Genomic DNA, 91,593 nt, shown 5'->3' on the forward strand with positions numbered 1-91,593 from the left:
CGTCTTGCGCCGCTCATCACCCAACAGGCCATCAAGGAACAGATTGGCCGATGCCGCTACCCGAGCCTGTGTGAACAGGCTGCCCATCCGCGCCTTCACATCGCGCAAAGACGTTGCCCATAGCTCCAGTTCGTCTCGATTGATGCGCCCGTCATCCACGGCCTCCTCACCATGGAAACCTATTGATTCAGAGTTCCAATCAATATGCAACTGTAATGATAGTCAAATTTATGCGCCGCGGAGCGCTTTCATCATTGACGCGAAATGCGCCTTTACCTCTGGCGATGCATGGGTGCCCTCGACTTCCTCCGGCAGCTTCGCCAGACGCTCATCGAAAGCACGCACCAGTATCGGCAGCTGTTCGGGATGATAGTCGATCAGCTGCCCCAGCTGGGCTGCCAGCGACACATCGTCGGGCAACGGACTGGGCGAATCCCAATGATATTTTAGCCACTCGACCGCTGCCGCGGTCCGCTTCATACGATAGCGTAGCCCCGCCATGTCGACGGCATCATCCGCGAAACGCACGCTGACGCGGAGCGACTGGTCGACCGTCTGTGCCGGCACCGTGATCCGCGCAGTCAGCGTATCGCCGTCATAGCTCCAGCTGCCTGCTTGTTGCGCATCGGCGCGACTATAGGCACGCCCATTCACCATCACGCTCTGCGGGATGGCTGCGTCAGGCAGCTCGATGGTAACCTGCTTCGCCTGCGGCATGCCCGGATAGTGGCCTTGGCGTGGCGCGACGGTCAGCGTTGCCTCATGGGCATCGCGATGGCCTTCAATAGCAGTGAAGGCGTATTCGCCATGGCGATAGCCCTCGCTGTCGCCGGCGTCGGTATAGAGCCGCGTTGTCGCCGAACCGCCCGGGATCATGCGCAGCACGATGCTGCCGTTGTCCATGTCCTGCAGCTTCTTCACCGACGGCGGGTTCATCGGCAGCACAGCGCCAGCATGCACGAACACCGGTACCTCGTTTAGCGTATAGTCGCAGGAGATCGTGCGCCCGCCGTCGATCACCTCGCCGCGGTTGCGATCGTACCAGCGACCGGGCGGCAGCCAGATCGACACCGTCGCCGCGCCGTCCTTCATCGCCTGGGCAACGGGGGCAACCAGCATGTCGTCGCCGAACATATATTCGTCGGGCGTGTCATAGGCCTTCGCCTCGTCCGGCCAATCATAATACAGCGGCCGCAACAGCGAGACGCCGGTATCATAGGCCTCACGCGAGGCGGTATAGATGTAAGGCACCATCGCATAGCGCTCATCGATCACCTCGCGCAGGGCGGCGAAGACCTCAGGCGAGAAGCGCCACGGTTCCTTGCGCAGCCCGGCTTCCTTCGACGAATGCGTGCGAAGGATCGGGCTGAACGCGCCGAACTGCATCCAACGGACATAAAGTTCCGGATCGATGTGCCGCTCTTTCTCTGGCACGTCGTCGGCGAACATGTGCCCGCCGATGTCATGGCTCCAATAGCCGTAGAGCACGTTCGACGCCGTCGCGGTGAAATAGGGCTGATAGGCCAGCGACTGCCAGGAGATCACCGAATCGCCGGAGAAGCCGACCTGATAGCGATGGTTCCCCAAGCCGCCCCAGCGATGGTAGATGATCGCGCGATCCTGGCTTGCGCGATGCATGTGCGTGTAGAACACATAGTTCAGCCACCAGGTGTTGGAGAGGCCGGGCAGTTTTTTCGAATCGGGCCATTGCTGCCAGTCGAGCCACCAGAAATCGACGCCCTCGGCACGCAGCGGATCGAGCACGGTATCGAACAGGCTGGTCATGAAGCGCTTGTCGGCAGTTTCGATGCCGATCTGCTTGCCGTTGTGTACGCCCATCGCCTTGGCGAAGGCGGGATAGCTGGCCTCGTCGGGCGTCATGCCCGATGCAGGGTGGAGGTTGAGCGTCGTCTGCAGCTTCTGACTATGCAGCCAAGCGAGGAACCGCGGGGGATCGGGAAACAGGCTCTTGTTCCAGGTATAACCGCTCCAGCCGACGAGCTGATCGAATGCGTCTTTCTTGGCGTATTTCGGGTCCCAGCTGAGTCCGTCGGTGCGGTGCCAGTCCATATCTATGACCAACACGTCGAGCGGAATGCGGTACTTTCCGAAATTGCCGACCAGATCGCGGAATTCGCTGTCCGAATAATTCCAGTAGCGCGACCACCAATAGCCGAACGCGAAGCGCGGCGGCATCGGCTCGCGCCCCGCGATCTTGGCGTAATCGCCCAGGATGTCTTCGTATTGGTGGCCGTAGCCGAGAAAATAGAGGTCCTGGCAAGCGGCGCAGCTACGCTTCTTCACCCAAGGCCAATCGCTGTCATCGAACAGAAAACTCTTCGAATCGTCGATGACGTGCCAGCCGGCGCGCGAGATGAGGCCCTGATCAAGATCGAGCTTCTTGCCGGTATCGAGCTGAGTGTCGCCGCGATAGCGGTCGAGCGTGCGCGCGGTGCCCTTGAGATTGGCTGCATCCGCTTCGCCGGGATGCCAGGTGAAGGCGGTCTTGAAGCCTTTTGACTGGACGGTGAGATTGCTGGCGTCGAACCGGCCGCTGCCAAGCGTATAAGTGAGGCTGAGTGAAGCGGTGTCGATCTGCAGCTTGCCGTCATGCGTGCTAGTCGTGAATTGCGGCACCGGCTGGTTGCGCTCGACGAAAATTTGCGACGGTGCATCGACGAAGTGGCCATCGGGTGACCATTCCATGCGGATAACGCGTGGTGTAAGTACGGTGAAGCGGACATGGTCGCGCTGTACGACCGCAGCCGGTTTGGCGGCGCCGTGCATGGCGGGTTCGCTAGCCTGGACCGCCGGTACCGACAATGCCGTCGCGGCAAGCAGCGCAGCGGCGCAGCGTAGACATTCGAAATTCATTTCAATATTCCCACCATGTGCTCTGTCGGAAGTATTCGGCTGACCCCGGCATACGGTCAAGACTTAACCAGGTGCGACGAGAGTTTGTGAATTCCAAATATACCTGCCTTCCGTTAGGTTTTCCGATGATTGCAACAGCACCGTCAATCCGACGAAACTAGAGACTTGCGGCTAATTACCAGCTCGACCGCCGACGATTTGTCTGCACGTGTCGCGACATGGCCGGACACCGCCCGTTTCCAGCTCGAAAAATGGAGAAGTTCATGCGCAGTCACCTTCACCACTGTCTCGAAACTGCTGTTCCCGCGCCTGCGGACCTTCTCCCCCTCGACCTTCAGGTCATAGATCGTGATGCGCGTCAGCAGATCGCCGACCAGTTGCCGCTCCTCGGGCGTGCGCGCTAGCGACACGAAGCCGTCGACCAGCTCGGGCACCAGAACCTGTGCCACATAAGCTTCGAACCAGTCGCCGTTGATCGGCCCGTCGAGCACCATCGGCGCGACCATGCCGGTCATGCGCAGGCCCGCAACCAGCGTGGTGGTCTTGCGGTGGCCGTGCGGGAAGCCCATCCGCAACCGCTCGGCTTTTCCGGCAGCGCGTGTGGCTGCGGGTCATGTTGGTGGCGGTCCAGGTCTCATCGATGAAGACGAGGCGCTCGGGTTCGAGGTCGATCTGGCCGTCGAACCAATGCCGACGTTGCCTCAGGACGTCGGGGCGGTCCTGCTCGATCGCGTGCCCGGTCTTTTTTTGCGCGTTATCCCGTGACGCACGAAGAAGCGATGCACCGTGCCGATCCCAATCGGAGCGCCGCGCTCGATCAGCGGCGCCTGAACCTCGACCAGGGTCATGTCGCCCTGTTCGGCGATCAGTTCCCGAATGAAGCCGCCCTGCGCTTCGATCTTGCCCGAATGCCGGTCACCGCCGCGCGGCCTGGCCACGGCCTGACCATGCTCCAGCGCAAGTCCTCGCCCGCGGATCGCGCTCGACACACTGACACCGAAGCGGGCCGCCGCCGCACGGCAACTCAGACCACCATCAATCGTTGCAACAACCCTGTCCCGAAGATCCCGTGAAAGCGTTCGTGCCATCCATGCTGACCTCCTTCCACCAGCACGAAGCGTGAATCACATCGGAACAACAAATAAAATCTTTGACGAGTCAGATCGTATGGAAAACGCTCTTGGCAAGCAGGTCGCGCATGAAGGCCGGTCGAGGATCATGTAAAGTTAAAACCAGAACGGTCTGGTAGTCCCGGCTGCAACTTCGCCCAGCAGACAGGCGGATACCGTGGACAGGCAGAACGGAATACCTGCCCTTTCGGCGGCGCCCGCAACCTGCACCTCTCCGCAACGGACGTCATGCCCGGAAGTCCGACCGGGGCAAGCGCGATCGGCAACGCCAGTTTCTGTCCCAAAATCTCGGTCGACAGGTCGAGCTGCGACACGCCGGTCAGAATGCGCTGGCGCAGCGCAATGCGTTCGAGATCGGCGACGTTTCACCGCAGCGTCACTTCGGCATAGGAACCGCCGTCGATATAGTCGAACAGGAAACGCGGCAGGCGACGACGCGCAAGCTCGCGATAATCGAGCGCAAAAGCTGCCCAGCCCATTATTGCAGGTTCACGAAAGCGCCACCGTCGACCAGCAGCGCCGCCCCGGTGACATATCCCGACAACTCATCGCTGGCGAGGAATACGGTCGGACCGACCATGTCCTGCGGCTGGCCCAGACGCCCGAGCGGTACCCGCCCCTCCATATATCGCCGCTTGTCCGTGTCGGCGAGGTCGTCCTTGTTGATGTCGGTAAGGATGGTGCCGGGAAGCAGCGCGTTGCAGCGGATGCCGTGCTTGCCCAGCGCGATCGCTGTCGATTGCATCAACGATAGCACACCTGCCTTGGTGGGAGTGTAGTGCGTCTGATATTCGCCGCCGACCAGAGCGGAAATCGACGACATGGCGATGATCGAACCGCCATGTCCCTGCTTGACCATCTGGTTTGCCGCCGCCTGCACCATGAAATAGGCACCGTGCAGATTGACGCGCATCGTGCGTTCAAATGTCTCAGCAGGCATATCGAGAAACGCGTGAAACGGGCAGATCCCGGCATTGTTGACGAATATGTCGACGCCACCCAGCGCTTTTACCGTGTGGCTGATCAGGCGGGTTGCGCTTTCGGCTTCGGCCACGTCCCCTTGAACGGCGATGGCCCTTTGCCCGAGCGCCTCTATCTCGGCGACGGCGGAATCGGCTCCGTTGGAATCGTTGGCGAAGTTCACGGCGACATCCGCCCCATGCCGCGCACAGCCGATCGCCACCGCGCGGCCGATGCCTGCCGACGCTCCGGTCACGCACACGCGTTTTCCTTCCAGCAATTTGGACACCGCTATTTCCTTATCCCTTGAACCTGATGCGTAGCGTGTAGGGCATATCCGTGCCTGCGCCGTCGGGCAGCATGACCTTCAAACCGGTGTCGTCCTGCTGCCACTTGGCGGCGCCGTACCCCAGCACTTCGATACTGGCGATCGGCTTGGTCAGATACGGCGACCCGGCGTACATCGTCTTGATAAGCGCGGTGCCGTCGGCAGGCCGTTCCATGCCGATGGCGTAGAGCGTATCACCCTTCGTCGTGAATCGGATGTCGGACGGCGTCCAGGATTTGTTTGGGTTTTCGCTCTTCTGACCGGTTTCGCTGGTCGTCGGGCCTTCACCGAAATATTTCCACGGCCGCGAGCCATAGATCGCCTCGCCATTCACCTTCAGCCATTTGCCCATTCCCAGCAGGACGTCCTGCGCCTGTTGCGGAATGGTGCCGTCGGCTTTCGGGCCGATGTTGAGCAGCAGGTTGCCGTTCTTTGCCACCACATCGACCAGATCCTGGGTCAGCGACTTGGCGGTGCGATATTCATCGTCCTGCGCATAGCCCCAGCTGTGTACAGATACCGAGGTATCGGTTTGCCAAGGCTCCAGCCGGAGCGCGTCGAGCTTCCCGCGTTCGATATCGAACAAAGCGGTCCCGCTTTCGAACTGCTCGCCCTTGTACGCGATCGCCGGGGCGTACCCGTACTTGCGCCCGCTATTATAATAATAGGCGGCGAATTTCTGCATGTCCGGCTCGAACGCAGGCGCGCTGGTCCACCAGTCGAGGTAGATCATTTCCGGCTTGTATTTGTCGACGATCTCGGTCGTGCGCGCCAGCCAGTCGTCAAGGAACTGCTGGTTTGGGGGGAACCAGTTTTCCAGATGGCTGGGGTCTGGGACGCTGCCCTTAGGGTCGGCGGGAAGTGCGCGCGGAGCCGCGGGACCGTACAGCCCGGCATAGCGCGGATCATTGACATCGCTGTCATATCCACGGCCCACACCGTACCACCACCAATGTTCGGCGCGGTGTGAAGACAGGCCGAAATGCATCCCCGCCTTGCGCGCGGCGGTCATCAATTCACCCGCCGTGTCCCGCTTCGGCCCCATTTCGGTGACGTCCCAATGCGTCATGTCGCTGTCGTACATGGCGAAACCGTCGCAGTGTTCGGCAACGGGAATGACATATTTCGCGCCAGCATCCTGAAACAACCTGATCCAGCGGGCGGCATCGAACTTGTCTGCGGTGAATTCGGGAATGAAGTCCTTGTACCCGAACTTCGACTGCGGGCCGTAGACGTTGCGGTGATAGGTAAACGCCGCGTTGTGCGGCTCGTACATGTTGCGCGAATACCATTCGCTGGCAAAGCCAGGCACCGAATAGACACCCCAGTGAATAAAGATGCCGAACTTCGCATCGCGAAACCATTCGGGCACCTGAAACGCCTTCAGCGATCCCCATTCAGCCTTGTACGGGCCATCCTTGATGCCTTTGGCGACCTGATCAAGCTGATGCTCGACCGGCGCCTTCTGGAAATCCATCGGAAATTTTACTTCGCTATCCTGCGCCATGGCGGGCATGGCAACCGATCCCGCAAGCGCGGCGAGCAACACGGCCTTCAGCTTCATCCTCAATTCCCCTTTGCACGTTCGAGGACGGCTACACCCTCCGGCTTCAATCCAACCGCCTCAGTCGCGCCGCCATTCAACAAATCCCGCATCGTTTCCGGCAGGGTGACGTTGCGTTCGTCACGCCCATGGTTGATCAGGATCACGATGCGTCGTCCGTCTCCGCGCCGCGTCATCAGTTCGACATGGTCGGGCACAGCAAAATCGGGCTTCACCCCCGCGGCATCCATCGCGTGCTTCATCAAGGGCGCCATCAGGCTGTCATCGATCAGCGCACCGACATAGGTGATCGAACCTTTGCCCACCTGGCGTTCGATGGCGGCGGGATGACCGTCGATCCAGCCATTCGCCTTGCCATAGCGAAGCAGCACCTTCGTATCGGGTGACTTCACCGACAAATCCTCGGCCCATATCTTCGCGCTGCCGCCGTTGACCGCCACCGGTTCGTCCAGCGCGTAGAATTGTTCGACCCGGCCACCCAGCAGTTCGGCCAGCGGCCCGGGCTGGCGCTCTAGGTGCAGGCGGTTGAACGCATCCTTCAGCCCCGACCGCGGGCCCAGGATCAAATGCCCGCCGCCACGTACATAATCGGCCAGATGTTCGGCCATCGCATCGGTGATGATGTTCAGGTCCGGCGCAACCACCAGCTTGTACTGCGACAAGGGTCCGGCCGCCTCGACGATGTCTACCGCGCCCAGCGCGTCCTTCAGCGGGCGATAATAATCAAGCAACACCTCGATCTGGTCATAATCCTCGTGATGCTTCTGAAAATCGATCGCCCAGCGGCTGTCATAATCCTGCACGATCGCGACCGGGGATACCGGCTCGGTACTGGCGAGCGCGTCCGACGTCCGGGCAAAGTCCTTTCCGATACGGGCGATCTCGTCATAGATCGGCAACGGCTCGCCGCCGGGACCGATCACTGATCCGTGCATGGTTTCCTGACCATTCAGCGCGTTTCGCCATTGCCAGTACAGTACCGCATCGGCGCCATGACCGACCGCCTGCCAAGCCATGGCTCGTGTTTCGCCGGGATACAGGATGTTGCTGACCGGCGCCCAGTTTACGAAGCCGGGCTGCGTTTCCATCACCCAGAAATTCTTGCGCTTCCATCCGCGCACCAGATCGTGCGTCGCGCCGTTGCGATAGGGTTCGAGGTGCCCCTGCCCGACATAATCGTCCCACGACGCGAAATCGAGGTCGCGGTTGATCGCATAGCGGTCGAAGCGGTTGGCCCAGCCAAGCCCGCCAAGATTGGTGGTGATGAATTGTTGAGGATCGGCACCGGCACGGATAACATCGAACTGGTTCTTCTGGAAATCGACCCACTGCCCGGTAATGAACCGCTTGAGGTCTAGCATCAGGCCCGGATTGTTCTTGTCGCTGTTGAACGGAACCTGGTCCCAGGCGGTATAGGTTTGCGACCAATAGGCGGTCGTCCAGACCTCGTTCAGGCGGTCGAGCGTCTTGTACTTCGCTTTCAGCCATTCGTGCCATGCGTTGCGAGCGGCGGGATCGTAGCTTTCGTCAGTATATTCATTGCCGATCTGCCAGCCGATGACATTGGGTTCGTGGCCCAGCGCCGTCACCATCCGCGATACGATGTCGCGGCAAAATGCACGATAGCGCGGGCTGGAGATTGAAAATTGCCTGCGCCCGCCATGTCCCACCTGATCGCCATCGCTGGTGATGCGAAGGATGTCGGGATATTTCTGGCTCATCCATGCAGGTGGCGTGTCAGTGGGTGTGCCGATCACGACCTTGATATCGTATTTCCCGGCAAGACGCACCGCGCGCACGAGCCACGACATGTCATATTCGCCCTCGCGCGGCTCCATCCGGCTCCACGCGAATTCACCGATGCGAACCACATTGGCGCCGTGCGCCTTCATAAGCCGCAAGTCTTCGGCCCAGCTTTCCTCGGGCCATTGTTCGGGATACCAGGCCGATCCAAGCCACAGCCGCGAAAACTGCACATCGCGCGCGGCCTTTGCATTCTGGGCCGGGCGTGCGGGATGCGCCAAGGCAGGGGCCGGGATTGCCAGCGCGAGCATCGGCGCAAGGCAAAGGGCGCGTCTCATATCGTCCACCCCCCATCGATGTTGATCGCCTGTCCGGTGGTGTAGGTCGCGCCTGCCAGATAAACGACGAGGTCGGCAATTTCTTCGGCGGTGCCGATCCGACCGATCGGCTGGCGCGCGACGAATGCGGATCGGGTAGCTTCGTAATCGCCCTGTGCCGACAGCCGCTCTTTCAATGACGGCGTTTCGACAGTCCCCGGACAGATGCAGTTGCAGCGTATGCCCTGTGCGACATGATCGGCGGCCAACGCCTTGGTCATGCCCACAACGGCTGCCTTGGTTGTTCCATAGACGAACCGGTTGGGAACGCCCTTCGTACTCGACGCGACAGAAGCCATGTTGACGATCGCACCGTCGCCCTTGTTGATCATCGCGGGAAGCACGGCGCGGCACATCCTCACCATCGCCTTTACATTCAGCGCATAGGCGAAATCGAGATCATCGTCGCTCGCCTCCATGATCGTACCGCCATGCACGACGCCAGCGCAGTTGAAGAGGATGTCGACCGCGCCGACCTGTGCCATGCACTCACTGATCGCATCGGCGTCGAGAACGTCGAGGACGCGCGTTTCGATGCCATGCTCCGTCAGCGGTGACAGCGCATCGGCATTGATGTCGGTGGCGATCACCCGCGCGCCCGCCGCCGCCAGAGCCAGTGCGGAAGCGCGTCCGATGCCCTGCCCCGCAGCGGTAACAAGGGCGGTCTTTCCGGTCAGGTCAATCACGTCGATTCCTTTATCAGTCGCGAGGCACCGGAGTGCCGGCTTGTCGGTTTGCGTCGTAGCAGGCCTCGACCAGCGCCATGGTGCGCCAGGCATCGTCGACATGCGTGGAAAGTCGGCTCTCCTCACCGCTCGCCACTCGCTGAAGATTGGCCATCGGTCCGATAAAGGCGTCGGGAAACCAGCCGCCCGACAGCGACACCTGTTCCCAATCGCCACCGCGCCGCGCGAACCATAATTCGTCGGGTTCGCCCGTCGGATAATCGAGGAGCACACCCAGCTTCGCCATCATCGCGCCCTTCGTCCCTTCGACGCGAAAGCTCGCGTCCTGAAAGCGGCGGCCGAAATCATGATGGTGGTTGATCGACAGCGCGACGCGAAGCGACTTGTCATAGTCGAGCAGAATGGAGGTTCGCGTATCGGTAAGTTCGCTGTCAGGATATGAAAAGCTGCGCGCGAGCGCTGCGTGCGGATTGCCGGCTAGCGCGCGGATCGTGTCGAGATAATGGATCGAATGCGACACGACCTCCACCCGCGGATTGGTCTTCAGATGTGGAAAGAGATGCCAGGGCGTGACGAGGTTGATGTGCACCTCGATCTCAACCAGTTCGCCCAGCAGGCCTTGCCGCATGGCGTCGGCGATGCCCAGCATCATCGGGGAATAGCGAAGCTGGAAATTGACCGCCGCGTTCAGGCCGCGCTCGCGCACGACGTCACGAATCGATGTTGCGTCGGCAAGCGTCAGCCCCATCGGTTTTTGCAGCAGCACATGCGCACCGCGGGGCAGCGTACGAAGAATGTCGGCATGGGCGACAGGGGGAGCGGCGACATCGAACACCGCATCGTGCGCCGCAGCTTCCTCGATCGAAGAAAAAACGCGCGGGACGACCCATTTCTGCGCCAAGCCGCGGGCGCATTCGCTATCAGGGTCAAATAGTCCTGCAATTGGGAAGCCCGCCTTTCGATAGGCAGGAAGATGCGCATCCTTCACGATGCCGCCGGTGCCGATGATCACGATCGGGCGCGGCGCGGTGGGCATCGGCCAATGCTGTTGAAGCTGCAGGGTCATAGCGCCTGCGCACTCGCCTGCGCCTGTGCGAGCAGGTCAGCGGTCGGGGTGTCGTCGGTAGTCGCGCGGGTCATCAGCTCGTCCACAATCCGCGAAATGGCGGCAAGCCGCGGCGTCAGCGGCATTTGCCGGGCATGTTCGTGAAGCCAGTCAAGCCGGTGGTAATAGGGAATGTCGGCGTTCACATCGGGATCGGCCCAAGTGGACTTGCGCGTGCCGATCGCGCCCTCTTTCGCGGTTATCAGGTCCATCTCGGCCCGTGCACAATGGCGCATGAAATCCCAGGCGAGCGATTTGGCGGTGGAGCCGCGCCCCATCGCCAGCACCCAGAAGACGTTGAGCGACACGCTACGCCCGCCCGGCCCCGCAGGCAGCGGCGCAACATCAACCTTGCCCTTCACCTTGCTGTCGGGCGCGGTGTCGCCATAAGCCGCGAACCCAAACCAGTTGGCCATCATCGCTACCTTGCCTTCGGCGAACAACAATCCCGATTTTACGCTGTCCAGCGCATGGGGATCGGGGACCATCGCGCCGGTATCGGCGGCGAGTTCGCGCAGGAAATCCAGCGCGTCATGCGCCTGATGCGACGTGAAGTCAGGACGCCCGTCGCGGTCGAACACTTCACCCCCCCGCGACCACACATGGATGCAGAAATCGTAGAAGCCGTTGTGACCGTCGGGGTAGAGCGCCAGAACGGTGCCGTATCGCCCTTTGTCTGGAGCATGGAGCTTACGCGCGGCCTCATGAAAGCTTTCCCAGTTAGTCGGCACCGCAATTCCTGCTTCGGCAAGCAGGTCACAGCGATAGATCAGGCATTCGGGGCCGTCGTGATAGGGCAGTCCCCAATAACCGCCGTCAAAGCCCTGAAGCCCGGTAAGCGATGGGCTCCATCCGCGCGGAAAATCCGGCACTGCCGCGCGCGCCATGTAAGGCGTCAGGTCTTCCAGCAACCCTGCGCCCTGCGCCTCGGCGAGCCAGTCGGTCGCCATGAACGCTATGTCCCAGCTGCCGTCCCCCAGCCCGCCCGACCCGATGACTGCATCATGAAGCGTGTTCAGGTCCATCGCACGTGCTTCGAGTTCGGCGTCCTGACCAGTGGTACGGCAGAAATCGTCAAACTGGCGCGCAATGGCGCGTTCGAACGGCTCGAACTGACGCACCGCGATTTTCAGGCGCCGCCGGGTCATGCAGTCGCTCCTTCGACAACCGGGGGTGCCTCGGGTGCGGTATCGGCGACGGGTTTGCGGCTACGGCGGCGATTACCGCCGACCGTATAGATCGCGGCTGCAGCCACCACCACAACGCCTTCGATCAGCCCTTGGTAATTTGCGCCGAGGTTGAGGACATTGAACCCGTTCGTCAGGGTGAAGAGCAACAGCGCACCGACCACGGTCTTCACTACGCTGCCCGCCCCGCCGAAGAGCGAGGTGCCGCCCAGAATCGCGGCTGCGATGACGGTGAGTTCGCTCCCCTGGAGCGCGGTCGGGTTGATTGCGCCTAGCCGGCAGCCAAATAATATGCCGGCAAAGCCCGCCGCAACGCTTGAAAGCACGAAGGCAGCAAGTTTGTAGGCATGAACATTGACGCCCGACAGCCGTGCCGCCTCCGCATTGCCGCCCACGGCGTACAGCCGACGGCCAATGACAGTGAAGCGAAGCACCGCCCACATTACGAAGGTGAACAGCGCCAGATAGATGACGGGCGCAGCCACCGCGACGGTGGGACCGGCCAGCAGGGCCAGTGCGCCAATAATCAGCCCCGCCGCGATGGGGAGCGGAGCGCGGCGCATGATCCCCGCGCCCGCAATCACTATGGTAAGCACCAGCGCCGGCCAGAAGAGCGAAATGCGGGTGCTTTCAAAGGCAAGCATATGTCCCAGTATTGCGGGATTTTCGACCATCAGTGATCGCCCACCGGTCAGGATCAGCACCAGCCCGCGCACCGCGGTCAACGTACCTAGCGTCACGATGAAGGCGTTGATGCCGATGAACTGGACGATTGCGCCGTTGATCAGCCCGATTGCCGCCGCAGTGCATAGCGCAGCGAGCGCGGCCGGCACGAAGCCGATCGACCCGGCAAGTCCGACCAGCACCGCCGCTGCGAGCGCGGCCACCGACGCGACCGACAGGTCGAACGCGCCGGTGATCAGCATGACCGTCATCGCAACGCCCATGATACCGATCAGCGATGCTTGATATGCGATGTTGCCCAGATTTTCGGCGCTCAGATAAGGCGGCAGGCCACGCGAAGACGCAATCGCGGCGAGCACGAACAGCAGGATCAGCAGCGCGTAATATACCCCTGCCTCCCGCAGCCCGAAGGTTCGGCGCCAATCGATTTTCGCACTCATGCATTTGCTCCTGCCGCGGCAACATCCGTGGTGCCGCCGGTCATCAAGGTGAGATCGGTTTCGCTGGTCGCGTACGGATCGGCCTGCCCGATCATCCGTCCGTCGCGCATCACCAGGATGCGGTCGCAGATCGCGAGTAGTTCCTCAAACTCGGACGACACCAGCATGACCGGAAGGCCTCCATCGGCAAGGGCACGAACCAGTTTCAGGATGTCGGTTCGCGCGCCGATGTCGATGCCCGCTGTTGGTTCGTCGAGTAGCAGGACGCGCGTATCGTCGGTCAGCCATTTGGCAACCACGACCTTTTGCGCATTGCCGCCCGATAATTCGGTGACGAGCGCGTCCCCGCCCGGCGCCTTGATCGAAAGACGGTCGATCGCCGCCTTCGCATCCGCGCGTTCGCTCGCAGCGTCGATAAACGCGCCGCCGCGCTGGGACACCCGCGCAAGCGCGATGTTTTCGGCGAGCGAAAATTGCGGGACATAACCCTGTTCGGCGCGATCTTCCGGCACCAGCGCCAGTCCGGCGGCGACTGCTTCGTCCGGATACCGTCCCACCGTTTCGCCATCAAGCAGCACCTGTCCGCGCGCATCAGGATCGCTGCCGAACACCGCGTGCATCAATTCGCTGCGGCCCGATCCGAGCACGCCTGCGATGCCGAGCACCTCGCCGGTGTGCAACGTGAAGGAAACGGGTGACAGTTTGCCGGGCGAGCGCAGGTCCTGCACTTCCAGCCGGGGTTCGCCCAGCGAGCGCGCCTGATCCGGCCGGGCGATGGCCGCGACTGCGCGACCGGCGATCGCTTCGGCGATACGCGCCTCGTCCAGCGTATCGGTTTCGGCATGCAGCACCGCCCGCCCGTCACGCAGCACCGTGACCTCGTCGGTAAGCGCCATGATTTCGTCGAGGAAGTGCGACACGAACAAAATCGCCTTGCCTTCGTCATACGCCAGCCGCCGGATGGTGCGGTACACGGTCTGACGCTCATCGCCCGCAAGCGAGGCGGTAGGTTCGTCCATCACCACGAGTTCGGCGCCGCCGGCAAGCGCCTGCGCAATCGCGACCATCTGCCGCGCGCCGATGGGCAGCTGCGCCACTGGCGTGTTGAGGTCGAACGGATGGCCAAGCGTCGATACGATAGCGCCGATACGCTCGCGATCCGCCGTCCGGTTACGCCATGTACCGCGTTCATCAAGCAGGATGTTTTCCAGCGCCGATAGCGTCGGAACCAGCGGGATATGCTGATAGATGGTCGCAACGCCCGCTTCGCGCGGGTGGCGCGGCCGCGTCCAGCGCACCGCCTCGCCATGCCAGCGGATCGCACCTCCGCTTGCAGGCAGCGCGCCCGAAAGGATTTTGATCAGCGTCGATTTGCCCGCACCGTTCGCGCCCAGCAGCCCATGCACCCGCCCTGCCCGCAGATCGAGATCGACCCCGGCTAGCGCGACCGTGCCATTCGGAAAGGTCTTGGTCACGCCGTCCAGCGATAGCAAGGGCGGATGCGTCACCATTGGCCGACGCACTTCGCGACATTCGCGCGGGTGACTGCCGGTATCGGATAAGTAAGGAAACGCCCCTGCGCGGTCGTTGTTTTGTCATGCAGCGCTTCGAACGCGAGCGCACCCAGCGCTTCGGGCTTGAAGCATACGGTGCCGTCCACCGCCCCTGCCTTGATCGAGGCAACGGCAAGCTTCGATCCCCCGACACCGATCAGGCGCGCGTGAGACCCAGCAGCGCGAACCGCACGCGCGCAGCCGATCACCATGTCGTCTGCCTCGTTGAAGAACAGATCGACGCCGGGATGCGCGGCCAGAATGTTCTGACAAGCAGCCTCGCCCCCTTCGGACGTCCAGTTTCCCGGCTGCGCTGCGACCACGCGATACCAAACGCCGGCTTGGTCAAGCGCAGCGCGAAACCCGCGCGCGCGCTGTTCCACTTCAGGGAAGCCGGCGGCGCCTTCGATAATGGCGATCTTCGCAGACCGCCCGTCGGGCATGAGCCGCGCGGCGAGTTCCCCGGCCTTGTACCCCGCCTCCACCTCATCCTGGGAAGCAAGCGCGACAAGGCCCGGATAGACGTCTTTCACGTCGCGGCTGCGCGGGTCGCCGACGAGCGCAGCGACGGCGGCGATCGGCACGTCTGCGCTTTCGGCACGCTTCACCCAGCCCTGCGCAACCACCGAATCGAGGGGCATGACCGCGATACCGTCGACCCGCTGCGCCAGCATGTCGTCGATGTCGTTCGCCTGTTTCTGAACATCGCCCTGCGCGTCCAGGATGATCGCGGTCGCGTCGGCCTTTGCCGCGGCGTCACGAAACCCCTTGGCGATCGCAGCGGCGAACGGATAGCTTAGCCCCACGGTCGACAGGCCGTAGCGCCCGCCCGAACCACTCACCGCGACATCTGCGCTGACATAGGCCGCGCGCGCTAATTGGCGAAGCGCCACCAGCGAGGCGATGGCGACAATGGCAATCAGCACGGTCAAGGCCAAAGGGACGGGACGCAGCCGCATGGCTTACCCGTCAGCCTTTCGCCGTTCGACCAGATAAAGATGTTCGCACGCGAGAACCGTGTCGCCGCGCTGGTTCTGGACATCGACCTTTTCGACGACAACGCCATGCCCCGCCCGCTTGGGATGGTCGCGCTTCTCCGCGATCGTCGTGACGGTGCGGATCGTATCGCCGATATGAACCGGACGAATGAAGCGCATCCGGTCATAACCATAGGACATGGCGCGCGGGTTGATCGTGGTGGCGGTCAGCCCGATCCCGACCGAAAAGATCAGCGTGCCATGGGCAATACGCTGACCGATTTCCTGGGTGGCGCACCATTCGGCATCGACATGGTGCGGGAAATAATCGCCGGTATGTCCGGCATGAACCACGAAATCAGTCTCGGTGATCGTGCGACCGAAACTTTCGCGCTTCGCACCGATCTCATATTCCTCGAAAAACTGTTCGACGATCATGGAGTGACTCCCTCATCCAGTTCGCGTTCGATCTGCGCGCGCTCGGCGCCGAGGCGCGGTCCGGAGCTTTCGCTCGTCAGGATGCTGCCGTCGATACGGATGGGGCAGCGGGTAAGTGTCAGAGTATCGCCCGCAGGTGACCTTACCTGCTGCGTCGCGTGCAGCGCTTCGAACGCAGGCTCGGCGCGCAGGGCGGGCCAGTCGAGCACCGGCGCCGCCCAGATGCCGGCAGGTTCGAGCAGAGCGCGCCAATGCTCCGTTGTCTTCGTCGCCAATCTGTCGCGGATCACCGCCTTGATCGCGTCACGCTCGGCAAACCAGCGATCGGGCGCAAAATCGGTGAGCATATCGAGACCCAACAATTCGCCCAGCCGGTCGACCGGCGCCATGGCGAGTGCGAGATGGCCATCCTCGGTTGGATAGATGCCATAGGGCGCCGCGAGATAAACGTTCGCGTTCGCCACCCCACTGCGCGCCGGCATGGGTTCCTCGCGGTTCAGGTGCACCGAAAGATGCTCGAACTGCAGATCGATCGCCGTTTCCATCAGGCTGACATCGACGCGCCCCCCTTCCCCGGTCGTTCCGCGCCGCACAAGGAGTGCCAGAATGCCTTGGCACAGATGCGCGCCCGCCATCATGTCAGTGATCGAAAGCCCTGCCGGAACGGGCGGACCGTCGGCATCGCCGGACAGCCAGGCAATGCCCGACAGCGATTGAACGAGCAGGTCCTGGCCCGGCCGGTCGCGCCAGGGGCCGTCGGGGCCATAACCGCTTACCCCGGCATAGACGAGACGCGGATTGAGCGCCTGAACGGTATCCCATCCAAGGCCAAGCCGGTCCATAATGCCTGGACGGAAATTGTGGATCAGCACATCCGCCCGCTCGATCAGCCGCTTTACCGCGGCAAGGTCGTCAGCATCCTTCAAATCGGCGGTAAAGCTCTGCTTACCGCGATTGATCGCGTGGAAAAGCGCGCTGTCTTCATCGAAAGGAAGATCGGCGAGATACAGTCCACGGCTCGAATCGCCGCCCGCGGGACGTTCAACCTTCACCACCCGCGCGCCAAGATCTGCAAGTCGCAACGCGCAGGACGGTCCGGCAAGAAACTGGCTGAAATCCAGCACCATCAGCCCGTCCAGCGGACGCCGCGCAACGACGTGGCCCGTATCTGATTTCATGTCGGTCGGCACCCAGCCGCCCCTCCTTAATTAGTCATCTTATATGATGTTTCTTCACAAACGCTATGAGGCGGGCTAGACCAAGTCAACTGGTTTCGGGACGACACCGAACACGAAGGAGAGCGAGACGACGATGCGCGGGATGACGTGGGACCATGCACGCGGCTATGACCCGCTGGAGGCGGCTTCGCGACTCTGGGAAAGCCGTACCGGACAGCCGATTTCCTGGGAACGCCGCTCATTGCAGGACTTTGAAAGCTATCCTGTCGACGAGCTCGCTCGCGCCTATGATTTGATTGTTATCGATCATCCGCATGTCGGGCAGGTCGCGGAAGCGAACTGCCTGATCTCGTTCGATTCGGGATTGGAGCAGATTGCGGCGGGATCGGTCGGCGGGTCCTTTGAAAGCTATTGCTGGAAAGGCAAGCAATGGGCACTTCCGATCGACGCCGCCGCGCAAGTGCAGGCATGGGTTCCCAGCCGCCGGGAAGCGCGCGTGACTCACTGGCAAGCGCTTCCCGCGATCGCCGCGGACGGGCGGCTGGCGATACCGATGCGGCCACCACATTCGCTGATGAGCCTGTTCACCCTTTGCGGACTGCTGAACGTGTCGCTCACCGTCGCCGGCCCCGATCTGTTTCCAGCCGACGCCGTCCGTGCCGTCCAGATGCTGGCGGAACTGTCACGCAAGATCGATCCGGCGATATTCACGATGGACCCGATCGCTGTGCTTGAAGCGATGGCCGAGCCGGATTCGCGCCTCGACGTCGCACCGCTGATCTATGGTTATGTCAGCTATGCCCGTCACGGTTTTCGCAAAACTCGAATTGCCTTTGCCGATATTCCCGCGATGGGCGACGCAGGCCCCACCGGATCAGCGCTGGGCGGTACGGGAATCGCGGTATCATCGCATGCAGCCGATCCCAAAGCCGCCGGAGAGTTTGCGCGCTGGGTGGCGAGCGGCGAGGTTCAGCGGGACGTTTTCGCTACCAATGGTGGCCAGCCGGCCCATGCCCTTGCATGGGCGGCAGATAGCGTGAACGCGCCGGTCGCGGACTTCTATCGCGCGACGCGTGCCACGCTCGACCGGGCGTGGCTTCGCCCACGCCATGACGGCTATATGCAATTTCAACACGACGCCTCGTTGCGACTGAACGAAGGATTGCTTGCTGGAGAGGATGCGGAATCGATCCTGAACGCGCTCAACTTCCGGTTCCGGCAAAGCTTGTGAACGCGGAACAGGATCTTCCGTTGGCGGGTCTGCTGGTCCTCGACATGGCGCAATTCCTGTCCGGTCCTTCGGCCGCGCTTCGCCTTGCCGATATGGGCGCGCGGGTCATCAAGATCGAACGGCCGGGTAGCGGCGACATCTGTCGTTCGCTCTATCTCAGCGATACCGATATCGGTGGGGATTCGACGCTGTTCCACGCGATCAACCGCAACAAAGAAAGCCTGTCCGCCGACCTGAAAAACCCCACCGATCGCGACGCGATACTGCGTTTGGTCGGCCACGCCGATATTGTGGTTCAGAACTTTCGCCCCGGTGTCGCAGACCGGCTGGGACTGGGGCCAAAAGCATTGACCGACGCCTATCCCGAACTGATCGTCGGATCAATTTCGGGCTATGGCGATGCAGGACCATGGGCCGGGCTGCCGGGACAGGATTTGCTGACACAGGCACTGTCGGGCGCGATGTGGCTTAGCGGCGATGCCGATGACGGACCGGTGCCCATCGGCCTTTCGATCGCAGATATGCTGGCTGGTCATATTCTGGTCGAAGGGTTGCTGGCAGGACTGGTCCGGCGCGGGCGAACCGGGCGCGGCGCGATAGTCTCGACCAGTTTGCTGGAGGCGATGACCGATTTCCAGTTTGAGGTGCTGACCACGCATCTCAACGATGGCGGCCGCCTTCCGCAACGCGCGGCACGCAACAATGCCCATGCCTATCTAGGGGCGCCATATGGTGTGTATCGGACCAGCGATGGCTGGCTGGCGCTGGCGATGACACCGCTTACAACACTGGCACCGCTGCTCGGCCTAGACCTGCCCGATGCAGCAACAGAATCGAACGGCTTTGCGGAACGAGACGCGGTCAAAGAGATGATTGCGAAGCGCCTCGAACAGAATACGACCGATGGCTGGTTCACGGCGCTGCGCACGCACGACATCTGGTGCGCACCCGTGCTGGACTGGCCTGAAATGCTGGCCAGCGAGGCGTTTCGCAGGCTGGACATGCTGCAACAGGTGACGCGCGGCGAAAGTGCAATTGCCACCACCCGCGCGCCTTGGCGAATTGACGGCACGCGCCCTGCCGATCCGCGCGGCGCGCCGGACATCGGCGAACATAGCGACCGCATTCGGGCCGAGTTCGGTCTCGATCAATAAGACGAACAGGGAAGAGGAAATCATGCCGAGCAAGAGCAATACCATACGCCGCCTTGGAGCGAGCGCCGCAGTGGCCGCGCTGTCCGTCGCATCCCCTGCGCTTCATGCGCAGGAGACGGAAAGCAACACGCCGTCCTCCCCCGATCTGCGCGACTTCCGCCAGCCGCCGCATGCCAGCCGCCCCGACACGCTGTATTTCTTGATGAACGGCAACGTCACTCAAGAAGGGATCGATGCCGATCTGGAGGCGATGCGCGACGCCGGGCTGGGCGGACTTCTGGTATTCGACGGCAGCGACGACATTCCCAAGGGGCCGGTTGATTACCTTTCGCCGCACTGGCTGAACCTGATGACGCACATGATGCAAAAGGCCGATGATCTCGGCCTGCGCATGGGGATGCAGAACGCCCCTGGCTGGTCATCGAGCGGCGGGCCGTGGATCGATCCTGCCCGGTCGATGCAGCAGTTGGTCTGGACCGAAGCCACCATCGACGGCGGAAAGCGCGTTCGCATCACATTGCCGCGCCCCTATGCCAAACGAGATTATTACGAGGACGCGGCGGTCATCGCCTTCCCTGCATCCGACGGTGACGAAAGCTTTTATCGCGATCAAATCCAAGAGATGAGGGTCGGCGGTACAAAGATCGCGAGTGGCAAACTCATCGACCGTGACCTGCATAGCAGTGTAGAGGCAGGTCCCGATGCACCGCTGTTGATCACCATGCGGCAAGCCTTTCCCGCCCGGGCCGCGACGTTGTACGCCGAAAAGGAAGCGCCCGCCTTCTCCGCCACGATCGAGGCATCGGACAACGGCGAAAGCTGGCGGCGCGTCACCACGATTTCAGTTGGCGTCGAACGCGGCATCGAAAGCCCGGGCACCGCCAATTTCGATGAAAGCAGCGCTCGCTATTTCCGCATAACCCCGGACCGCAAGGTGAAACTGGCGGAGGCACTGCTATATGCGACGCCGCGTATTCCCGCCTGGGACGTAAAGACCGAACAGGATTTCGATGCAGGTACCGGGGACGAACATCACCCCCGCGACACAATGGCGCGCTACGCCATCGACCCCGACGCGGTCATCGACATCAGCGACAAGGTAGACGCGCAAGGTCGCATCGACTGGCGAGCGCCGGCGGGCCGTTGGACCATCCTACGCCTCGGCCACACCACGACGGGCAAGGTCAATGTCGCTGCTTCCGACTCAGGCCGCGGGCTAGAAGTCGACAAGTTCGATGCCGACGCCGTAAACTATCAGTTCGATCAGAGCGTAGCGAAAGTGGTGAAAGCAGCGGGGCCGCTCGCTGGCGGCGCTTTCGATACGCTGGAGATCGACAGCTATGAAGCCGGGCTTCAAAACTGGACGCGCGAGCTTCCGGCCGATTTCGCCAAGCGCAACGACTATGCGATGACGAAATGGCTGCCCGCGCTGACCGGGCGGATCGTAGGCGATGTCGCCCGGTCCGATCGCTTCCTGTTCGATTTTCGCCGCACACTCGCCGAACTGATGGCGGACAATTATTATGGCCAGATGGAAAGGCGTGCCAACGCCGCCGGGCTGCGCTTCATGACCGAAGCCTATGGCCCCGGCCCGTTCGATGAGTTGCAGGTGGCGGGCCGCGCCCAAATCCCGATGACCGAATTCTGGACGCGGACGCCGTGGACCGACAATCGCACGGTGAAGATGGTGGCGTCTGCCGCGCACGTCTATGGCAAGAACCTGATCACCGCCGAAGCCTTTACCGGCGAAGCGCAGACCAGCCGCTGGTCCGATTATCCCTATGCGCTCAAGACGCTGGGCGACCTGATGTTCGCAAAGGGGTTCAACCAGATCTATTTCCACCGCTTCGCGCACCAGCCCAATCCAAACGTCGTGCCGGGTATGACGATGGGGCCATGGGGCCTGAACATGGACCGGACGAACACCTGGTTCGCCAAATCGAAGCCGTGGCTCGATACCCTGGCGCGCAGCCAGTATATGTTACAGCAGGGCCGCTATGTCGCCGACGTGCTGTATTTCGTTGGCGAGAACAGCCCTAATCAGGCCGAATATGTCCGCCCCGACGTGTCGCCCGACACCAGTCCGCTGCTGGCAACCTATATCGAACCCAGAATGCCGCGCGGGTACCAATATGATCTGGTGAATGCGGAAGTGCTGCTAAAACGGGCGCGGATTGAGGATGGTCGTATCGTACTTCCCAACGGTGCTTCGTACCGGATGCTGGTCCTGCCCGAAAAGCTCGAATCGATGACGCCGGAGCTCGCCGAACATCTTGCCGAGATGGTCGAAAAAGGCATGGTCCTGCTAGGCCCCAAACCGACGCATCAGCCGACGCTTCGCGGCGGAGCGCAAGCCGATGCGGTCTTTACGCGAGCGACAAAAACGCTCTGGGGATCGGGCACGCAAGCCAAGCGGTCCGTGGGACGGGGAAGCGTATATACCGGCAGCGACATCAGCGCTGTCCTGTCCGATATCGGCGCGCAGCCCGACGCAATCTGCAACACCGCCTCGCCCGATGGAAAAGCGGTTTGGCTGCATCGCACGCTGAGTGATGGCGACAGCTATTTCGTCGCCAACCGCCAGCGGCGCGGCGAACGCATCACGTGCGATTTTCGCGTATCGGGCAAAGCCCCTGAACTTTGGAACCCCGAAACCGGTGAAACGAGCACGCCTGCTGTTTACGAAAGCGATGCTGGCCGAACGCGGGTTTCGTTCACCCTGTCGCCCGCGGGATCGACCTTCGTAACGTTCCGCAAGCCGGCTGGAAAACACGTCGAATGGGCAACGCTCGATGGCCAGCGGTTCATTGATGCCAAGGCGACAGCGCCTGCCCGGGTCAGTGCCCCGTCGGACAGCTTCACGCTTTCGCTTTGGGCCAAACCCGACATCGATCTGCGCGTCATGCCGCGGGAAAGCACTAGCGGGCATATCAACGAGACGGGTAAGAACTACCTCATCCCCGCCCGGTCGGGCCGCGACATGCATGGCGAGGGTACGGCAGTCGCGGGACTGGCCGTCGGGCGCAACGGGGCGATGGTCATCGAACGGGTTTCCCCCGATATTGTGCCCGCCGTGCTGGTTTCGCATCAGCCGATCAGCGGCTGGACCCATTTCGCGCTGGTCTATGATCACGGCACTCCAACGTTGTACATCAATGGCAAATTGGCCAAAATCGGCCTGAAAAGCGGCAGAAAGGTTTTTGCCGGGAGCAGCGACGCTCCGTCTTCTTCTGGCTTCACCTATTTCTTCGAAGGCAACAACACGCCGCTGCGCACGGACGATCGAGCATTGAACGCAGACGAAATCGCTGCGCTGGCCGCCAAGCCCCCCCCTGCGCCGCCCATCAGCGCTGCGCCAGCTACCCTGTCGATCGCGCCCAATGGCGACCTGAAAGCGCTCGCATGGAAATCGGGTACCTACCGGCTGAGTGACGGCAGCAGCTTCGTCGCCGACGTTCCCGTACCACAGACCGTCACCGGACCGTGGCGCGTCGATTTCGAGCGGGATCGCGGCGCGCCCGACACAGCGACACTGAGCAAGCTGGAATCGCTCAGCCACAATGACGATCCGGACATTCGCTATTTCGCCGGCACCGCGACCTATCACCACAACATCGACGTTCCCGCAGCCGCACTGAAAAGCGGGCACCGCATCTATCTGGACCTCGGCCGGGTCGAAGTGCTGGCCGAAGTGACGGTCAACGGCAAGGATCTGGGCCAGGTATGGAAGGAACCGTATCGCATCGACGTCACCCACGCGGTCCATGCGGGCGCAAACAATGTTTCAGTGGCGGTCACGACGCTGTGGCCCAACCGGATGATTGGCGATGCGCAGAAGCCCGACCCCAATGCCGACCGCTATGTCGACGCCGAATGGCCGGTAGGAGAAACGTTCGACGCGGAGGGCAATAAGACCGGTGATGTAATGGCGCGCAAGATCACCGAACTTCCCGAATGGTATCGCGAAGGCAAGCCCAAGCCCGATGACGGCCGCGTGACCTTCACCCCGTGGAAGTTCTTTTCCGCCGACGATCCCCTGCTCGACTCAGGCCTGCTGGGTCCGGTGCGGCTGATATTCGCGCAGGAAAAGACGCCGAGCTAAGACCGGCGAATGCATGCATGAGGCGGAGGGGAGCGTTGGTCCGACCGACGCCCCCTTCCGCCGCCCCGGCGTCAGCGATAGACCTGAATGAGGTAAGTGGTCGTCGGCTGTTCGCCGATCGGTAGCTCCCAGCCGTTTTCGAGCAGCCGCGCCTTCACTGGCGCCATTGATTTCGACGCGCCGTCGAGCGGCGTTGGGTTCATATCGGACGTGATCGGCATTTTACGTTCGGGTGCGATCGCCGGTGCGGCGTTGCAGTCGAGGCAGGGATGAGCGTCCCGTGGACGATCGGCAGGCGCGGCGGATAGCCGGGCGTGAACGCCGGCATCGCCGACATCGGCATGCGCATCTGGTCGGTCGAATAGCTGCGCGTCACGACCTGTTTCGCGGCAGCGACATCGCCGCGCAGGAAGATCATCGCGCCGACCGAAAGCTGCGCGATCTTCGCCGGATGCTGCGTCATGTCGAAATGGTCGCCCACCACCCCCTTTCACCCATCGCGCTTCTTCGTTTCAAAGGTGAAGATATCGTTCCAGTCCTGAAGCGCGGCATAGGACGCTAGGATTGGAATGAATTCGGCGTCATATTCATGGGGAAACCGCTCGTTCGCTTCGCTGACCGCGAACGGTTTTCCGACCATCACGGTGCGTGAGAGCCGCTGCACGATCGAGTTTTCGGGATCATAGACCATGGGCGTGTTGCGCCGCCCGAAGATCGCTGGATGCTCCCAATAGACATGCGCGTCGACCACACCGGCGTGCTGGGTAGAGCGCAGCAACGGCTGGCCCGGGATGAAATAGCTGTGGTCAGCGGTGTCTACGATCAGTGCCTTCACGCCGATTTCATCCAGTGCCTTCACGCCGATTTCATCGCGCAGGAAAGCGTGCATATCGGTAAAGAAGCCGCGTTCCACGTCAGTCAGGAATTGCGCCTCGCTGTAAAAGCGAAGTTTCGACGCGGCTTCGAACTGCTGGCGGCGCATCAGCGGAACGGGCGCGTCAGCTGCGACGCCCGCTTCCTTCCGCATCATTGCCAGTTCGTCGCGGGAGCGATGACGGCCAAGCCAACGTTATATCGGGTGGTGAGCAAAGCCTTGTGGTGCGGAGTAAGATCGAGTTGATGCGTCGGCATGCCTTGCACCCCCTCGCCGCGAAACCGTGCTTGCCCGCAGGCGCATCGAGCAGGAAACGCGCAGCCGCCGGTGAATCGGTTTGGGCGAAATGATCGATTACGAATGGAGCTCAGGACACTTCAACATTGGTACTGGCCCTGTCGTCACGGGGTTCCTGCGCCGCTGCGGCTCCCGCCAGCAAAATCGGCGCTGCCATCACGTTTCACCACTGCATATACCCCTCTGTTCGCCTTGAATCACCGCGGTTGCTCAGGTCCAAATAGCCTTCGTCATCCATTCGCTAGTCAATTCTCCGCTGGGTCGGCGGCTTGACGATTGACATCACTGTCGGAATTAATAGTACTATTATATTTAGAGAACGAAAGAGGGGTTGCCCGCGTGGCTTTATCGAAGATCCGGCACGTACGTGCGCTTGTCGCGCGCGGCGGCGGAGCCGATTATCATGACCAGTCCGACGGTCACTGGATCGACGATCACATTGCGACGCCGATGGCGCGCTATCCGGAATATCGCGAGAGCCGGCAAAGCTTTGGCATCAACGTGCTGGGCACGCTGGTCGTCGAGATTGAGGCGGAAGACGGCACGATTGGATTCGCGGTAACCACCGGGGGTGTTCCCGCCGCCTATATCGTTGAACACCACCTTGCGCGCTTTCTGGTCGGGCGCGACCCCGCCGAGTTCGAGAAAATCTGGGATCAGATGTATTTCTCGACCCAATATTATGGTCGCAAGGGGCTGGTCATCAACGCCATCTCGGGGGTCGACCTGGCACTATGGGACTTGCTCGGAAAGCTGCGCGAGGAGCCCGTTCATGCACTGCTGGGCGGTGCGGTGCGTGACGAACTGAAATTCTATGCCACAGGCTCGCGACCCGACGTGGCCAAGCAACTGGGCTTTGTCGGCGGTAAGATGCCGCTCCACCATGCCCCGGCCGAAGGCGAGGATGGCCTTGCCAGAAACCTTGCGAATATCGGCGAAATGCGCGCTCGCGTCGGCGACGATTTCTGGCTGATGCTCGATTGCTGGATGTCGCTGGACGTGAACTACGCGACGCGACTCGCAACGCGCGCGTGGCACGAATTCGGGCTGAAATGGATCGAGGAGGCGATTAGCCCCGATGATTATTGGGGCTATGCCGAGCTGCGCCGTAACGTGCCGCGCGGAATGCTGGTTACCACGGGCGAGCATGAGGCGACACGCTGGGGCTTTCGCATGTTGTTCGAAATGGAATGCTGCGACATCATCCAGCCCGATATCGGCTGGTGCGGCGGGCTGACCGAGCTGATGAAAATTTCCGCGCTTGCCGACGCGCACAGCAAGCTCGTCGTTCCGCACGGCTCCAGCGTCTACAGCTATCACTTCGTATGTACTCGTCACAATTCGCCGTTCGCCGAGTTCCTGATGATGCATCCCGACGCCGACCGCGTCGTGCCGATGTTCCATCCGCTCTTGGAACATGAACCCGTTCCCGAACAGGGACGGCTGCGGATGACAGCACTCGACAAACCGGGCTTTGGCGTGACGTTGAACCCGGACGTCGCACTCGACCGTCCCTTCCCAAACTGAGGATCATTCGATGAAGATTTGCCGCTATGGCGCCAAGGGCAGCGAGAAGCCCGGCCTGATCGACGCCGACGGCCATATCCGCGACCTGTCCGGGGTCGTCGCCGACATTACCGGCGAAACGCTAAGCGCTGAAGGATTGTCGCGGATCGCTGCAATCGACCCTGCCGACCTGCCGCTGGTGGAGGGCAAGCCGCGCTACGGCGTCCCGGTGGCGAATCCGGGCAAGTTCATCGCGATCGGCTTGAACTATGCCGATCATGCGGCCGAATCGAACCTACCGATCCCCGAAGAACCCGTTGTGTTCAACAAATGGTCGAACTGCATACAGGGGCCGAACGACAAGGTTGTAATCCCCCGCGATTCAAAAAAGACCGACTGGGAAGTCGAACTGGGTGTCATCATCGGCACGCGGGCAAGCTATATCGAGGAAGCTGACGCGCTCGACCATGTGGCCGGCTATTGCGTGATCAACGATGTGTCCGAACGCCATTGGCAGCAGGAACGCGGACCCACCTGGGACAAGGGCAAGGGCTTTCCGACGTTCGGCCCGGTCGGTCCCTGGCTGGTCACCGCCGATGAGGTAGGCGATCCGCAGAAGCTGTCGATGTGGCTCGACGTCAACGGCAAGCGAATGCAGGATGGATCGAGCGAAACGATGATCTTCACCGTGGCGCAGATCATCGCCTATTGTTCGCAGTTCATGACGCTCGAACCGGGCGACATCATCACTACGGGCACCCCGCCGGGCGTCGGTCTGGGGCAGAAACCGGACCCGATTTATTTGCGCCCCGGCGACGTCGTCGAACTGGGCATCGAGAAGCTCGGGCAGCAGCGGCAGGAATTTTTGGCCTGGAGCCGTGAGGCGCTGGCATGACGGTCTATTCCGGCCGCTTTGCGGGCCGCACCGCCATCATCGCCGGCGGGGCGTCGGGCCTGGGTCGCGCTGTTGCTGCACGCATTATCGCAGAAGGCGGTACTGCCGCGCTGTGGGACCTGAACGAAGCCGCACTGGCGGAAGCAAAAGCGGCCACCGGCGCGGTTCATGTCGAGGCGCTGGATATCGCCGATGCGGATGCGGTCGCGCAGGCAGTGGACGCGTCCGCAAAAGCAATGGGCCGCGTCGATATTCTGGTGGTATCGGCAGGCATCACCGGCGCTACCGCACAGGTTAAGGACTATCCTATCGACAGCTGGCAGCGCGTCATGGATATCAACCTGAACGGCCTGTTCTACTGCAACCGCGCGGTGATCCCCCACATGCTGGAAAACGGCTATGGCCGGATCGTCAACGTGTCATCGGTTGCGGGCAAGGAGGGCAATCCCAATGCCAGCGCGTATTCCGCGTCAAAGGCGGGGGTTATCGGCTTCACCAAATCGCTGGGCAAGGAACTGGCGACCAAGGGGGTCATCGCGAACTGCGTGACACCGGCGACGTTCGAAAGCCCAATCCTGAAACAGCTTCCTGAAAGCCAGGTCGATTACATGCGATCCAAGATCCCGATGGGGCGGCTGGGCGAAGTGGATGAGAATGCAGCGATGATCTGCTTCATGGCGAGCGAGGAGTGCAGCTTCACAACCGCTTCGACATTCGACACTTCGGGCGGGCGGACCACTTTCTGATGGTCCGGCCGGCGCGCTTCGTCGATAGCCATGTGCATTTATGGGATCTGGCGCGCCTGTCCTATCCCTGGCTTACCCCGCCCTTTTCAGACGACGGGCCCAATGGCAGCGTCGAAGCGATCGCGAAGGGTTACCGCCTCGCCGACTATCTGAACGATGCCGATGGCTGGAACGTGAGCGGTATCGTCCATGTCGAGGCGGGTGCCGATCCGGCCGATGCGCTGGCTGAAACCCAGCAGCTACAGGCGCTGGCCGATACACGATCGCTGCCGATCGCAATCGTTGCATACGCCGCGCTCGACGATCCCGACCTCGCCGCAAAGCTCGCCGCCCATGCAGCGCATCGATCGGTCCGCGGCATTCGCCACATCGTGAACTGGCACCACGATCCCCATCGAACCTATTGCGCGCGCGACGTGACGGGGGACACGGCATGGCAGCGTGGATTCACCCTTCTTGCGGAACAGCAGCTATCGTTCGATCTGCAGTGCTATCCTGGCCAGATGCCGGGCATCGCGCAGCTTGCAGAACGAAACCCGCAGGTTCCGATAATCGTGAACCATATGGGGATGCCGGTACCGGATGATCCAAATGGGCTGGCGCAGTGGCGAACGGGAATGCGCGCGCTTGCCGCACTTCCGCAAAGCGCGGTGAAGATTTCGGGCATGGGCTTTGCCTATCGCCCCTGGTCGGTCGAGCAGGTTCGTCCGCTCGTGCTGGAGACAATCGAGATGTTCGGCATAGACCGCTGCATGTTCGCCAGCAATTTTCCGACCGACAACCTGTTCGGCAGTTTCGATCGGCATCTGTCCGCCTATGACGAAATTACCGCTGACTTTACCATCGCGAAACGCGACCTGCTGTTCGCAGCCAATGCGGAGCGCATCTACCGAATCAAATAAAAGCGGCGACAACAAAACAATCTGCACCGCCGCAGGAGAGGAAATAGCAATGTTCAACCCGCTTTTAGGCGTGGTTTTCCACTGGATCGGCGGACTTGCCTCGGCAAGTTTCTACGTGCCCTATCGCGGGGTGCGCCGCTGGTCATGGGAGGTTTTCTGGATCATCGGCGGCCTGTTCAGCTGGATCATCGCGCCATGGCTTTTCGCGTTGATCCAGACGAACGACCTGTTCGGCGTGCTCGCCGCCACACCCGGCCGCACCTGGTTCTGGTGCGTGGTTTTTGGGCTGTTATGGGGCACAGGCGGGCTGACCTTCGGGCTTACCATTCGCTATCTTGGCATTTCGCTCGGCACGTCGGTGGCACTTGGCCTGACCGCGGCGTTCGGCACCCTGATTCCGCCGATCGTCAGCGGCGAATTCTTCACCTCGCTGCTTCCTTCCACCGGCGGGCAGATCGTACTGGCGGGCGTGCTGGTCGCGCTCGCGGGGATCGCCGTTATCGGCTTTGCCGGCCGCGCGAAGGAGAGACATCAGGCCGATGGGCGCGCACCGGGAAGCACCGCGCACGATTTCAAGCGCGGCATGGCCGTGGCGGTGTTTTCGGGAATAATGTCGGCCTGCTTCGCCTATGGCTTGGCTGCCGGCGAACCCATTCGACAAGCTACCCTGACTGCCGGCACCGATCCGTTGATGCAGGGGTTGCCGGTATTGTGCGTGGTGCTGCTGGGCGGCTTTGCGACAAATGCGTTATGGTGCGCCTATCTGATCGCAAAGAACCGTAGCGCCGCGCAGTTCGTCGGTGCCGCCTCCACGCACGCGGCGACAGATGGAGGACCAACCGTTTACGGCGAACGCTTTGGACGCAGCCCCTTGTTACGCAATTATCTGCTTTCCGCGCTTGGCGGGACAGTGTGGTATTTCCAGTTCTTCTTTTACACCATGGGTGAAAGCCAGATGGGCCGGTACGGCTTTTCCAGCTGGACCATCCATATGGCGAGCATCATCATTTTCGCCTCGCTTTGGGGCATCGGTCTCAACGAATGGCGCGGTTCGGGTGGCCGTGCGAAGGCGTTGCTCACCATAGGGCTCGCTATCCTGATCGGTTCCACCGTCGTCATCGGATGGGGCAACGCGATTTCTTCCGGCTCCATGTGACACGCCCGCTGCGCGGTAGCGCGAGGCACGTTCGCGACAGCGAAGAACATCATCCAGCCCTGGACGCTGTGGCAGCGTTATGGTGACACCGGCATCATCGATGCGAACTGGCAGGCAATGACCGCGTGGATAGATTTCGTCGCGCAACAATCTCGACCATATCTGGCGCAACGATCGCGGGCGAGGCGATCGGCGGCGCCTATGCAGAAGCCTCTGTGCGACCTGACGGGGTTACCAGCAATGGCAGCCAAACCAGTCAGGTGCTGTCGCTGTATTTCGGACTGGTACCGCAGGCGCTGCGCGCCAAGGCGGCGGCGGTGCTGGCTGACGATATCCGGCGGCGCGGCACGAAATTATCTACCGGCTTCCTTGGCACCCTCTATCTGCTCGACACCTGGGCCGACACTGGCTGGACCGACGAAGTCACCGGCCTGTTGCTGCAACGGGCTATCCCTCCTGGGGCTATATGCCCGCGCACGGTGCGAGCATGATCTGAGAACGCTGGAACGGCGATGCCGGCGATGTGTCGATGTATCGATGAACAGCTATAACCATTATGCGCTCGGCGCGGTGGTGGGTTTCCACTATAGCCGCCTGGCCGGAATCGCTCCGCGCGCGCCGGGCTTCCGCCGCATTGCCGTGCGCCCCCTGTACATCCCGGATATCGGCAATTCGCAAGCCCTCGGCGCGACCCAAGCACCACGCCCAGGATCCGGACGCCATTGAAGCCTTCAAAAAGGGGGCTTCGCCGCCGAGCTGGACAAGGTCAGAACGTCCCTCCAGCGCGGCACACCGATAGAAATCTGGTTTCAGGACGAGGCGCGGATCGGCAGAAGAACAAGATCACGCGGCGATGGGCGAAGCGAGGGACGCGCCCGTCGGCGCCGCACGACCAGCGCACCAAGTCCGCCTGCATCTTCGGTGCGATCTGCCCGCAGTGGGGATGGGTGCTGGGCGCCTAGGTCATCGCCTATGCGGTGGTCGAGGTGCCGCCAGTCGCGTTGGGCTATCGCCGCGAATTGACGCGGATCATCGTCTGGTGGTCTTTCTTCACAGCGATCACCGCTACCTGCCGACATTTCTGGCAGCTAGGCGCCCCATGCGAACTGTTGCAGTTCGAGGAATTTTCAGGCGTTTTCCAGCGCCATCCGGTATTTCGAATCGCCCAGGTTTAAAAAGACCTGTCCGCCCGAACTGACCGCAATCGAGTGACTATAGGCATGTTGGACGGCAGAACGTCCTTCCCAGCCGCCAGCGGATCGAACCATTCGGGGACGAGGAGATATTGCACCGCCACGGCGCGATATTTGTCGTCGCCCATAATGTCCGCGACATGGAACAGGTTTTCAGAAATGACATAGGGCAGATGCTTCTTGCCGATCCGGTCCCTCAATACGGGCGAGATATAAGGGCAAGCTTGTCGATGACTTGCGGCAGCAGCGTTGATCACCGGTCGCCGCACAAAGCCGCGACAGGCCGGACACATATCGGCCGAAGGTCAGGCTGGGAACGAACCCGTCGGCATTATACAAGCCCCCCATGTCCGGCCCAGCGCAGGCGAACCGGCGTGCTGCGAAACACCTTGAAAAGCTGGTCATGTCCAGTGCCAGATAATGCGCGTGGATCGCGTCGAACTGCCGCTTGATCGGCCCGCCGGTAAGCGTGACCGCGCCATAGGGAAATTCACGATACACCTCGCGTCCCTTGGCAACAGCCGCAAGCGCGTCCGGCGCGATTCCCATGCCCGCCACGCCAGCGACGCAGGCGGTGCAGCCCAGAAAGGCGCGCCGCGAAAGCCCCGCGCGATCAGTGTCATGACGATGGTGCATCTTGGTCTCTCCCCTTACGGCGTGCATATTCACTCGCAGTTGCCGTCCGGTAGTTTTACCCATATCATAATACTAATTAAAGATGGGAGAGTTATGGCGATGCGGCTTTGGAGAGCATTTCTCGCGACAGCGACGGTACTGGCCAGTGGGGCACCGGCGGCTATGGCGCAAAGCAGTGTCACCCCCATGCCCGCGCGAGCGACTCGCTTTGCCGATAAGCCCGCAATTGCATTCGGGACCGCATGGTACCCCGAACAATGGCCCGAAAGTCGCTGGGACGCGGATCTTGCGTGGATGAAAGAGGCGGGGTTCAACACCGTGCGGATCGCGGAATTCGCGTGGAGTACTATGGAACCGCGCGAAGGCGAATTTCATTTTGAATGGCTCGACCGTGCCATTGCCGCTGCACGGCGCCACGGCATCATGGTGGTACTGGGAACGCCGACCGCCGCACCGCCGGCCTGGCTGACTCAGAAATATCCCGATGTTCTGCGCGTGGACGAAGACGGAACACGAGCGACCCATGGCGGACGTCGCCAGTTTTCCTTCGCCAGCCAACGCTATCGTGACTTTGCCCGGCGTATCGCGACCAAAATGGCGCAACGCTATGGCAACAATCCCGATATAGTCGGGTGGCAGATCGATAACGAGATCGGGCCGCCGTCGTTTGGCAAGGAAGCAATCTCGCGTTGGCATGCCTTCTTGAAGGAACGCTATGGTTCGATCGACAATCTGAACCAGCGCTGGGCCACCGAATATTGGAGCCAGCACTACAACGATTTCGATCAGATACCGCTGCACGCCACGGGACAGCAAAACCCGGCGCTATTGCTCGATTTCAAACATTTCACCACGGCAACCTGGACCGACTATGTCATGAACCAGGCCAGCGCGATCCGCGCCCATGCCGATCCGCGCCAGTTCATTACCACCAACACCATGTTCTGGAATGGCGGCTTCGATCATTTCAAGCTGCACCGCGGCCTCGATCTTGCCGCCTGGGACAATTATATTCAGGACGCCGATCCCGATTGGGTCGCCAACGGCGCCGATCACGATCTGGTCCGCGGGTACAAGCAACGCAATTTCTGGCTGATGGAAACACAGGCGGGGCGTGTCGACTGGGTGCCGGTCAACCGCGCGCTGAAACCCGGACAGGTTCGCGAAATGGGGTGGCAGGCGATCGCGCACGGCGCCGATGCGATCCTGTATTGGGAATTGCGACCGGCACGTAACGGCCAGGAAACCTATTACGGCACGGTCCTCGGACAGGACGGCACGCCCGCCCCGATCTTTGACGAGATTGCGAAGCTGGGGAGCGAAATACGCAAGGCGTCCGATGCGCTGGCCGACACCAATCCGGTGTATCGGATGGCGATGCTGTTTTCCTATGACAGCCGCTGGGCGATCGACCTCCAGCGACTACACAAGGATTTTGATCCGATTGACGAATTCACCGATTTCTACCGCCCTTTTCGGAACGGATCGCAGGGCGTGGCGGTGCTGTCGCCCAGCGCTGACCTGTCCGCCTATCCCCTGGTTGTCGCTCCGGCGTTGAACGTGATGACGCAGGAAGAGGCGGACCATCTGTCGGCCTATGTTCGCGCTGGTGGCAATCTGGTGCTCGGGCCACGGTCGGGGATGAAGGACGATGCCGACGCCCTGTGGCCCGAACGCCAGCCCGGCCCCTTGCAGCCGCTGCTCGGTGCACGGGTCGAGCAGTTCTACGCACTCGATGAACCGGTGCAGCTCGCAGGGGATTTCGGCGAGGGTGAGGCGTCGATCTGGGCCGAATGGCTCAAGCCTCAGTCAAAGGACGTCCGCATTCGCGCCCGGTACGCCGATCCCGGCGGCTGGCTGGACGGCAAGCCGGCGATCGTCTCCCGCAAGGTCGGCAAAGGCAGCATCACCTATATCGGCGCGTGGCTGGAACCCGCTGCAATGCGCGATGTGGCGCAACAACTGATGGATGACGCCGGGGTCCGACCAATGATTCCCAATGTGCCCGAAGGCGTGGAGATCGGCGAGCGCTCTGGTGCGGGCAAACATATCCTGATCGCGATTAACCACGGCGATTCGCCGAAACCGGTGGCAATTCCCGCCAATGCCCTACCAGTCGCTGGCGAGGTCGCGAACGACATGCTCAGGGGCCATGGCGTAGCGGTGTTTCGGGTTCCCGCAGGCAATTAGCGCCGGAAACAGCACAGAAAATACAAAAGGGAGATTGGATCATGCAATATCGACGGATTGGGGTTTCGCTGCTCGCGCTTATGTGGCTCGGCGCACCGCCGGCCACGGCACAGGACGCCCCCATATCCGCGCCGGAATGGATCGCAGCATGGGAGGCGCCGCCGATCGGTTTCGAACCGAAAATCCAGAAGGCGCTCGGCCGCCCCTATCGCAACGAAACCGCGCGTCAGATGGTGCGCGCCTCCATCGCGGGACACAAACTTCGGCTGCGGCTTTCGAACGAGCTGTCCGACGAAGATATCACGATCGGGGCCGCATCGATCGCGCGCGTCGATGGACAGGGCAATGTCGTTCCCGACACCCTGCAAATACTGACCTTTGACGGTGCCAAGGCCGTCCGCATCGCACCCCATGCACCGATGCTGACCGATGCCGTCTCGCTTTCGGCAAAGGCCGGTGAATGGTTCGCGGTCAGCATCTATTATCCCCAATCGGCCGCACCGCCTACGCATGCCCAAATGCTCGACGTGATTCCCGGTGATGCGACGATGACCGCCCGCCCCGCCGATGCGAAGCGGGTGCGCGGTCCGGGTATCGTTTCCGAACTGGATGTATCGGGCACGTCGAAAACGCGCGTGCTGGTCGCGTTCGGAGATTCGATCACTGAAGGCGCTGGAACCGACGCCGCCGACGCGATGAGCTGGCCCGACCAGCTTGGCCGGATGCTGGGCAACGATACCGCAGCAAAATGCTGGGCCGTCGTCAACGCCGGGATCAGCGGCAATCGAATCCTGCGCGATGGGCGCGGCCCAAATGCGCTTTCACGCTTCGACCGGGACGTACTGTCGGTGCCGGGGGTCAGCCATGTCGCCTTGTTGGAAGGAATCAACGACATCGGCGGAGTGAAGGACGATCCCGCCCAAGGCGATCCGGTCACCGCCGCAAAGCTGATCAACACTTATCGCCAGTTCATCGCGCGCGCCCATGCGCGCGGCATAAAGGTCATCATCGGCACGATACTGCCCTATGAAGGCGCGGCATATGGCAGCCAGCGGGGCGAGCAGGTTCGTGAAGAAGTGAACCAGTGGGTTCGCAGCCATCGCGACCAGTTCGACGGCATGATCGATTTCGATAGCGCGATGGCCGAACCAGGCAAGCCGACCGTCATGCGGCTCGCCGAACAGATTGGCGATCACCTCCACCCTAATGCCGAAGGCTATGGCCGTATGGCGCGCACCGCCATGCCCGTGGTGACGCAGGAGGGCTGTCCGGCGGGATGACGCCGGGCGGCGCCCCTTTTACCAAGGTTTCGACCGGGCCACGGTGATACCACGAAGATCGTTCGGATATTTCCCGCTGACGCCAGTGTAGAAATGGTAAAGCACCCCATCATGATGGACGAGCGAGGGCTTGTGCGCGAAATGCTCGTCAATGCTGCCCGGAGCGCCGATGTCAATCAGTGGTCCTGGCACCTTGTCGAAGTGATAGGGGGCATTGCCGAGTGAGAGATATTCACGGCACTTACCGTCTTTTGCGCGACCGAAGTAGAAAAGCGACCATTCCCCGTTATGGGTATAGACCACCGGGTCGCTCGCGAACCACGAATCGCCCGAGCCGCCGGGTTCTCCGTTGCGAATGATCGGGTTGCCCGCATAGCGCGTCCAGCTTTTCAGGTCCTTCGACATGGCCAGCCCCGTCTGCTCCTTCCAGGGATTTCCCGTCGTTTTGGCGTTGTAGTAGAGCAGATAGGTGTCGCCATTCTTGACGATATACGGCTTGTACAAACCTCCGCGTTCCCAGTCGGCACCGTCTTCGGCGCGCAAAATGGGGTCGGTACGTTCCCAGTTCACCAGGTCCTCGCTCCAGGCAAGGCCGATCACGGCGGAGCCCTGCTCATAACCCGGATTGGGATAGGCGTGCCACGCCGCCAGATAGCGACCATCGACCTTGATCAGCCGCCCGGGCGAATACAGCTCATTCTCGCGAAGGATCGATGCGCAGGAGATATTGTAACGGGTGATCGGATCGTCGGGATCGCGAGCCAGCATGATGCCTGCGCGTTTCCAATTGATCAGATCTTCCGAAACCGCGCGGCCCGTCTGATAGCCGGTGCCGTCCCATCCCGTGTACAGCAGGTTGAACTGCCCATCATGGTAGAACACGAACGGACAATCGACCGCCTTCTCGTCAAAGGCACCCGCTTCATACGACCCTTCAAGGACCAGCTTGCCATATTTATAAGGCGTTTCGTAAGGAGCGGCGGGATCGGCGCTTCCACCCGATGCCACCGCGCCACGCATGCAACCGGCGACCAACGCCGCACCGCCAGCCATCGCCGAGCCCAAAACGAAGCGCCGCCGCGACTGCTGCAGGTTCGATATAGCCATTATGTCCTCCCCAATACGTCTTTCAGGCACCCGCGGGGCCGTTCCCGCGGTTAAGGTCGATAAGGGGAACTGGTATCGACGGGCACGCTTTGCCTGCATTACCCGATCCGTGGCCGCCCGGCCTCAGTCGCCCTTTGTATCGGTGGCTCGGTCGATCCGCTGGCGACCATGACCGATCGTGTTGCGCATGGCATCGCGGGCCGCGTCGCAGTCCCCCGCTTCGATGGCATCGACGATTCGCGCATGCAGACCGACGCTCTTTTCATGTTCGGCATCCTCATCAACCGGTGACGCCATGGTGAACGACGCCACCAGCGCTGTTTCGATAACACCCGAGATCGATCGCATCAGACTGTTCCCCGATGCGTTCCCGATCACTTGGTGAAAGGCCAGATCGGCTTCAGCAAATGCCATGCGACTGTCCCGTGCGTCGCGCATCGCCTCTACCCGCTTGCGTAACAGCGCGATCTGCTCAGGCGTTGCGCGCTGCGCTGCCAGTGCTGCTGCTTCCGGTTCGATTGCAAGCCGGATTTCAGTGAGGTCGCGTCGGAATTCAGTATTGAAACCGCTCGCCACGCGCCAGGAAAGCACGTCGGAGTCAAACATGTTCCAGTTCGCTTCGTCGAGCACCTTCGTGCCTACCCGCGTCTTGGAAACGATCAGACCCTTTGCGGTGAGGGTCTTGAGCACTTCGCGAAGCACGGTGCGCGATATGCCGAACCGTTCCAGAATATCCGCTTCGGGCGGAATCTTTGTTCCCGGCGGGTAAACGCCGGTGATGATATCTGCACCAAGGGCGCGAGCTACCTGATCGTGGCTCGACAGCGTGGCGCCGGTATATCTCTGAAACTTGGATGACATTCTGACCAGCCCCTGTAGCTGTGGTTCGGGGGCGACCATCCCGGATACGGAGGAAAAATCGTCAGTGAACATAGGAAGGCTCACGAACCCGAATTAGTGACACGAATGCCATGCTACACAGACACCGACAGGTCATCCAATTTAATCGTGGAAGCTGAACATGCTGCACGCGAAGGGTGGCGCCGCCCCGGTCTGGCGGAGCGGCGCCCTCGTTCAAAAGGTAAAACGGACGCCGGCCATAACCTGTCGGTCGTCGATCGAGATGTTGTTGGGCCGCGTTGTTTGATCAAAATAGGTGAATTCACGCGTACGAAGCAGATTGCTTCCCTCCAAAGTCAGAGTAACGTTCGGCGTGACGTCGTAGTTGATCGAAGCGTCCAGCCATCCATAGCCCTTGCGATAGATCGGAATGTTCTGGGACCCGCCGGCCGCCAGCGGCAGTCCGTACAGACCGCTGAGATATTTCGAACGGTAGTTATACGCGACGCGGATCGACAGGCCGTACTTTTCATATAGTCCGCTGATGTTGAAGCTGCTCTTCGACAAATTCGGGAGCGGCGTCGTATAGTTCGCGATCGCGCTCGGCGTACTGCTGTCGATATAGGTGTAGTTCGCCTGCACCCCGAACCCGTCAAAAGGCGCAGGAAGAAAATCGAAGAAGGTCTGCCCGCCTACCTCGACGCCCTTAATCTTCCCATCATCACCATTGGTCGGCTGGCTGATGACATAGTCGATGCCATTGATGACCTGCCGGTTGGAACTGGTGAAGATGAAGCCCTTCACCTTGCGGTAGAATCCGGCAAGATACAGCGACCCCGTTGGCGAAAAATAATATTCCAGCGAGGCGTCCAGTTGGTCTGCTCGAAGCGGCTCCAGGTTCGGGTTGCCACCCGATCCCTGCCCCTGCGCCGGAACGAGTGTAAAGGCTGGCGAGAGCTGACTGAAATTCGGGCGTGTCAGCGTTTGCGACGCCGCCAGGCGCAGTTGCAGTTCGTCCGTCAGGTGAAACCGCACGTTCGCGCTCGGCAGCACGCTGACATAGTCGTTATTATATGTCTGCGGCGTGATCGTCGTAACGCCGCCCACCGTCGAACGCTGGTTGCCATCGATATTCAGGCTTGTCTTGATGAAGCGGACGCCGACATTGCTGTCGAAGCGCAATCCGCTGTCCACCTTGAACAGCATTTCGGCATAACCGGCGACCGTCGTTTCGCTCATGTCATAGACGGACGCGGGGTCGACAGCCGGCGCGGCGCTTACGCCAAGGGCGTTGCGCACACCGTCGAAATCGTTGCGCAAGCTTGACGTTATCGCAGTGAAATATCCTTGCGGGAACGCCGGGTTGCTCTGGAAGAAATCGTCGAAAGGCATCGTTTCGAACAGCGAGGAATAGCCCGCTGCCGATGTGGTAGTCGACGGTTGGTAGAAGAACCGGATCGGCGTGAAGGCGGTATCCATCTTTTGAATACGCGCGCCGGTCTTGAATCCCGAGAGAAACGGGCTGTCGATCTCGAACTCGCCGTCCAGACGGCCCGCATAGGAATTTCCGGTATAGTGATTTTCACTACGAACCGTATAGCCCAGCGTATAGTTGTTGATGTCGGTCAGATCGATGCCGTCGAAGCTCATCGTCGGCGTCTTGCCGCTGAGGTCCAGCGTGGCGAGCGGGATCGTGACCTTCAGATCCTGTTCGGTGTAATACAGGTCGTTGGTCGAATGCTGATAGGTGAAATCGCCCGTCAGCCGCGCCGCGCCGCGATCCCAATCGAATCCGGCAGAATATTGTTGGTTTTTGTCATAGGTGTCGCGCGTTACGCCGAAGGTGGATGCGGATAGATTCTGGAACGTGCCGCGCATGAAGTCGTCGGTGCCGTCGAACGTTTCGACGGACCCAGGAACCACCGACAGGCCATTGGAGGGGTTGTTGAGGCCTCGCTGCTGCTGAATCGAGCGGAATTCCTGATACCCGGCCTGCGCATAGAATTCGAGTTCTGGAGTCGGCTTCCACTGAAAGGTTGCTCCAAGCCCGATGCGCCGACGCTTCCCGTCAATCAGCGGCTCATAATCGCCATTCGGGGTCACGATCGTACGTCCCGTGATCAAATCGTTGCGTTCGCTTGGCGCGCCGACCGCCTCGATATCCGACCGGAAGGCGCGTTCCTGATAGGAGCCGCTAACCAGCAGGCCCATTTCCCCGGCACCAGTATTCCATTTATCGCTTATCAACAGCGATCCGAGTGGGCTGACCTTATCGACCAGGTCCTGATAACGGCCGCGCAGACTTCCGCTGACAACAAACCCGTCCATGTCGAGCGGTCGGCGGGTACGCAGATCAATGACGCCGCCGATCCCGCCTTCGATCAGATCCGCAGTCGGCGTTTTGTACACATCCACTCCGGCAAGCTGTTCGGCCGGAAAGTCCTGCAGATTGTAGCCACGCCCGCCCCCGGCGGTAAAGATTTCGCGACCATCCAGCGTGGTCAGGACCTGACTGAGCCCGCGAATGGCGACCGAGCCGCCTTCGCCGCGATCGCGTGAAACCTGAATACCCGAAATGCGCTGCAACGCTTCGGTCGTATTATTGTCGGGTAGCTTGCCGATATCGTCCGCTACGATCGAATCGACGATTGCGTCGGCATTGCGCTTGCGCGCCTGGGCGGACTGGAGGCTTGCACGGATACCGGTGACGACAATGTCGCTGGCCGCATCCGCTTGCGCCGGAGTGATCGTTTGATCTTGCGGAGTCTGGGTCTGTGCGTTCGCGACGCCATCAGCCGCTTTGGATGAGTTAGCGTCGCGATCGGCAGCGTGCGCCGGCAGCGCCCCGCTGGCTAGCAAAGCGACTACTGCCACATCTGCAAATAAATTCCTTTGCACTGTCATCACCCTCTCCTGATGTATGTTTCTTGTCGTCGCTACGATTAGTAATATTTTATACATCGTCAAGAGGGTCGCGATGCGCTCGTTTGAAAAGGGCGCTCTCGCAGGCGGCTGCGACAATGCCTCTACGCCAAGCGCCCAACTATGATCGAAGAAATCGACGGATGAAGAGGTTGCAGAATGCTATAAGCAGCGCTGAATCACGGTTTCTACGGCCTTCCCAAGCCGTGGCGTTCCATGGCTAGCGCTACTTTGGCAAAAGGTGTTTGGGATGTCTGAGGAGGCTGCATCCGCATTGAGGGCAATGCCCCGGCGTTGAGCATGACAGGCGCTCAAGAATGGCCTGGCGCACTGTCGGCAAGGTGGGTTGCAGGCGCGGACCGAGGACTCTTTTTGAGCGAGCAGGAAGGCGTAGGCCACCATCGACATCAAGGCATGGCGGTGAAGTGCGGTCCAGGATCGGTCTTCGATAAGCGTGGCGTGGAGGCCGCCTTGTCAGCGTGATTTTCTGGCCTGCGACGCTTTACGGGGCGGCGCGGCGTTTGGCGATGGCGTCGATACTGAGCTATGCATCGAGTTCATCGATCATGTCGGGATCGAAATCTTTGCCGAAGCAGCCCTGATGCCACTTGGTGGCATCCTTGTGCTCGGAATGTTTGCGGTTGAATAGCCGCTCCTCTGATCGTCGACAATTTCCGCCAGTGGCGGCTGCTCCTCTACCTGCCCGTGACCGCCAGGGGAACGCCGAGGATCGGCGTCCACCAAACCGGCAGCAGATCAGCATTCAACTTGGGCGTAAAGCCCTTTGTCGCGGAGCCAGCGCCCCGGCCTTGCGCCGGCGGTGCCACGCCTGATACGCTCGACGGCCAGATATTCCGGCGGAAAAGCAGTCCGTGTTCTTCCGCGCCGACATCGAACAAAATAGAACATCGGTTGCATATGCACTTTGGACCAATGCGCCATCCTGACCATTTGCGGCGTCGGTGGCGTTTTATGGCCCGGGCAGAACCTGATATCTTAACGTAAGCAGCTATTGTGCAATGGAGAAGAAAATGTCGCTCAGCTTCACCACCATTGTCTCGATCCTCACCCTCGGCGTTATTTCTGCCGCCGCACCGGCCTCTGCCGCCACCCTTCCCAAGGTGCCCAGCTGTCAGACGGTGGGAGGCGCGATCGAGGCGGCATTGTCAGGCCCTATCGAACGGGTGACGGACGATACTGCGGGCGCGCACGAAGCTGAAGGCCAATCCACCGGCGATCCGCTGCCCTATCATGTCCTGCGCGCCTGCTCGGTCTATGTTCCGGGGCATGAAATCCCGCTTGTCGTAACCTTCAATGCACCGGTCACAAAGCAATTCATCACGCTGCAAGTTCAGGTGGCAAAACATATGGGCCTGAATGCGCACCGGCTGGACGGCGGCGCCTATGGCGATTTTGCCTATCTTATCCCGCAGGTCGGAGGGGGAAATGCGACGGCCGCGTTGGTTGGCCCGGTCGACATATCGCTGACCACCTGGGCCGATACCCGGTCGGTTGAGGAGATGACGAAGAATCTGGTGGCCTTGTTGCGGTGAAGGGCTGCACGGCGCGTTCGCGGTTCCAAGCCTTGCGAGGAAGACATTCGTCTTTACCGCACGCGCTTATCCCGGCCCTCATCGCGCTGAATGTGCCTATGGCGGCCGTCGCCGCGCCTCAGGACGTACCTGCGGTAAGCTATCCGGTCTTGCCCGATCATGTGAACGATCTGAAAAAAGCAATTCCCTCCAAATGGGCACAGGTCGCGCTTGCGCGCGGCGACCTGAATGACGATGGGCGGGCCGATGCCGCACTCCTGCTGCGCGACACTGATCCCGCGCTGAAGCTTGTTCGGGGCGGTGGCGCCTTCGACACCAACCCCTACCTGCTTGCGGTCTATTTCGCCGATCCGGGCGGCGGGTATCGCCGGGTGCTCGAAAATCACCGTTTGATCCCAAGACATAGGTCCCGGGCCGTTGACGACGTGACGAATGGCGGGATCGCAATCGCAAACGGCAACCTTCAAATCTCGCTCGGCCTGTTCTCCGGCTCCAATTCCGGCATGGGCAACCGCAGCTTCACCTTTCGCTGGCGCAAAGGGGCTAATCTGCATTCCGGGCGCTTCCTTCTGACCGGATTCGACAGCATGGAGGTCAACCGCGCCGATGGCGGTGTGCTTTCCGACAGCTACGACTATCTGACGGGCAGAAAGAAGCACGGCGTCGGATCGATCGAAAAGGACGCGACGCGGTTCGCCTGGTCCGATCTTCCACGACACCGGCTTATCGGCCTGAACGAAGTCGGCGACGGAGGCGACTTCGACCCCGAGGCACCGCCTCCATTTCCGACAGACGCATGGAACTGGGCCGACGCCGATACGGGGAAGGACGGAAGCAAGCCCGCATATCAGCAGACGCAGGCGCTTTGCGACTGGCTGCGCGACCTGCGCCCCCCGGCCAGCGAGACCCCCGGAATTTTCGGCGCGCCGCCTCCTGCCGGGGAGTGCGAATCCACCGCGCTCTATTATGGAATCGGAATGCCGCCCGATCCGGAGGCAGCGCGGTCCTGCGCCTTTTACGAGATCGGGAATTCCAATCTGGGGGATGACCCCTTTGCCGGCTTCGGTATGCTGATGATGATTTATGCGAACGGAAAAGGCGCTTCGCGGAACCTTGACCTGGCCACCGCGATGGCCTGCCGGGTGCCGGCCGGAAGCTCTCACGAAGTGGTGAGGCGCCTTCAGCATCTTCAGGCACTGAAGGCCGCATTGGAATCCAATAATCCAGTTGCAGTTGCACAGAATACTGGTTCTGAGAATCTTGTGAGCCCCCCTCTCGTCCAAGCAAATCCGTCGAAACCCTTTGACTTTTGTGACGATGCAATCAGCAATTTCGGAAACCTGCAATGCGCCAGCCTGAATGGTCAGATTGAAGACGCCCGCCGGCACGCCACGCTGGATGCGCTGTCCGCAGACTGGCCAAAGGCTCGCAAGCTTGCTTTTCACAGCCTCCGTGACGCGATGAACAGCTTTGCAGGGGCAAGCGGGCAAAAGGAGGTGGACCTCACCGGCTCAGGCCGATCGCTGTTCATCATTCAGCGTACCGAAGAGGTCGAGAAGTCGTTTATCGCGATGCTCGACGCCTATCGGGCGGGAACATTTCAGCCCACAAAACCAGCGGCGGTCAAGCAGGCGGACGCGGCGTTGAACCGGCTCTATCGGCGGATCATGGCTGCAAGGATCGCAGCTGATAAGATCGGTCCCTGGCAGAATGCGGACAGCCTGCCGATGGTCAGCATAACCCATTCCGGCGTCCGGGAGGCACAGCGCGCCTGGCTCCGCTATCGCGACAGCTGGCAAGCCTTCGCGAATAATTATGATCCGCATCACCAGAAAGACGCTTTGCTCACCGCCCTGATCCGGCAAAGGATTGCCGTCCTTAAGGGGATATTGGTCAGCGAACACTGACACACCGGCCGGGGGTCGGTGGGGGCGCCACCATTCCCGGCGCTTCTTCAGCGAAGGTGATTGTGTATCAAGGACCTGCCCCCGTGTCGGCACCCTCACTTCAACGCGTCGGAACGTGCAGGCTATGGAGATTGCTTCATCGCAGTCAGGCGTGTCGTCCAATCCTGTCAAGCGGCATTGCAGCTAACGATTCCGATGCCCGCAAGCTTGGCAAAATCCTTTGCCGGTATCGGACGGCCGATATGCCATCCTTGCGCATAATCGCATCCAAGTGCGCGCAGATACTCCAGCACGGCAGCGTCCTCCACGCCCTCCGCCACCACGGCAAAGCCGAGTTCGTGCGCCAGATCGATCGTGGAGCGGACCATCGCCTGATCATTTCGGTTGTCCCGGATCGCCAGCACGAAACTTTTGTCGATCTTTATCTCGCTGGCGGGAAAATGCTTCAGATAGCTGAGCGTCGACTGCCCGGTGCCGTAGTCGTCGATCGACAGCCTGATCCCCATTTCCGCGAAAAGCCGCATGCCTGCAAGCGCGCGCTCCGGGTCTTCCATGCTCGCCGATTCGGTTATTTCAAGCGTGAGCAGGCTCGGCAACAGCGTACCGCCGTCCAGCCGCTCGCGCATGGCGCCGACGAACGCGTCCATGACAAGGAGCGGCGCCGAAACATTGACTGCGACGTTGATCGGATTGCCGGCAAGCGACCAGCGGCGCGCCTGCTCCATCACGCGATCGAGCACATACAGGGTCAGGTCCAGCATTCTGCCGTTCTTTTCCAGATGCGGAATGAACGAATCCGGGAAGATGTCGCCACGTTCGGGGTGCGTCCAGCGGACGAGCGCCTCCGCCGCGGTGATCCGGCCCGCTGCGATGTCAAGCTTTGGCTGGAACGCGACCCAGATATGCTCCGCCGCCATGGCAGCGTCGAGTTCGCCCGAAAGCGAGAACCGCCAGTCCCGCGATCCGGCCATCTCGGCGCTGTGGTTCTCCCAAAGCTGACCATGCTCCCTCGCCTGGTCAGCCGCCAGAAGCGCATGGTCGATCACTGCGCCTGCGGCTTCGCCCCGCGCTGCTGTCGCGCATCCGAACACGCAATCGGCCGCCATCCGCCGCGCGGCAATTTCAACCGGCGGCCGCAAAACCTCGGCAAGCGAGCCAATAAAATCCCCGGCGGGAGTATCGGGACCAGCGGGTCCGAAAAAGGCAAGCGCGCCCTCCTCGATCCGGTACACATCCATGATGCCTTCGCCACGAAGCCGGTCGACCAGCCGAAGCACCAGTTCGGCCCCACGCACCGGCCCCAGCAGCGTGGCGAGATCAGCGTAACCGCCGATTCTCAACGCGATCAACGCGTTGCCGCCCTTCGCGTGTTCAAGTTCGCGTTCCAGGGTGCGCCGGTTGGCAAGGCCCGACAATTGGTCGGTTCCCCGCACCGAGCCAAACGCCTTCAACGCATGCGCGATGCCCAGCCAGGTGCCCGCGACGACCAGCATGAACAATGCAGGCGCGGTTTCAACTGTGCCCCAGTGCAGAATTTCAAAGCCCAGGGGTAATGCCAGCGTCAGCAGCCCCGCCGATATCAGCCATGCCGCCTGCCACGCCCCGCGCGCACGAACCGCAAGCAGCAGCGCGAACAGCGCAACCGCCATTGCCGCCCAGGGGCCGCGGCTCACCGGACTGCTGCCCGTGCGGAGCGTTTCGGCGGCGATTAACTGGATTGCCGGGCCTGAGACGACGCCATGGCCCGGAATAGGGTAGCGGTCGCCAAGTTCGATCGCCGATGCGCCGACAAGCACGATCTTCCCGGCGAGCAGTGTTGCCGGGATGTCGCCGTTCAGCAGATCGATATAGCTTATATGCGGTATCGTTTCAGGGTCTATCGCGGTGTCGATGGGAAAACTCTGCCCCGCGCGCCCCGCTGCCCCCGCCAGCATTGCACCGATCGACGGTCGCGGTACACCCCCGGTCACCACGGCCATCGGATAGGAACGGACAAGCCCGTCATCGTCCGGGAAGATATTGACCGCGGCAAGTTGCGCATTCTTCCGGAACGACGGCAGCGGCAGGCTTTCAATCTCTTCGGCCGAATGTTGGGATGCATATTGCCGGAACGTGGACAGGATTACGGGCACAGTCGCGGAATCGATGGCCCCCGCGAACCTGGCGTCCTCATCTGGCGAGCTGAAGGAGGAAAAATCGACGTCGAAAGCGACCGTGGATGCGCCCGCCCTCTCCAGCGCCTCAAGCGCGTTGGCGTGGACGCTGCGCGGCCAGGGCCAGTCGTTAATGGCCCTTAGCGATTTGGCATCGATTTCGACCAGAACGAAGCGGTCGCCGGCCGAATGCGAACGAATCATGTCACGGCCTTCGTGAAGCGCTCGTTCGATCGCCGCGCCGCCACCGCTGATATATACCGCCAGTCCAGCGAGTATTGCGAGCAATATCGGCAATGCGCGCGACCCCAGCACCCTTTCGCCTGAGAATCGCAGATGCACGCGGCGTTCCCCTTAAATAATAAATAGTGGCTTAATACGTCGCGGCTTCAGTTCCCGTTTCCATTGCCGTTTCCGTTTCCGTTCCCGTTTCCGTTCCCGTTGCCGTTTCCGTTGCCGTTGCCGTTCCCGTTTCCGTTCCCGTTGCCGTTCCCGTTTCCGTTGCCGTCGCCGTTCCCGTTTCCGTTTCCGTTTCCGTTTCCGTTCCCGTTCCCGTTCCCGTTGCCGTTGCCGTTGCCGTCGCCGTTCCCGTTTCCGTTCCCGTTGCCGTTGCCGTTGCCGTTGCCGTTGCCGTTGCCGTCGCCGTTCCCGTTTCCGTTCCCGTTGCCGTTCCCGTTTCCGTTGCCGTCGCCGTTCCCGTTTCCGTTTCCGTTTCCGTTTCCGTTCCCGTTTCCGTTGCCATTGCCGTTCCCGTTCCCGTTCCCGTTCCCGTTTCCGTTGCCGTTTCCGTTCCCGTTGCCGTCGCCGTTCCCGTTCCCGTTCCCGTTCCCGTTCCCGTTCCCGTTTCCGTTGCCGTTTCCGTTTCCGTTCCCGTTGCCGTTTCCGTTTCCGTTGCCGTTTCCGTTTCCGTTTCCGTTGCCGTTCCCGTCGCCGTTTCCGTTGGTCGCGGAGCTTTTCTCAATTGCGGCAGGACTCGCGCCGGATGCAGCCACGGCAGTCTCAACGCCCGCCGTACCGGAAACCAGGCCGTCCGAAATTGCCGAAATCGATTTGGGCGTTTCCGCAACAGTGAATTCGACGACCCGTTCCATCGCACCATTTGCGTTTTCGGCGCCATTGATCGAGGCCGTATCCTGTATGATCGGCGTGTCCAGTTCCGGCGTATCAAGCGCTTCGGCATCACTGGTCACAACATCCTGTCGAGTGGCCGTATCCGTTTGCGCCGGTTGATCGGTTGCAGGTGCATTCGGCGATTGCAGCGTCTTTGTCTCGCCGCCGCGAATCGTCAGTCGGCCAAGGTCGTTTGCGCCGATAACCGCGATATTGCCCGGCAGAACAAGATCGCGCGCGCCGCCGTCCAGCGTGGAAACTTCCACCGCGCCCTCGACCACCTGAACCGAAGAGCCGGTGCGATCGACCGTGACGCTGAACGTAGTGCCTTTGACGACGGCGGCGAGATAGGGAGTTTTCACTGCGAAATGCGCTTTTGATTTCTTGGCGACGCTGAACACCACGTTGCCGACTTTTTCGAAAAATTGCAGGAGACCGCTGCTGGGTTCCGGGTCAGCAATTTGCAGATGGCTGTTCGGCGCCACGACTGCATATTCATCCCCATTTACCAGGACGGCGCGCGCATTTGCGCCCGTCGCGACAATATCGCCAATCTCAAGCTGGCCGCCGCGTGCCGCCGCCTTGGTCTGCCCGGCGTGCATGACCGTCACCCCGGCCGACGTTTCCGAAATCGTCCACCCGGTCGACTGGGCATGCGCCGCGCCAGCCACGCACACACTTCCCAACAGCGCGAGTTTTGCCACCCGAAGCAATGTCGTCATTTGATACCGTTCCAGAATGTAGTGCGGAATTAACCGCGATAAATCGTAGAGTTAGCAGGTGGACGTAAAAGGATTATCAACGAAGCGCGGTTAATTGCGCAGGGATGCATACCCACCGCTTCGTCAGCGCGCTTTTCGCTGCTGTCTTCACTTTTCCCGCTTTTGCCGTGGCACAGGACGCTTCATCCACTCGCGCCGATGCCGGACTTGCGGTCCGTTCGGCGCTCGAAAATTCGCCGACCGAAACGGCACCGGATACGCACAGTGCGGCAGTATCGTCACAACCGCCGAACGCGGCGTTGACCGGCGTCACGATCGGAGCGGTGCTTGTGACTGGCGCTCCGGATATCGCGCAATCCGATTTCGCCGACGCGATCGCCCCGTATATTGGAAAGACGTTTTCCGGTGACGATACCCAAAAGCTCTTGAGCGCGATTTCCGACGTGGCGCGCGATCACGGCTATATTTTCGCGACCAGCAGCATTGCTCCGCAAACGCTGGCTGCCGGCGTCCTGACGGTATCGATTGCGCCCGGTCGGATTGACCGGGTCCGTCTGACAGGGGCGCAGCGCAAGGAAGTCGATTCTCTCTTGTCCCCGCTGGTCGGCAAACCCGCGCGGCAGGAAATGCTCGACCGGCTGCTCATGCTGGCGACCGATTTTCCCGGGGTATCGATCGGCAAGGTTCGTTACAGCGTCGAAAACGGTCAGGGCGTGCTGATCGTACCGGTGGAATATGATCGCGTTCGCGGCTGGGCTTCTGTCGACAACAGCGGGTCAAAGGCTCTTGGACCCGTGCGCGCCAGACTGGGTGTAGATGCTTCGGCGTTGCTGGCCGCGGACGATCGCGTAACGGTTCAGGGGATCGTCACGCCATTGCAGCCGAAAGAGCTTACCGTTCTATACGGCCGCTATGCCTATCTGCTGCCGGACGCGTTGACCGAGCTGGCGTTTTCAACCACCTATGGCCGAACCAATTCGGGCGGTCGATGGCAGTCCTTCGATCCCAAAGGCAACAGCATCGGGTTCAATGCCAGCGTAACGCGCACGCTGGAACGTGGACGCAATGACAGCCTTTGGACGACGCTCGATTTCAACTATGTCAAAACCGACCAATATTGGGAAGGCGATCGCTATCAACGCGATCGGATCGCCTCAATCGGCATCGCGCTCAACGGCTATACGGCGCTTGCCGGAGGTCGCCTGCGCGCCGGGGCCGGTCTGCGGCAGGGGCTGACGATCTTCGGCGCGACGCAGCAGGGCGATCCGCTTGCTTCGCGAACCGGCGCGGGATCGAAATACACGTTGTTTCGCGCATGGGCCAATTGGGAAGGAACGCTGGCGGGACCGATCAGCGCGCGGCTGGCATTGACCAGCCAGCTTACCACCGACCCGCTTCCCGCAATCGATCAGATCACGATCGGCGGCCCCTATTTCGGTCGCGGCTATGATTTCAGCGAACGCGCGGGCGATGAGGGCATTCTGGCGTCGGCCGAATTGCGCGCCGACCTGCTCGACACGGATTCGGGATGGCTTCGCTGGATGCAACTTTACGCCTTTGGCGATGGCGGCGACGTCCGCGACCTGCGCGACAGCTATGGCACGGGCGATCTGTATTCCAGCGGCGCAGGCGCGCGCTTCAAACTGGCTGACCAGCTTCGCTTTTCCGTCGAAGCTGCCTTCCCGATCAATCAGCCGCGCTATGACGCCGGAGATAAAAGTCCTAGGATATCCGCATCGTTCGGCACCGAATTTTGATAACTATCCGGGAATTTTGCTAACTATCCGGCGATAGCGCAGGCCAGGGCATATTGCGCCGTGGCGAACAGTGCGTGGGCGACCACAAGGTAGCCGAGACGCGCCGCTCGATTGGGCAGACGTGAGCCGGCAAAACCGGCACCCATTGCCGGCATCAGAATCATCGTGCCGGCAAGCGTACTGGCACCGAAACCAATCAGGACCACAGGGCCGGGTGTCGGATCGTGGACAAAGCCCATCCCCCAAAATATCGGCAGCGCCGCCGCATATAAAATTCCGACCAGATAATGAAATATCCAGCCGACCACCCCATCGGCCGGTGAAGGGGCAGGAACATCACCGACGATTGCACCAAAGCGACCGGCCGACCATCGACGCAGCAACTGACCGACCTTCGCCCAATTTGTCGCGGTTATGCCAAACGCATATTCGCTTAATTTTGCGAAACCGTCGAGGATTGCGGTAGCCCCTACCCCTACCACCAGCGAAAACAGGATCAGCGCGGACATTCGCTATCGTACCAAAACACTCGATTTCTTTTACGCTTACGCCTGTCGCATTCTCAGCTTTTATAGGCAAGCCGACAGCGCTTATGGCAAAGTGCTGTAAGCGCGGTCACTGACTATGCAGCCATCGACGAAAAAGCAGGCTGGAAACCTGACGATTATGCAGCTCCACGCCACGAACGGGCGAAGCACCAGACTCCGAACCTTTTATCCGCAACTTTGGTCGCCATATTTCGCCTGTAGCCGGAGGAGTTCGCGTTTCATCGCCACCACACGCGTCACCTGCGCAGGGTCATCGATCAGGTTGTGCATCTCCTCCCGATCGCTTTGTTCATCGAACAGTTCCCAGCTCTCGATCGGTCCGTAAAAGTGGATCAGCTTGTATCGCTGGTCACGAACCCCGCAATGCGGTGTGACGCGATGGAAAGCGGGATATTCGTAATAATGATAATATAGCGATTTTCGCCAGTCCGCCGGCTTTTTCCCTTCCAGAAGCGGACGAAGCGAACGCCCCTGAACGGCATCGGGAACCTGCAATCCGGCATAATCCATGAACGTCGGTGCGTAATCGATATTCTGAACCAGACTGTCGATCTTCGTGCCCGGTTTGATATGCCCGGGATACTGGATCAGCAGCGGCGTACGGAACGATTCCTCATACATGAACCGCTTGTCGAACCAGCCATGTTCGCCGAGGTAAAATCCCTGGTCCGACGTATATACCACTATGGTATTATCGGTCAGGCCGTGCGTATCCAGATAATCGAGCAAGCGCCCGACGCTTTCATCGACCGATACGATGGTCGCCAGATATTGCTGAAGATATCGCTGATATTTCCACAGCGCCATTTCACGCTGGGTCATCTCTTTCGCGTTCATCGCGTCGTTGCTTTGCTGCAGCGCGTCCATAAACGCCTTGCGCTGATCGGGCGTCATGCGGTCGAACGCGCCGGGCCAGCGGTTGTAGCGCAGTTTGCTTGACCCCACCCCCGTCGTCATCTTCAGGTCGTGGCCTTCATACATGTTGCGATGGACATTCATCGCCTGAATGGCGGCTGCGTCGCGCCCTTCATAATCATCGAAGAAATTGTCGGGCACCGGGAATTTGGTGTTGAGATATTTGGTAAGATGGCGCGGCGCCGGCATCCAGTTGCGGTGGGGCGCCTTGTGATGCACCATCAAGACGAATGGTTTGTCGGGATCGCGATGGTCAAGCCAGTCGATCCCCATATCGGTGATGAGGTCGGTGGCGTAGCCATGTTCGCGCACTTCGCCGTCAGGGGTTATGAAATCGGGGTTATAATATTCCCCCTGATCGCGCAGCACTTTCCAGTAATCGAATTTCATGCCTTTCGGATCATGGCCGATATGCCATTTGCCGACGATAGCGGTCTGATACCCCGCATCTTTCAGCGCGCGCGGCCAGGTCGGCTGATAATTGTCGAACTGGTCGCCATTCTGGTTGAACCCGTTCTTGTTGCCGAACTTTCCGGTCAGCATCGCCGCGCGGCTTGGCCCGCAAAGCGAATTGGTGACGAAGCTGTTTTCGAAAAGCGCGCCGTTATGCGCGATACGATCCAGATTGGGCGTGGGTGCAAGCCGCGAAATCGGCGAGCCATAGGCTGACAGCGCCTGCAATGCGTGATCGTCGGACATGATGAACAGGATGTTCGGCCGCCGGGCCTGTGCCACGGGCATGGGGGCGGAACCATTCCCGGCCGGCAACCCACCGGGTGTCGTGGCGCATGCCGCCAGCGAGGATGCCATAAGGATCGTGGTAAAACGCTTCAAAAACATGATTTCCCCCTGAAACCCTGCATCACTGCGCGGTTGGCGCGATGGCCAGACCGTCGCCGCCGCGGCCGGTGGCAAAGCGGCGCGTCACTTCACCGGATGCCACGTCTATTTCGGCAACGGTGTCGCGCGCCGTTTCCACAGCGTAAAGGCGCTGGGAATCGCTTGAAAACAAAATGGCGGCCTGTTTCGCCGCCCCGTCGTCGGACACGCTGATGGTGCGAACCGGAACATGCCGTTCGGCATCGAACAGGCCGACCGTTCCCGTATCGATGGCGCTGGCCGCGACATAGCGGCCATCGGGACTGGCCGCCAGGCGAACCGCTAGGGGGCTGACCGGCAATGTCGCTACCGCCTTGTCGGTTGCCAGATCGATGATTTGCACGCGCGGGTCGGAAAGATCGCCGACCCACAATTCACGCCCATCCCGCGCCAGCGTCAATGCTTCGGGTTTGCCCAGAACCTTTATGTCGCGCAGTTTCACGTTTTTATCGAGGTCGAGGACGCTCACGGTCCCGGCCTCCGTATTGGTGGTATAGGCCCTTCGCCCGTTCGGCGACACCGTCACCATGGCGGGCTGGTCCTTCCCCATCGGTATCGAACGAACACTGCCGTCGCGCGATACGATCGCGACAGAGCCGCTGTCTTTCGCCGCGACGACCATATGGTCGCTGTCGATCCATTTGACATCAATCGCCAGACGATCGGGACCGATGTCGATCGTTGCCGCCAGCCTGCGTTTCGCTACATCGATCAGATCGATCGCGGCCCCGTCCTGCGCCACCACCGCCGCCAATTTCCCGTCAGGCGAAAGCGCCAATGCTCCCGGGTGATGATCGGTGGCGACCTTCGCAATCTGCCTTCCGCTATCCAGTGCGATCAGGCTGATGCTTTCTTCATCCCGATTGCCGACCAACAAGGTTCCGTCCTGCGCGTTTGCCGGGACGCTCAGGGTCATGGCAAGGCCCAACAGCAGATAGCGCATCGAAAAAATCTCCCGCTTCCCCCCGCTTCGACCCGGCGGGCGATTCCCTACCTCAAAGATCATGCAGCCTGTCGGCGACAGGGCCAAGACCCGGCAGATTGTCGGTCGGCGTAGCAAGGTAAAAATATGCCACCGCACTCCAGTCGTCACTGCGCAGATAGTTGGTCCATCCCTCGGGATAGTCCGGATCGGACAATTTGGGCGGGTTCTTCATCATCATCAGCGGAACGAAGCTGCCCTCTTCATCGATGCTGATCGGCTTCAACGGTGCGCCGTCGCGCAGCAACTGGCGAACCTGATCAAGCGGGCCACCGCCGATCTGCTGGACCGCCACGCGGATGTCGTGGTGGAACCAGACCGGGTCGGGGATGTGATAGCGATAGCAGGACCAATAGCGTTCGTCGGGATTAACGATCGTGCATCCCGAATTCATCGTTACGAAACGGGTCATCCCCCAGGCGGATCCAAAATAATCCTCCACGCCGGTGCCCACCAGACTAGGATGTTCGCGATCGCTGTCGAGCCATATTTTAACTTCGCCCTCGCCCCACCAATAATGGAGCACTTCCTGGCCCTTTTCGCGCTTGCCATAGATGGGATCGGGACGCACACCTACCGTCACGCCCAGAAAGCGGCCACGCCCCTGAACACGCGGCAGCAGTTCGAAATCTTTTCCGATCGCCGGCTTCTCGCGATGCCAATAGGCATGAAAATACAGCATATTGTCGGGGGCTTTGTCGAGCTTCTGAAACGTCAGATTGTAATAGATGTGGGAAACCGGCTTGTCGGAATCGTTGTAGATTGCGATCCTTGCGCCCTTGCGAAACGGCATGGGGATGTTGAAGGCGAAAGAGCGCCCTTCGGGATCCTTGAACAGGCTGTTTTCATATTTCGCCGTCTGGCCGAAAGCAGTACCGAAAAAATCGCCTAGCGGAGCGCGCACGGCGGGTTCCTTAGCACCGTCCCAGTACATTTCGATCCGCATCGCGCGCAGCGCCTCGGGCGATCGATCCTTCACCGACAGCTTCAGCCGCTGAACAATGCCCGGACCGTCGATATTCAGCAGGTCGACATGGCCATGCGCCGGGATCGTGTCGAAGGCATTGCCTTTCAATCCCGCATTGGCTTTAGCGCCCTGCCCCTTCACACCGTTATGATTTTCGGGGCTCGCCCATCGCGACTGCGCGTCGTCCTTCATAGTGAAAAGCGCGGCACCGTCCCCGGACGCCGACGCGGCCTGCGCGACGGCGGGTCGCGGCGCAGCAATCGCCAAGGCAGTCGCGGCCAGAAATACGGACCGGCCGGTTTTGAGAAATGTCATGCTGATATTGCCCGTTTGCGTGGATCAAAGACGAATTCGGACACCGACAGAATAGGTCGTTTCGTCCAGAAAATCGTCAAAATTATAATCGGAAGACCCGTAATAACTCTTGGTTTCGTTACGCAGGATGTTGACGCCGCCGACATCGATGCGGAAGCGGGGAGTCACATCGTACCCGATGTTGAAGTCCAACCGACCGGCGGGGCGCGTCACGCCGAGAAGCACCGGCGTGGAGACATCGTCCACCGCATCATCCGCGATCGGGCGTAGCGCCGTCGCGCCCGTCTGATCACTGACGAAATATTTTGAACGATAGGTATAGACCAGTCGGCCGCTGAGCCCGCCATGGTCATAGATCAGCCCGGCGGTGTAATTGTATTTCGATACCCCTTGCAGCGGATATCCCGCCAGCGGATCGTCGCCCTTCACTTCGGAATCGAGATAGGTGAAGGCCCCCATCACGCCAAATCCGGACAAGTCGCCGGGGAGGAAGTCCAGAAAATACTGGCCGTTCACCTCGACGCCCTTCAACTCCGCCTCACCGATATTGCGCGGCCGGGTGACGTTGTAATCGACGCCGTCGATGGTCTCGATCTGCGACCCGTTGATCACGCGTCCGGTAATGTCGCGATAATAAGCGGCCACCGCCAGATAACCGCGGCCGAAATAATATTCGAACGTCGCGTCGTAGCTGTCCGATTTTTGCGGCTTCAGGTCGGGATTGCCGGCACTGCCCACATTCTGAACGAACGGATTGTGCGATTCACTGACCGTGACGGCGGGGTTCAGATCGACGAATTCGGGCCGACGGATCGCCTGCGAATAGCTGAATCGAGCCTGCAGCCCGCCGCCGAAACGGATACGCGCATTTACATCGGGAAGGAAATCGGTGTCGGTCGTGTCCGCCTTCACCGCTTCATACGCTACGTCGCCAGCCTCGGTATTCGACGCGTCCTGATCGACCGGTGCGAAGGTGCGAATGCTGCGCCTGGTGCGAACCAGCCTGCCGCCGATAACGCCATCGACGCTCAGCGCGCCGCCCAGCGGGATGTTGTAATTAACCATGGCATAGCCGGCGAGCGTTTGCTCGTCGGCATCGAACTGCCGCCCCGGCTGATAGTCGGGACGACCGGTGGGCAGGCCGACATAGGTCCGCAGCGCGTCCAGCCCGCTTTCCGACAACAGATAATCAGGGTCCGGAATGAAATAACGCGCGCCGCCATTCAGGCCGGGCGCGGGTTCGCTGACTCCCAGAAACGCTGCCGGAAGGCCGCTTTCCGACACCAGCACGGCGGAGTCTTCAGTGGCCGTGCCGATATTGCCACCGGGAAAAGCGGTGTTGAGAATTACCGCCTTATAATGCCCGGTCCGCTTGGCATAGCGCACCCCGACCTTGATACTGTCCAGTATCCCACCGATTTCCTTTTCCGCATCGGCCTTGGCAGCGAACAGGCTACCCTTGCTCGCCAGGAAACGTTGCTGAAAAGCGTTACGCAACGATAAGTCGTCCGCGTCCAGCAACGCCCCGTCGGGAACGGTGAATTGCGCCACATTGTCGACGTCGGAGACATAGGTCAGATAATCGAGGCGCTTGCCGATATCTGCAGTGATGTTGGTCGTGTCGTTGCGCGATGTCTGATAGGAAATATCGACATTGCCGGTCAGGCCATCGCCGCCATAGCGCGCGCCACCCGCGACAAGTTTGTTGGTAGTGACATCGTCCTGCGCCTGCGTGGTCAGGTTGATTACCGGATTTTCGAACGTGGCCTGCTTCACTTCGCAAAGCGTCTGAACCGTATAGGGTTGCAGCGACTGGTTCCCTTCGGCGTCGGTGAGCACGCGGGGATTCAGGCCGTTGGCATTGGCTCTGGTCTGGAAACAATGATCGCTCGCCTGCGCGTCGGCGATGCTGACATTGCTGGTGAACGGTTGCGCATTCGCGCCGGTATTGCTGCCGCGATCATGCGCCCTGGTGTACAGGCCATCGACATATAGCTGCATCGCGTCGCTTGCCTGCCACTGAAGCGATCCGTTGAATTCGGTGCGTTCCAGCCGGCCGCTCTGTTGCCAGTTGCGCAGGATGTTGGGAACCAGATAGCCTGCGGTGTTGAGCGGTGCCGCCGCCGAACTGCGCCGATCGACTACCTGCGTCTGCGCACGGTAATATTCGTTACGCGACCAGAAACCGTTCACCAGAACCCCGATCTCGCCGATCGACGTATCGAAGCGGTCGGTGAACAGGCCGCCGATCTGGGGCGAACTCTTGTCGACCCTGGTGCCGTAATTATTCTTCACCGACAGCGAAAGGGTGCGATCCTTGAAATCGAACGGACGCGCAAGTTCCAGGTCGATCAGGCCGGCAAGCCCGCCTTCGATAATATCGGGGCTTTGCGATTTATAAACCGTCACGCGCGACAGCGCCTGGGCGGGCAGATCCTGCAAATTGAAGCTGCGCCCGGTGGTCGTGAACACCTCCCGCCCGTTCACCGTGGTAAGGATGTCAGGCAAACCGCGCACGCGGACATTGCCCAGTTCGTTATTATCGTCAACCGACACCTGCACGCCGGGGACCCGCTGAAGCGCAGCGGCGGTCGTCGGGTCGGGAAATTTGCCAATATCCTCCGCAACGATCGTATCGACCACCTGCTTTGATTGACGCTTCGATTCTGCGGCGCGCTCAAGCGAACGGCGGATGCCGGTCACGACGATGTCTTCGGCCTCCGGCGCGGCTGTATCGGGCGGCGTCACCGTTTGCAACTGCGCGACGGGCGCAGCGGCGGGCCGCGTCGCACTTGCCCGCGCCACACGCGCCTTCGCCGTGCGAAGCGGAACGATGGCGATGGTGCCGCCTGCATGCCGGCGCGCCTCCAGCCCGGAGCCACGGAGAATTGCGGCAAGCGCGGTGTCGGCCGATGATGCGCCGCGCACCCCCGGCGATGCGCGATCGGTCAGGTCGTCGCTGCGATAGATCAGTTCGCGACCCGATTGGCGGCTCCACATTTCCAGCGCCGTGCGCATGCTTCCTGCCGGAACATTATATTCGCGCTGCTGCGCGCTCGCCATCGGTGCTGCCATGATCGTGGCGACGCCCGCGCCGGCCATAAGCATGGTGCGAAAACAATCAGTCATATTGCCCCTCCTGTGCCGGAGGACTCTGTGACGGCCCTCTCACAGACCCAAGACAATCCGGGCGGGAAAACCCGTAACGCGCTATTGGGAAATTTTTACGTCGCTGCCCGAACGGGTAATTCGCAAGTGATAGACATCTTCGAGCAGCGAAAGAAAGGCATCGGCATTGCGGGCACGAAATGCCCCGCCGATGCGCATCCGCGCCAGTTCGGGGTCGGTCACGACCATGGGACGCTGATTATACCGGTTGAATTCCGCGACGACGTCGGAAAGCGGCTCCTGCTGGAACCGCAGCATTCCCTGTCGCCAGGCAAGGCCATCCGCCACGCGGTCGGGCGATCGGGCGGAAAGCAGCAGGGCATCGCCGCGAACCACCGCGATCACACCAGCCGGGACCACCGCCGGGGGATGCATCATGTCCTTTTCGGCACCGCGAAGACGCACCGCGCCGCTTTCCACCGCTACGGTCAACCGATCGGTGTCGCGGCGCACATTGAACCGGGTGCCAAGCACCGTGATGCGGTCATCGCCCGCATGGATGCGAAACGGACGGCTGACATCATGCCTTACGTCGAAATAAGCCTCCCCGCGATCTAACCAGACTTCACGATGCGTATCGTCGATTACGGCCCGTACCCGGCTGTTCGTGTTCAGCTCTATATGGCTGCCGTCCGCCAGCGCGACCGTTTTGGTGCTGCCGATCGCTGTTTCGGCAAGGATCGGTCTAGGCGCAGCAACGGGTTGCATCGGCCCGGACACGACGAACAGCGTAGCGGTGGCGACAATGATCAGGACCGTCGCTGCCATCGCAATCATCGAGCGGACAAACGGTCGATGGATATAGGGTGTGGGGGGCGCGCCCAGCGAGGCGATACGATCGACGGCCCGCCAGCCATGCTCCAAACGCCAGAACGCCGCCTTGTGCGCGGTGGATTCGGCGAGCCATTCTTCCAGCTCCGCCTGCTGCCCCGCCGACCAGCCGGGCTCTTCGCGACGCATCAGCCAGTGCGCGGCGATCTGTTCGGTCTTGCCCGCCTGGTTCATTTGCCACCCTGCTTCGCACGGGAGGAACTGGTTGTGCGCCGATTGATCCGGCCTTCCCCGCCCAGCATGAAATCGACCAGCGCGCGCATCCCCAGCGTCAACTGACGCTCCACGGTGTGAATGCCCACGCCAAGCTCATCGGCGACTTCGCGCGTTGTAAGGCCATCCACCTTGCGCAGCCGGACGACCTCCCGACATCGCGGAGGCAACTGGTCCAGCCCCGCCTGCGTCCGCCGAAGCGCATCGCGCGCATCGAGATGCCTTTCGGTCGCGAACGCATTGTCGACGCAATCAAGCGCTTCCAGGTCCGCGACAAGATGAAAGGAAACGATCTTTTCGCGGCGGGCCCGGTTAATCAACGTATTACGTGCGATCGTAAAAAGATACGGGCGTACATTACGGGGAAGCTGTTCCTGTGCCGCCTCGATCGCGCGGGCATAGATATCCTGGCGGATATCGTGGATATCCTCCGGCCGACGCCAGTTGCGCCGCAGGAAGCGGGTGAGCGCCGCTTCGTGGCGCAACACCTCGTCACAGAACCAGCGTTGGATTTCCGAATCTTCCACGCGCGCAATCTCGGCAGCCTTTCCTCATCCGTAAAGGACAATCGAAAGAGCAATTCCCGTAACGCGCCAAATTCCCCTCCGGCTACGCGGAAGCCTATGGCGCGCGACTATCGTTCGCGCGCGCCGCTTATCGCGTCCATGCTTATCGGAAAATTTCGTATCCGCGCCCCGGTCGCATGCCAGACGGCGTTGGCGATCGCCCCTGCCGAACCGGTGATGCCGATTTCGCCCACGCCCTTGATGCCCAGCGCATTCACATGCGCGTCCTCTTCGGGGACCAGAAGGCACTCCATCGGCGGCACATCGGCATTCACGGGCACGTGATATTCCGCAAGGTCCGCGTTCATGATCCGTCCGGTGCGGCGATCGGTAACCGCCTGTTCGTGCAGGGCGAAGGACAGGCCCCAGATCATTCCACCGAACAGCTGACTTTCGACCATACGCGGATTGATGATGCGTCCCGCCGCGAAAGCGCCGACCATGCGACTTACGCGAACCTGTCCGAAATCCGGGTCGACCTTCACCTCGGCGAACACCGCGCCATGCGCATTCAGCGAATATTGTTCCTGAGCATCCGGATTGGCGGCGCTGGTGCCGTTTCCTTCCACCTGCTGCTTGCCCGCACGGCGCAGAATATCGGCATAGCTTTCGCTCCGGCCCTCATCGCCGCTAACGAACAGATGCCCGTCGCGCGCCTCCACCCCGGCATTGCCCGCGCCGTACAGCGGCGATGCCTGATCGGCGAGCGCGAGTGCGGCAAGCTTTGCTATCGCATCCTCTCCCGCCTTGTGGATCGCCATTCCGGCAGTGGCGGTATGGCCCGATCCGCCCGCGATACCCGCATCGGGAAGGTCCGAGGAGCCAGAACGGAAGTCGGTGGAATCGAGATCGAGCGCAAGGCTGTCGGCGGCAATCTGGGCCAGCGCCGTCCATGCGCCCTGCCCCATGTCGTGCGCCCCGATTTCCACCGCGCCGGTGCCGTCGTCGCGGATTAGCGCGCGGGCATGGCCTTCGAACATCATCGCGGGGAACAGCGCGGTGCCCATGCCCCAGCCGACGAGCATTCCGTCCGCATCGCGCATGCTGTGCGGTTCAAGCGGACGGTCCGCCCAGCCAAATTTCCGTGCTGCCTGCGCATAGCATTCGCGCAACGCTTTTGACGAAAAAGGCTTGCCCGAAATCGGTTCGACCTCGGCATAATTGGCGAGGCGGAAGGCAAGCGGGTCCATACCGCAAGCATAGGCAGCCTCATCAATGGCGCTTTCCAGCGCAATCGATCCGCTCGCCTCACCGGGCGCGCGCATGAAGCCGGGCGTACCGATATGCAACCGAACCGCCTCATGTGACGTAGCGATCGCCGGACTGGCATATATCGTTTGCGACACATTGGATGATGGTTCGACGAAATCGTCATGGACGCTCGTCGTGGCAAGCGTGTGATGCGAAACCGCGGTAAGACGCCCTTCCCCATCGACACCCAGGCGCAATGTCTGACGCGTTGCGCCGCGATGGCTTAGCGGCCCGAACATCTGATCGCGGCGCACCACCAGCTTGACCGGGCGCTCAACCATTTTCGCGGCGAGAATGCCGAGCGCTATCGGACCCGAAAGCAGACCTTTCGACCCGAAGCCACCGCCCAGAAAGGGGCTGCGGATATGAATATTCTCCGGAGCTATGCCGAAAAGTTCGGCGATACGGCCCTGCGACAGTGCCAGCCCCTGGGTCGGGGTATCGACGTTCAGGCGGTCACCGTCCCACGTCGCCACGATCGAATGCGGCTCCATCGCGTTATGATATTGCGGCGGCGTTTCATATACCGCCTCGATCCGGCGGACTGCATCGGCCATCCCCTTGTCCACATCGCCTATGCCCGCCTCTGCCGGCATGCCGGGACCGACCACCGGCGGGACGAAGGCATCGTCCTGATCGAGCGCCACTCGAGGGTGCTCGGGCGCATAGCAGGGGTTGAGCAAGCTCACACCCTCATTGGCCGCTTCGATTGTTTCGGCGATCACAACCGCGATTGGTTGCCCCGCATAACGCACGCCGTCATTTTGCAAGGCATCAAGGCGGAAGGCGAAAGGATTGGTCTTTTCGTCAGGGTCGACCGCAAGAGGCGGACGGTTTTCGGACGTCATCACCGCGACCACGCCGGGATGCGCGCTTGCGGCGTCGGTGTCGAGTTCTACGACACGCCCATGCGAAATGGTGCTGACCGCCATCACGGCATGGAGCATGCCGTCCGGGTGCCGGTCAGCGGCATAGGGGGCCGCGCCGGTAACCTTTGCAACGCCATCGCGGCGGGTCAGCGGCTGGCCTATGTTCGAACCATGGCGACGATGTGCGGGCGCAGTGTTCATTTGAATATCAGACATGGTCGAGTTCTCCCGCTGTCGGGGCGAAGGCGGAGCCGGGCAACGCCGGCATCCGGTTGGGGGTGCCGGCCGCGGCGCGCAGCAGCGCCCGGACGATCACCCGGCGGGCAAGGTCGATTTTGAACGCATTATCGCCCGAAGCCCGCGCATCGGAGAGCGCGATATCGGCAGCCCGCTCGAACGCGGCGGTATCGGGCGTTGCACCTTCAAGCGCCGCCTCGGCGGCAACCGCCCGCCACGGCTTGGCCGCTACCGCTCCCAGCGCGATCCGGGCGCGACGGATGGCGCCATTTTCGATTTCGAGCGCAGCCCCAGCGGACACCATCGCAAAGGCGTAGGATGTTCTTTCGCGGATTTTGAGGTAGCGCGCATGCCGCGCGAAACCGGCCGACTGCGCTGGCAGGCGAATGGCCACGATCAGGTCGCCCGGCGCAAGATCGGTTTCACGATCCGGCGTATCGCCGGGCAGGCGGTGCAGATCGACCAACGGCACGTCGCGCCGCCCCGATGCGCCTTCCACCTCCACCACCGCATCGAGTGCAGCCAGCGCAACGCACAGATCGGACGGATGGGTTGCGGTGCACTCCTTGCTCCATCCCAGAATGGCGTGCGTCCGGTTTTCGCCCTCGATCGCGTCGCATCCAGCGCCCGATTCGCGTTTGTTGCAGGCGCTGGCCGGATCGTAGAAATACCGGCATCGCGTGCGTTGCAGCAAATTGCCACCGATGGTTGCCGCGTTTCGAAGCTGCGCCGACGCGCCTGAAAGCAGCGCTTCGGCTACCAGTGGAAATTTCGCCGCGAAGTCGGGATGATAGGCAAGGTCAGCGTTGCGAACGAGCGCACCGACGCGGAAATCGCCGTCGGGCAGCGCTTCGATCGCATCGAGTTGCGGCAACCGGGTGATGTCGACAATTCGATCGGGGCGCACCACGTCGCCCTTCATCAGGTCGATCAGGTTGGTGCCCGCCCCAAGATAGGCTGCGCCCGGCGCAGACCCCGCCTCTATCGCATCGGCGATGTTGGCCGGACGGACATAGTCGAACCGCTTCATGCCGCTTTCTCCTTTTCCGCCTGCGTTATGCGCTGTTCGGCCTCAAGCACCGCGGCGGTGATCCCAGCATAGGCCCCGCAACGGCACAGATTGCCGCTCATCAGTTCGCGCACCCGCTCGGCATCGCCCTCGGCGCGCGCTTCCGAAATCAGGCCGATCGCGCTCATGATCTGGCCGGGCGTGCAGAAACCGCACTGAAAGCCGTCATGTTCGATGAACGCCTGCTGCACGGGATGAAGCGCATCGCCGTCCGCGACGCCTTCGATCGTGGTGACCTCCGCTCCGTCCATGCTGACCGCAAGCGCGAGACAGGAATTTATCCGCCGACCATCGACAAGCACCGTGCAGGCACCGCACTGACCACGGTCGCAGCCTTTCTTCGTACCCGTAAGGTATAGCCGTTCGCGCAAGAGATCGAGCAAGGTCACGCGCGGATCGTCGAGGTCGATCTCGTGCGACGCGCCGTTTATCTTTAAATGCAGCGGTAAGGGCATGCGACCTCCAAGCTTATATTGATCGAGCAATGGGTGTAGGATGAAATATACGGAGGAATCCTCCGTTTCACAAGCGTAGCGGCAAAGAATAGGGATTCCATGGGACGAACAGTGCCGAAAGCGAGCCGCAAGCCGCGCGCCGACGCGCTGAGGAATCGCGAACGGCTGCTCGACGCGGCGAAGCGCGTTTTCGCCGGCGGCGCGAGCGATGCCAGTCTGGACGCCGTGGCACGCGAAGCCGGCGTCGGCATCGCAACGCTGTACCGGCATTTCCCTACACGAGAGGCGTTGTACGAGGCCGTATACCGACGCGAAGTGGATGAACTGGTCGCACTTGCCGACGGCCTTGCCGGAGTACCGGATTCGGTTGCTGGGCTACGCCGCTGGTTGCGCGCAATGATCGATTTGGTCGCGACCAAAAAAGGCATGGTCGCGGCGCTGGCGATAAGCGTCGATGCGAAGTCCGCGGTATCCGCCCGAATGTCGAAGCGGCTGGCCGGCGCGCTGGGGGCGCTGCTCGACCGCGCGATTGCCGAAAAACGCATCCGTAGGGACGTTTCGGGCGAGGAAATGCTGCTTGCGCTTGTCGGCATGTGTATCCTGCGCGATCAGCCCGACTGGCGTGAGGGTGCTGTGAAGATGGCGGATGTGCTGGTCGACGGAATGATGGTCAAGAAATAGGCACTGCGCCAGACCGGCCCCATCGCGAGCCAACCCGCTTGCAGTAAATTTTTTTCCGGCTGCGGCCATTGATCCCGGCAGGGATCGCCGTCAAGCTGCCCGCGATATTCGTTTTTCGACCAAGGGGGCACCATGCGTCGCAGAACCTTCATTGCATCCTTGCCTGCCGCCGCGCTGGTGACGCCCGCTGTCGCACGTGATCGTGCGAGCAAAGCGCCTGGTTCCGCCGATACGAAAAAGCTGGCGGACAGCGATGCGCAAGCGCCGCCAAAATATTGGGCGCAGGGCGAGGACAAGTTCGTCCGCAACGATGTGCGGGCGGGCGACCGTCCCGTCGGGGCCAGCTTTGCTTCGCGCACGGCCGTGTACGGAACCTCCGGCGCGTGCGGATCGGCGCACCCATTCGCAACCCAGGCCGGTATCGACATCCTCAAACGCGGCGGCTCTGCGGTCGATGCCGCTGTCGCGATCAACGCCTGCCTAGGTTTTCTGGAACCCACGTCCAGCGGCATTGGCGGCGACTGTTTCGCCATGGTGTGGGACCCGAAGGCGAAGAAGCTGGCGGGCCTTGCCGGATCGGGCGGATCGCCCATGGGATTGAGCCTTGAAACCGTGCGTTCTCGCGCGAAAAACGGCGTTATCCCGCCGCTTGGCGCAATCGCCGTTTCTGTTCCCGGTGCGCTCGACGCATGGTGGACGCTGCATCAGCGGTATGGGAAGTTGCCTTGGGCGGATGTGCTCGCGCCGGCGATCGAATTCGCCGAAAACGGCGTGCCCGTGCCCGATCTTATCGCTTATTATATCCGCGGCAACATGGCGGTGTTCAGGAAGCGGCGCGGACAGATCGAGGAGATCGACAACGCGTTCAAAACCTATGCCCCCGATGGAAAAGGACCCGCCGCAGGCAGCGTTTTTCGCAACCCTGATCTGGCCCGAACGTATCGGATGATCGCAAAGGGCGGCCGCGACGCCTTTTATAACGGTCCCATCGCAGATACGATCGACGCGTATTTCCGTCGCATCGGCGGCTGGCTGCGCAAATCCGATCTGCAGGCGATGCACAGCGAATGGGTGGAGCCGTACACGACCGATTATCGCGGCGTCACGGTCCATGCGCTCGGCGCAAATACGCAGGGTATCGCGACGCTGCAGATGCTCAACATGCTCGAGCATTTCGATCTGCGCGCCGAAGGGTTTCAGTCGGCCCGCTCGATCCATCTTCAGGTAGAGGCAAAGCGCCTCGCCTATGAAGATCGCGCCCGCTATTATGCCGATCCGCACTTTTCACAGGCGCCGGTCGAATGGCTGATTTCAAAGGAATATGCCGCGAAGCGAGCGACGCTGATCAAGCCCGATCGTATCCTGACACCGGTTTATCCGGGGCAGGCGCCCGATCATGCCGACACCACCTATTTCAGCGCCGCGGACAAGGACGGCATGATGGTGTCGATGATCCAGTCCAACTTTCGCGGCATGGGGTCGGGACTGGTGGCCGACGGGCTTGGCTTCATGTTTCAGGATCGCGGCGAGCTGTTCTCGCTTCAACCCGGGCATCCCAATATCTACGCGCCCGGCAAGCGCCCGTTCCAGACGATCATACCCGGTTTCGCGAGTCTCGATGGCGCACCGTGGATGGCGTTCGGCGTCATGGGCGGCGACATGCAGCCGCAGGGACAGACGCAGATTATCGTCAACCGCAAGGATTATGGGCTGGAGATTCAGTCGGCGAGCGACAGTCCGCGCTGGCATCACCAGGGTTCTTCCCAGTCGATGGGCGAGGATTCGCCGGGTCTTCCCAAGGCGGGGCTGTTGCGCCTTGAAACCGGGGTGCCTGCCGATACCCGGCAGGCGCTGGCCGATATGGGATGGACGATCGGCGATCCTGACGGCGGCTTCGGCCGGTACGAATGCGTCGAAAACCGACGCGACGGCGACACCCGGGTCTATGCGGCCGCAAGCGAAATGCGCGCCGATGGATGCGCCCTTGCCTATTGAAGCCGTTTTACCGGCAGCAGGCATGGCAAGACGAAAACGTCGCAATCGTTTCGCAACTGCGAACAAACGGGTTGCACGGCATGAACGACGATATACTGTCTCATGCAATCAATCTGCTTAACCGGGGACACCAATGCGCTTGATTTCAACCATCGCCCTTGCCGTCTGCCTGACCGCCGCCGTGCCCGCCATGGCGCAGGACAAGGACGACGATACCAGTCCTGCAAAGCAGCACAAAAAGGATGTGGCAGAGGCGATCGCCGGGCAATGGGCAACCGCGCCAGCGGAAGAAGTCGAAAAAAGCTATTCCGCTCGTGCCAGCATCGACGGGCGCGGCATTGGCTACAAGGCGACGGCGGGCACGCTGACGATCCGCAATGACGAGGGAAAACCGGTCGCGAGCATCTTCTACACCGCCTATACGGCAGCGGGAGAACATCGGCCCGTAACCTTCTTCTACAATGGCGGTCCCGGATCGGCGACGCTCTGGCTGCGCATGGGGTCATTTGCGCCGGAAGCGGTGCGTACGACCGATCCGGTGGCGGTCGCTCCCGCACCCTATGATATCGGCCCGAACCCGGATTCGCTGATCGGCACCACAGACATGGTCTTCATCGACGCGGTTGGCACCGGTTATTCGCGCATTCTGGGCGATGCCAAGGCCAAGGAATTCTACGGCGTCGATGAAGACGCCGCCGCCTTTACCAGCGCCATCAAGCGGTATCTGACAAAGAACGATCGCTGGGGCGATCCGAAATATCTGTTCGGCGAAAGCTATGGCACCACCCGGTCGGCTGCCCTCGCGCTGAAGCTGGAAGATGCGGGCGTTGCGCTGAACGGCGTCGTGCTTCTCTCTTCCATCCTCAATTACGGCGTCGATCAGTCGGGATATGATTCAGCCTATATCGGTTATCTCCCCACCTATGCGGCCACCGCCTGGTATCATAACAAGGTCGCCGACCGTCCCGCCGATGTCGCCACATTCGCGCAGCAGGCACGCGATTTCGCCGCAGGCCCCTATGCCAGCGCGCTTGCCAAGGGGACCGACATCTCGCCTGCGGAAGAGGATCGGATCGCGCAGCAACTGGCGCATTTCACCGGCCTGTCAGCGCAATATATCAAGGAAGCGAATTTGCGCATCGACCCCAGCCGATTCCGCAAGGAATTGCTGCGCGATCAGCGCGAAACGGTGGGACGGTTCGACGGACGCTATATCGGCACCGACATCGATGCGGCGGGTGAACGGCCGGGCTACGACCCGTCGGACACAGGCATTTCCGGCGCGTATGTCAGCGGCTTCATGGACCGGCTGACGCGCAAATTCGGCTATGACACCAGTCTGGATTATCGCCTGTCGGTCTGGGATACGCGACCATGGAGCTGGGACTTTTCGCACGAAGGCCCCGAAAGCGGGACGCAGCAGGCGGTTGACGTCGCCGAAGACCTTTCGCGCGCGATGCGGACCAATCCGCATCTCAGGGTTCTGTCGCTCAACGGCTATTACGACATGGCGACGCCCTTCTTCGCCACCGAATATGACCTGAAACACATGATGTTGCCGCAAAAACTTCGCGGCAATCTGCAATTCCATTATTATCCCGCCGGGCACATGGTCTATCTCAACCCCGAAGCGCGGCACGAGATGCGGATCGACCTGCAGAATTTCTTCGCCGGAAAATAACGCCCTGCCCCGACCGAGCATGGCCCGGTCATCTCGCCGGGCCATCGCTTTTACGCGTCACACGATACGGTGAAACACGTTCGGGGGAAGCGGTCCATGGTCGGGGTCATTTCGCGTCAGCTGCCGCGTCCGGACCAGCGCCGGTCAGTTCAATTTCCGCCATCGCATTCGCCAGTCGTTCGAGAATTTTTGCCAATTCCGCGCGCTCATCGGGCGACAATGTGCCGAATAGCTGATCGATCAGATGCAGGCGGATCGGATGGGTAACCGCTATCGCGGCGCGCCCTGCTTCGGTGATCCTCAGCCGCTTTGCGCGCCGATCGATCGGGTCCGGCACGCGCTCGATCAAACCGTCGCGCTCCAGTGCGTCGATACCCTGCGTCACCGTTCGCGGCGCCTGACTGAAGGTGTCGGCAATATCGACCGCTCGCGCATCGCCGCCGGCCTTTGCCACATACAGCAGCAACTTGGTTCGCGCGAACGACGCCCCCTGCGCGGCCATTCGACGGTCCACCATCCGATGCATGCGCAGGAACAGGTGGCCAAATTGGCTGGCGATGGTTTCAAGTTCGGGATCGGGATGCGGTGTCATTACGATGCAACCTCATTAAATGGTATTGCTTTATGTTGCAACTGAAAGCAAATCAGCCGCGAAACGATTCGAAAGCCATGCGATGACCGACCGGAATGCCGAGGAATCCGCGGAAAACCCGCGCGAAACGCCAGATCAGGACGATGCGGAGCGCGAGGAACGCCCATCGCCGTTGAAACGCCGCGGCGTGCGGATCGCGCTGCTGGTTGGCCTGATCGTGATCGTGGTGGCGGGCATATTCTGGTTCGTTCGCTACAAGACGGTCGGTCAATATATGCAGGCGACCGACGATGCCTATATCCAGGCCGATGCGGTCGTCGTTTCGCCCAAAGTCGGCGGTTATGTGCAAAAAGTCTTCGTCGCCGACCACCAGCAAGTGAAGGCGGGCGCCCCGCTGGTTCAGATCGACCCCGGTGATTATCGCGCGAAGGCGGCTCAGGTCGAGGCACAGATCGACGTTTCGCGCGCCGATGCGCGGGGAGCGGAAGCGCAAATCGATGAACAGCGCGCTGCGATCGCTCAGGCCGAAGCGCAACTTGCTCAGGCAAAAAGCGCGGCCGCCTATGCCAATGCAGAGGTTGCGCGCCATGCCCCACTCGCCAAGACAGGCGCGGAGAGCGAAGAACAACTCGCCAAACTGCGCGATCAGGCGCATCAGGCGGACGCGCAATTGGCGAGCGCGCGCGCCGCGCTGGTACAGGCCCAACGCCGCATAGGCACGCTTCGCACCCAGGTCGAACAGGCCCAGGCGCAGGGCGAATCATCGCGCGCGCAACTCGCGTCCGCCAACAAGGACCTGAAATCCACACTTATCCGCGCAAGCATTGACGGGCGTGTGGGCGACAAGAGCGTTCGCGTCGGTCAGTTCGTTCAGCCGGCGAACCGAATGATGTCGATCGTGCCGATGCGCAACCTGTATATCACCGCCAATTTCAAGGAAACGCAGCTGGGCCTGATGCGCATCGGGCAGCCGGTAGAGATAGAGGTCGACGCCCTGCCCGACGTACCGCTTCACGGCCGGGTCGAAAGTTTCTCGCCCGGGACCGGCGCGCAATTTTCCATCCTGCCGCCCCAGAACGCGACCGGCAACTTCACCAAGATTGTGCAACGCGTGCCGGTGCGCATTTCGGTTGCCGCAGGGCCTGAGGCGCGAAAACTTCTGCTGCCCGGCATGTCGGTGTCGGTCACCGTCGACACCCGCGGCGCGCGCGGCGCCGATGATCGCATCGCGCACGAACAGGAACAGTATAACGACAAGGCCGGCGTCGACGAATGAGCGCAGCCGCGCCATCCCCCGCTCCGCCCCCCCAGCGCGCGGATACCGCAGCCTGGCTTGCCGTGGCGGCGGGAAGCCTGGGCGCGCTGATGGCGACGCTGGATATTTCAATCGTAAACTCCGCATTGCCCACCATTCAGGGGGAGATTGGCGCAAGCGGGACCGAGGGAACCTGGATTGCGACCGCCTATCTGGTTGCCGAAATCATCATCATTCCCCTTTCGGCATGGCTTGAACGGCTGCTCGGCCTGCGCACCTTCCTGCTGATCGCGGTCACATTGTTCACCGCCTTTTCGGTCATGTGCGGGCTGTCGACCAACCTTACCATGATGATCATCGGTCGTGCCGGACAGGGATTTACCGGCGGCGCGTTGATCCCGACGGCAATGACGATCATCGCGACTCGGTTGCCGCCCGCGCAACAGCCGATCGGCACCGCCGCATTCGGAGTAACGGCCATTGCAGGCCCGGTGGTCGGACCACTGGTCGGCGGGGCGCTGACCGAAAGCATCAGCTGGCACTACATCTTTTTCCTGAACCTGCCGATCGGGCTTATCCTTCTGGTTCTACTCTTTGTCGGCCTGCCGCATCAGACCGCGAAGCTGGGCGACCTTTTGAAAGCGGACTGGCTCGGCATTGCCGGACTGGCGCTTGGCCTCGGTTGCCTGACGGTCGTGCTGGAGGAAGGGCAGCGCGAACAATGGTTCGCCTCGGCGCTGATCGTTCAGCTTTCGCTACTTTCGCTTTTCGGCTTCCTGCTGCTGTTCGCCGGACAGCTTCTCACCTCTCAGCCGGTCATCCGCCTCAAACTCCTTTTCGATCCGCAATTCGGCAGCGTCACTGTGATGGGCATCGCGCTCGGCATGGTGTTGTACGGCACCGCGTTCGTGATCCCGCAATTTCTCGCCAGCATTGCGGATTATAACGCGCTGCAATCGGGCAAGGTGGTGATGCTTTCGGGCATTCCCAGCCTGTTGTTGATGCCGTTCACCCCTTTGCTTATCCGCAAGGTGCCGATCCGGATCGCCGTGGCGACGGGGCTGGGCATCCTGGCGTTCAGCTGCTTCGTCGACACCAGCCTGACCGCCCAGTCGACCGGCGATGCCTTCACCGAATCCCAGCTCTTGCGCGGCATAGGGTCGATACTGGGTTTTCTCTTCCTAAATCAGGCGGCAATCGCGGCAGTGGACCCGAAATATGCCGGTGACGCATCGGGCCTGTTCAACGTCGCGCGAAACCTCGGCGGTTCACTGGCGCTGGCGGGAATAGCCACCATGCAACAGCAGCGCATGTGGCTGCACAGTCGCAGGCTGGAAGCCACGCTTAACGCCAATTCGACACAACTGCAGGACTATATCGCCGGTCTTGCGCAGGGGCTGGGCGATCGCACCACGGCGATCGCGTCGCTTGCCCAGACGATCCAGCGTGAAGCGCTGGTGATGACCTATAACGATCTGTTCTGGCTCGTTGGCGTGGGCATCCTTGCCATCCTGCCGCTTGTCTTCTTCCTTCGTCCCTTGCCCAAGGACGTCACCGTCTCCGCAGGACATTGAGATACGCCATGCGCAAGACCATCCTTCTCGCCTCGCTTTCACTCCCGCTCGCCGCATGTACCATGGGGCCTGACTATGCCGGTCCGCCCGTGGTCGCGGGGTTTGGACAGAAAAATATCGGGTTCGTTCGTGGCGGCGACGCCGTGCGTTCGGAAAGTCCGTCGCTCGATTCCTGGTGGAAGACGCTTGGCGACCCGACGCTCGACACGCTTGAGGAGCGCGCCCTGAAGGGTAGCCCGAGCATAGCCATCGCGGAAGCGCGGCTGAGGCAGGCGCGCGCGACCGTGCGCCAGGACCGCGCCGACCAGCTTCCCAGCGGCAGTGCGAGCGCCAGCTATCTGCATGCGGACCTGCCCGGCATCAATGTCGGCGAGGCGCAGGGAAGCACAGACAGTTCCGACGAGACAGCATCCGGCGACAGCAGCACCTCGCTCGATTTCTACAATGTCGGTTTCGACGCGAGCTGGGAGATCGACCTGTTCGGCGGCAAACGTCGGACAGTAGAGGCGTCGCGCGCGCTGGTGACCGCCGCCGAAGCGGATGTCGCCGATGCGCAGGTCAGCCTGAGCGCGGAGGTCGCGCAAAATTACGTCAATCTGCGCGACAGCCAGCACCAGCTTTCGTTGGCGCGTGAGGCGGCGCAAATGCAGCAAACGACGCTCGACCTTGCCATGCAGCGCCAGGCGCGCGGGGTCGATTCCGCGTTGGACATCGATCGGCTGCGCAATCAGGTGGAATCGAGCAATGCCCGGCTCGTTCCGCTCAGTGCACAGATCGACAGCTATTTGAACGCGCTGGCGGTACTGACGGGCGACGCACCAGGCGCGCTTGATGCGATGTTGCGCCCATCCGCGCCCGTACCGCTTCCACCGCGAAGCGTCGCGGTCGGCGATCCGGCCGAACTGCTGCGCCGCAGACCCGATATCCGCGCCGCCGAACGCAGACTGGCTGCGCAGACCGCTCGCATCGGCGCGGCGGATGCGGCACGGTTCCCCCACCTGCAATTGCTGGGGCTGCTGGGACTGGGTGGAACCGATCCGTCGGATATTCTCGATCTCGACAATCTGACCTCCGTCGCCGCGCCGATGCTGCAATGGAATGTGCTCGATTTCGGCAAAAGCGCGGGCCGCGTCGAACAGGCGAAGGGCCAGGCCGACGAAGCAGAGGCGCAATATCGCCAGACAGTTCTTCAGGCGCTGCGCGATGCGGAAGATGCGCTTTCACGCTATGGCGGCCGGCGAAAGCAACTGGGCGGGCTGGCGCGCGCCGAAACCGCGGCCACGCGAGCGGCGACGTTTACCCGGCAACGCTATCAAGCGGGCACGGTCGCGCTCGGCGACGTGTTGGACAGCGAACGCCAACGCGTTTCCGCCGAACGCGACCTTTCCAGTGCCAAGGCAGAGCTGGCAAACGACTTCATCGCCCTGCAAAAAGCACTTGGGCTGGGTTGGAAAGCGCGCGACTGATCCCCATAGCGGGGTGCCCGATCGAGCAATTGTCGAATGAACCGCACCCTCACCCACCGGCTTGACCGCCGCCAACACGCCGCAGCCCGCATCGTGCAGGCGCTGTTCATTGCTGTGGCGATGCTGTTTTTCAATGTCCTGCCAATCGCTTCCTCGGCCCAGATTCTTCCGACGCCCGCGCCATCGGCAACGCCCGCGCCGGTCGACCCGTTCGGCCGCGAAACCCCCCGGTCCAGCCTGACCGGTCTGGTCGATGCGCTTGGCGCTAAGGATTATGACCGCGCCGCGCATTATCTGGATATCCCGGTAGACAGCGATCCACGCCTGCTGAATGCCGGGGCCGAACTGACGCGGCGTTTGCAGGAAGCGCTGGATGCCGGTGGATCGCTAACCCCCTTTGCGATGCGATCCAACGATCCTGCCGGACGCATAGACGACGACTTGCCCGCCGATCAGGAAAATGTCGGCACGCTGGATGCAGGCCCCGACGGCGCACCCATCCTGTTGCAGCGCAGAGCCGGACCTGAAGGGCAACCGATCTGGCGCCTTGCTCCGGCGACCATCCGGCTGCTGATGAAGCGACCCTCTTCCACCACCGCCGAAACGCAAGAAACCAAAGACACGGGGCCAACCATAGGCGGCGCACCGTTGATGGACTGGCTGCGTTTGCTGGGACTCGCGGCGACGGCGTTCATAATCCTTCGCCTCACCGCGGTCGGATTGCTGGCGGGGCTGAGCCGACTGGTCGCCGATCCCGAAAAAAGCGCCCTTTACAATTTCGCGCGGGCGGCACTACCGCCGCTCGCGCTCTATGGCGCGATGGTAATGTTCTTTGTCTGGGGCGACGCCATGCCCGTGGCGATCGTCGCCCGGCAGACGCTGTTGCGCTATGCCGGGATCGTCGCCTGGGTCGCGCTTGCGTGGTTCCTGCTGCGCATGATCGACGGCATTGGCGATTTCCTGACCAACCGGATGCACCGGCGCGAACGGCGGCAGGCGATATCGGTCATCACCCTAATTCGCCGCGCGGCAAAGGTGGTGCTGCTCGCGATATCGCTGGTCGTGGTCCTCGATACGCTGGGCGTCGACGTCACCACCGGCATCGCGGCGCTGGGCATCGGCGGTATCGCATTGGCGCTTGGCGCGCAGAAGACGATCGAAAATCTGGTCGGCAGCGTGACCGTGATCGTGGACCGCCCGGTGCAGGTCGGCGATTTCTGCAAGGTCGGCGATGTCCTCGGCACTGTCGAGGATATCGGCATGCGATCGACGCGCATCCGGACGCTGGAACGCACCATCGTCACGATTCCCAACGGGGCGTTTTCCTCGCTTCAGATCGATAATTTCGCGCGCCGCGACCGGTTTCTCTTTCACCCGGTAATCGGGCTGGAATACGGCATCGGGGCGGACCGTATGCGCGAAGCTACCGAAGCCATCGCCAATATCCTGGCCGGGCACGAAAATGTCCTGGACGACGGCGCGCGGGCACGGTTTATCAATTTCGGCGAAAGTTCGCTGGAAATAGAGATTTTCGCCTATATCCTTGCCAAGGATTATGCCGAAAGCCTGATCTATCGCGAAGAGCTTTTATTGAGCATCATGGCGCGGCTGGAGGATATGGGGCTGGGCATCGCCTTTCCCACCCGCACGCTTTTCCTGCGGCCGGAAAGCGACGGCAAGAGCGACGTCTGAAACCCTAGCCGTCGCACGAAACGCTGCGACGCCGACAACCGATCAGGCTTTGCGAAACGTCGCGCTCGCCATGAGCAGCGCCGCCGCGCCCAGCACGCTGAATATCTGCATCATCATGATCGCCGGTCCCAGCCCCCCTGCCGGTCCGCCGCCGATCAGGTCGCTGGCAAAGCCCGCCAGAAACGGCCCCAGCCCCTGCCCAACGACATTCAGGACGAACAGGATGGTTGCCATGCCCAGCGCGCGCAGACGCGGCGGCAACAACATCTGCCCGGCGGCGAACAATGGCGCCGAATAGCCCGAAATCATGAACTCGATCGCGAAGTAACAGCCATAGGACGCATTTAGCGAAAGCTGAAAAAACAGCAGGATCAGCGGGCCGATGACGGCGGTGCACAACAGCGGTATCCAAAGATACCAACGCCTGTCGCGCCGCGCGAGCCGATCCGCCAATATGCCGAAGGCGAGCGCGCCGATGATGCCGGTCAGCCCCTGAAACAGACCGCTGATCGCACCCACTTCGGTCGCGCTCAAATCATGGGCGCGGATCAGGTAGGTCGGAATCCAGTTTTCGAATGCCGCACTGGCGCAGGAGATAAAGCCAAACCCGAAGGCAATGCCCAGAAACGCGCGGTTACGAAGAAAGAACCCGGCCGCCTCGCGCGCGGAATAATGCCGGTCGGTTTCGCCCTGCGCATTGTCGAACCGCCCGCGTAGAGGCTCTTTAAGCGCGAATGCCATGAACAGCGCGAACAACACGCCGGGCAGCCCCAGGAACAGAAACGCCTGGCGCCAGCCGAACCGGTCCGCAACCAGCCCGCCCAGCGAAAGTCCCGCCCAGGTGCCGATCGATATGCCAAGCGAATAGATGGCGATTGCCGTCCCCCGCCGGCGTTCGGGAAAATAGTCGGAGATCAGCGAATATGCGGCGGGCGAGCATCCCGCCGAAGCGATCGCGATGCCGAACCGCGTAAGCGCCAGACCAGCGAACGACGTCACCAGCGATGTCGCGGCGGTAAGACTGCTCCAGACGCCGAGCACCGTGGAAATAATCGTCGAACGCGATGCGCGGTCGGCCATGCGCGCGATCGGGAAACCGGCCAGCGAATAGAGCAGCGACGCGCCGAACCCGGTCAGCAGGCCGATCTGCGTGTTTGAAACGTGCAAGTCCTTGCTGATCGGATCGACCAGGATGACCATCAAAAAACGGTCCATCCAACTGAAGCTGTACGTCGTCATCAGCATCGCGACGACGAACCAGCCCCGCCCGGACATCATAGCGGCCCGGTCGGTGGACGGCAGCGGTTCGGGGGAAGCGGCGTCGGGTGACATTCAGGCATGTTTCTTCAGCGAGGCGCGACGGTGAATGGCAAAAGGCGCAACCAAACTTGCCTGAGCGCGAAGCTTATCGGCGTCAGGCGACGGGTTCCATGCGCGCCAGCCGCTTCATGAACGCGCTTATCAGCGGCGCGGGCGTGCCGGCGCGGGCGATGGTGCTGATCTTGCTGGTGAAGCGGAATGTGTCCGGAGCAATGGTACGAAACCGGTCGCGACACCACAGGGTATCGACATAGGATTCGGCCAGAAAGCCCAGATATACGTCGGAATTGATCATCATCGCGATCGATTCCATATGGTCCGCCGTGGCGGTGCGGGAGAAAATTCCTCCGACGCCCATCCGTTCAAGCAATTGCGCCATCGGATATCCAGCAAGCTCATATTGCGACAGGTCGACCTTGCTCACGTCACCGCCGTGATCGGCCCATAGCGGATGCCCCGTCGAGCAATAGAGCAGGCTCAGTTCCTCATACATCAGATGATAGACAAGCTGATCGAGCCTGCGTCGTTCGAAAACCACGCCGATATCCAGTTCGCCCTCAAGCACCTTTTGTTCGATCAGATTCGATGTTTCGGTGACGATCCTGAACGTCACATTGGGATAGTCGCGCTTATAGGCCTGGATCGTTTCGGAAAGGCGGCACTGCGGATCGCTTACCAGCGAATCCACCATGCCGATGCGCAGCGCGCCCGCCGGGTTGGCATGAATATCACGCACGCAATTTTCGAACTCGGCGAGATTGTCGAACAGGGTCTTGCATGCTTCATGGACCTTTCGCCCTTCGGCGGTGAGCATGAAGCCGCGGCGCCCGCGGTCGCAAAGACGCATTCCCAACCGCACTTCCAGGTCCTTGATGTAGCGGCTGATCGAGGGCAGCCCGATTTGCAGTTCCGATTCCGCAGCCGCGAAACCGCCGTGGCGCACCACCGTACAAAAGGTGCGCAACAATCGAAGATCATTGTCACTTACCCGGCCGGTAAACCCCTTGCTGGCAAGCTCCATAGTTCGATCTCCACGCAACCATCATTGCCAAGGGATGCATTTGCAGACCCTTGATAACGCGATCACTGTGTCATGCTATCGGCACCACCATCAAGCGGATTTGACTAAATTGATGCGCCGCAAAACGCCTGGGATGGCAAGAGAAAATATAAATTACTGTTTTTGCGTTATTTTACTGATGAACGGATATCTCATGCCGCACCGCAAAAAAGGGGGTGCCGCGCGTCCGCCGCTTAACCTCCTTTTGTGGTGATTATTGTTCAGTTTCACGAGCGGACAAGTTTCCCCCGGCCGCGCAAACGATCTGTTTTTACGAAAGAAAGGACGACCATGCGCCCCATCGCCAAGTTGCTCACGACGGTTCTGGCGGCATCTTCGCTGACCAATCCGATGATTTGCCCGGTCGCTGCTCAGGAGACGAAGACAACCGCCGAACGCTGGGCGGGCGATGGCGATGTGCCGCCCTTTTACCGCTGGGATCAACCAATCCCCACCCGACCCGGTATCATGCTGCGCACCGCCACCGCTCCGGCCGACGTCTCGATTCCCGCCGCGGGGCGCGCCGAACGCATGCTGTACAGTTCGACCGATTGGAAAGACGCGAAAAGGCCCACCACCGTATCGGGGATCACGTTCTTCCCCAAGGGCGAACCGCCTGCCGGCGGATGGCCGGTCATCGCGTGGGCGCACGGAACCACCGGCATTGCCGATGGCTGCGCCCCTTCGGTCATGCCGCGCTCGGTCCGCGATACACAATATCTCGGCTATTGGCTGGACCATGGCTATGCCGTGGTGGCCAGCGACTATGCCGGGTTGGGCACACCCGGAGTCCATCCCTATCTGAACTATCGCTCGGAAGGGATTTCGGTGCTCGACGCCATCCGTGCCGCGCTGGCGCGCTATCCGGAACTGAATGGCGACAAGCTGGTCACCGTCGGCCAGTCGCAAGGATCGGAGGGTGCGCTTGCCGCCGCCTATCTTGCCCCGACCTATGCCCCTGAGTTGAAGATACGCGGGACGGTCGCGACCGGGATCGTCGCGCATACCGAAAATGTGGGTAAAGCCGCCCAGCTTCCCAGCCCCAAAATCTATATGAACGATGCCGATTATGGTAATTCGGCGTATGAGATCCTGTGGTTTCTCGGCACCGCACGGCCGCTCGATCCGCAGGAGACCCGGCCCGCCGATTATTTGTCGGCTGGTGGCTGGGCAATGCTGGCGGGGGCGCAAAAGGCGTGCTTCCACGGCTTGCTCGACCTGGCGAACGAACAGAAACTTCCCTTTTCGCAGTTCTACAAACAGCCCATCGACGCGCTGGAGCGGCGAACCAGGGCGGGAACCGGCTTTCCAGACGTGCACATCGCCACGCCGGTGTTCACCGGTACGGGTCTGGAAGACCATGCGGCAGATCCGGTGAAGCAGTATAATTTCATCTCGGCGATGTGCGCAGCAGGGACCCCGGTCCAGTGGCATTATTATCCGGGCAAGGATCATAGCGGCGCGGTTCCGGCCTCGCTTGCCGATTCTCCCGCTTTCGTCTCGGCAGTAATGGCCGGTAAGAAGCCCGCCGATACCTGCGCCAAGCTCACCCCGCCCCCGCGATCGTAAACTCAAGGACGAGCCGGGCGCTCCCGCCCGGTCGCTGTCATATGCGGACGGCGCAAACACGCCAAAGCCCGGTCAGCAAGCACTGACCGGGCGACTATTCGTATTCACGGTAGACAGCGCCCCCTCTACGGCGACGCAATGAGAAGCTATTTGGCCTGGGCGAAATCGCGACGAGCCATCGCGTCCATCACTTCGGCAGAGCTCCGCACGGCCCCCGCCTGAAGATATTCCATCGCGCGAAGTGCGCCGTCATGCGCGATCGGGGACGAGGCGGTTAGGCAGTCCTCCAGCACCCGGCAATAATAGTCGTGCTGATGCCCGTCGACAAAGGTGTAGTGGATGCAGACATCGGTGAACCCGCCGGTCATCAACAGCGTATCCGCCTTCAACCCCTTCAGCAGGATTTCCAGTTCGGTTCCGAAGAAGCAGGAATAGCGGCGTTTCGCGATCAGGTAATCATCGGGCCGGATACCCAGTTCTTCATACGCGAATTCGGTATAGGGCGAATCCTCCAGACAGTGGACATTTTCCGTCCCGTCGAGTTCGCGCCCGAAATCGACCATATTCGGGCGGTGCACTTCCTTGAAGAAGATCACCGGCACATCGGCCGCCCGCGCGGCATCGACAACCGGTCGAACGCGCTTCATCCGTTCGACGCTGTCGGGAAGCAGCGGCAGCCGCTCGCTTGGTTCCCACTCGGCAAAGCTGCCTTTCTGCACGTCGATCACCAGCAGCACCGGCTGGCCGACAATCATGGGTTTGGGCGTTTTGACCGGCTCGCTCATCCATCACTTCCTGTTTTTCTTTTCGGGCAGCAGCGTTCTGGGCGGCAGAAACAAAGCGCGGAAGGGTTCTTGTCGGCAATATTGCTTGCAACTTCCGGCAAGTAACGCCCTCGCCTGGGTCCATAGGCATTTGGTGCATCGCCGGACGCACGCGGCCGTCGCGCCTATGGTCGCGCTGCTCCCCGGCCCGGCTTAGTTTGCAAAAGCGGAAACTATTTTTGTGCGACGCCGCATTGTTCGCGCCGCCGGTTGTGGAATCCTTGAAACCGCAATCAGCGCCGGAAGATCGAAAGCGACGCCGGAGAAAACAGAACACAGGTTGCAAGGGTGCAAAGCGGTCAATCCGCTCGCCCCGCCGTCCGCAGGAATTGATGGAAACGCCGATGACAACACCAGCAACATCAAAGGGGCGGCAATGCTCAAATCCACACTTTCCGGTTCAACCGGTCGCACGATGCCTGTCGCAAAAAGGGCCTGGACCTATGCAGGGCTGATTACCGCCATCGGGCTGGCCTGGCCGCAGCTTGCCGTGGCACAGCAGACAGCCACCGGCACCACCGCCATACCAGCGCAAAGCGATACCGGCGATATCGTAGTCACCGCGCAAAAGCGTTCGGAAAGCGTGCTGGATGTTCCGCTAAGCGTAAGCGTGCTCGATGCGGGACAGCTGGAAAATGCGCACATTACCGATTATGCCGATCTGTCGCGATCGGTTCCCGGCCTTTCATTCACCAACACCGGCACATCGGGCACCAGCCGCATTGCGCTTCGCGGTGTCGCCTCGGCATCGGGATCGGCGACGGTCGGGGTTTATCTCGATGATGTCTCGCTGACTTTTCCGAACCAGTTCTTCACCGGCGCCACCCTCCCGCGCCTGTTCGACATTGCCCGCGTGGAAGTGCTTCGCGGGCCGCAGGGCACGCTGTACGGCGACAGTTCGCTGGGCGGCACCATCCGCTTCATCACCAACAAACCGGTGCTGGGAGAGGCAAGCGGTAACGCTTCGGGCGAGCTATCGACGACCGAGGGTGGCGGGACGAATTACAAGGCGGACGCTGCCGTCAACCTGCCGATCGGGCGCAACCTGGCGCTGCGCGTCGCCGGACAGACGGGATATCAGAGCGGCTATATCGACCGGGTCGATTCAAACGGCCTGCCTGTCGATACCGACATCAATTCCGAACGCCATTATGCTGCGCGGGCAACCCTGTTGTGGGAACCGGCGCCGGACCTGAAAATCACGCCGTCGCTGCAATATCAATATGTCAAAACGGCCAATAGCGGGATTTTCAACCTCGACCTGCCGAAGTTTCAGACCGACAAGATGCTGACCGAGCCGAGCCGGGATGAACTTTACGTTCCCAGCCTGACGATCGAAAAGAGTTTCGGCGATTATACGCTGACTTCCGTCACCTCGTACATGCATCGCACCTTCGACCGGCAGATGGATGCCGTCATCTATAACAGCGAATATGTCGCCTATGCGATCGATCCCGATTTCGGCGAAGCGTACGACACCATTTCGGTTCTTCCCGGCGTTTTGCTGAACAAGGATACGGTCAACAAATGGGCGCAGGAAATCCGCTTCGCCTCTCCCTCGATCGAACAGGGCCACCGGTTCGAATGGCAGGTCGGCGTCTATGCCGATTCACTGAAAGTGCGCTCGCGCGACGATGAATATGTCTATGGCCTCAACGAAGCGGTCGCGGACCTCTACCCGGATCAGACGGTCGAGGACCTGATCGGCTATCCGGCGCCCGGCGGGCTGCTCGGCTATTTCCATTCGGACCGGACCCGCAAGCAAATCGCCGGTTTCGCCGAAGGATCGTTCATGGTCACCGACCGGCTGAAACTCACCGCCGGGATTCGGCAGGTAAAGGCTTGGACCGATTATGAAATGAATGAGGGCGGCTGGCTGGCGGCGGGCACACCCGCCAACGAGCGGGTAAAGGCGAATGAAAGTCCGCTCACGCCCAAGGTCGCGCTGAACTATCGCGTCGGCGATACGATCAGCCTGTATGCCAGCGCTGCAAAGGGGTTTCGCCTCGGCGGGCAGAACAGCACCCTGCCCACCTATTGCAGCAGCTCGGTGGAAGAACTCGGCCTCGATCCCGATGCCGCCAGGTCCTACCACTCGGACTCGCTATGGTCATATGAAGCCGGCGTGAAATCGCGGCTTTTCGGTGATCGGGTCACGATGAACGCCTCGGTCTACCGTATCGACTGGCATAATATCCAGCAGCAGCTCAGCCTGCCCTCATGCGGCTATGTGATTACCGCCAATGCGGGTGACGCGCGCAGCCAGGGTGGCGAACTTGAACTGGTCGGCCGGATCAACCAGGCGCTCACGCTGCGCGCGACGGCAGGCTATACCGACGCGAAGATCAGGAATGCGGCCGAAGGCTCCTCGGCTTCCGACGGGCAGCATGTCCTTGGCGTTCCCGACTGGAACATCACGCTGGGCGCGGACTATCGGCGTCCCTTGAGCGACGACAGCGAATTTTTCGCCGGAACGAACTGGACGTACACCGGCGAAAGCTATGGCAGTTTTTCGACCAGCAATTCGGACTATCTGCGTGAGGATTACTGGGTGGGGACGTTCAATCTGGGTTTCCAGATCAAGGATTTCCGAATCTCGGGCTTTGTGAAGAACGTGCTTGATGACCGCACGATCATTCAAAAACCCTCGATCCTGTTCGTCCGGCAGGGCCTTACCGTTTATCCGCGAACGATAGGAATCTCGGTCGGCAAGAGCTTCTGATTTCTGCCGGAAGCCGCCCACAAAGCCTTCGCGGGCGGCTTTCCATGGTTCTCAAACAGCCGCGCCAATTCCCGCCATCAAGGCTTCGTTGGACCTCCTGATTCGTCCCCGGCCCTTCCCGTTCCCAAACATTCTCAGCCCGACAGCGCGGCCTCCCATGACGCAAGTGCGAAAAGGGGATGGCGCTCGGCCCGTCGATCGCATATGCATTATTACCGAACGCGATAAAGGTAATATCGACGGCCATGGTTCGTCGATGCCTGCAACTCGGAAGGATCAATCATGCCCAGTTGGTTCCAAAAGGTCCGTACCGCGATCGCAGCGGCCGGAATTTTGCTGCTCGCTTCGTGCGGAAGCGGCAGCAACACGCCGCAGGCGGCGGCGCAGCGCACCGAATTCAATATCGGCTGGTCGATTTATGCTGGCTGGATGCCATGGCCCTACGCCCAGCAGGCGGGCATCGTGAAGAAATGGGCCGATAAATACGGGATCAAAATCAATTTTGTTCAGGTCAACGACTATGTCGAATCGGTAAATCAGTACACCGCCGGAAAGCTGGATGGCGTGACCGTGACCAATATGGACGCGCTGACCATCCCCGCCGCCGGCGGAAAGGACAGCAGCGCGATCGTGCTGGGCGATTATTCGGACGGCAATGACGGGATCATGCTGAAAAACGCCGGCAGCCTGGCCGATATCAAGGGCCGAAATGTCAATCTGGTCGAATTTTCGGTCTCGCACTATTTGCTGGCGCGCGGGCTCGAATCAGTGAATCTAAAACTGGCTGACGTGAAAACAGTGAACACCGCCGATGCCGATATCGTCGGTGCCTTTACCTCCCCCGACGTCACCGCGGCTGTCGCGTGGAACCCGCAGCTAAGCGAAATGAAGAAGCAGCCGGGCGCGTTGCTGGCGTTCGATTCTTCAAAGATTCCCGGTGAAATCCTTGACCTGATGGTGGTCGACTCCGCCACGCTGAAAGCCAATCCGGCGCTGGGAAAAGCGCTCGCTGGTATCTGGTATGAAACGCTCTCGCTGATGCAGCGCGACGATGCCCAGGGAAAGGCCGCGCGCACCGCCATGGCGAAGCTCGCCGGTACGACGCTTGATACGTTCGATGCCCAGCTTGCGACCACCCATCTTTACCAAAAGCCCGCCGCCGCGGTGGCCGCGATGTCAGCGCCGGAATTTGCCACGCGGATGAAGCGGGTTCGTGACTTCAGCTATTCGCAGGGACTGTTCGGACCGGGAGCGACTTCGGCCGACGCGATCGGGATCGCGATGCCCGGCACGACGCTCGGCAATGCAGCCAATGTGAAGCTGCGTTTCGATCCGACCTTCATGCAACTTGCCGCCGACGGCAAGCTGTAGGCGATTTTTCATGCGGCTGGTAAATATCCGCCCCGGCCGGGCGACGTCACTGGTGCTGGGCATATTGCCCGTCGCTGCGCTCGTCTTTGTCTATGTGCTGGCTTCGGCCAGCCGCCATGCGATCAATCCGGGCGACCGCATCCTTCCGACGCCCGCGGCGATGGTCTCGGCGATGCACACGCTGATGTTCGTGCCCGATCCAATGACCGGTCGCCTGACGCTGTGGGCGGATACGCTGGCGAGCCTTCAGCGGCTTTGCCTGGGTCTCGCGATCTCGACCCTTTCGGCGCTGATCGTGGGACTCGCGCTCGGCCTCGTTCCGCTCGTCCGCGCGCTCTTCGGGCCTTTGGTCACGATCATTGCCCTGATCCCCCCGATCGCGTTGCTGCCCATCCTCTTCATCATGTTCGGGCTGGGAGAGACCGCCAAGGTCATGCTGATCATCATCGGCATCCTGCCGGTGATGATCCGCGACGTGGCCGCGCATGTCGAAACGCTGCCGACCGAGCAGATGCTGAAGGCGCAGACATTGGGGGCGAGCAGCTGGCAACTCGCGATCCGCGTAGCCCTGCCGCAGATGATGCCCCGGCTCATCCATGCGCTTCGTCTCGCGCTCGGGCCGGCATGGGTATTCCTGATCTCGGCAGAGGCGATCGCTGCGGATATCGGGCTTGGCTACCGCATATTTCTGGTCCGCCGCTATCTGGCGATGGATATCATCCTGCCATACGTCGCATGGATCGCGCTGCTGGCGATCGCGCTGGACTGGCTCCTGCGCCTCGCCAACCGACGACTTTTCCCCTGGGCGGGCAGTTCGTGATGACGGCGCTGCTTTCCTTTCGAAACGTCTGGGTCGAATATGGCGACAAGATCGTGCTCGAACGCGTCGGGCTGGACATCGACGCCGGATCGTTCGTGTCGATCGTGGGGCCGTCGGGGGCCGGCAAAAGCAGCTTTTTAAGGCTGGTGCTCGGTCAGGAAGCCCCTAGCCGGGGAGAGGTTCTGCTGGACGGGCAACCGATGCGCGCGGAGTGCGGCCCCGATCGCGGCATCGTGTTTCAGCGATATTCGGTTCTTCCCCATCTCGATGCACGCAGGAACGTGCTGTTCGGCCTGGAATGCGCCGGTGCGCGCGTGACCGGGCGGCTGTTCGGCGCGGCGCGGCGGCGGGCACTGGAAGAAGTCGACGCCATGCTCGACGCGGTCGGCCTGCTTTCCGCTGGCGGCACCTATCCGGCGCAAATGTCGGGGGGGATGCAGCAGCGTCTGGCCATCGCTCAGGCGCTCATCACCCGTCCGCGCATCCTGCTGCTCGACGAACCGTTCGGCGCGCTTGATCCCGGCATTCGCAAGGACATGCACGCGCTGATCACGCGGCTCTGGCGCGAATATTCACTGACCGTGATCATGGTAACGCACGATATCGGCGAAGCCTTTGCACTGGGCACCCGCGTCCTCACCTTCGACAAGCGCAGGCACGATCCCCATGCCCCGCACCGCTACGGCGCAACAGCAACCTATGACATTGCACTCGAACGCAAAACCGAAGTTCAGGGCAGCGACGCCGAATAAATGTCATTATTACGATTGACAAGAATCGTAATAATCGAGATAACAATCGTATGAGCGACGATGCCTCTTCAAGCCTGTCGCGGCTGAGCATGAGCCTGCCGACGGAGCTGTTTCGCCAGCTTGACGTGATGGTGCAGGAACGCGGGCTCCCTTCGCGTTCACAGCTCATCGCGGAGCTGATCCGCCATGCACTGGCCGAGCACGGTGAACTGGCGCATCCGGACGAACTGCTCGCGGGCACGATCACGCTGGTCTATCGCACCGGTGGCGGTCGTGTCCGCGAACAGCTTGTTCAAACGCAGCACGAATATCTCAAGGAAGTGATCTCCGCGCAGCACGTCTTCCTTGAAGAGGAGCAGTCGCTCGAAGTGCTGCTGGTTCAGGGTCCCGCGATCCGTCTGCGCGCGATGTGTGATGCGTTGCGCGCCATTCGCGGGGTGCGGCAGCTTCGTTTGTTCACCACCACCGCACTGCTGCCGCCGTTGCACGAGCAGGTCAGTTTCCGTGCGACCGCGCAAAGGGATTTTGCCTGATGAGCGACCTGAAAAACCCCCTCGCCGCGCGCGAACACGCCCGCGCGATGGAAGGCCAGCGTGCAGAGGCCATGCCGATTCTGCCGCCGCACGCCGACGATCTGCCCGACAATGTTTCGCCTGATGACCTGTTATGGGAGGAAACGGTGGCGCCGGGAGGATATGCCAGTCGGCGATTGCTGCGCGGCAGCCGGGTCAGGCTGATCGACCTGCAAGGTGACGCCTGCGCCTCGATCCAGATTTTCAATGCCGAAATGCCGACCGAACGGCTGAACGTCGCCGACACGGTGAAGGTGCAATGGAACGCCTATCTCGGCGCGGGCCAGCTGCTGCTGTCCGACATGGGCCGCCCGCTGATGAGCATCCTTGCCGATGATGCGGGCACGCACGACACTATTTGCGGCGCTTCGAACGCGGTGTCGAGCAAGCGCAATTATGGCGAAGGCAGCAATCCGGGCAGTCATCCCAATGCGCGCGACCGTCTGTTGCTTGGCGCCGGCAAGTACGGGCTTGGCCGACGCGACGTTCATCCCAGCATTACCTTCTTCAAGGGCGCCCGGATCGAGGATGATGGTGAAATAACGCCCCAACTCGGCCCCTTCGACGCCGGTCGTCAGGTGATCCTGCGTGCCGAGATGAACGTGATTTTCGTGGTCGCAAACTGCCCGCACATGCTCGACCGCAGGCCGTGGGCCGTGACGCCGCTTCGCCTGACCGCCTGGCGCGGCGCGGTGACGCCGGAAGATGATCCGATCCGCAATGCCACGCCGGAGGGCAAACGCGCCTTCCTGAATGTCGAAGATTATTACCGCCGTTAGGAGCCGATCCATGGCCGATACGTATCTCGATGGCCTCGGGCCTGTCGTTTATGACGAAGTAGTGCCGGCCCGCGCACCCTGGTTGCATGATGTGCGCGCGGGCGAAACGCTGCGCATCGTCGATCTGGACGGCAATCAGGCCGTAGACCTTCTGATCTATTTGACCGCTGACGACACAGAACGCTACAGCGCGCAGGATACGGTTGCCGCCCAGGGCAACATCTTTTTGCGCACCGGTACCAAATTGCTTTCGAACGAAGGCCGGGTGATGATGACCATCACCGACAGCGCGGTCGAATATCATGACACGCTGGGTGGTGCCTGTTCGTGCGAATCGAACACCTTACGCTATGGCCACCACACCAAGGCGCTTCACGCCTGCGTCGAAAACTTCCTGCACGCCAATCTGCGCGCGGGCAGGACAAAGCGCGACATCGTTTCCAACATCAATTTCTTCATGAACGTCCCGGTGGAAGCCGACGGCGCGCTGGGGATTGTCGACGGCATCTCCGCCCCCGGCCTGACCGTTGACCTGAAGGCAGAAATGGACGTGACGGTGCTCGTTTCCAATTGCCCACAGATCAATAATCCGTGCAACGGGTTCAATCCAACACCGGTGCGGATGATCGTCAGCGCATGAATTTCGACACCGTTCTGATTGCCAATCGTGGGGCAATCGCGTGTAGAATCATCCGAACCTTGCGACGAATGGGATTGCGTTCGGTCGCGATCTATTCCGATGCCGATGCCGGATCGCTTCACGTTGCAGAAGCCGATCAGGCGATACGCATCGGGCCGCCGCCGCCGGGCGAAAGCTATCTTCGCGGCGACGCCATATTGCAGGCAGCGCGCGAGGCGGGCGCGGGCGCGATCCATCCCGGCTATGGTTTTTTGGCCGAAAATGCCGATTTCGCCGAAGCATGCGAGCGATCGGGGATCGCGTTTATCGGACCCAAGCCCGAACAGATCCGCGCATTCGGACTGAAGCACAGCGCACGCACGCTGGCGATCGATCATGGCGTTCCGCTCGCGCCCGGCACCGGGCTGCTGACCGACGCGGCAGCCGCGGCCGAAGCCGCCGATGCGATCGGCTATCCGGTAATTCTTAAGGCGACGGCGGGCGGCGGCGGAATCGGAATGCGCGTGTGCCACGATCACGACGCGGTGCGTGATGCCTTCGCCAGCGTGGCGCGCCTCGGCGCCGGCAGTTTCGGCGATGCCGGGGTCTTCCTCGAACGCTATGTCGAGCAGGCGCGCCATGTCGAGGTGCAGATTTTCGGTGATGGCAAGGGCCGCGTCCTAGCGCTGGGCGATCGCGATTGTTCGCTTCAGCGACGCAATCAGAAGGTGGTCGAAGAAGCACCCGCCCCCGGCCTTTCGGATACGGTGCGCGCCGCGCTGCATGCCGCCGCAATACGGCTGGGCAAGGCGGTCGATTACCGGTCGGCCGGTACGGTTGAATTTCTGTACGATGCGCAGCGCCAGGATTTCTTTTTCCTTGAAATGAACACCCGGCTTCAGGTCGAACATGGCGTTACCGAGGAAGTAACCGGAATCGATCTGGTCGAATGGATGATCCGTGGGGCGGACCGCGACTTTTCGTTCATGGACGACGGCGGACCAAGCGTGCGCGGCGCATCGATGCAAGTCAGGCTCTATGCCGAAGACCCCGCTTTGGATTTCCGCCCCACCTCAGGCCCGCTGACCGAGGTGGTTTTCCCCGAATGGGCACGCGTCGAAAGCTGGGTAGCGAACGGGAGCGAGGTCAGCAGCTATTACGACCCGATGCTTGCCAAGCTAATCGTGCGCGGACCGGATCGCGCCGCCGCGCTTGACGCAATTGCCGCCGCGCTTGACGAAACACACATTGCGGGCATTGAAACCAATGTGCGCTGGTTGCGCGACGTGGTTCGCCTGCCCCGCTTCGTTGCGGGGGAGATGTCGACCGGCACGCTGGCCGAGGTCCATCACCAGCCGAAAACGATCCGGGTGCGTTCGGGCGGCACTGCCACCAGTGTTCAGGACTATCCGGGGCGACAGGGATATTGGGCAATCGGCGTGCCGCCGTCAGGGCCGATGGATTCGCTTTCCTTTCGATTGGGCAACCGGCTGCTGGGCAATGATGCGGGCGCGGCCGGGCTTGAAATGACCGCGACCGGTCCGACGCTGGATTTTGACGTGCCGACGCGCATCTGCCTGACCGGCGCGGATTTCGGAGCGACGCTGGATGACACGCCGGTAGCGCGCAATGAGGTAGTTGAGGTCGCCGCCGGCCAGACCCTCAGCCTGGGGCGGACGAAGGGCGGCGCGCGGGCCTATCTGCTGATCGCCGGCGGAATCGACGTTCCGCGCTATCTGGGTAGCCGGAGCACCTTCGATCTTGGCGAATTCGGCGGCCATGCCGCGCGCCGCCTGCTCGCCGGCGACACACTTCACCTCGCCGGGGAGCCGACCCAAGCCCCTGTTGCGATCGCAGAACCTGCCGACCCCGGTTCGGACTGGACGCTGCGGGTTTTGTACGGTCCGCACGGCGCACCTGATTTTTTCACTGACGACGACATCGCCACCTTCGCAAAGGCCGAATGGTCGGTGCATTACAATTCCAATCGAACCGGCGTGCGGCTTACCGGTCCGAAGCCCGAATGGGCGCGCCAGGATGGCGGAGAGGCGGGGCTCCACCCGTCCAATATCCACGACAACCCCTATGCGGTGGGTGCGATCGATTTTACCGGCGACATGCCCATCATCCTCGGCCCGGACGGGCCATCGCTGGGCGGCTTTGTATGTCCGTTCGTGGTCATCGCCGCCGACCAATGGAAGATTGGCCAGCTATCCGCAGGCGACCGGGTGCGCTTTCACCCGGTTGACGATGCGAGGGCCGCTGCCGCCTGGGATCGCCAGAATGCATGGCTTTCGGGCGAGGCCTCGTCCCCCGAGGAACCGGTGCGCCCCGCCAGTATCGCCGACCTGTCCCCTGTCCTGGCCGAACTGCCCGAAACCACGGGGCGACCGCGGATCACCTATCGCCGACAGGGCGACCGCAACATTCTGGTCGAATACGGGCCGATCATCCTCGATCTGGAGCTTCGCATCCGCGTCCATGCGCTGATGACCGAAGTGGAGCGGCTGGCGCTGCCCGGCGTGATCGACATCGTTCCGGGCATCCGTTCGCTTCAGATCCATTTCGACGGCGAACAGCTGACCCAGTCCGCGCTGCTCGACATTCTGATCGCGGCGGAGGAGCGGCTTGGCGCGCTGGAGGACTTCACCGTTCCCTCGCGCGTGGTGCATCTTCCGTTAAGCTGGAAAGACCCGGCGATTTACGAAACCATCGCCAAATACGAAGATGCGGTGCGCGACGATGCGCCCTGGTGCCCGGACAATATTGAATTTATCCGCCGCATCAACGGCCTTTCCGATATCGATGCGGTTCGAAAGATCGTATTCGACGCCACCTATCTGGTGATGGGGCTGGGCGACGTTTATCTGGGCGCGCCGGTCGCGACCCCCGTCGATCCGCGCCACCGGCTGGTTACCACCAAATACAACCCCGCCCGCACCTGGACGCCGCCCAATGTGGTCGGCATCGGCGGCGCCTATATGTGCATCTATGGGATGGAGGGACCGGGCGGATATCAGTTGTTCGGTCGCACCATTCAGGTGTGGAACACCCACCGCCAGACAGATGCATTTACCGATGGCAAACCATGGCTGCTGCGCTTCTTCGATCAGATACGATTCCATCCGGTGAGCCATGAGGAATTGACCGAATGGCGACGTGACTTCCCGCTGGGGCGCCGCTCGATCAAGATCGAGGAAACCGAATTCCGGCTGGCCGATTATCGCGCCTTTCTGGCCGAACATGCCGCCTCCATCGACGCGTTTCAGACCGATCGTCAGGCGGCGTTCGATGCCGAGCGCGCCGAATGGGAGCGCCGGGGCGAATTCGATCGCGTAAAGGCGCTGACCGAAACCGACAAGGGCGATGCGCAAACCACCGAGATCGCCCTGCCCGACGGGGCGGAACTGGTCGAAGCGCCGTTCGGCGGCAATGTATGGAAATTGCTGGTCGAACCGGGCGAAACGGTCGAGGCCGATACCGGCCTTGCCATTGTCGAGGCGATGAAAATGGAATTTCCCGTCACCGCACCGTGTGCCGGAACAGTCGAAGCCGTGTATGTCGATGAACGTCAGGCGATCAGCCCCGGCGCGCCGATGTTCGCGTTTCGCAAACAATCATGATCGACCTGTCCCGCCTTGATGCCGTGGCGATTGCCGATGCGGTGCGCAGCGGCCGGAGCAGCGCCGTGCAAATCATCGATGATGTGCTGCACCGGCTCGACCGCTACGACCATATTCAGCCGCAGGCGTGGATTTCGCGCTTTTCTCCCGCTGACCTGTGCGACGCCGCCGCGGCGGTCGATGCGCGAATAGCGGCGGGCGAGGCGCTTCCGCTCGCAGGCGTCCCCTTCGCGGTCAAGGACAATATCGACGTCGCCGGACTGGAAACCACTGCCGGTTGCCCCAGCTATGGCTATGCGCCCGAACGCGACGCAACCGTGGTCGCTCGGTTGCGGGCTGCCGGTGCGATCTGCATCGGAAAGACCAATTTGGATCAGTTCGCCACCGGGCTGAACGGCACGAGGTCCCCCTATGGTGCACCGCGCAACGCGTATAATCTGGACTATGTAAGCGGGGGGTCCAGTTCGGGATCGGCGGTGGTGGTCGCGGCGGGCCTGACGGCCTTCGCGCTCGGCACCGATACCGCCGGTTCGGGACGCGTGCCCGCCGCGTTCAACCATCTGATCGGGTTCAAACCAACGCGTGGCCGGTGGAGCAGCACCGGGCTTGTCCCGGCGTGCCGAACGCTCGATTGCATTACCGTGTTTGCCTCGACCATCGCGGATACGGCGCTGGTCGACCGTTGCGTCGCCGGGTTCGATGCCGGGGACCCATTCTCGCTGTCGGTGCCGGACGTGGCGCGTGGCGCGAAACGGATCGGCGTTCCCCTGCCTGATCAACGCGTCTGGTTCGGCGACCTTGAATCGCAACGGCTGTATGAAAAGGCGCTCGACAGGCTTGGCGCGACGGGCGCTTCGATTACCGAATTCGACGCATCCCCGTTAAGCGAGGCGGCGCAGCTTCTGTATGGCGGCCCATGGGTGGCCGAACGCACCGCCGCACTTGGCGACGTGCTGGCGCGCGACCCGACCGATTTCGATCCCGTGGTTCGCGATATCGTGGCGAAGGGAACCGATATCAGTGCGGTGGAGCTGTTCGAGGGGATGTACCGGCTTGCCGAGCTGCGGCGCGTGGCGGACGGTTTGTGGGAGCGGTTCGACCTGTTCGCCTTTCCCACCACAGGCTGCACCTATCGCGTGAAGGAAATGCGCGCCGAACCAGTGACGCTCAACAGCAATCTGGGTGCATACACCAATTTCGTGAACCTGCTCGATATGGCCGCGATAGCGTTGCCGGCGGGTGCCCGCCCCAACGGCACCGGTTTCGGCATAACGCTGATCGGTCCGCCAGGAACCGACCGCGCGCTTCAGGATGCGGCCGCTGCCTATCTGACCTCGGCGGCCCTCGCCGACCCGCCGCCACTCGATATGGAGGATCATATGGACACCGTTAAACTCGCCGTCGTGGGCGCGCATCTCAAAGACATGCCGCTCCACTGGCAACTGAAGTCGCGCGACGCGGCCTTTGTCGAAGCCACGACGACCGCACCGAATTACCGGCTTTACGCGCTGGCGAACAGCACCCCGCCCAAGCCCGCGCTGGTGCATGCCGAGGAAGGTGCTGCGATTCCCGTCGAAGTATACGAACTGGGGATGGAGGCGTTCGGCAGCTTCGTTGCGGAGGTTCCACCGCCGTTGGCAATTGGCACGGTAACCCTGGGCGACGGCAGCGTGGTGAAAGGCTTCGTTTCCGAACCGCGCGCGACCATCGGGGCAACGGACATTACCGACCTTGGCGGGTGGCGCGCCTTTATCGCGAGCAAAACCGACTGAGAGCTTAGGCGGCGTGGACAAATTCCGGCGCGAACGGTGAGTGAGCATCAAAAGCCCCGGATCGTGCCGCCGCCCACGACGCTTAGAATTATATAGAGGAAGAGAAGCAGTAGTCCCGCGTAGAGGCTGCCC

General features: G+C 61.4%; 67 protein-coding genes and 4 pseudogenes. 33 read left to right on the forward strand and 38 right to left on the reverse strand.

What is annotated here, in order from left to right:
- The 15 genes and pseudogenes from KY084_RS12865 to KY084_RS12940 form a co-directional block, all read right to left on the reverse strand.
- A pseudogene (locus KY084_RS12865) lies at positions 1–173 on the reverse strand (IS701 family transposase); the annotation flags it as partial.
- A 55-nt stretch (positions 174–228) separates the two neighbouring features.
- Positions 229–2,874, reverse strand: coding sequence for a glycoside hydrolase family 31 protein (locus KY084_RS12870; protein WP_219238887.1), 2,646 nt, complete (start codon positions 2,872–2,874; stop codon positions 229–231).
- 407 nt (positions 2,875–3,281) lie between these two features.
- Positions 3,282–3,659: pseudogene (locus KY084_RS16800) on the reverse strand (transposase); the annotation flags it as partial.
- Positions 3,660–4,103: 444 nt separating this feature from the next.
- Positions 4,104–4,483 (reverse strand): annotated as a pseudogene (locus KY084_RS12885) (alpha-hydroxy-acid oxidizing protein); the annotation flags it as partial.
- Positions 4,483–5,253, reverse strand: coding sequence for an L-rhamnose 1-dehydrogenase Lra1 (gene lra1, locus KY084_RS12890; RefSeq protein WP_219238890.1), 771 nt, complete (start codon positions 5,251–5,253; stop codon positions 4,483–4,485). The gene lra1 and the pseudogene KY084_RS12885, both read right to left, overlap by 1 nt.
- Before the next feature lie 10 nt (positions 5,254–5,263).
- The gene (locus KY084_RS12895) at positions 5,264–6,856 is read right to left on the reverse strand and encodes an alpha-L-fucosidase (RefSeq protein ID WP_219238891.1); all 1,593 of its coding nucleotides are present in this window, start codon (positions 6,854–6,856) and stop codon (positions 5,264–5,266) included.
- A gap of 2 nt (positions 6,857–6,858) precedes the next feature.
- The gene (locus KY084_RS12900) at positions 6,859–8,937 is read right to left on the reverse strand and encodes a beta-galactosidase (RefSeq protein WP_246587119.1); all 2,079 of its coding nucleotides are present in this window, start codon (positions 8,935–8,937) and stop codon (positions 6,859–6,861) included.
- Entirely contained in the window at positions 8,934–9,662 is a 729-nt protein-coding gene (locus tag KY084_RS12905; protein WP_343228018.1) for an SDR family oxidoreductase, read from the reverse strand. Before KY084_RS12905 ends, KY084_RS12900 begins: the two co-directional genes overlap by 4 nt.
- A 13-nt stretch (positions 9,663–9,675) precedes the next feature.
- Positions 9,676–10,728, reverse strand: a complete 1,053-nt coding sequence (locus KY084_RS12910) for a Gfo/Idh/MocA family protein (protein WP_246587120.1) — start codon at positions 10,726–10,728, stop codon at positions 9,676–9,678.
- On the reverse strand, positions 10,725–11,915 hold the full coding sequence (locus KY084_RS12915; RefSeq protein ID WP_219238892.1) for an extracellular solute-binding protein: 1,191 nt from the start codon (positions 11,913–11,915) through the stop codon (positions 10,725–10,727). The genes KY084_RS12910 and KY084_RS12915 overlap by 4 nt, the downstream gene beginning before the upstream one ends.
- Entirely contained in the window at positions 11,912–13,078 is a 1,167-nt protein-coding gene (locus KY084_RS12920; protein WP_219238893.1) for an ABC transporter permease, read from the reverse strand. The genes KY084_RS12915 and KY084_RS12920 overlap by 4 nt, the downstream gene beginning before the upstream one ends.
- On the reverse strand, positions 13,075–14,589 hold the full coding sequence (locus KY084_RS12925; RefSeq protein WP_219238894.1) for a sugar ABC transporter ATP-binding protein: 1,515 nt from the start codon (positions 14,587–14,589) through the stop codon (positions 13,075–13,077). Before KY084_RS12925 ends, KY084_RS12920 begins: the two co-directional genes overlap by 4 nt.
- Complete coding sequence (locus KY084_RS12930; protein ID WP_219238895.1) at positions 14,583–15,590, reverse strand: sugar ABC transporter substrate-binding protein; 1,008 nt, start codon at positions 15,588–15,590, stop codon at positions 14,583–14,585. The genes KY084_RS12925 and KY084_RS12930 overlap by 7 nt, the downstream gene beginning before the upstream one ends.
- Before the next feature lie 3 nt (positions 15,591–15,593).
- Entirely contained in the window at positions 15,594–16,046 is a 453-nt protein-coding gene (locus KY084_RS12935) for a MaoC family dehydratase (protein ID WP_219238896.1), read from the reverse strand.
- Entirely contained in the window at positions 16,043–17,224 is a 1,182-nt protein-coding gene (locus KY084_RS12940) for a CaiB/BaiF CoA transferase family protein (protein ID WP_219238897.1), read from the reverse strand. Before KY084_RS12940 ends, KY084_RS12935 begins: the two co-directional genes overlap by 4 nt.
- Positions 17,225–17,357: 133 nt before the next feature.
- On the opposite strand from KY084_RS12940, the gene KY084_RS12945 reads away from it, so the two are divergent.
- Genes KY084_RS12945 through KY084_RS12955 form a run of 3 tightly spaced genes read left to right on the forward strand, consistent with a single transcriptional unit; the run spans position 17,358 to position 23,711 of the window.
- Positions 17,358–18,455: an extracellular solute-binding protein gene (locus KY084_RS12945; protein ID WP_219238898.1), complete on the forward strand. Its 1,098-nt coding sequence runs from the start codon at positions 17,358–17,360 to the stop codon at positions 18,453–18,455.
- Between the two features lie 20 nt (positions 18,456–18,475).
- A complete protein-coding gene (locus KY084_RS12950; RefSeq protein WP_246587121.1) occupies positions 18,476–19,609 on the forward strand; it encodes a CaiB/BaiF CoA transferase family protein in 1,134 nt (377 codons plus the stop codon).
- A 22-nt stretch (positions 19,610–19,631) separates the two neighbouring features.
- Positions 19,632–23,711, forward strand: coding sequence for a glycosyl hydrolase (locus KY084_RS12955; RefSeq protein ID WP_219238899.1), 4,080 nt, complete (start codon positions 19,632–19,634; stop codon positions 23,709–23,711).
- A 71-nt stretch (positions 23,712–23,782) separates the two neighbouring features.
- Here KY084_RS12955 and KY084_RS16605 read toward each other — a convergent pair whose 3' ends face one another.
- Genes KY084_RS16605 through KY084_RS12965 form a run of 3 tightly spaced genes read right to left on the reverse strand, consistent with a single transcriptional unit; the run spans position 23,783 to position 24,741 of the window.
- Positions 23,783–23,914 (reverse strand): hypothetical protein, encoded by a 132-nt coding sequence (locus KY084_RS16605; protein WP_281421907.1) that lies wholly within the window; start codon positions 23,912–23,914, stop codon positions 23,783–23,785.
- Entirely contained in the window at positions 23,911–24,192 is a 282-nt protein-coding gene (locus KY084_RS12960) for a hypothetical protein (protein WP_219238900.1), read from the reverse strand. Before KY084_RS12960 ends, KY084_RS16605 begins: the two co-directional genes overlap by 4 nt.
- Before the next feature lie 9 nt (positions 24,193–24,201).
- Positions 24,202–24,741 (reverse strand): hypothetical protein, encoded by a 540-nt coding sequence (locus tag KY084_RS12965; RefSeq protein ID WP_219238901.1) that lies wholly within the window; start codon positions 24,739–24,741, stop codon positions 24,202–24,204.
- Between the two features lie 480 nt (positions 24,742–25,221).
- Here KY084_RS12965 and rhmD point away from each other — a divergent pair, with 480 nt between their 5' ends.
- The 8 genes and pseudogenes from rhmD to KY084_RS16805 all read left to right on the forward strand — a co-directional run.
- Positions 25,222–26,409, forward strand: coding sequence for an L-rhamnonate dehydratase (gene rhmD, locus KY084_RS12970; protein WP_219238902.1), 1,188 nt, complete (start codon positions 25,222–25,224; stop codon positions 26,407–26,409).
- A 10-nt stretch (positions 26,410–26,419) separates the two neighbouring features.
- On the forward strand, positions 26,420–27,283 hold the full coding sequence (locus KY084_RS12975; RefSeq protein ID WP_219238903.1) for a fumarylacetoacetate hydrolase family protein: 864 nt from the start codon (positions 26,420–26,422) through the stop codon (positions 27,281–27,283).
- The gene (locus KY084_RS12980; protein WP_219238904.1) at positions 27,280–28,029 is read left to right on the forward strand and encodes an SDR family NAD(P)-dependent oxidoreductase; all 750 of its coding nucleotides are present in this window, start codon (positions 27,280–27,282) and stop codon (positions 28,027–28,029) included. The genes KY084_RS12975 and KY084_RS12980 overlap by 4 nt, the downstream gene beginning before the upstream one ends.
- Positions 28,029–28,931 (forward strand): amidohydrolase family protein, encoded by a 903-nt coding sequence (locus tag KY084_RS12985; RefSeq protein ID WP_219238905.1) that lies wholly within the window; start codon positions 28,029–28,031, stop codon positions 28,929–28,931. Before KY084_RS12980 ends, KY084_RS12985 begins: the two co-directional genes overlap by 1 nt.
- Positions 28,932–28,980: 49 nt before the next feature.
- A complete protein-coding gene (gene rhaT, locus KY084_RS12990; protein WP_219238906.1) occupies positions 28,981–30,087 on the forward strand; it encodes an L-rhamnose/proton symporter RhaT in 1,107 nt (368 codons plus the stop codon).
- Between the two features lie 125 nt (positions 30,088–30,212).
- Positions 30,213–30,578, forward strand: a complete 366-nt coding sequence (locus KY084_RS16390; RefSeq protein ID WP_343228019.1) for an alpha-L-rhamnosidase-related protein — start codon at positions 30,213–30,215, stop codon at positions 30,576–30,578.
- A gap of 46 nt (positions 30,579–30,624) precedes the next feature.
- Positions 30,625–30,813, forward strand: coding sequence for a hypothetical protein (locus tag KY084_RS16395; RefSeq protein WP_246587122.1), 189 nt, complete (start codon positions 30,625–30,627; stop codon positions 30,811–30,813).
- Positions 30,761–31,031 (forward strand): annotated as a pseudogene (locus KY084_RS16805) (IS630 family transposase); the annotation flags it as partial. The gene KY084_RS16395 and the pseudogene KY084_RS16805, both read left to right, overlap by 53 nt.
- A gap of 402 nt (positions 31,032–31,433) precedes the next feature.
- On the opposite strand, the gene KY084_RS13000 reads toward KY084_RS16805, so the two are convergent.
- The gene (locus tag KY084_RS13000) at positions 31,434–31,949 is read right to left on the reverse strand and encodes a hypothetical protein (protein ID WP_219238907.1); all 516 of its coding nucleotides are present in this window, start codon (positions 31,947–31,949) and stop codon (positions 31,434–31,436) included.
- Between the two features lie 60 nt (positions 31,950–32,009).
- Here KY084_RS13000 and KY084_RS13005 point away from each other — a divergent pair, with 60 nt between their 5' ends.
- Positions 32,010–34,106: a beta-galactosidase gene (locus KY084_RS13005; RefSeq protein WP_246587123.1), complete on the forward strand. Its 2,097-nt coding sequence runs from the start codon at positions 32,010–32,012 to the stop codon at positions 34,104–34,106.
- Between the two features lie 41 nt (positions 34,107–34,147).
- A complete protein-coding gene (locus KY084_RS13010) occupies positions 34,148–35,386 on the forward strand; it encodes an SGNH/GDSL hydrolase family protein (RefSeq protein WP_246587124.1) in 1,239 nt (412 codons plus the stop codon).
- Positions 35,387–35,404: 18 nt separating this feature from the next.
- On the opposite strand, the gene KY084_RS13015 is transcribed toward KY084_RS13010, so the two are convergent.
- From KY084_RS13015 to KY084_RS13025, 3 genes are all read right to left on the reverse strand, one after another.
- Positions 35,405–36,493 carry a hypothetical protein gene (locus tag KY084_RS13015; protein ID WP_219238908.1) on the reverse strand — a complete coding sequence of 363 codons (1,089 nt, stop codon included), beginning with the start codon at positions 36,491–36,493 and terminating at the stop codon, positions 35,405–35,407.
- Between the two features lie 123 nt (positions 36,494–36,616).
- Complete coding sequence (locus KY084_RS13020) at positions 36,617–37,354, reverse strand: FadR/GntR family transcriptional regulator (protein WP_219238909.1); 738 nt, start codon at positions 37,352–37,354, stop codon at positions 36,617–36,619.
- Between the two features lie 213 nt (positions 37,355–37,567).
- Positions 37,568–40,207, reverse strand: coding sequence for a TonB-dependent receptor (locus KY084_RS13025; RefSeq protein ID WP_343228020.1), 2,640 nt, complete (start codon positions 40,205–40,207; stop codon positions 37,568–37,570).
- Between the two features lie 1,067 nt (positions 40,208–41,274).
- On the opposite strand from KY084_RS13025, the gene KY084_RS13030 reads away from it, so the two are divergent.
- Positions 41,275–41,808, forward strand: coding sequence for a hypothetical protein (locus KY084_RS13030; protein WP_219238911.1), 534 nt, complete (start codon positions 41,275–41,277; stop codon positions 41,806–41,808).
- A 161-nt stretch (positions 41,809–41,969) separates the two neighbouring features.
- Positions 41,970–43,715 carry a lysozyme inhibitor LprI family protein gene (locus tag KY084_RS13035; RefSeq protein WP_219238912.1) on the forward strand — a complete coding sequence of 582 codons (1,746 nt, stop codon included), beginning with the start codon at positions 41,970–41,972 and terminating at the stop codon, positions 43,713–43,715.
- A 167-nt stretch (positions 43,716–43,882) separates the two neighbouring features.
- Here the strand turns inward: KY084_RS13035 and KY084_RS13040 are convergent, their stop codons facing one another.
- Positions 43,883–46,210 (reverse strand): EAL domain-containing protein, encoded by a 2,328-nt coding sequence (locus KY084_RS13040; protein WP_219238913.1) that lies wholly within the window; start codon positions 46,208–46,210, stop codon positions 43,883–43,885.
- Between the two features lie 47 nt (positions 46,211–46,257).
- Positions 46,258–47,700, reverse strand: a complete 1,443-nt coding sequence (locus KY084_RS13045) for a FecR domain-containing protein (protein WP_219238914.1) — start codon at positions 47,698–47,700, stop codon at positions 46,258–46,260.
- Positions 47,701–47,804: 104 nt separating this feature from the next.
- Here KY084_RS13045 and KY084_RS13050 point away from each other — a divergent pair, with 104 nt between their 5' ends.
- A complete protein-coding gene (locus KY084_RS13050) occupies positions 47,805–49,457 on the forward strand; it encodes a ShlB/FhaC/HecB family hemolysin secretion/activation protein (protein ID WP_219238915.1) in 1,653 nt (550 codons plus the stop codon).
- Between the two features lie 23 nt (positions 49,458–49,480).
- On the opposite strand, the gene KY084_RS13055 is transcribed toward KY084_RS13050, so the two are convergent.
- The 10 genes from KY084_RS13055 to KY084_RS13100 all read right to left on the reverse strand — a co-directional run bounded on the left by KY084_RS13055 (position 49,481) and on the right by KY084_RS13100 (position 62,722).
- The gene (locus KY084_RS13055) at positions 49,481–49,966 is read right to left on the reverse strand and encodes a DUF2938 family protein (RefSeq protein WP_219238916.1); all 486 of its coding nucleotides are present in this window, start codon (positions 49,964–49,966) and stop codon (positions 49,481–49,483) included.
- Between the two features lie 204 nt (positions 49,967–50,170).
- Entirely contained in the window at positions 50,171–51,760 is a 1,590-nt protein-coding gene (locus KY084_RS13060; RefSeq protein WP_246587125.1) for a sulfatase family protein, read from the reverse strand.
- 22 nt (positions 51,761–51,782) lie between these two features.
- On the reverse strand, positions 51,783–52,742 hold the full coding sequence (locus KY084_RS13065; RefSeq protein ID WP_219238917.1) for a cytochrome D1 domain-containing protein: 960 nt from the start codon (positions 52,740–52,742) through the stop codon (positions 51,783–51,785).
- Between the two features lie 52 nt (positions 52,743–52,794).
- Entirely contained in the window at positions 52,795–54,063 is a 1,269-nt protein-coding gene (locus KY084_RS13070; RefSeq protein ID WP_219238918.1) for a glycoside hydrolase family 172 protein, read from the reverse strand.
- A 24-nt stretch (positions 54,064–54,087) separates the two neighbouring features.
- Positions 54,088–57,192, reverse strand: coding sequence for a TonB-dependent receptor (locus KY084_RS13075; protein ID WP_219238919.1), 3,105 nt, complete (start codon positions 57,190–57,192; stop codon positions 54,088–54,090).
- A gap of 81 nt (positions 57,193–57,273) precedes the next feature.
- Complete coding sequence (locus KY084_RS13080) at positions 57,274–58,236, reverse strand: FecR family protein (RefSeq protein WP_219238920.1); 963 nt, start codon at positions 58,234–58,236, stop codon at positions 57,274–57,276.
- Positions 58,233–58,802, reverse strand: a complete 570-nt coding sequence (locus tag KY084_RS13085; RefSeq protein ID WP_343228021.1) for an RNA polymerase sigma factor — start codon at positions 58,800–58,802, stop codon at positions 58,233–58,235. The genes KY084_RS13080 and KY084_RS13085 overlap by 4 nt, the downstream gene beginning before the upstream one ends.
- A 107-nt stretch (positions 58,803–58,909) precedes the next feature.
- Positions 58,910–61,177 (reverse strand): xanthine dehydrogenase family protein molybdopterin-binding subunit, encoded by a 2,268-nt coding sequence (locus tag KY084_RS13090; protein ID WP_219238921.1) that lies wholly within the window; start codon positions 61,175–61,177, stop codon positions 58,910–58,912.
- The gene (locus KY084_RS13095) at positions 61,170–62,228 is read right to left on the reverse strand and encodes an FAD binding domain-containing protein (RefSeq protein WP_219238922.1); all 1,059 of its coding nucleotides are present in this window, start codon (positions 62,226–62,228) and stop codon (positions 61,170–61,172) included. Before KY084_RS13095 ends, KY084_RS13090 begins: the two co-directional genes overlap by 8 nt.
- Positions 62,225–62,722, reverse strand: coding sequence for a (2Fe-2S)-binding protein (locus tag KY084_RS13100; protein ID WP_219238923.1), 498 nt, complete (start codon positions 62,720–62,722; stop codon positions 62,225–62,227). The genes KY084_RS13095 and KY084_RS13100 overlap by 4 nt, the downstream gene beginning before the upstream one ends.
- 111 nt (positions 62,723–62,833) lie before the next feature.
- Between KY084_RS13100 and KY084_RS13105 the strand changes: the two genes are divergently transcribed.
- The 3 genes from KY084_RS13105 (at position 62,834) to KY084_RS13115 (ending at position 67,079) form a co-directional block, all read left to right on the forward strand.
- Positions 62,834–63,403, forward strand: coding sequence for a TetR/AcrR family transcriptional regulator (locus KY084_RS13105; RefSeq protein WP_219238924.1), 570 nt, complete (start codon positions 62,834–62,836; stop codon positions 63,401–63,403).
- Between the two features lie 132 nt (positions 63,404–63,535).
- The gene (locus tag KY084_RS13110) at positions 63,536–65,398 is read left to right on the forward strand and encodes a gamma-glutamyltransferase family protein (RefSeq protein WP_219238925.1); all 1,863 of its coding nucleotides are present in this window, start codon (positions 63,536–63,538) and stop codon (positions 65,396–65,398) included.
- A gap of 133 nt (positions 65,399–65,531) precedes the next feature.
- On the forward strand, positions 65,532–67,079 hold the full coding sequence (locus tag KY084_RS13115; RefSeq protein ID WP_219238926.1) for a S10 family peptidase: 1,548 nt from the start codon (positions 65,532–65,534) through the stop codon (positions 67,077–67,079).
- 106 nt (positions 67,080–67,185) lie between these two features.
- Here the strand turns inward: KY084_RS13115 and KY084_RS13120 are convergent, their stop codons facing one another.
- Positions 67,186–67,671 (reverse strand): MarR family winged helix-turn-helix transcriptional regulator, encoded by a 486-nt coding sequence (locus KY084_RS13120; protein WP_219238927.1) that lies wholly within the window; start codon positions 67,669–67,671, stop codon positions 67,186–67,188.
- Positions 67,672–67,753: 82 nt separating this feature from the next.
- Here KY084_RS13120 and KY084_RS13125 point away from each other — a divergent pair, with 82 nt between their 5' ends.
- Genes KY084_RS13125 through KY084_RS13140 form a run of 4 tightly spaced genes read left to right on the forward strand, consistent with a single transcriptional unit; the run spans position 67,754 to position 73,658 of the window.
- The gene (locus tag KY084_RS13125; protein ID WP_219238928.1) at positions 67,754–68,947 is read left to right on the forward strand and encodes an HlyD family secretion protein; all 1,194 of its coding nucleotides are present in this window, start codon (positions 67,754–67,756) and stop codon (positions 68,945–68,947) included.
- A complete protein-coding gene (locus KY084_RS13130) occupies positions 68,944–70,500 on the forward strand; it encodes a DHA2 family efflux MFS transporter permease subunit (protein WP_219238929.1) in 1,557 nt (518 codons plus the stop codon). Before KY084_RS13125 ends, KY084_RS13130 begins: the two co-directional genes overlap by 4 nt.
- 8 nt (positions 70,501–70,508) lie before the next feature.
- On the forward strand, positions 70,509–71,966 hold the full coding sequence (locus KY084_RS13135; RefSeq protein ID WP_219238930.1) for an efflux transporter outer membrane subunit: 1,458 nt from the start codon (positions 70,509–70,511) through the stop codon (positions 71,964–71,966).
- Between the two features lie 36 nt (positions 71,967–72,002).
- The gene (locus tag KY084_RS13140) at positions 72,003–73,658 is read left to right on the forward strand and encodes a mechanosensitive ion channel family protein (protein WP_219238931.1); all 1,656 of its coding nucleotides are present in this window, start codon (positions 72,003–72,005) and stop codon (positions 73,656–73,658) included.
- Between the two features lie 42 nt (positions 73,659–73,700).
- On the opposite strand, the gene KY084_RS13145 is transcribed toward KY084_RS13140, so the two are convergent.
- Both KY084_RS13145 and KY084_RS13150 read right to left on the reverse strand, forming a co-directional pair.
- On the reverse strand, positions 73,701–74,990 hold the full coding sequence (locus KY084_RS13145) for a spinster family MFS transporter (protein ID WP_219238932.1): 1,290 nt from the start codon (positions 74,988–74,990) through the stop codon (positions 73,701–73,703).
- A gap of 82 nt (positions 74,991–75,072) precedes the next feature.
- Positions 75,073–75,999, reverse strand: a complete 927-nt coding sequence (locus KY084_RS13150) for a LysR family transcriptional regulator (RefSeq protein WP_219238933.1) — start codon at positions 75,997–75,999, stop codon at positions 75,073–75,075.
- Between the two features lie 330 nt (positions 76,000–76,329).
- Here KY084_RS13150 and KY084_RS13155 point away from each other — a divergent pair, with 330 nt between their 5' ends.
- Positions 76,330–77,607, forward strand: coding sequence for a lipase family protein (locus KY084_RS13155; protein WP_219238934.1), 1,278 nt, complete (start codon positions 76,330–76,332; stop codon positions 77,605–77,607).
- 146 nt (positions 77,608–77,753) lie between these two features.
- On the opposite strand, the gene KY084_RS13160 is transcribed toward KY084_RS13155, so the two are convergent.
- Positions 77,754–78,392, reverse strand: a complete 639-nt coding sequence (locus tag KY084_RS13160; protein WP_219238935.1) for a cysteine hydrolase family protein — start codon at positions 78,390–78,392, stop codon at positions 77,754–77,756.
- A gap of 415 nt (positions 78,393–78,807) precedes the next feature.
- Between KY084_RS13160 and KY084_RS13165 the strand changes: the two genes are divergently transcribed.
- The 9 genes from KY084_RS13165 (at position 78,808) to atzF (ending at position 91,461) form a co-directional block, all read left to right on the forward strand.
- Positions 78,808–81,153, forward strand: coding sequence for a TonB-dependent receptor (locus KY084_RS13165; protein WP_219238936.1), 2,346 nt, complete (start codon positions 78,808–78,810; stop codon positions 81,151–81,153).
- Positions 81,154–81,435: 282 nt separating this feature from the next.
- Positions 81,436–82,524, forward strand: coding sequence for a putative urea ABC transporter substrate-binding protein (locus KY084_RS13170; RefSeq protein ID WP_219238937.1), 1,089 nt, complete (start codon positions 81,436–81,438; stop codon positions 82,522–82,524).
- Between the two features lie 10 nt (positions 82,525–82,534).
- Entirely contained in the window at positions 82,535–83,344 is an 810-nt protein-coding gene (locus tag KY084_RS13175; RefSeq protein WP_219238938.1) for an ABC transporter permease, read from the forward strand.
- Positions 83,344–84,096: an ABC transporter ATP-binding protein gene (locus KY084_RS13180; protein ID WP_219238939.1), complete on the forward strand. Its 753-nt coding sequence runs from the start codon at positions 83,344–83,346 to the stop codon at positions 84,094–84,096. The genes KY084_RS13175 and KY084_RS13180 overlap by 1 nt, the downstream gene beginning before the upstream one ends.
- A gap of 50 nt (positions 84,097–84,146) precedes the next feature.
- Complete coding sequence (locus KY084_RS13185; RefSeq protein ID WP_219238940.1) at positions 84,147–84,629, forward strand: CopG family ribbon-helix-helix protein; 483 nt, start codon at positions 84,147–84,149, stop codon at positions 84,627–84,629.
- Positions 84,629–85,447, forward strand: coding sequence for an urea amidolyase associated protein UAAP1 (locus tag KY084_RS13190; protein WP_219238941.1), 819 nt, complete (start codon positions 84,629–84,631; stop codon positions 85,445–85,447). Before KY084_RS13185 ends, KY084_RS13190 begins: the two co-directional genes overlap by 1 nt.
- Before the next feature lie 10 nt (positions 85,448–85,457).
- Positions 85,458–86,087, forward strand: coding sequence for an urea amidolyase associated protein UAAP2 (locus KY084_RS13195; RefSeq protein ID WP_219238942.1), 630 nt, complete (start codon positions 85,458–85,460; stop codon positions 86,085–86,087).
- Positions 86,084–89,689 carry an urea carboxylase gene (gene uca, locus KY084_RS13200; RefSeq protein ID WP_219238943.1) on the forward strand — a complete coding sequence of 1,202 codons (3,606 nt, stop codon included), beginning with the start codon at positions 86,084–86,086 and terminating at the stop codon, positions 89,687–89,689. Before KY084_RS13195 ends, uca begins: the two co-directional genes overlap by 4 nt.
- Positions 89,686–91,461, forward strand: coding sequence for an allophanate hydrolase (gene atzF, locus KY084_RS13205; protein WP_219238944.1), 1,776 nt, complete (start codon positions 89,686–89,688; stop codon positions 91,459–91,461). The genes uca and atzF overlap by 4 nt, the downstream gene beginning before the upstream one ends.
- Positions 91,462–91,593: the final 132 nt, after the last annotated feature.

The sequence above is a fragment of the Stakelama flava genome (assembly GCF_019351405.1).
Classification (GTDB): Bacteria; Pseudomonadota; Alphaproteobacteria; order Sphingomonadales; family Sphingomonadaceae; genus Sphingomonas; species Sphingomonas flava_A.

Coding starts and splice junctions, on each gene's coding strand:
- KY084_RS13130 (WP_219238929.1), top strand. CDS start 68,944: ATGAGCGCAGCCGCGCCATCCCCCGCTCCGCCCCCCCAGCGCGCGGAT.
- KY084_RS13020 (WP_219238909.1), bottom strand. CDS start 37,354: ATGTCATCCAAGTTTCAGAGATATACCGGCGCCACGCTGTCGAGCCAC.
- KY084_RS13170 (WP_219238937.1), top strand. CDS start 81,436: ATGCCCAGTTGGTTCCAAAAGGTCCGTACCGCGATCGCAGCGGCCGGA.
- KY084_RS12900 (WP_246587119.1), bottom strand. CDS start 8,937: ATGAGACGCGCCCTTTGCCTTGCGCCGATGCTCGCGCTGGCAATCCCG.
- KY084_RS12965 (WP_219238901.1), bottom strand. CDS start 24,741: ATGATGCGGAAGGAAGCGGGCGTCGCAGCTGACGCGCCCGTTCCGCTG.
- KY084_RS13100 (WP_219238923.1), bottom strand. CDS start 62,722: ATGCCCTTACCGCTGCATTTAAAGATAAACGGCGCGTCGCACGAGATC.
- KY084_RS13175 (WP_219238938.1), top strand. CDS start 82,535: ATGCGGCTGGTAAATATCCGCCCCGGCCGGGCGACGTCACTGGTGCTG.
- KY084_RS13150 (WP_219238933.1), bottom strand. CDS start 75,999: ATGGAGCTTGCCAGCAAGGGGTTTACCGGCCGGGTAAGTGACAATGAT.
- KY084_RS13015 (WP_219238908.1), bottom strand. CDS start 36,493: ATGGCTATATCGAACCTGCAGCAGTCGCGGCGGCGCTTCGTTTTGGGC.
- KY084_RS16605 (WP_281421907.1), bottom strand. CDS start 23,914: ATGAACCCAACGCCGCTCGACGGCGCGTCGAAATCAATGGCGCCAGTG.
- KY084_RS13010 (WP_246587124.1), top strand. CDS start 34,148: ATGCAATATCGACGGATTGGGGTTTCGCTGCTCGCGCTTATGTGGCTC.
- KY084_RS12940 (WP_219238897.1), bottom strand. CDS start 17,224: ATGAAATCAGATACGGGCCACGTCGTTGCGCGGCGTCCGCTGGACGGG.
- KY084_RS13155 (WP_219238934.1), top strand. CDS start 76,330: ATGCGCCCCATCGCCAAGTTGCTCACGACGGTTCTGGCGGCATCTTCG.
- KY084_RS12870 (WP_219238887.1), bottom strand. CDS start 2,874: ATGAATTTCGAATGTCTACGCTGCGCCGCTGCGCTGCTTGCCGCGACG.
- KY084_RS13145 (WP_219238932.1), bottom strand. CDS start 74,990: ATGTCACCCGACGCCGCTTCCCCCGAACCGCTGCCGTCCACCGACCGG.
- KY084_RS13135 (WP_219238930.1), top strand. CDS start 70,509: ATGCGCAAGACCATCCTTCTCGCCTCGCTTTCACTCCCGCTCGCCGCA.
- KY084_RS13080 (WP_219238920.1), bottom strand. CDS start 58,236: ATGAACCAGGCGGGCAAGACCGAACAGATCGCCGCGCACTGGCTGATG.
- KY084_RS12985 (WP_219238905.1), top strand. CDS start 28,029: ATGGTCCGGCCGGCGCGCTTCGTCGATAGCCATGTGCATTTATGGGAT.
- KY084_RS12980 (WP_219238904.1), top strand. CDS start 27,280: ATGACGGTCTATTCCGGCCGCTTTGCGGGCCGCACCGCCATCATCGCC.
- KY084_RS12920 (WP_219238893.1), bottom strand. CDS start 13,078: ATGAGTGCGAAAATCGATTGGCGCCGAACCTTCGGGCTGCGGGAGGCA.
- KY084_RS16395 (WP_246587122.1), top strand. CDS start 30,625: ATGAACAGCTATAACCATTATGCGCTCGGCGCGGTGGTGGGTTTCCAC.
- KY084_RS13005 (WP_246587123.1), top strand. CDS start 32,010: ATGGCGATGCGGCTTTGGAGAGCATTTCTCGCGACAGCGACGGTACTG.
- KY084_RS13120 (WP_219238927.1), bottom strand. CDS start 67,671: ATGACACCGCATCCCGATCCCGAACTTGAAACCATCGCCAGCCAATTT.
- KY084_RS12935 (WP_219238896.1), bottom strand. CDS start 16,046: ATGATCGTCGAACAGTTTTTCGAGGAATATGAGATCGGTGCGAAGCGC.
- KY084_RS12925 (WP_219238894.1), bottom strand. CDS start 14,589: ATGGTGACGCATCCGCCCTTGCTATCGCTGGACGGCGTGACCAAGACC.
- KY084_RS13090 (WP_219238921.1), bottom strand. CDS start 61,177: ATGTCTGATATTCAAATGAACACTGCGCCCGCACATCGTCGCCATGGT.
- KY084_RS13125 (WP_219238928.1), top strand. CDS start 67,754: ATGACCGACCGGAATGCCGAGGAATCCGCGGAAAACCCGCGCGAAACG.
- KY084_RS13060 (WP_246587125.1), bottom strand. CDS start 51,760: ATGTTTTTGAAGCGTTTTACCACGATCCTTATGGCATCCTCGCTGGCG.
- KY084_RS12915 (WP_219238892.1), bottom strand. CDS start 11,915: ATGACCCGGCGGCGCCTGAAAATCGCGGTGCGTCAGTTCGAGCCGTTC.
- atzF (WP_219238944.1), top strand. CDS start 89,686: ATGATCGACCTGTCCCGCCTTGATGCCGTGGCGATTGCCGATGCGGTG.
- KY084_RS13050 (WP_219238915.1), top strand. CDS start 47,805: ATGCATACCCACCGCTTCGTCAGCGCGCTTTTCGCTGCTGTCTTCACT.
- KY084_RS13045 (WP_219238914.1), bottom strand. CDS start 47,700: ATGACGACATTGCTTCGGGTGGCAAAACTCGCGCTGTTGGGAAGTGTG.
- KY084_RS13185 (WP_219238940.1), top strand. CDS start 84,147: ATGAGCGACGATGCCTCTTCAAGCCTGTCGCGGCTGAGCATGAGCCTG.
- KY084_RS13140 (WP_219238931.1), top strand. CDS start 72,003: ATGAACCGCACCCTCACCCACCGGCTTGACCGCCGCCAACACGCCGCA.
- KY084_RS12945 (WP_219238898.1), top strand. CDS start 17,358: ATGCGCGGGATGACGTGGGACCATGCACGCGGCTATGACCCGCTGGAG.
- KY084_RS13180 (WP_219238939.1), top strand. CDS start 83,344: ATGACGGCGCTGCTTTCCTTTCGAAACGTCTGGGTCGAATATGGCGAC.
- KY084_RS12930 (WP_219238895.1), bottom strand. CDS start 15,590: ATGCGGCTGCGTCCCGTCCCTTTGGCCTTGACCGTGCTGATTGCCATT.
- KY084_RS13115 (WP_219238926.1), top strand. CDS start 65,532: ATGCGCTTGATTTCAACCATCGCCCTTGCCGTCTGCCTGACCGCCGCC.
- KY084_RS13110 (WP_219238925.1), top strand. CDS start 63,536: ATGCGTCGCAGAACCTTCATTGCATCCTTGCCTGCCGCCGCGCTGGTG.
- rhaT (WP_219238906.1), top strand. CDS start 28,981: ATGTTCAACCCGCTTTTAGGCGTGGTTTTCCACTGGATCGGCGGACTT.
- KY084_RS12955 (WP_219238899.1), top strand. CDS start 19,632: ATGCCGAGCAAGAGCAATACCATACGCCGCCTTGGAGCGAGCGCCGCA.
- KY084_RS13160 (WP_219238935.1), bottom strand. CDS start 78,392: ATGAGCGAGCCGGTCAAAACGCCCAAACCCATGATTGTCGGCCAGCCG.
- KY084_RS13030 (WP_219238911.1), top strand. CDS start 41,275: ATGGAGAAGAAAATGTCGCTCAGCTTCACCACCATTGTCTCGATCCTC.
- KY084_RS12910 (WP_246587120.1), bottom strand. CDS start 10,728: ATGACCCTGCAGCTTCAACAGCATTGGCCGATGCCCACCGCGCCGCGC.
- KY084_RS13070 (WP_219238918.1), bottom strand. CDS start 54,063: ATGACATTTCTCAAAACCGGCCGGTCCGTATTTCTGGCCGCGACTGCC.
- KY084_RS13095 (WP_219238922.1), bottom strand. CDS start 62,228: ATGAAGCGGTTCGACTATGTCCGTCCGGCCAACATCGCCGATGCGATA.
- KY084_RS13195 (WP_219238942.1), top strand. CDS start 85,458: ATGGCCGATACGTATCTCGATGGCCTCGGGCCTGTCGTTTATGACGAA.
- uca (WP_219238943.1), top strand. CDS start 86,084: ATGAATTTCGACACCGTTCTGATTGCCAATCGTGGGGCAATCGCGTGT.
- KY084_RS13065 (WP_219238917.1), bottom strand. CDS start 52,742: ATGCGCTATCTGCTGTTGGGCCTTGCCATGACCCTGAGCGTCCCGGCA.
- KY084_RS13075 (WP_219238919.1), bottom strand. CDS start 57,192: ATGACTGATTGTTTTCGCACCATGCTTATGGCCGGCGCGGGCGTCGCC.
- KY084_RS13055 (WP_219238916.1), bottom strand. CDS start 49,966: ATGTCCGCGCTGATCCTGTTTTCGCTGGTGGTAGGGGTAGGGGCTACC.
- KY084_RS13190 (WP_219238941.1), top strand. CDS start 84,629: ATGAGCGACCTGAAAAACCCCCTCGCCGCGCGCGAACACGCCCGCGCG.
- KY084_RS13165 (WP_219238936.1), top strand. CDS start 78,808: ATGCTCAAATCCACACTTTCCGGTTCAACCGGTCGCACGATGCCTGTC.
- KY084_RS12895 (WP_219238891.1), bottom strand. CDS start 6,856: ATGAAGCTGAAGGCCGTGTTGCTCGCCGCGCTTGCGGGATCGGTTGCC.
- KY084_RS12975 (WP_219238903.1), top strand. CDS start 26,420: ATGAAGATTTGCCGCTATGGCGCCAAGGGCAGCGAGAAGCCCGGCCTG.